The sequence below is a fragment of the Actinomadura atramentaria DSM 43919 genome (assembly GCF_000381885.1).
In the GTDB taxonomy this organism is placed as follows: Bacteria; Actinomycetota; Actinomycetes; order Streptosporangiales; family Streptosporangiaceae; genus Spirillospora; species Spirillospora atramentaria.
Genome location: NZ_KB907209.1, coordinates 336,745 through 449,560, shown reverse-complemented (window position 1 = coordinate 449,560; position 112,816 = coordinate 336,745). Strand labels below are relative to the sequence as shown.

At 73.9% G+C, this 112,816-nt stretch carries 106 protein-coding genes and 1 tRNA gene (2 of these 107 running past the window's edge); 54 read left to right on the top strand and 53 right to left on the bottom strand.

Annotated elements, in window-relative coordinates; translation table 11 throughout:
• Both G339_RS0106050 and G339_RS32740 read left to right on the top strand, forming a co-directional pair.
• A protein-coding gene (locus G339_RS0106050) for a lipase family protein (protein WP_019630186.1) crosses the window boundary here: on the top strand, positions 1-731 show its 3' portion. It extends 631 nt beyond the left edge of the window; only the last 731 of its 1,362 coding nucleotides appear in the window; the start codon falls outside the window, past its left edge; its stop codon occupies positions 729-731.
• 105 nt (positions 732-836) lie between these two features.
• Complete coding sequence (locus G339_RS32740; protein ID WP_019630185.1) at positions 837-1,241, top strand: MmpS family transport accessory protein; 405 nt, start codon at positions 837-839, stop codon at positions 1,239-1,241.
• Between the two features lie 16 nt (positions 1,242-1,257).
• On the opposite strand, the gene G339_RS0106040 is transcribed toward G339_RS32740, so the two are convergent.
• Both G339_RS0106040 and G339_RS39325 read right to left on the bottom strand, forming a co-directional pair.
• The gene (locus tag G339_RS0106040; RefSeq protein ID WP_033322334.1) at positions 1,258-1,779 is read right to left on the bottom strand and encodes a VOC family protein; all 522 of its coding nucleotides are present in this window, start codon (positions 1,777-1,779) and stop codon (positions 1,258-1,260) included.
• Between the two features lie 72 nt (positions 1,780-1,851).
• A complete protein-coding gene (locus tag G339_RS39325) occupies positions 1,852-2,025 on the bottom strand; it encodes a hypothetical protein (RefSeq protein ID WP_019630183.1) in 174 nt (57 codons plus the stop codon).
• A 25-nt stretch (positions 2,026-2,050) separates the two neighbouring features.
• Here G339_RS39325 and G339_RS0106030 point away from each other — a divergent pair, with 25 nt between their 5' ends.
• Genes G339_RS0106030 through G339_RS0106015 form a run of 4 tightly spaced genes read left to right on the top strand, consistent with a single transcriptional unit; the run spans position 2,051 to position 5,213 of the window.
• Entirely contained in the window at positions 2,051-2,575 is a 525-nt protein-coding gene (locus G339_RS0106030) for a CGNR zinc finger domain-containing protein (protein WP_019630182.1), read from the top strand.
• 34 nt (positions 2,576-2,609) lie between these two features.
• The gene (locus G339_RS0106025; RefSeq protein ID WP_026341183.1) at positions 2,610-3,545 is read left to right on the top strand and encodes a helix-turn-helix domain-containing protein; all 936 of its coding nucleotides are present in this window, start codon (positions 2,610-2,612) and stop codon (positions 3,543-3,545) included.
• 31 nt (positions 3,546-3,576) lie between these two features.
• Positions 3,577-4,215: a class I SAM-dependent DNA methyltransferase gene (locus G339_RS0106020; protein WP_019630180.1), complete on the top strand. Its 639-nt coding sequence runs from the start codon at positions 3,577-3,579 to the stop codon at positions 4,213-4,215.
• Between the two features lie 56 nt (positions 4,216-4,271).
• Positions 4,272-5,213, top strand: coding sequence for an NADP-dependent oxidoreductase (locus G339_RS0106015; protein WP_019630179.1), 942 nt, complete (start codon positions 4,272-4,274; stop codon positions 5,211-5,213).
• A 5-nt stretch (positions 5,214-5,218) separates the two neighbouring features.
• Here G339_RS0106015 and G339_RS0106010 read toward each other — a convergent pair whose 3' ends face one another.
• A complete protein-coding gene (locus G339_RS0106010; protein ID WP_019630178.1) occupies positions 5,219-6,019 on the bottom strand; it encodes a carbon-nitrogen hydrolase family protein in 801 nt (266 codons plus the stop codon).
• Between the two features lie 96 nt (positions 6,020-6,115).
• On the opposite strand from G339_RS0106010, the gene G339_RS0106005 reads away from it, so the two are divergent.
• From G339_RS0106005 to G339_RS0105995, 3 genes are all read left to right on the top strand, one after another.
• Positions 6,116-7,081 (top strand): TIGR03557 family F420-dependent LLM class oxidoreductase, encoded by a 966-nt coding sequence (locus G339_RS0106005; protein ID WP_019630177.1) that lies wholly within the window; start codon positions 6,116-6,118, stop codon positions 7,079-7,081.
• 90 nt (positions 7,082-7,171) lie between these two features.
• Positions 7,172-7,759, top strand: coding sequence for a response regulator transcription factor (locus G339_RS0106000; protein WP_019630176.1), 588 nt, complete (start codon positions 7,172-7,174; stop codon positions 7,757-7,759).
• 68 nt (positions 7,760-7,827) lie between these two features.
• Positions 7,828-7,900, top strand: a tRNA-Lys gene (locus G339_RS0105995).
• Between the two features lie 38 nt (positions 7,901-7,938).
• Here the strand turns inward: G339_RS0105995 and G339_RS0105990 are convergent.
• Positions 7,939-9,009 (bottom strand): sensor histidine kinase, encoded by a 1,071-nt coding sequence (locus tag G339_RS0105990; RefSeq protein ID WP_019630175.1) that lies wholly within the window; start codon positions 9,007-9,009, stop codon positions 7,939-7,941.
• Complete coding sequence (locus G339_RS0105985; protein ID WP_019630174.1) at positions 9,006-9,668, bottom strand: response regulator transcription factor; 663 nt, start codon at positions 9,666-9,668, stop codon at positions 9,006-9,008. The genes G339_RS0105990 and G339_RS0105985 overlap by 4 nt, the downstream gene beginning before the upstream one ends.
• Positions 9,669-9,808: 140 nt before the next feature.
• Between G339_RS0105985 and G339_RS0105980 the strand changes: the two genes are divergently transcribed.
• Genes G339_RS0105980 through G339_RS0105970 form a run of 3 tightly spaced genes read left to right on the top strand, consistent with a single transcriptional unit; the run spans position 9,809 to position 12,917 of the window.
• Positions 9,809-10,759 (top strand): ATP-binding cassette domain-containing protein, encoded by a 951-nt coding sequence (locus G339_RS0105980; protein WP_019630173.1) that lies wholly within the window; start codon positions 9,809-9,811, stop codon positions 10,757-10,759.
• The gene (locus G339_RS0105975; RefSeq protein WP_019630172.1) at positions 10,756-12,198 is read left to right on the top strand and encodes an ABC transporter permease subunit; all 1,443 of its coding nucleotides are present in this window, start codon (positions 10,756-10,758) and stop codon (positions 12,196-12,198) included. Before G339_RS0105980 ends, G339_RS0105975 begins: the two co-directional genes overlap by 4 nt.
• On the top strand, positions 12,195-12,917 hold the full coding sequence (locus G339_RS0105970) for an ABC transporter permease subunit (protein ID WP_019630171.1): 723 nt from the start codon (positions 12,195-12,197) through the stop codon (positions 12,915-12,917). The genes G339_RS0105975 and G339_RS0105970 overlap by 4 nt, the downstream gene beginning before the upstream one ends.
• A 132-nt stretch (positions 12,918-13,049) precedes the next feature.
• On the opposite strand, the gene G339_RS0105965 is transcribed toward G339_RS0105970, so the two are convergent.
• Complete coding sequence (locus tag G339_RS0105965) at positions 13,050-13,613, bottom strand: TetR/AcrR family transcriptional regulator (RefSeq protein ID WP_019630170.1); 564 nt, start codon at positions 13,611-13,613, stop codon at positions 13,050-13,052.
• 78 nt (positions 13,614-13,691) lie between these two features.
• On the opposite strand from G339_RS0105965, the gene G339_RS0105960 reads away from it, so the two are divergent.
• From G339_RS0105960 to G339_RS0105950, 3 genes are all read left to right on the top strand, one after another.
• Positions 13,692-14,891, top strand: a complete 1,200-nt coding sequence (locus G339_RS0105960) for an MFS transporter (protein WP_019630169.1) — start codon at positions 13,692-13,694, stop codon at positions 14,889-14,891.
• A 14-nt stretch (positions 14,892-14,905) separates the two neighbouring features.
• Entirely contained in the window at positions 14,906-15,769 is an 864-nt protein-coding gene (locus tag G339_RS0105955) for an SDR family NAD(P)-dependent oxidoreductase (protein WP_019630168.1), read from the top strand.
• A 149-nt stretch (positions 15,770-15,918) separates the two neighbouring features.
• Positions 15,919-17,163: an oxygenase MpaB family protein gene (locus G339_RS0105950; protein ID WP_026341181.1), complete on the top strand. Its 1,245-nt coding sequence runs from the start codon at positions 15,919-15,921 to the stop codon at positions 17,161-17,163.
• Between the two features lie 45 nt (positions 17,164-17,208).
• Here G339_RS0105950 and G339_RS0105945 read toward each other — a convergent pair whose 3' ends face one another.
• Together G339_RS0105945 and G339_RS40255 are read right to left on the bottom strand one after the other, a co-directional pair.
• A complete protein-coding gene (locus tag G339_RS0105945; RefSeq protein WP_019630166.1) occupies positions 17,209-17,751 on the bottom strand; it encodes a DoxX family protein in 543 nt (180 codons plus the stop codon).
• Between the two features lie 191 nt (positions 17,752-17,942).
• On the bottom strand, positions 17,943-18,341 hold the full coding sequence (locus G339_RS40255) for an SbtR family transcriptional regulator (RefSeq protein WP_420804486.1): 399 nt from the start codon (positions 18,339-18,341) through the stop codon (positions 17,943-17,945).
• On the opposite strand from G339_RS40255, the gene G339_RS40250 reads away from it, so the two are divergent.
• On the top strand, positions 18,328-18,477 hold the full coding sequence (locus tag G339_RS40250; RefSeq protein WP_019630164.1) for a hypothetical protein: 150 nt from the start codon (positions 18,328-18,330) through the stop codon (positions 18,475-18,477). The genes G339_RS40255 and G339_RS40250 overlap by 14 nt on opposite strands.
• On the opposite strand, the gene G339_RS0105930 is transcribed toward G339_RS40250, so the two are convergent.
• Positions 18,452-19,603 (bottom strand): methyltransferase, encoded by a 1,152-nt coding sequence (locus G339_RS0105930; RefSeq protein ID WP_019630163.1) that lies wholly within the window; start codon positions 19,601-19,603, stop codon positions 18,452-18,454. The two genes, G339_RS40250 and G339_RS0105930, sit on opposite strands and share 26 nt — an antisense overlap.
• A gap of 145 nt (positions 19,604-19,748) precedes the next feature.
• Here G339_RS0105930 and G339_RS38575 point away from each other — a divergent pair, with 145 nt between their 5' ends.
• The 8 genes from G339_RS38575 (at position 19,749) to G339_RS0105895 (ending at position 30,820) form a co-directional block, all read left to right on the top strand.
• On the top strand, positions 19,749-19,892 hold the full coding sequence (locus G339_RS38575; RefSeq protein ID WP_157407368.1) for a hypothetical protein: 144 nt from the start codon (positions 19,749-19,751) through the stop codon (positions 19,890-19,892).
• 136 nt (positions 19,893-20,028) lie between these two features.
• Entirely contained in the window at positions 20,029-23,595 is a 3,567-nt protein-coding gene (locus G339_RS0105925) for an ABC transporter ATP-binding protein (protein ID WP_019630162.1), read from the top strand.
• A gap of 53 nt (positions 23,596-23,648) precedes the next feature.
• On the top strand, positions 23,649-25,613 hold the full coding sequence (locus G339_RS0105920) for a hypothetical protein (protein ID WP_157407367.1): 1,965 nt from the start codon (positions 23,649-23,651) through the stop codon (positions 25,611-25,613).
• A 430-nt stretch (positions 25,614-26,043) separates the two neighbouring features.
• Positions 26,044-27,075, top strand: coding sequence for an ABC transporter substrate-binding protein (locus tag G339_RS0105915; protein WP_019630161.1), 1,032 nt, complete (start codon positions 26,044-26,046; stop codon positions 27,073-27,075).
• Complete coding sequence (locus G339_RS0105910; protein WP_019630160.1) at positions 27,072-27,860, top strand: ABC transporter ATP-binding protein; 789 nt, start codon at positions 27,072-27,074, stop codon at positions 27,858-27,860. Before G339_RS0105915 ends, G339_RS0105910 begins: the two co-directional genes overlap by 4 nt.
• A complete protein-coding gene (locus G339_RS0105905) occupies positions 27,857-28,684 on the top strand; it encodes an ABC transporter permease (RefSeq protein ID WP_019630159.1) in 828 nt (275 codons plus the stop codon). Before G339_RS0105910 ends, G339_RS0105905 begins: the two co-directional genes overlap by 4 nt.
• Positions 28,685-28,698: 14 nt before the next feature.
• Positions 28,699-29,583, top strand: a complete 885-nt coding sequence (locus G339_RS0105900) for a TauD/TfdA dioxygenase family protein (RefSeq protein ID WP_019630158.1) — start codon at positions 28,699-28,701, stop codon at positions 29,581-29,583.
• Between the two features lie 67 nt (positions 29,584-29,650).
• Positions 29,651-30,820, top strand: a complete 1,170-nt coding sequence (locus G339_RS0105895; RefSeq protein ID WP_019630157.1) for an acyl-CoA dehydrogenase family protein — start codon at positions 29,651-29,653, stop codon at positions 30,818-30,820.
• A gap of 46 nt (positions 30,821-30,866) precedes the next feature.
• Here G339_RS0105895 and G339_RS39735 read toward each other — a convergent pair whose 3' ends face one another.
• The 16 genes from G339_RS39735 to G339_RS0105810 form a co-directional block, all read right to left on the bottom strand.
• A complete protein-coding gene (locus G339_RS39735) occupies positions 30,867-32,303 on the bottom strand; it encodes a serine/threonine-protein kinase (protein WP_051107778.1) in 1,437 nt (478 codons plus the stop codon).
• Between the two features lie 373 nt (positions 32,304-32,676).
• A complete protein-coding gene (locus tag G339_RS38565; protein ID WP_019630156.1) occupies positions 32,677-33,153 on the bottom strand; it encodes a MarR family winged helix-turn-helix transcriptional regulator in 477 nt (158 codons plus the stop codon).
• The gene (locus G339_RS0105880) at positions 33,150-34,856 is read right to left on the bottom strand and encodes an MFS transporter (RefSeq protein WP_019630155.1); all 1,707 of its coding nucleotides are present in this window, start codon (positions 34,854-34,856) and stop codon (positions 33,150-33,152) included. The genes G339_RS38565 and G339_RS0105880 overlap by 4 nt, the downstream gene beginning before the upstream one ends.
• 166 nt (positions 34,857-35,022) lie before the next feature.
• Positions 35,023-35,382, bottom strand: coding sequence for a 4Fe-4S dicluster domain-containing protein (locus tag G339_RS32725; protein ID WP_019630154.1), 360 nt, complete (start codon positions 35,380-35,382; stop codon positions 35,023-35,025).
• Positions 35,379-36,998: an FAD-binding protein gene (locus G339_RS32720; protein WP_019630153.1), complete on the bottom strand. Its 1,620-nt coding sequence runs from the start codon at positions 36,996-36,998 to the stop codon at positions 35,379-35,381. The genes G339_RS32725 and G339_RS32720 overlap by 4 nt, the downstream gene beginning before the upstream one ends.
• On the bottom strand, positions 36,995-37,972 hold the full coding sequence (locus G339_RS0105865; protein WP_019630152.1) for an ABC transporter substrate-binding protein: 978 nt from the start codon (positions 37,970-37,972) through the stop codon (positions 36,995-36,997). Before G339_RS0105865 ends, G339_RS32720 begins: the two co-directional genes overlap by 4 nt.
• A gap of 11 nt (positions 37,973-37,983) precedes the next feature.
• Positions 37,984-38,328 (bottom strand): 4Fe-4S dicluster domain-containing protein, encoded by a 345-nt coding sequence (locus tag G339_RS0105860; RefSeq protein ID WP_019630151.1) that lies wholly within the window; start codon positions 38,326-38,328, stop codon positions 37,984-37,986.
• Entirely contained in the window at positions 38,325-39,923 is a 1,599-nt protein-coding gene (locus G339_RS0105855) for an FAD-dependent oxidoreductase (protein WP_019630150.1), read from the bottom strand. The genes G339_RS0105860 and G339_RS0105855 overlap by 4 nt, the downstream gene beginning before the upstream one ends.
• Positions 39,920-40,669, bottom strand: coding sequence for an ABC transporter ATP-binding protein (locus G339_RS0105850; protein WP_019630149.1), 750 nt, complete (start codon positions 40,667-40,669; stop codon positions 39,920-39,922). Before G339_RS0105850 ends, G339_RS0105855 begins: the two co-directional genes overlap by 4 nt.
• Positions 40,666-41,514: an ABC transporter permease gene (locus tag G339_RS0105845; protein WP_026341176.1), complete on the bottom strand. Its 849-nt coding sequence runs from the start codon at positions 41,512-41,514 to the stop codon at positions 40,666-40,668. Before G339_RS0105845 ends, G339_RS0105850 begins: the two co-directional genes overlap by 4 nt.
• Before the next feature lie 774 nt (positions 41,515-42,288).
• A complete protein-coding gene (locus G339_RS0105835; RefSeq protein WP_019630146.1) occupies positions 42,289-44,982 on the bottom strand; it encodes a fumarate reductase/succinate dehydrogenase flavoprotein subunit in 2,694 nt (897 codons plus the stop codon).
• Positions 44,982-45,719: an ABC transporter ATP-binding protein gene (locus G339_RS0105830; RefSeq protein WP_019630145.1), complete on the bottom strand. Its 738-nt coding sequence runs from the start codon at positions 45,717-45,719 to the stop codon at positions 44,982-44,984. Before G339_RS0105830 ends, G339_RS0105835 begins: the two co-directional genes overlap by 1 nt.
• On the bottom strand, positions 45,716-46,558 hold the full coding sequence (locus tag G339_RS0105825; RefSeq protein WP_019630144.1) for an ABC transporter permease: 843 nt from the start codon (positions 46,556-46,558) through the stop codon (positions 45,716-45,718). The genes G339_RS0105830 and G339_RS0105825 overlap by 4 nt, the downstream gene beginning before the upstream one ends.
• Entirely contained in the window at positions 46,555-47,946 is a 1,392-nt protein-coding gene (locus G339_RS0105820) for an ABC transporter substrate-binding protein (RefSeq protein WP_019630143.1), read from the bottom strand. The genes G339_RS0105825 and G339_RS0105820 overlap by 4 nt, the downstream gene beginning before the upstream one ends.
• Positions 47,947-47,955: 9 nt before the next feature.
• Complete coding sequence (locus G339_RS0105815; RefSeq protein ID WP_026341175.1) at positions 47,956-48,183, bottom strand: 4Fe-4S dicluster domain-containing protein; 228 nt, start codon at positions 48,181-48,183, stop codon at positions 47,956-47,958.
• Positions 48,184-48,265: 82 nt separating this feature from the next.
• Positions 48,266-49,033, bottom strand: coding sequence for a GntR family transcriptional regulator (locus G339_RS0105810; RefSeq protein WP_026341174.1), 768 nt, complete (start codon positions 49,031-49,033; stop codon positions 48,266-48,268).
• Positions 49,034-49,204: 171 nt separating this feature from the next.
• Between G339_RS0105810 and G339_RS0105805 the strand changes: the two genes are divergently transcribed.
• Positions 49,205-49,813 carry a hypothetical protein gene (locus tag G339_RS0105805; RefSeq protein WP_019630140.1) on the top strand — a complete coding sequence of 203 codons (609 nt, stop codon included), beginning with the start codon at positions 49,205-49,207 and terminating at the stop codon, positions 49,811-49,813.
• A gap of 132 nt (positions 49,814-49,945) precedes the next feature.
• Positions 49,946-50,422: a hypothetical protein gene (locus G339_RS36460; RefSeq protein WP_019630139.1), complete on the top strand. Its 477-nt coding sequence runs from the start codon at positions 49,946-49,948 to the stop codon at positions 50,420-50,422.
• Positions 50,423-50,557: 135 nt separating this feature from the next.
• Here G339_RS36460 and G339_RS0105795 read toward each other — a convergent pair whose 3' ends face one another.
• Positions 50,558-51,619 carry a class I mannose-6-phosphate isomerase gene (locus G339_RS0105795; protein WP_019630138.1) on the bottom strand — a complete coding sequence of 354 codons (1,062 nt, stop codon included), beginning with the start codon at positions 51,617-51,619 and terminating at the stop codon, positions 50,558-50,560.
• Positions 51,620-51,784: 165 nt separating this feature from the next.
• Between G339_RS0105795 and G339_RS0105790 the strand changes: the two genes are divergently transcribed.
• Positions 51,785-52,753, top strand: a complete 969-nt coding sequence (locus tag G339_RS0105790) for a TIGR03557 family F420-dependent LLM class oxidoreductase (RefSeq protein WP_019630137.1) — start codon at positions 51,785-51,787, stop codon at positions 52,751-52,753.
• Between the two features lie 42 nt (positions 52,754-52,795).
• Here the strand turns inward: G339_RS0105790 and G339_RS0105785 are convergent, their stop codons facing one another.
• Entirely contained in the window at positions 52,796-53,635 is an 840-nt protein-coding gene (locus G339_RS0105785) for an SDR family oxidoreductase (RefSeq protein ID WP_019630136.1), read from the bottom strand.
• Between the two features lie 100 nt (positions 53,636-53,735).
• Here G339_RS0105785 and G339_RS0105780 point away from each other — a divergent pair, with 100 nt between their 5' ends.
• From G339_RS0105780 to G339_RS0105770, 3 genes are all read left to right on the top strand, one after another.
• Positions 53,736-54,407: a UdgX family uracil-DNA binding protein gene (locus G339_RS0105780; RefSeq protein ID WP_026341173.1), complete on the top strand. Its 672-nt coding sequence runs from the start codon at positions 53,736-53,738 to the stop codon at positions 54,405-54,407.
• Positions 54,408-54,507: 100 nt separating this feature from the next.
• Positions 54,508-54,675: a hypothetical protein gene (locus G339_RS0105775; RefSeq protein ID WP_019630134.1), complete on the top strand. Its 168-nt coding sequence runs from the start codon at positions 54,508-54,510 to the stop codon at positions 54,673-54,675.
• A 103-nt stretch (positions 54,676-54,778) separates the two neighbouring features.
• A complete protein-coding gene (locus G339_RS0105770; protein WP_026341171.1) occupies positions 54,779-55,537 on the top strand; it encodes an enoyl-CoA hydratase in 759 nt (252 codons plus the stop codon).
• 35 nt (positions 55,538-55,572) lie between these two features.
• Here the strand turns inward: G339_RS0105770 and G339_RS32710 are convergent, their stop codons facing one another.
• Complete coding sequence (locus G339_RS32710; protein WP_019630132.1) at positions 55,573-56,868, bottom strand: alkaline phosphatase family protein; 1,296 nt, start codon at positions 56,866-56,868, stop codon at positions 55,573-55,575.
• A gap of 158 nt (positions 56,869-57,026) precedes the next feature.
• Positions 57,027-57,620: a TetR/AcrR family transcriptional regulator gene (locus G339_RS0105760; protein ID WP_019630131.1), complete on the bottom strand. Its 594-nt coding sequence runs from the start codon at positions 57,618-57,620 to the stop codon at positions 57,027-57,029.
• Positions 57,621-57,678: 58 nt separating this feature from the next.
• Between G339_RS0105760 and G339_RS0105755 the strand changes: the two genes are divergently transcribed.
• The 3 genes from G339_RS0105755 (at position 57,679) to G339_RS0105745 (ending at position 61,176) form a co-directional block, all read left to right on the top strand.
• On the top strand, positions 57,679-59,223 hold the full coding sequence (locus G339_RS0105755; protein ID WP_019630130.1) for an AMP-binding protein: 1,545 nt from the start codon (positions 57,679-57,681) through the stop codon (positions 59,221-59,223).
• Positions 59,220-59,987 (top strand): crotonase/enoyl-CoA hydratase family protein, encoded by a 768-nt coding sequence (locus G339_RS0105750; protein WP_026341170.1) that lies wholly within the window; start codon positions 59,220-59,222, stop codon positions 59,985-59,987. The genes G339_RS0105755 and G339_RS0105750 overlap by 4 nt, the downstream gene beginning before the upstream one ends.
• A 148-nt stretch (positions 59,988-60,135) precedes the next feature.
• Positions 60,136-61,176, top strand: coding sequence for a hypothetical protein (locus G339_RS0105745; protein ID WP_019630128.1), 1,041 nt, complete (start codon positions 60,136-60,138; stop codon positions 61,174-61,176).
• A 76-nt stretch (positions 61,177-61,252) separates the two neighbouring features.
• Here G339_RS0105745 and G339_RS32705 read toward each other — a convergent pair whose 3' ends face one another.
• A complete protein-coding gene (locus tag G339_RS32705) occupies positions 61,253-62,593 on the bottom strand; it encodes a tetratricopeptide repeat protein (protein ID WP_019630127.1) in 1,341 nt (446 codons plus the stop codon).
• A gap of 52 nt (positions 62,594-62,645) precedes the next feature.
• A complete protein-coding gene (locus tag G339_RS32700; protein WP_019630126.1) occupies positions 62,646-63,476 on the bottom strand; it encodes a helix-turn-helix domain-containing protein in 831 nt (276 codons plus the stop codon).
• Between the two features lie 87 nt (positions 63,477-63,563).
• Between G339_RS32700 and G339_RS0105730 the strand changes: the two genes are divergently transcribed.
• Positions 63,564-63,947: a nuclear transport factor 2 family protein gene (locus G339_RS0105730; protein ID WP_019630125.1), complete on the top strand. Its 384-nt coding sequence runs from the start codon at positions 63,564-63,566 to the stop codon at positions 63,945-63,947.
• A 66-nt stretch (positions 63,948-64,013) separates the two neighbouring features.
• Here G339_RS0105730 and G339_RS32695 read toward each other — a convergent pair whose 3' ends face one another.
• The 4 genes from G339_RS32695 to G339_RS0105710 all read right to left on the bottom strand — a co-directional run bounded on the left by G339_RS32695 (position 64,014) and on the right by G339_RS0105710 (position 68,484).
• Positions 64,014-66,077, bottom strand: a complete 2,064-nt coding sequence (locus G339_RS32695; RefSeq protein WP_019630124.1) for a xanthine dehydrogenase family protein molybdopterin-binding subunit — start codon at positions 66,075-66,077, stop codon at positions 64,014-64,016.
• Entirely contained in the window at positions 66,074-67,063 is a 990-nt protein-coding gene (locus G339_RS0105720) for an FAD binding domain-containing protein (RefSeq protein ID WP_019630123.1), read from the bottom strand. The genes G339_RS32695 and G339_RS0105720 overlap by 4 nt, the downstream gene beginning before the upstream one ends.
• The gene (locus G339_RS0105715) at positions 67,060-67,599 is read right to left on the bottom strand and encodes a (2Fe-2S)-binding protein (protein ID WP_205625487.1); all 540 of its coding nucleotides are present in this window, start codon (positions 67,597-67,599) and stop codon (positions 67,060-67,062) included. Before G339_RS0105715 ends, G339_RS0105720 begins: the two co-directional genes overlap by 4 nt.
• Before the next feature lie 108 nt (positions 67,600-67,707).
• Positions 67,708-68,484, bottom strand: coding sequence for a hypothetical protein (locus tag G339_RS0105710; RefSeq protein ID WP_157407365.1), 777 nt, complete (start codon positions 68,482-68,484; stop codon positions 67,708-67,710).
• A 174-nt stretch (positions 68,485-68,658) separates the two neighbouring features.
• Between G339_RS0105710 and G339_RS0105705 the strand changes: the two genes are divergently transcribed.
• The gene (locus tag G339_RS0105705; RefSeq protein ID WP_019630120.1) at positions 68,659-70,827 is read left to right on the top strand and encodes a terpene synthase family protein; all 2,169 of its coding nucleotides are present in this window, start codon (positions 68,659-68,661) and stop codon (positions 70,825-70,827) included.
• Positions 70,828-71,481: 654 nt separating this feature from the next.
• Here the strand turns inward: G339_RS0105705 and G339_RS0105700 are convergent.
• The gene (locus G339_RS0105700) at positions 71,482-72,021 is read right to left on the bottom strand and encodes an NADAR family protein (protein WP_019630119.1); all 540 of its coding nucleotides are present in this window, start codon (positions 72,019-72,021) and stop codon (positions 71,482-71,484) included.
• Positions 72,022-72,512: 491 nt separating this feature from the next.
• On the opposite strand from G339_RS0105700, the gene G339_RS0105695 reads away from it, so the two are divergent.
• From G339_RS0105695 to G339_RS0105675, 5 genes are read left to right on the top strand one after another with little or no spacing between them, the layout of a single operon-like run.
• Positions 72,513-74,099: a sensor histidine kinase gene (locus G339_RS0105695; RefSeq protein ID WP_157407364.1), complete on the top strand. Its 1,587-nt coding sequence runs from the start codon at positions 72,513-72,515 to the stop codon at positions 74,097-74,099.
• A gap of 53 nt (positions 74,100-74,152) precedes the next feature.
• Complete coding sequence (locus G339_RS0105690) at positions 74,153-74,560, top strand: roadblock/LC7 domain-containing protein (RefSeq protein ID WP_019630117.1); 408 nt, start codon at positions 74,153-74,155, stop codon at positions 74,558-74,560.
• On the top strand, positions 74,557-74,913 hold the full coding sequence (locus G339_RS0105685) for a DUF742 domain-containing protein (RefSeq protein ID WP_019630116.1): 357 nt from the start codon (positions 74,557-74,559) through the stop codon (positions 74,911-74,913). The genes G339_RS0105690 and G339_RS0105685 overlap by 4 nt, the downstream gene beginning before the upstream one ends.
• Before the next feature lie 4 nt (positions 74,914-74,917).
• Positions 74,918-75,490, top strand: coding sequence for a GTP-binding protein (locus G339_RS0105680; RefSeq protein WP_019630115.1), 573 nt, complete (start codon positions 74,918-74,920; stop codon positions 75,488-75,490).
• The gene (locus tag G339_RS0105675; RefSeq protein WP_019630114.1) at positions 75,487-76,800 is read left to right on the top strand and encodes a cytochrome P450; all 1,314 of its coding nucleotides are present in this window, start codon (positions 75,487-75,489) and stop codon (positions 76,798-76,800) included. The genes G339_RS0105680 and G339_RS0105675 overlap by 4 nt, the downstream gene beginning before the upstream one ends.
• A 3-nt stretch (positions 76,801-76,803) precedes the next feature.
• Here the strand turns inward: G339_RS0105675 and G339_RS0105670 are convergent, their stop codons facing one another.
• On the bottom strand, positions 76,804-78,018 hold the full coding sequence (locus G339_RS0105670; protein WP_019630113.1) for a cytochrome P450: 1,215 nt from the start codon (positions 78,016-78,018) through the stop codon (positions 76,804-76,806).
• Between the two features lie 536 nt (positions 78,019-78,554).
• Between G339_RS0105670 and G339_RS39320 the strand changes: the two genes are divergently transcribed.
• Both G339_RS39320 and G339_RS0105660 read left to right on the top strand, forming a co-directional pair.
• Positions 78,555-78,695, top strand: a complete 141-nt coding sequence (locus G339_RS39320; RefSeq protein WP_019630112.1) for a hypothetical protein — start codon at positions 78,555-78,557, stop codon at positions 78,693-78,695.
• 623 nt (positions 78,696-79,318) lie between these two features.
• Positions 79,319-79,705 (top strand): hypothetical protein, encoded by a 387-nt coding sequence (locus G339_RS0105660; protein ID WP_019630111.1) that lies wholly within the window; start codon positions 79,319-79,321, stop codon positions 79,703-79,705.
• A 443-nt stretch (positions 79,706-80,148) separates the two neighbouring features.
• On the opposite strand, the gene G339_RS0105655 is transcribed toward G339_RS0105660, so the two are convergent.
• The 5 genes from G339_RS0105655 to G339_RS0105635 all read right to left on the bottom strand — a co-directional run bounded on the left by G339_RS0105655 (position 80,149) and on the right by G339_RS0105635 (position 86,181).
• Complete coding sequence (locus G339_RS0105655) at positions 80,149-81,183, bottom strand: family 2 encapsulin nanocompartment cargo protein polyprenyl transferase (protein WP_019630110.1); 1,035 nt, start codon at positions 81,181-81,183, stop codon at positions 80,149-80,151.
• An 11-nt stretch (positions 81,184-81,194) separates the two neighbouring features.
• Positions 81,195-82,565: a family 2B encapsulin nanocompartment shell protein gene (locus G339_RS0105650; RefSeq protein ID WP_019630109.1), complete on the bottom strand. Its 1,371-nt coding sequence runs from the start codon at positions 82,563-82,565 to the stop codon at positions 81,195-81,197.
• An 89-nt stretch (positions 82,566-82,654) separates the two neighbouring features.
• The gene (locus G339_RS0105645) at positions 82,655-84,034 is read right to left on the bottom strand and encodes a family 2B encapsulin nanocompartment shell protein (protein WP_019630108.1); all 1,380 of its coding nucleotides are present in this window, start codon (positions 84,032-84,034) and stop codon (positions 82,655-82,657) included.
• Between the two features lie 251 nt (positions 84,035-84,285).
• Positions 84,286-85,638, bottom strand: coding sequence for an MFS transporter (locus tag G339_RS0105640; RefSeq protein WP_019630107.1), 1,353 nt, complete (start codon positions 85,636-85,638; stop codon positions 84,286-84,288).
• Positions 85,639-85,719: 81 nt separating this feature from the next.
• Positions 85,720-86,181, bottom strand: a complete 462-nt coding sequence (locus G339_RS0105635; RefSeq protein ID WP_019630106.1) for a hypothetical protein — start codon at positions 86,179-86,181, stop codon at positions 85,720-85,722.
• A 294-nt stretch (positions 86,182-86,475) separates the two neighbouring features.
• Between G339_RS0105635 and lpdA the strand changes: the two genes are divergently transcribed.
• Both lpdA and G339_RS0105625 read left to right on the top strand, forming a co-directional pair.
• On the top strand, positions 86,476-87,879 hold the full coding sequence (gene lpdA, locus G339_RS0105630; protein ID WP_026341166.1) for a dihydrolipoyl dehydrogenase: 1,404 nt from the start codon (positions 86,476-86,478) through the stop codon (positions 87,877-87,879).
• A gap of 98 nt (positions 87,880-87,977) precedes the next feature.
• On the top strand, positions 87,978-88,772 hold the full coding sequence (locus tag G339_RS0105625) for a tyrosine-protein phosphatase (RefSeq protein ID WP_019630104.1): 795 nt from the start codon (positions 87,978-87,980) through the stop codon (positions 88,770-88,772).
• A 9-nt stretch (positions 88,773-88,781) separates the two neighbouring features.
• Here the strand turns inward: G339_RS0105625 and G339_RS32690 are convergent, their stop codons facing one another.
• Positions 88,782-90,077 (bottom strand): MFS transporter, encoded by a 1,296-nt coding sequence (locus G339_RS32690; protein WP_033322328.1) that lies wholly within the window; start codon positions 90,075-90,077, stop codon positions 88,782-88,784.
• A 32-nt stretch (positions 90,078-90,109) separates the two neighbouring features.
• On the opposite strand from G339_RS32690, the gene G339_RS36455 reads away from it, so the two are divergent.
• A complete protein-coding gene (locus tag G339_RS36455) occupies positions 90,110-91,270 on the top strand; it encodes a hypothetical protein (protein WP_019630102.1) in 1,161 nt (386 codons plus the stop codon).
• On the opposite strand, the gene G339_RS0105610 is transcribed toward G339_RS36455, so the two are convergent.
• On the bottom strand, positions 91,239-92,732 hold the full coding sequence (locus tag G339_RS0105610; RefSeq protein ID WP_019630101.1) for a WS/DGAT/MGAT family O-acyltransferase: 1,494 nt from the start codon (positions 92,730-92,732) through the stop codon (positions 91,239-91,241). The two genes, G339_RS36455 and G339_RS0105610, sit on opposite strands and share 32 nt — an antisense overlap.
• Before the next feature lie 255 nt (positions 92,733-92,987).
• Here G339_RS0105610 and G339_RS0105605 point away from each other — a divergent pair, with 255 nt between their 5' ends.
• Positions 92,988-93,662 carry a uracil-DNA glycosylase gene (locus G339_RS0105605; protein ID WP_026341165.1) on the top strand — a complete coding sequence of 225 codons (675 nt, stop codon included), beginning with the start codon at positions 92,988-92,990 and terminating at the stop codon, positions 93,660-93,662.
• Here the strand turns inward: G339_RS0105605 and G339_RS0105600 are convergent.
• Together G339_RS0105600 and G339_RS0105595 are read right to left on the bottom strand one after the other, a co-directional pair.
• Positions 93,659-94,621, bottom strand: a complete 963-nt coding sequence (locus G339_RS0105600; RefSeq protein ID WP_019630099.1) for a helix-turn-helix transcriptional regulator — start codon at positions 94,619-94,621, stop codon at positions 93,659-93,661. The genes G339_RS0105605 and G339_RS0105600 overlap by 4 nt on opposite strands.
• Positions 94,622-94,636: 15 nt before the next feature.
• Complete coding sequence (locus tag G339_RS0105595; protein WP_019630098.1) at positions 94,637-95,509, bottom strand: hypothetical protein; 873 nt, start codon at positions 95,507-95,509, stop codon at positions 94,637-94,639.
• A 162-nt stretch (positions 95,510-95,671) separates the two neighbouring features.
• Here G339_RS0105595 and G339_RS0105590 point away from each other — a divergent pair, with 162 nt between their 5' ends.
• Together G339_RS0105590 and G339_RS0105585 are read left to right on the top strand one after the other, a co-directional pair.
• Entirely contained in the window at positions 95,672-96,475 is an 804-nt protein-coding gene (locus G339_RS0105590; protein WP_019630097.1) for a lysophospholipid acyltransferase family protein, read from the top strand.
• Between the two features lie 52 nt (positions 96,476-96,527).
• Positions 96,528-97,679: a DUF5925 domain-containing protein gene (locus tag G339_RS0105585; RefSeq protein WP_019630096.1), complete on the top strand. Its 1,152-nt coding sequence runs from the start codon at positions 96,528-96,530 to the stop codon at positions 97,677-97,679.
• Positions 97,680-97,883: 204 nt separating this feature from the next.
• Here G339_RS0105585 and G339_RS0105580 read toward each other — a convergent pair whose 3' ends face one another.
• Positions 97,884-98,660, bottom strand: a complete 777-nt coding sequence (locus G339_RS0105580; RefSeq protein WP_019630095.1) for a DUF2470 domain-containing protein — start codon at positions 98,658-98,660, stop codon at positions 97,884-97,886.
• Between the two features lie 64 nt (positions 98,661-98,724).
• On the opposite strand from G339_RS0105580, the gene rpsD reads away from it, so the two are divergent.
• Positions 98,725-99,330 (top strand): 30S ribosomal protein S4, encoded by a 606-nt coding sequence (rpsD, locus tag G339_RS0105575; protein ID WP_019630094.1) that lies wholly within the window; start codon positions 98,725-98,727, stop codon positions 99,328-99,330.
• A gap of 318 nt (positions 99,331-99,648) precedes the next feature.
• A complete protein-coding gene (locus G339_RS0105570; RefSeq protein WP_019630093.1) occupies positions 99,649-100,536 on the top strand; it encodes a TauD/TfdA dioxygenase family protein in 888 nt (295 codons plus the stop codon).
• Positions 100,537-100,572: 36 nt separating this feature from the next.
• Here the strand turns inward: G339_RS0105570 and G339_RS0105565 are convergent, their stop codons facing one another.
• From G339_RS0105565 to G339_RS0105555, 3 genes are read right to left on the bottom strand one after another with little or no spacing between them, the layout of a single operon-like run.
• Positions 100,573-101,175 carry a hypothetical protein gene (locus G339_RS0105565; protein WP_019630092.1) on the bottom strand — a complete coding sequence of 201 codons (603 nt, stop codon included), beginning with the start codon at positions 101,173-101,175 and terminating at the stop codon, positions 100,573-100,575.
• 55 nt (positions 101,176-101,230) lie between these two features.
• Positions 101,231-101,713, bottom strand: a complete 483-nt coding sequence (gene rraA, locus G339_RS0105560; protein WP_019630091.1) for a ribonuclease E activity regulator RraA — start codon at positions 101,711-101,713, stop codon at positions 101,231-101,233.
• Positions 101,714-101,741: 28 nt separating this feature from the next.
• Entirely contained in the window at positions 101,742-103,355 is a 1,614-nt protein-coding gene (locus G339_RS0105555; RefSeq protein ID WP_026341164.1) for a serine/threonine-protein kinase, read from the bottom strand.
• Between the two features lie 193 nt (positions 103,356-103,548).
• Here G339_RS0105555 and rocD point away from each other — a divergent pair, with 193 nt between their 5' ends.
• The 3 genes from rocD to G339_RS0105540 all read left to right on the top strand — a co-directional run bounded on the left by rocD (position 103,549) and on the right by G339_RS0105540 (position 107,601).
• Positions 103,549-104,757, top strand: coding sequence for an ornithine--oxo-acid transaminase (rocD, locus tag G339_RS0105550; RefSeq protein WP_019630089.1), 1,209 nt, complete (start codon positions 103,549-103,551; stop codon positions 104,755-104,757).
• Positions 104,758-105,352: 595 nt separating this feature from the next.
• Positions 105,353-105,985, top strand: coding sequence for a PadR family transcriptional regulator (locus tag G339_RS32680; protein WP_051107777.1), 633 nt, complete (start codon positions 105,353-105,355; stop codon positions 105,983-105,985).
• The gene (locus tag G339_RS0105540) at positions 105,982-107,601 is read left to right on the top strand and encodes an MFS transporter (RefSeq protein WP_019630087.1); all 1,620 of its coding nucleotides are present in this window, start codon (positions 105,982-105,984) and stop codon (positions 107,599-107,601) included. The genes G339_RS32680 and G339_RS0105540 overlap by 4 nt, the downstream gene beginning before the upstream one ends.
• 87 nt (positions 107,602-107,688) lie before the next feature.
• Here G339_RS0105540 and G339_RS36450 read toward each other — a convergent pair whose 3' ends face one another.
• The 3 genes from G339_RS36450 to G339_RS36445 all read right to left on the bottom strand — a co-directional run bounded on the left by G339_RS36450 (position 107,689) and on the right by G339_RS36445 (position 111,027).
• Entirely contained in the window at positions 107,689-108,180 is a 492-nt protein-coding gene (locus G339_RS36450) for a DUF6113 family protein (protein ID WP_019630086.1), read from the bottom strand.
• 25 nt (positions 108,181-108,205) lie between these two features.
• Complete coding sequence (mshB, locus tag G339_RS0105530; RefSeq protein WP_019630085.1) at positions 108,206-109,117, bottom strand: N-acetyl-1-D-myo-inositol-2-amino-2-deoxy-alpha-D-glucopyranoside deacetylase; 912 nt, start codon at positions 109,115-109,117, stop codon at positions 108,206-108,208.
• A 437-nt stretch (positions 109,118-109,554) separates the two neighbouring features.
• Complete coding sequence (locus G339_RS36445; protein ID WP_084693120.1) at positions 109,555-111,027, bottom strand: serine/threonine-protein kinase; 1,473 nt, start codon at positions 111,025-111,027, stop codon at positions 109,555-109,557.
• 168 nt (positions 111,028-111,195) lie between these two features.
• Here G339_RS36445 and G339_RS0105520 point away from each other — a divergent pair, with 168 nt between their 5' ends.
• Positions 111,196-112,816: the 5' portion of a S9 family peptidase gene (locus tag G339_RS0105520; RefSeq protein WP_019630084.1), read on the top strand. Its footprint extends 458 nt past the window's final position; the window shows 1,621 of its 2,079 coding nt (coding positions 1-1,621); the start codon lies at positions 111,196-111,198; its stop codon lies beyond the right edge, outside the window.

Here is a 112,816-nt window from a genome sequence, read left to right as displayed (position 1 = left end):
GCGCGCGGGCCGCGTTGCGGATGCCCGCGGCGGGGCTCGATCCGGGAACCGAGGTCGGGCTGTCCGGATACTCGGTGGGCGGATCGGCGTCGCTGTGGGCGGCGCAGCTCGCCGCGTCGTACACGCCCGGCCTGCGCGTCGTCGGCGGCGCGGCGGGCGGCGTGCCCGGGGACCTGCGGGCCGTCGCCGCGAGCCAGGACGGCGGCGTCTTCGCGGGCTACCTGGTGGACGTCCTCGTCGGCCTCAGCGCGGCGTATCCGTCGATGCCGTTCGACGAGTTGCTGAACGAGCAGGGCAGGCGCGCGGTCGCGGACGCCCGGAGCGCGTGCGGCGGCGAGACGCTGTCGCGGTTCTTCTTCACGCGGCTGGAGGACCTGACCACCGACCGCCTGACGCCGGACCGCTTCGCACAGATCGAGGGCGACGACGGACGGACGTGGGGCCAGATCCTCGCCGACCAGCGCCTCGGCGCGGGCGTCGGCGCGGCCGGATCGGGCGCGCGCTACCAGGTGCCGTTCCCCGTGCTGCAGTACCGGGGCGCGTTCGAGGAGGTCGTCCCGGCCTCCACCGAGGACGCGACGGCGACCGCGTACTGCCGCGCGGGCATCGCGACCCGCTACCGCGCGAACTACCCGGGCGAGCACGCGGCGACGGCGAAGCTCGCGGCCGACGACGTGGCACGCTGGCTGCGCGACCGGTTCGCGGGCGTCCCGGACCGCGGAACCTGCTGACACGCAACCCGTTCATGAGCCTTTCGGCGGTGCCGCACAGAACCGCGCCGCGCGGAACAGCGTCCCATTGACGCCCCGCCCCGAATCCCCAGGAGAAACAGTTCCATGAACCGACGCCCCCTTCCGCTCGTCGCCGCCGCCTGCCTGACGGCGCTCGCCCTTTCCGCCTGCAGCGACACGGCCGACCCGAAGCAGACGGCGGTGGCCAAGCCCAAGCAGGGGAAGCCCCGGCACGAAATCGCCTACAAAGCGGTCGGCACGGCGACGAAGGCCGACATCACCTACTCGACGCCCGCAGGGCAGGAACAAGGCGAGGCCACGAGCGTCCTCCTGCCCTGGACGAAGACGATCGTCGTCGAAACGGGCGAGTTCGTCGGCCTGTCGGTATCGAACCTGGGCGCCAAGGGCACGGTGACATGCCAGATCTACGTTGACGGCAAGCTGGTCAAGCAGAGCAAGAACAGCGGCGATCACTCCAGCGTGAACTGCGACCACACGGTCCACTCCTGATCACCCGGCGGCGATTTCACGGCGTCGCGGGCGGCCGCCAGCGACGCCGTTCCGTCGTCTTCTCGTAGGGCTGCGGATCGGGGTAGGTGAGCAGTTCCAACGTCCCGCCCCACGGCGTCCGCGCGTACCAGAACCGATTCCGCGACCCCGCCTCCGGGCCGGGCAGCGGCTGGGGATCGCCCAACGGGATTCCCCCGGCGCGCGTCACGCGTGCGGCGGCGGCCTCCAGGTCATCGACGTAGAAGGCGACGTGCTGCCAGCCGATGTCGCACGGAATGGCGGCGTCGCGCTGCCGGGGTCCTCGGAACTCGAAGAGTTCGAGCCCGGGCCCGTCCGGAAGGGCGAGCATCCGGATCACCACCTCGGCCGTGCCGGGCGGGACGCCGAGGCGCCGTTCGGTGCCGGACCCGCCGACCGGCCCGTCCTCGCGGCGCAGCGTGTCGTACAGCACCCGCGCGTCGAACGCCTCGGCGAAGAACCGGGTGGCCGCCTCCAGGTCCGGGACGGTCACCCCGATGTGGTCGATGCCTCGGGCCAACCCGGACTCCCTGCTCGCAACGGGCCGCCATCATCGCAGGCCGGGGCGGGTCCGCGCGGGTGTTCGCGCGGATCAGCGCGGAGCCGGGCCGAGCGCCGCGGGCCACCGGAACGCGCGCAGGTCGATCCAGCGCGCGCCGCAGACGCAGCGCCGGTAGCGGACGACGCCCTCGGAGGTGAGGTGGGCGGACTCGACGTCGGACGCGGCGGCCCTCCGGGGACAGGACGGGCAGGTCTCGATCTCCATGCCCCCACCGTGCTGCAATGGTCTTATGCATTTCAACGCTTACGGCGGGACCGGCGCGCGGGTCGCCGCCGACCTGCTGAACGCGCCCGACGACGACCCCTCGACGCTCTCGGAGATCCTGCGCGTCCACGGCATCGCCCGCCCCGAGCTGACCGCCGCGCACGCCCGCCGCCTCGCCGCGTGGATCGAGCGCGTCCGCCCCGTCTTCGGCGAGCCCGACGTGGAACGGCAGATGGCGGTCCTGAACGCGCTGCTGGAGGAGACCGCGACCGGCGTCCGCATCTCCACGCACGACGGCTCCGAGCCACATCTGCACTACGTGAACCAGGACCTGGAGACCGCCGAACGCGTCAAGGCGGCCATCGCGGGCGGCCTCGCCGTCGCGGTCGTCGCGGCGGGCGGCGTGCGGCTCGGCCGCTGCCTGCGGGACGGCTGCGCGACGGTCTTCATCGACACGTCCCGCAACGGGCGGCGCAAGTTCTGCTCGCAGCGCTGCGCGAACCGCGTCAACGTCTCGGCCCACCGCGCGCGGCGCGCGGCGCGGGCTTGACCCTCCAGCGACGGGAGACGCCACGGTGGCGGACATGGCCGACGACACGCTCCTCACCATCGGCGAACTGGCCCGGCTGACCGGCCTGACGGTCAAGACGATCCGGTTCTGGTCCGACGAGGGCCTGGTGCCGCCGGCCGCCCGAACCCCGGCCGGCTACCGCCTGTACGGCCGCGCGGCGGCGCTGCGCGTCGGGCTCGTCCGGACGCTGCGGGACGTCGGCGTGGACCTCGCGACGATCCGCCGGGTCGTGGACCGCGAGGTGCCGCTGGAACGCGTGGCCGCCGCGCACGCCGACGCGCTCGGGACGCGCGTCCGCGCGATGCGCCTCCACCAGGCCGTCCTGCGGGCGGTGGCGAGCCGGGGAACCGTCACCGACGAGGAGATCGCCCTGATGAACAGGCTCGCCCGACTGACCGACACCGAACGCCGCCGACTGATCAACGACTTCATCGACGACACGTTCGCCGACCTCGACCTCGGCCCCGGCTTCCTGCCGATGATGCGCGCCGCGATGCCCGAACTGCCCGACGACCCGTCGCCCGAGCAGGTCGGGGCGTGGGTGGAGCTGGCGGAGCTCGTCGGCGACGACGGGTTCCGCGCGGCCGTGCGCGCCGCCGCCGTCGACCAGGCCCGCGCCGCCGCCGAGACCGCGCCGGGCGACGCCGGACGGAGCCGGGCGCTCGCCGCGCTGCTCGGTGAACGGGTCGCCGCGGCGCGCGCCGCGGGGATCGCGCCGGACTCGGCGGCGTCGCGTCCGATCGTGGACGAGCTGGCCGCCGCGTACGCCGGCCACGCGGGCCGCGCGGACGGTCCGGAGTTCCGCGCCTGGCTGCTGCGGCGGCTGACGGCGTCGTCGGACCACGGCTACGAGCGCTACTGGCGGCTCCTCTCGGTGATCAACGGGACGCCGCGGCCCGCCGGGCTCGCCGACGCGGCGGACTGGCTGATCGCCGCGTTGTCCGCCTGACGCCCCGGGCGGCGGACTAGGTTGGTCCGCCATGACCGAACCGTCCTATCTGAACGATGTCCGGAGCGGGTACGACGCCATCGCGGCGGAATACGCCGAGATGTTCCGCGACCAGTTGGCAGGCGACGCCTACGCGCGGGCGATCCACACGGCGTTCGCCGAACGGGTGACGGGCCGGGTGCTGGAGGTCGGCAGCGGCCCCGGCCGGACGACGGCCGCGCTGCGCGCGCTCGGCTGCGACATCTCCGGCGTCGACCTGTCGCCGGAGATGGTCGCGCTGGCGAGCCGGACGTTCCCCGACATCCGGTTCGAGGAGGGCTCGATGACCGCCCTCGACGTGCCGGACGGAACGCTCGGCGGCCTGGTCTCCTGGTACTCGCTCATCCACATCCGGCCCGCCGACCACCCGGCGGTGATCGCCGAGTTCCACCGCGTCCTGCGGCCGGGCGGACGCCTGCTGCTCGGTTTCCAGGTCGGAACGGAGCCGCTGCGCCTGGAGAACCCGTTCGGGCACCCGGTGACGCTCGACTTCCACCGCCTCTCCCCCGACCGGACCGCGGACCTGCTCGCGGACGCCGGATTCGACATCGAGGCCCGCCTGGTGCGCGCGCCCGAGGGCCGCGAGGCCGTCCCGCAGGCGTACCTCGTCGCGGTCCGGCCCGATGCGTGAAGCGTGCCGCGCCGGGTAGGCGCGGCACGTTCTCGCACGTGGATCGGGGGACTGCCATGCGAGCCATCGCCGTGTCGGAGTACGGGGCGACCCCGTCGCTCATGGACCTGCCCGAGCCCGAGCCGGGGCCCGGCGAGGTCCAGGTCGAGCTGGTCGCGGCGGGCCTGAACCCGCTGGACTGGAAGATCGCCGAGGGGATGCGCAAGGACTCCTACGACGCGAGCTTCCCGCTCGTCCTCGGCGTGGACGGCGCGGGCGTCGTGACCGCGTCCGGCGGCGGCGACACGCGGCTGCGGGTCGGGGACCGCGTGTTCGGGTCGTTCTACGGGACGGACCGGGGGCTCGGCACCTACGCCGAGTTCACGGTCGCGCGCCCCGACGACCCGGTCACGCGGATGCCCGACGACATGAGCTACGTCCTCGCGGCGGCGCTGCCGACGTCGGGCATGACGGCGTGCGGGCTGGTCGAGCAGGCCGGCGTCGGCCCGGAGCAGACGGTGCTGGTCATCGGCGCGACGGGCGGCGTCGGGCAGAACGTCGTGCAGCTCGCGTCGGCGGCCGGCGCGCGCGTCATCGCGACCGTGGGGCGGCCGGACGTCGCCGAGCGCATGCGGACGCTCGGCGCGGCCGAGACCGTCGACTACCGGCAGAACGTCAACGACCAGGTCCACCGCACGGACGCGGCCGTGGACGTGGTGATCGACCTGGTCAGCATGCCCCCGGCCGTCGAGCGCGTCGCGGCGCTGCTGCGCGAGGGCGGCACGTACATCACGACGGTCTGGTCGGTGAACCCGGACGCGATGGCCGAGCGCGGCCTGCGCGGGATCAACTACTCGGTCCACGGGACGCCGGAGGCGCTGGACCACGTCGCGGACCTCGTCCAGTCCAAGCGGCTGCGGATCGCGATCGAGCAGGAGCCGCCGCTGGAGGAGGCCCCGGCCGCCGTCGCGGACAGCCGGGCGGGCCGGTCCGGCGGCAAGACCGTCATCCGGATCTGACGGGGTCAGCCGCGCGGGACGACGGTGTAGCGGCGCAGCGCGAGCGCGGGGTTGGTGGCGCGGGCGGCGGCGATCCGCTCCCCCGACGCGTCCCCGACGACGATGCCCGCCGCCTCGCCCAGTGCCGCGACGACGACGCCCATCGGGTCGACGATCATGCTCTGGCCCGCGCCGGTCCGCCCGCACTGGTCCGCGGCGGCGACGTAGAACGTGTTCTCGATGGCGCGGGCGCGGACCAGCGTCCGCCAGTGGTCCTCCTTCAGCGGGCCCGGCACCCACGCGGCGGGCAGCGCGAGGACGTCGGCCCCGGCGTCGGCGATGCGCCGCGCCGCCTCGGGGAACCGCACGTCGTAGCAGGTCTGGAGGCCGAACGTCAGGCCCTCGGCGGTGAAGGTCTCCGGGTCGGCGAGCGGGCCGGGCGCGAGGAAGTCCGATTCGCGGTAGCCGAACGCGTCGAACAGGTGGGTCTTGCGGTACGTCGCGGCGACCGTCCCGTCCGGCGCGACGGCGAGCAGCGTGTTGGACGCGCGCGCGGGATCGGCGGTGCGCTCGGTGAGCCCCGCGACGACGTGGACGCCGTGCGCGCGGGCGACGTCCGCGAGGTGCGCCGCGAACGGCCCGTCCAGCGGCTCGGCGGCGGCCACGAACCGCTCGTCCATGCGCGGCGCGGTGAAGCTCGCGTACTCCGGCAGCACGACGACGCGCGCTCCCCCGGCCGCCGCCGACGCGACCAGCGCGCCGACCCGCTCGCGGTTGGCGGCCTTGTCCTGGCCGGGCTCGAACTGCGCGACGGCGATCCGGACCATCCGCTTCCTCCTCGGTCGCTCTCCGGCCTCCCGGTTTAGCAGACGGCGCTTGGCCCGGCCCGCGGCGGGCAGGGGGCCGCCGGAAGGGGGATCGTCATGCAGATCGGATTCAAGCTGTTCGCCGAGGGCTTCGAGCCGCGCGAGATCGTCCGCCAGGCCGTCGAGGCCGAGCGCGCCGGGTTCGACTTCGTCGAGGTCAGCGACCACTACCACCCCTGGCTGCCCGAGCACGGGCACTCGGGGTTCGCGTGGTCGATGCTCGCCGCGGCCGCCGCGCGCACCGAGCGGATCACGCTCGCGACGGGCGTGACGTGCCCGAGCGTCCGCTACCACCCGGCGATCATCGCGCAGGCGGCGGCGACCACGGCGATCCTGTCGGAGGGCCGGTTCGTCCTCGGCGTCGGGTCCGGGGAGCGGCTGAACGAGCACGTCGTGGGGATGCCGTGGCCGTCCGCGAAGGTCCGGCAGGAGATGCTGAGCGAGGCGCTGCAGATCATCCGGAGACTGTGGTCGGGCGGGTACCAGTCGTTCGAGGGCAAGTACCTCGACCTGGAGGACGCGCGCGTGTTCGACCTGCCGGACGAGCCGCCGCCGATCGTCGTCGCCGCGGGCGGCCCCCGCGCGGCGCGGCTCGCCGCCGAACTCGGGGACGGGCTGTTCAACACGGTCGCGGACCCGTCCGTCGTCGCCGCGTACCGCGACGAGGGCGGCGCCGGGCCGCGCTTCACCGAGATCCCGCTGTCCTACGCGCCCGACGAGGAGTCCGCCGTCGCCGCCGCGCACCGGCGGATGCGGTTCGGCGTCACCGGGTGGAAGGTGATGGCGGAACTGCCCAATCCCGTCAACTTCGATGCCGCGACGGCGACCGTCACCGAGTCCGACATCCGCGAGGCGTTCGGCTGCGGGCCCGACCCGGCCCGGCACCTGGAGGTCGCGCAGGGCTTCGTCGACGCCGGGTTCGACCACCTCGCGCTCATGAACGCCGGGGAGGACGCGGACGCGTTCTTCGACTTCTTCGCCCGCGAACTCGCCGGTCCGCTGCGGTCGCTGACGCCGTCCTGACGCCGTCCCGCCGCTCCGGACCGTCGACCGCCGCGCGGCTGGGGGTTATGCTGCCGCCCTGACGAGCCAAGGGCGACCGCCGGAGGCGGGATGAACGTTGACGAGACGGCCCCACTGCGCGTTCTGGTGGTGGACGGCGATCCGCAGGTCCGTTCCGACGTCGTTTCGCTGCTGAAATCCGGCGGCGAGCTGACGGTCGCCGCCGAGGTCGCGACCGGCGCGGAGGCCGTCGAACTCGCCGACCGGATACGTCCCGACGTCGTGCTGCTCGACGCCGCCGCCGTCCGCGCCGGGCACACCGCCGCCCTCAGCCGCGCCGCGCGCGTCTTCGCCCTCGCCGGCCCGGACGACGACGCAGCCGCGGAGGCGGCGCTGCGCGCCGGGGCGGTCGGCCGCCTCGACCCGCGGACGTTCACCGTCGCGGACCTGGTGCGCGGCGTCCGCGACGCGTCCCGCACGAGCCTCGGCCTGTCCGCCCGCGAGGCCGAGGTCATGGACCTCATCGCCACCGGCCGCTCCAACGGCGAGATCGCCCGGCAGCTCTTCCTCAGCGAGAAGACGGTGAAGAACCACGTGAACCGGATCTACTCCAAGCTGGGCGTGGGCTCCCGCGCGACGGCCATCGCGCTGTGGCGCGGCATGATGAGCGTCGTCGCCGCCCCGGACCGCCGCCCGTAAACCGATTCGCGCGCACGCCGCAGCCGCTGCTAGTCTTCTACCTGTCGCCGGGACACACCGGACGACAAGCGCCGTTAGCTCAATTGGCAGAGCAGCGGACTCTTAATCCGCGGGTTCGGGGTTCAAGTCCCTGACGGCGCACCCGCTGTGTGAATCGGGGCCTCTCGGCCCCATTTCTTTTACCGGTCGCCGAACCGTACGTCGATGCGCAGGCCGCCTTCGTGGCGTGCGTCGGCGGTGAGGGTCGCGTGGTGGGCCCGGGTGACGGCGTTGACGATGGCCAGGCCGAGACCGTAACCGTTGCCGTGGCGTTCGGGTGCCAGTCGTTGGAACGGTTGGAAGAGGCGCTCGACCTGGTCGGCGGGGATGACCGGGCCGGTGTTGGCGACCGTGAGGGCCGCCTGTGCGCCGATGGTCCGAGTGGTGATCTCCACGTGTCCGCCTGGGCGGTTGTGGCGGACGGCGTTGTCGATGAGGTTGGCGGTCAGGCTCTCGATCAGTCTCGGGTCGCCGGTCGTCACCGCGGGCGTCAGGCGTTTCACCAGGTCGATGCCCCGTTCCGCTGTCTGGTCGCGGCGGGAGGCGAGCGCCTTCTCGACGGCTTGCGCGAGGTCGACGGGTTCGCGGCGGGTGATTCCCTGTTCGCTCGTGGCCAGCGTTAGCAGGGCCTGTACGAGTCTTTCCTGGTGTTCGCCGAGGGCCAGGGCTTCCCGGCAGGCCGCGCGCAGGGTGTCGGCGTCGGCGCCGGGGTCCGCGAGGGCGACTTCCAGGAGGGTGCGCAGCCCGGCGAGCGGAGTCCGCAACTCGTGGGACGCGTTGGCGACGAAATGGCGCTGCGCGTCGAAGGACGCCTGGAGGCGGGCGAACAGGTCGTCAAGAGTCTGGCCGAGTTCCGTCAGCTCGTCGGTGGGTTCGCCGAGGCCGAGGCGGCGGTGGAGGTCTCCCGCCGAAATCGTCTTGGCCGTGGCTGTGATCGTGCGCAGCGGATACAGGAACCGGCCCGCGATGAACCAGCCGAGCGCCAGCGCGACGGGAACCAGGACGACCAGAGCGACGGCGGACCCCGCCAGGAGTCGCGGCAGGCCGATCCCGTGCCCCGTGGTCGCGGGCGAGGGCTCGCCCACGGGCGTCGTCGACTGGACGGCGGCGAGCGGAATGTCCACGACCAGCAGCACGAACACCCCGGCCGCGTAGACGCCCGCGGCGTAGGCGAGCGCGAGCCGCGTCCGCAGCGGCCTGTTCGCGGTCATGACGATCCGATGCGGTAGCCGCCCTCGCGGACGGTCTCGATCACCGGCGGGTCGCCGAGCTTGGCCCGCAACCGGTGGACGGTGTGCTTGACGGCGCTGCTGAACGGATCGGCGGCCTCGTCCCACACGCGTTCGAGCAGTTCCTCGGCGGACATGACCAGGCCCGGCACGGCGAGCAGGCATTCCAGCAGCGCGAACTCCTTCGGGCTCAGCTCGAGACGCCGACCGGCCCGGAACGCGGTGCGGCGAGCCGGATCGAGCGTGATGTCCGCCCACTCCAGGACGGGCGGCAGCGGCGGCGCGGCACGGCGGCCCAGCGCGCGGGCGCGCGCGACGAGTTCGGCGAACGCGAACGGCTTGGGCAGGTAGTCGTCGGCGCCGAGGCCGAGCCCGTCGATGCGGTCCTCGACCGTGCCGGACGCGGTGAGCATCAGGATGCGCGTCCCGGAGCGTTCGCGGACGAGCCGCCGGCAGATCTCGTCCCCGTGGACGCCGGGCAGGTCGCGGTCGAGGATCACCAGCTCGTAGCGGGTGGCGGCCAGGCGGTCGAGTGCGGCGGTCCCGTCCAGGACGACGTCCACGGCCATGCCCTCGCGGCGCAGCCCGGTGCCGATCGAGCGGGCGAGGATCTCGAAGTCCTCGACGACGAGGACCCTCACCGCCGCGCACCGCCGGTCGTCGCGCGGGCGGGGCCGCCGGTTCGAGGTGCCATGCGTCCGACGATGCCAGACGCCGGGTTCCAGCCGGGTCGCGGCCGACGCGACGGGGCTGCGACCGGGCGCCGCGTACAACCGTCGGCATGAGTCCACTTCAAACCGCGAACGCGCCGGGGATCGTCGTCGCGGGGCTGCGCAAGCGGTACCGGGCGGCGCCGGCGCTCGACGGCATGTCCTTCACCGTCCGTCCGGGCGTGGTGACCGGCTTCCTGGGTCCGAACGGCGCGGGAAAATCCACGACGATGCGGGTCATCCTCGGCCTGGACGCCGTCGAGGAGGGTTCCGCGCTGATCAACGGCCGCCCGTACCGCCGCCTCCGGCGTCCGCTGACGCACGTCGGCGCGCTGCTGGACGCGTCGGCGCTGCATCCCGGCCGCAGCGGGCGCGGCCACCTGCTCTGGCTGGCGCACTCGCAGGGCCTGGACGCGCGGCGGGTGGATCAGGTGATCGAGCAGGTCGGCCTGGCCACGGCGGCGCGGCGCAAGGCCGGTGGCTACTCGCTCGGCATGCGGCAGCGGCTCGGGATCGCCGCCGCGCTGCTGGGCGATCCGCCGATCGTCATGCTCGACGAGCCGTTCAACGGCATGGACCCGGACGGCATCATCTGGCTGCGCGGCTTCCTGCGGTCGCTCGCCACGCAGGGCCGCGCCGTGCTGGTCTCCAGCCACCTGATGAGCGAGATGCAGGACACGGCCGACCATCTCGTCGTGGCCGGGCACGGCCGAGCCATCGCCGACGCCGCGATGGCCGACCTGATCGCGGCCGCCTCCCGGGACCGGGTCGTCCTGCGGACCACGGCCGGGGCGGACGCGACGAGCGTGCTCATCCGCGCGGGCGCGACCGTGGCGGCCACCGGCCGCGACACCGTCACCGTCTCCGGTCTGCCCGCGAACCGGATCGTGGCGCTGCTCAACGCGGGCGCGGTGCCGTTCTCGGAGGTGTCGGCGCACCGCGCGACGCTTGAGGACGTCTACCTGGAGCTGACGCGCGAGGCCGTCGAGTTCCACGCCGCGACGCCGGGGGCACCGCGATGACCCCGCTCCAGTCGCTGCGCGCGGAGTGGACCAAATTCCGGACGGTCCGGGGCTGGATGGTCGGCACGGTGGCGGCGGCGCTGATGATCGTGCTGTTCGCCCTGCTCACGGGGGCCAGCAGCGACCAGAAGGGCGCGCCGCCGGTCCCGGTCGGGCCCGGCGGGGAGCCGGTCACCGACAGCTTCTACTTCGTCCATCGGCCGCTCGCCGGGAACGGCAGCGTCTCCGTTTCCGTCTCGGCGCTCGACAGCCGCGTCCCGGAAGGTCCCGGCGTCGTTCCGTGGGCGAAGGCCGGGTTGATCATCAAGCAGAGCACGCGCCAGGGATCGCCCTATGCGGCGGTCATGGTCACCGGTGGGCATGGCGTGCGGATGCAGGACGGTTTCGTCCACGACACGGCCGGTCCGCGCGGTCCGGTTCGTCGGCTGCGGCTGGACCGCGCGGGCGACACGGTCACCGGCTACGCGTCCGCCGATGGCTCGACGTGGACGAAGGTGGGCACCGCGCGGGTGCGCGGGCTCGGGGCGACGGCGCAGATCGGGCTGTTCGTCGCGTCGCCGCCCGTCGTGGACGGCGGGGGCACGGCGGGCAGCGTGTCCACGGCCGTCTTCGAGGATCTCCGCGGCCACGGGACCGGTGACTGGACGGGCGAGCAGGTCGGAGCCGAATCCCCCAGCTTCGCCGGTTACCCGGACAACACCTCGGGTTCGTACACGGGAACCGACGCCCGGCTCACGGTGACCGGCGCGGGCGACATCGCGCCCGCCGTCGGCGACAGCCTGCCGACCGGCGGCCACCTCCGGGACATCCTCACCGGGACGTTCGCCGCGCTGATCGCGGTGATCGTCGTCGGCGCACTGTTCGTCACCGCGGAATACCGGCACAGGATGATCCGCCTGACGCTGGCCGCGAGCCCGGGGCGCGGCCGGATGCTGGTGGCCAAGGCGGTCGTGCTGTGGGTCGTCACGTTCGCCGCCGGACTGGCGGGGACGGCCGTCGCCGCGCCGCTCGGGGAGCGGCTCGCCCGGGACCACGGCGTCTACATGTTCCCCGTGTCGTCCTCGACGGAGTTGCGGGTGGCACTCGGCACTGCGGCGCTGCTCGCGACCGCGTCGGTCCTGGCGCTCGCGGTCGGCGCCATCCTCCGGAACAGCGCGGCGGCGGTGACCGCCGTCATCGCGGCGATCGTGCTGCCCTACGCGCTGATCGCCGTTCCGTTCATGCCCGCGGGCGTGTCGAAGGGGGTGGCGACGGTGACGCCGGGGGCGGCGTTCGCCGTCCAGCAGACGCTCGTGCCGTACGACCAGGTCGCGAGCAACTACACGCCGTACTACGGCTACTATCCGCTCGCGCCGTGGGCCGGGCTCGCCGTCCTGGCCGGTTACGCCGTGGTGAGTCTGGTCCTGGCCGCCGTCCTTCTCAACAGGAGGGACGCGTGAGACTGGCGCTGCACGCGGAATGGACGAAGATCCGGACCGTCGCCGGGCCGCTGTGGCTGCTGCTCGGGACCGTCGCGGCGACCGTGGCGTTCGGCGCCGTCGCGACCTCCGTGGTGACCGACCCGGGCGACCCGACCAAGGTCGCGCTCGTCGGGGCCGATGTCGGCCAGGCGCCGGTCGCCGTCCTGGCCGTGCTGCTCATCGGCGGCGAGTACGGCTCGGGCACGGTCCGCACGACGCTGACGGCGGTGCCGCGGCGGGCCGTCGTGCTCACGGCCAAGGCCGTGACGCTCAGCGGTCTCGTGGCCGTCGCCGGGACGGCCGCCGTCCTCGGGTCGCTGGTCGCCGGACGGTTCAACCTGCCCGACCCCGCGTCCTTGGCCGACGGGCCGACGCTGCGCGCGTCCGCCGGGACGGTCCTCTATCTGGTCCTGATCGCCCTGCTCGGCCTCGGCGTCGCGACCGCCGTGCGCGACTCGGCGACCGGCATCGGGATCGTCCTCGCGCTGCTCTACATCGTCCCCATCGTCTCCCAGACGATCGGCGACCCGCACTGGCAGCACCTCCTCCAGCACATCGCTCCCATGACGGCCGGACTCGCCGTCCAGTCCACGACCGACCCGCCCATGAACCCGTGGGCCGGCCTCGCCGTGACCGCCGGCTGGGCCGCCGCAGCCCTGCTGACCGGCGGCCTGCTCCTACACGCCCGCGACGCCTAGAGCGGGTCTCAACGTGCCTCAGCCACGGCACGAGTGCGTTACCTGGGCGGTGAAGCGACGCCGCGCTCGCAAAGTCCCGGTGAGGTCCGAGCCGCCAGGCGAGGGCCGTGGGCCGGGACTTCGAAACACTGCCTAGCCCTTGGCGACCGCGATGACGGCGTCGGTGAGGGCGGCGGCGTAGGCGTCGGTGAGCTTGGCCGGGTCGAACATCAGCGCGTACCACATCGGGCCGCGCACCAGGTCGATGAGCAGGTCGTCGTCGGGATGGGTGATCTCGCCCCGCTCGCGCGCGCGGCCGAGGATCTGGCGGACGGCGTCGCGGCGCGCCTCGATCAGCTCGCCGCCCATCCGGCGGGCGAACGCCGGGTCCTGCAGCGCCTCGGCGGCGATCGCCTGGTTGAGCGCGCCGGGCACGCCGCGCTGGGCGGCGAACGTGGCCTCCAGCAGGGCCAGGAGGTCTTCGCGCAGGTCACCGGTGTCGGGCGTGGGCAGCCGGGTGCGCGCGTAGGCGGCGAGGACGTCCAGGACCACCTCGCCCTTGCCCGGGTAGCGGCGGTAGATCGCCTGCTTGGAGACGCCGCTGCGGGCGGCGATGCCCTCCATGCTCATCCCCCGGTAGCCCTGCTCGGTGATCAGGTCGAGGGCGGCGCGGCGGATGGCTTCGTCGACGGCGGGGTCGCGGGGTCGTCCGGTCATGGCGCACAGCCTAGTTGACATACGCACCGGTCCGTATTTAATCTCATACGCAACGTCTCGTATTGAAAGAAGGGCGTCATGCGGACCCGTTCCTCGACCCCCGCGCTCCTGTCCCTGGCCCTCGGCTACTTCGCGCTCGGCACCGCCTCGCTCGCGGGCGTCGGCCTCAGCGGACCGATCGCCGCCGACCTGCACGTCTCGGCCGCCGAGGTCGGCACGCTGGTCACCGTCTTCTCCCTCGTCTTCGCGCTGACCGCCCCGATCGCGGCCGTCGCGCTGGGCCGTCTCGACCGCCGCCTGGTCCTGCTGGCGGGGCTCGCGCTGCTGGCGGTCGGCGGGGTCGCGAGCGCGGCGGCCCCCACGTTCGCGGCGCTGGCCGCCGCGCGGGTGGTCGCGGGCCTGGGCGCGGCGGTCTTCGGGCCCGCCGCCTCGGCCACCGGCTCGATGATCGTCCCGGCGGCGCGGCGGCCCCGCGCGCTGGCCGTCGTGTTCGGCGGGATGACGGCCGCGACCGTGCTCGGCGTGCCGCTGGCCTCGGCGGCGGGCGCGGCGATCGGCTGGCGGGCGACGATGGGCGCGGTCGTCGCGCTGACGCTCGCGGCGGGCGGGCTGCTGGCGGTGCTGCTGCCGCCCGTCGCCGCCGGGCCCGCCCCGACCGCGCGGGCGTTCGCCGGGGTGCTGCGCACGCCCGGGGCCGCGCCGATGATCGCGACGACGCTGCTGGTGCTCACCGCCCAGTTCACCGTCTACGGCGTCGCCGGGGCGTACCTGGCCGCCCGGTTCGACGCCGGTCCCGGCCTGGTCTCGCTGACGCTGCTGGTCTTCGGCCTGCTGGGGATGGTCGGCAACGCGGCCGGTTCCCGCGTCTACGCGCGCCTCGGCGGCGGACGCACGATCGCGCTCGCGCTGGCCGGGCTCGCGGTCGCGTTCCTCGCGCTGAGCGGCGGGCCGGCACTGCCCGCGTTCGGGATCGCGGTGTTCGCCTTCTGGGCCGTCTTCAACACGCTGTTCATGGCGCCGCAGCAGGCGCGGCTCGTGGAGCTGTTGCCCGAGCAGCGCGGCGTGCTGCTCGCGCTGAACGCGTCGGCGCTGTACCTGGGCATGAGCCTCGGCAGCCTGCTGGGCAGCGGACTGCTGCCCGCGCTGGGCGGCCGGTGGCTCCCGGCCCTCGCGCTGCTGCCGCTGGCGCTGGCCGCCGCCGCGCACGCCGCGTCGCTGCGGCCGCGCGCCGTCCGTCCGGCGGTTCCGGCCGCCGCGCCCGTCCCCACCCACCGCTGAAACCGGGAGATCCCATGCACGACCGCACCATTCTGATCACCGGCGCGACGGACGGCCTCGGCCGCGTCCTCGCCCACCGCCTCGCCGAGCAGGACGTCGCGCTGGTGCTGCACTGCCGCGACGCCGCCAAGGGCCGCGCGCTCCTGACCGCGCTGCGCGACCGGACGGGCAACGACCGGCTCGCCCTGGTCCGCGCCGACTTCTCCTCCCTCGACGAGATCCGCGCGCTGGCCGACCGCCTGGCCGAGCTGGACCGGCTGGACGTCCTGGTCAACAACGCCGGGATCGGCGTCGAGACCGCGCCCCGGCGCAGCGCGGACGGCCTGGAGCTGGCGTTCCAGGTCGACTACCTGGCCCCGTACATGCTGAGCTGCCTGCTCACCCCGCTGCTCGTCCGCACGGCCGCCGCGCACTCGACCACGGCGCGGATCGTCAACGTCACGTCGGCCGGGCAGGCCCCGCTGGACTTCGACGACGTCATGCTCGAACGCCATTGGGACGGCGTGCAGGCGTACTGCCAGGCCAAGCTCGCGCAGATCATGCTCACCTTCGACCACGCCGAACTGCTGCGCGGCCAGGACGTCACCGTCAACGCGCTGCATCCCGCGTCCTACATGCCCACCAAGATCGTCACGCCCCTGTTCACCGTCCAGAGCACCTTGGACGAGGGTGCCGCCAACACCGCCCGTCTCGTCACCGACCCGGCGCTGGCCGACACGACCGGCGTCTACTTCAACCGAGCCCGCCCCGCCCGCGCCCACCAGCAGGCGTACGACCCGACCGCCCGCGCGCGGCTACTGGAGATCAGCGAACGTCTGACCGGCGTCCGGCTCTCGGCGGCCGACGGCCGAGCGGTAGGCGGCGTCGTCGGCGAGTAGTGCGTTCGGCCCGTGAAGCCGCGTTCTCCGCCTTGGGTCTTGTGACGGGCGACACGGTGTGCTGCTATTGGCACAGTGCCAATGATACGGCGATACAAATTCTGCTTCACCGTATCAACGGCGCTTCCGGTCGCGAGGAGGAGCGAGGCATGGACAGACCCAGCAGGCGCAACGTGTTGGCGGCGGGCGGAGCACTCGGCGTGGTCGGCGCGCTGAGCGCCGCGACGCCCGCGCAGGCGAAGTCACTGTGGACGTGGTCGCCCGCCGGTTCGGTGGCGGGCGCGGGCACGGGCGACGACCCGGCCTGGGTCTGGGACCCCGAGGTCGACGACCTGGTCGGCTCGCTGCTCGACCGGGGCGACGTCCCCAAGGTCAACACGCTGCTGAGGCAGTGGACGAAGAACGGCCAGGCGCTGCCGTCCGGGCTCCCGTCCGACGTCCGGGACTTCGTCGAGGAGGCCCGCAGACTGCCGTCCTGGCTGGACGAGGGCAAGCTCGCCGCCGCGCAGAACTTCAACGAGAAGCGCGGCCTGTACCTCGGCGTGATCTACGGGTTCGTCAGCGGGATGATGAGCACGACCATCCCCCGCGAGGCGCGCGCCGTCTACTACTCCAAGGGCGGCGCGGACATGCGCGACCGCATCACCAAGACCGCCAAGCTCGGGTACGACGTCGGGACGTCCAACGCCTTCCGGCCCGACGGCGAGCTGATCGTCACCTGCGTCAAGACCCGCCTGGCCCACGCGGGCGTGCGCAACCTGCTGCCCAGGTCGCCGTACTGGACGAAGAGCCAGCCGGACGAGAAGATCCCGATCAGCCAGGCCGACATGATGGTCACCTGGCACAGCCTGCCGACGTCCGTCAACCGGACGCTGAAGCGGTGGAAGGTGCCGGTCGACCCGGCCGAGGGCGAGGGCTACCTGCACACCTGGCAGCTCACCGGCCACATGCTCGGCATCCGGGACGAGTACATCCCGAAGTCGTGGGCCGAGGCCGAGTCGCAGGCCACGCAGGTGCTCGACCCGATCGTCGGCCCGACGCCGGAGGGCATCAAGCTCGCCGACATGCTGCTCAACCTGGCGTCGTTCATCGACGGGGCCGTTCTCACCAAGCACATCCTCGGCGCGCTGACGCGCTACACGCTCGGCGACCAGACCGCGAAATGGCTGAACATCCCCAAGGAGCCGCTCTGGGACCCGGTGTTCCAGAATCTGTGGGAGCCGTTCGTGCAGGTCCGGGAAGGACTGCTCTCGCTGGAGAAGGCGCCGGGGGCCCTCCAGAAGTCCTATTGGGCGTTCGACGAGATTCTCCGGCTGGGCGTCCTGGTGCTGCTGTCCGGCGCGCAGTTCCCGATCAGCATCCAAATCCCGCAGACCAACAACCCAAACTACTGACCGGGGCCGCCGGGCTCGGATTTCGGCGGCTCCGAGCCCGGCGCGTCACCGCTGACCGGCCCCCGCCGGCGTCCGCACCGCCTTCCAGACCCTCTTGTCGTCGGCCGTGCAGGCGATCCAGACCGCGATGGCGACGAACACCGCCTGCTGCGGAATGCGCACCCAGAGCGGAGTCGGTTCGACGCCGTTGAGCGGGATGTCGTTGAGGGCCGCGTAGATGTTGGCCGGGAGAAGCAGCGGCAGCAGCACGGCCAGCCCGACCGCCGAGATCCAGCGCGTCGGCGCGAGCACGAGTCCGACCGCGATGAGCAGTTCGAGCACCCCGGTCACGTAGACCATCGCGAGCGGGAACGGCACGAACGGCGGGACCATCCGCGCGAGGTCCTCCGCGCTCGGCATGACGGACACGCTGTCGGGCGCGAACCGCACGATCCCGGTGAGGACCAGCATGGCGGCCATCGCGTGCGCCGCGCACACCGGCCAGCGCGCGAACCGCCGCACGCCGAGCGCGCCGAGCAGCCGCAGAACCGGCGCGGCGACGACCAGCACGACGGTCTCCACGCCGATGGTGTCGATGAACTCTTGCATGGGACGCCCCCTGTCGCGCACACCGATCTAGACATCGACAAGATTGCCCCATACCTTCAATCTTGTCAACGACAAGATTGGGGCGCAGCGCCGCGCAGCCCGGCCGCCGATTCCAGTTCGCCTCCACCAGCTCTTCAAGATCGGCGATTGACGAAGCCCGCGCGTCCGGTCGCCGACCGGGCGCGCGGTTCTCAGCGGGTCAGGGCGTCGAGGACGAGGGCCAGGAGGCGGTCGGCCTGGGTGTCGTCGGGAGCCTGGGCGATGCCGACGACGAGTCGGATCAGGTCGGGCGCGGTCACGTCGGGACGGGCCGCGCCGGTTCGTTGGGCGTGGTGCAGGACGCACGACGCCGTCTCCCGGATCGCCCCCGCGCAGTCGTCGGTCGCGTCGCACGCCACCGCGCCGACCAGGCCGCGGTCGGTGCGGGCGTGCGCGAGGAAGGCGCGCAGCCAGTCGGCCAGCGCGGTGCCGGGGGACGCGGCGAGCAGGTCGTCCACGCGGCGGCGCAGCCGGTCGACGCGGTCGGCGACGGCGGCCGCCTGGAGATCGCGGCGGGTCGGGACGTGCCGGTAGAGCGTGCCCGGACCGATCCCGGCGCGGCGGGCGATCTCGTTGAGCGAGACGTCGGGGCCCGCCTCCCGCCTGGTGGACGCGATCGTCGCGCACGGCGGCGTCGAGGCGATCCGCGTCCGCGCGCAGCTCAGCGCTTCACGGCGCGGAGGATGACGAACTTCGGGTTCGCGGCGACCGTCGCGCAGTTGCCGAAGAGGCGGCGGAGTTTCACGTGGTAGCCCAGGTGGCGGTTGCCGACGACCCAGAGTTCGCCGCCCGGTTCCAGGACGGCGCGCGCGCCGGTGAACATGCGCCAGGCCGTCGCGTCCGTCGTGGCGCGGTGGGTGTGGAACGGCGGGTTCGTCAGGACGAGGTCCGCCGAGCGCGGCGGGAGGTCCGCCAGGCCGTCGGCCGCGCGGAACTCGGCGCGGTCCGCGATGCCGTTCTCGCGGGCGGTCGCCTCGGCGGACGCGACGGCCTGGTACGACTCGTCGGTGAACAGCACCGTCGCGTCGGGATGGGCGAGCGCGGCGGCCAGGCCGACGACGCCGTTCCCGCAGCCGAGGTCGATGATCCGGGAGAAGCCGCCGGAACCCGGCAGGTGCTGCAGGAAGAAGCGGGTGCCGATGTCGAGCCGGTCGGCGCAGAAGATTCCGGCGTGGTTGACGACGGTGCGGCCGGACACGACGCCGACGTCGTCCGGGAGCGCGTAGCGCTGCGGCCAGGGACTCGGCGCGGGCGCGGACGACCCGCGCGGCTCGGCGAAGATCAACCGCGCCTTCCGCACGGCGAGCGACGTCCGCGTGGGCCCGACGATCTCCTCGAACAGCCGCAGCGTCGAAGTGTGGATCTCCTTCACCATCCCGGCGCCGACGACCGTCGTCCCGGCGTGCAGCGCGGGCGCGAGGCGGCGGAGCTGGTCCTCCAGCAGCGCGAGCGTCTTCGGGACGCGGACGAGCAGCACGTCCGCGCGGTCCGGCGGCGCGTCGCGCGTCGTGAGCGCGCGGACGGCGGCCGGGTCCACGCTGTTGCGGGAGAGGTTGTCGCGCGCGGCGGCCCGCCCCAGGAAGGAGTCCCCGATCGACGACACGTCGTGCGCGCCGGCCGCGACGAGCGCGGTCGCGAGCGCGCCGTGCCGGTCGCCGAGCACGACGGCCGCGCCGGACAGGTCCACCTCGGCGTCCGCGAGATGCCGCAGCAGGTAGTCGTCCGCCGCGTCGAAGGCGCGCAGCCCCTCGCGCGACTCCGCCGGGTGGCGGGCCAGCTCGATCGCACCCCACGGCGTCGCCAGTTGATCCATAGCCCGCCCAGGCTAACGGCCCCCGCCCGGCGCTTCGGACAGCCCGTTCGCGCGGCGGGGCGCGCACATCGTCACCGCCGGATGAGGTTGCCGTCCTGGAGGCGCGGCGCCCGTCGACGCCGGGGCGCGCCGGGCGGTCGAGCGGGTGATCGCCGAACGGGACGAGCGGGCGCTGACCGCGCCCGCGCCCGCGCCGAACCCGTCCGCGCGGCCCTGGCCGGGCTCGCGTCCGCCGCGCCGCACCGCACCGCCTGACCGCGTCGGGCCGCCGACCGCTCAAGTAGGTTGATCAGGTAAGTCGAGGACATCCGCGGCGGACCCGTGCGTTCCGCCGCCGGGCGCGCGGGGGCCGCCGGGCACGCGGTCGCCGGGAAGGGGGCCGCCCGTTGGCCGGGGACGCCAGGCTGCGCCGGCTATGGCCGTACATGCGCGCCCAGCGCGCGGACATCGCCCTGATGAGCGCGGCGTCGATCGGCGTGGCCGCCGTCGTCACCGCCGTGCCGGTCGTCGAGCGGCGCATCGTGGACGACGTCGTCGGCGAGGGGACGGGTGGGCCGCTCGCGCCGTGGCTCGGCGCGCTCGCGGCGCTCGCCCTCGCCGCGTACGTCCTGACGAAGATCCGGCGGTACCGGGCCGCGAAGGTCACCGTCGAGGTCGGCATCACGCTGCGCGAGGCCGTCCACGCGCAGGTCCACCGGCTCGACCCGGGCGCCCACGGCGCGCTGTCCACCGGGCAGCTCGTCAGCCGCGCGGGCGCGGACGTGCAGCTCATCGCCGCGCTCACCCGGGTGCTGCCCGCGCTGGCCGCGAACGTCCTGCTCATCGTCGGCGCGCTCGCCGTGATGACGGTCCTGTCGCCGCTGCTCGCGCTGGTGTCACTGCTGGTCGTGCCCGGTCTCGCGCTGCTGGCGTGGCGGATGCGGCGCGCGCTGTACCCGGCGACCTACAACGAGCAGGCCAGGACGGCCGAGGTCGCCGAGATCGTGGACCAGGCCGTATCCGGCGTGCGCGTGGTGAAGGCGTTCGGCGCGGAGCAGCGCGAGTTCGACCGGCTGGAGGCGGCGGCCGGGCGGCTGTTCGGCTCCAGCATGCGCACCGTCCGCATCCAGGCGCGGTTCCAGCCGCTGCTGTCGGCGCTGCCGTCGTTCGGGCAGGCGGCGGTCGTCGCGCTCGGCGGGTGGCTGGCGATCCGGCAGCAGATCACGATCGGGACGTTCCTGGCGTTCGCGTCGTACCTCGTCATGCTCGTCGGCCCGGCGCGGCTGATCGCCGGGATGTTCGCGCGCGTCCAGCAGGCGCGGGCGGGCGCGCTGCGCGTCTTCGAGCTGCTGGACGCGCGGCCCGACGTCGCGGACGCGCCCGGCGCGCCGCCGCTGCCGCCCGTCGCCGGGCGCATCGACTTCGACGGCGTCACGTTCGGGTACGACCCCGCCGAACCGGTGCTGGACGGGTTCGACCTGCACGTCGAGCCGGGCGAGACGGTCGCGCTCGTCGGCGCGTCCGCGTCCGGCAAGACCACGGCCGCGCTGCTGGCGGCGCGGTTCTACGACGTGGAGCGCGGCAGCGTCCGGATCGACGGCCGCGACGTCCGCTCGGTGGCGCTCGGCTCGCTGCGCGCCCAGATCGGCATGGTCTTCGAGGACGCGTTCCTGTTCTCCCGCAGCGTCCGCGACAACATCGCGCTCGGCCGCCCCGACGCCACCGACGAGCAGGTCGCCGCCGCCGCGCGCGCCGCCGAGGCCGCCGCGTTCGTCGAGGCGCTGCCCGACGGGTACGACACGGTCGTCGGCGAACGCGGCCTGACGCTGTCCGGCGGGCAGCGGCAGCGACTCGCGCTCGCCCGCGCGCTGCTCGCGGACGCGCCGATCCTCGTGCTCGACGGGGCGACGAGCGCCGTGGACGCCCGCGTCGAGGAACGCATCCACGCGACGCTGCGCGAGGTCCTGCGCGGCCGGACGACTCTGCTCATCGCGCACCGCCCGTCCACGCTGCGCCTCGCGGACCGGATCGCCGTCCTGCACCGCGGCCGCGTCCTGGACACCGGCACGCACGAGGAACTGCTGGCGCGCTGCGCGCACTACCGGGCGCTCGCGTCCGGCGGCGACCCGGCCGCGCCCGAGCCGGACGAGCCGCTCCCGCGCCTGCGCGGCGCGCCCCCGCTGCGCCCGGCCCGGTCCCGCACGCTCGATCCCGACCCCGAACTGCGCCGCCGCGTCGAGGCCCTGCCGCCCGCCACCGACACGCCGGGCGTGGACGTCCGGGCCGCCGCCGCGCCCGACCCCCGCTTCACGCTGCGCCGGTTCCTGCGGCCGTACCGGGGCGCGCTCGTCCTCGGCCTGCTGCTCGTCCTCGCGGACGCGCTCGCCGGGATCGCCGGGCCGTATCTGTCCCGCGATGGCGTCGACCGGGGCGTCCTGCACGGCTCGGTCTCCACCGTCCTCACCATCGCCGGGGTGTTCTGCCTGGTCACCGCCGTCGGCGTCGCCGCCGACCGGGCCGTCGCGCTCGTCACCGGACGCACCGGCGAACGCCTCATGTACGCGCTGCGCCTCAAGGTCTTCGCCCAGCTCCAGCGGCTCGGCATCGACTTCTACGAGCGCCAGATGGGCGGGCGCATCATGACGCGGATGACCACCGACGTCAGCGCGTTCTCCGCGCTGCTGTCGGACGGGCTGCTCACCGCCGTCGCCGGGGCGTTCACGTTCGTCGGCGTCGGTGTCGCGATGTTCGCGATGAACGCGCTGCTCGCGGGCGCGACGGCGCTCGTGCTGATCCCGCTCGTCGCGGCGACCGTCGTGTTCCGGCGGCTGTCGGCCCGGCCCTACCGGGAGGCGCGCGACCGCATCGCGACCGTCAACGCCTTCCTCGCCGAATCGCTGTCGGGCGTCCGCGAAACGCAGGCGTTCGGCCAGGAGGACCGGCGGCAGCGCGAGTTCGCCGCCGCCACGCGCGCCTACGCCGACGCGCGGCTGGCCGCGCAGCGCCTCATCTCGCTGTACTTCCCGTTCGTGCAGCTCCTCGGGGACCTGGCCGCCGTCGTCGTGCTCGGGCTCGGCGCGCACCTGGTCGGCGCGGACCGGCTGTCCCCCGGGGAGCTGATCGCGTTCCTGCTGTACCTCGACCTGTTCTTCAGCCCGATCCAGCAGTTCGCGGACGTCTTCGACGACTGGCAGCAGGCGCGGGTCTCGCTCGGCCGCATCGGCGGGCTGCTCGCCGAGCCGATCGCCGTCACCGCGCCGGAGCGGCCCGCGCCCGTCCCGGACCTGAAGGGCGAGCTGGAGTTCCGCGACGTCCGCTACACCTATCCCGGCGCGGACCGCGAGACGGTCGAGGGCGTCGCGCTGCGCGTCCCCGCCGGGGCGCGCGTCGCGATCGTCGGGCAGACGGGCGCGGGCAAGTCCACGCTGGTGAAGCTCGCCGCGCGGTTCGCCGACCCGACGTCGGGCGCGGTGCTCGTGGACGGGCACGACCTGCGGTCCTTCGACCCCGCCGAGTACCGCCGCCGCCTCGGGTACGTCCCGCAGGAGGCGTTCCTGTTCGCCGGGACGATCCGCGACAACATCGCCTACGGCGACCCCGGCGCGTCCGACGCCCGCGTGCGCGCCGCCGCCCGCGCGGTCGGCGCGCACGACGCCATCGCGGCGCTCCCCGACGGCTACGCCACCGAGGTCACCGAGCGCGGCGCGTCCCTGTCGGCCGGGCAGCGGCAGCTCGTCTGCCTGGCCCGCGCGCAGCTCGTCGACCCGGCCGTCCTGCTGCTGGACGAGGCCACCGCCGACCTCGACCTCGCCGCCGAGGCGCGCGTGACCGCCGCGATGGACGCCGTCGCGGCGGGCCGCACCACGCTGCTCATCGCGCACCGGCTCCAGACCGCGCGCCGCGCCGACGCGATCGTCGTCATGGACGGCGGCCGCGTCGTCGAGGCGGGCGCGCACGACGAGCTGCTGGCCGCCGGGGGCGCGTACGCGGCGCTGTGGTCCGCCGCCTCCTGACCCGCGCGGCGGTTTCGGGGACAGGACGCGATACGTGCGGATACGGTCCGCACATGGACTTGCCTCCCCTGGTCACCCTCCCCCGCCGGGCGCCCAGGCCGGAGCACCGCCCGCCCGCGGTGGCGTCCCCGGTCCGCCGCGTCTGGCTGCGCGGCCTCGCGGCGGCGGACGGCCGGCAGCCGGTGCGCCGCCTCGCCGCCGACCTCGCGGGCACGGTCGGCGGACTGCGCGTCGAGTTCGCGGGCTGGGAGTTCTCCCGGGCCGAGCGCGCGGCGCAGCCGCCGCTGCCCGTCGCGCGCGCGACGGCGCGCTGGTCGGACCCGCGCACCGGCGAGGTCCGCGCGGGCCTGGTGCTGCGCGAGCTGCCGTCCGGCGACGAGCGCGGCCGGACGTGCGAGTGGGCGGTCGCCGCCGACTGCGAGCACGGCTGGCGCTACGACGTCCCGTCGCCGTGCAGCTCGCTCGGGCTCGCCGGGCAGCGGTTCTCCGACCGGTCCGGCGCGTCGATCCTGGACGAGGCGATGATCTGGGCGCCCGAGGACGAGGAGCCGGACGGCCTCGACGCCCTGCTCGCGATCATCGACGACCCGGACCGCGCGGTCGCGCTGTTCGTCATCAGCGCGGGCACCGGCGCGGTGGAGGCCGTCGCGCACGCGCTGTGGCCGGGGCTCGTCTCGCTCGCCATCGTCAGCGAGGAGGGCCGGGCAGTCCTCAACGAGCGGCTGCCCCGGCGGGCGATCCCGCGCTGCGGCGGCCGGTACTTCCCCGCGGTCTGGGACACCGGGGCCACGGAAGAGGCCCTCGGCACGACGGTCGCGGGCCGCCGCTCCACCTACGAGCGGCTGGTGAACCGAGTGCTCGCGCTGCGCGCGAAGGAGCGGCCGCTCGGGATCGCGGCGGACGCGGCGGCGCTGCTGCCCGCGCCCGCCGACCAGGCGGACGCGGCGGCGGACGCGGTCGCGCCGGCCGACCTGGGCGCGCGCCTGCGCCGGTTGGAGGACGACCTGGCCGAGGCCCGCCGCGAACGCACCGACGCGCAACGCGCCCTCGAACGCGCCGAGCAGGGGCGCGACGCGGCGCTGGCCCGCGCCGAACGGCTCGCCGCCGAGCTGGCGGCGGCGCGGGCCGCGGCCGAGGCGGAGGCCGCCGACCCCGAGCGCGCGCGGCTCGCGCGGCGGCTCGCCGAAGCCCTCGCGGACCGGGACGTGTTCGCGCAGGCCCTGGAGATCGCCGAAGAGGAACGCGACCTCGCGGTCCGCGAGCGGGGGCTGCTGGCGGTGCGGCTCGCGCGCGCCGAGGCGGCCGCGCCGCGCCGGCCGGGCTCGTCCGGTCCCGGCTCCGACGACGCCGCCGCGTTCCCCGCCGACTTCGCCGAACTGCTGCGCGCCGCCGCCGACCGCTTCCCCCGGCTGCTGCTGGACGACCTCGACACCGATGCGACCGCCGCGCTCGACTCGTACCCGAAGGCGATGGTGTGGTGCCGCCGGACGTGGGACGCGCTGGCCACCCTCGACGCGTACGCGGCCGCCAAGCTCGGCGCGGCCGATCCGTGCCGGGCCGAGCAGGCTTCCGGCGCGGTCCACGGCTGCGCGTCCGGCCACCATTGCGGCTGCTCGGGGCACCAGGGGTCGGCGCACCACTGCGGGACGGCCGCCGCGCCGGCGCCGTGCGGCGCGGCCGACGCGGGCGCCGCCGAGGACCCGGCCGTCCCGCGCCCGACCGACGTGCTGGCGTTCATCCGCGCGGGCGGCCCCGGGACGATGATCAGCGCGAACATCGTCGCGCTCAGCGAGTCGGAGAACGTCAACGCCGACCCGCGCTACCGCACCGCGCGGATGTTCCCGGTGCGCCCGGAGACGCGGCCGAGCGGCCGCGCGTACTTCCCCGCCCACATCAAGATCGACGGCCCGCGCCCCCCGGCCCCCCGGCTGCACTTCTACGACGACACCGACGGCGCGACCCGGCGCATCTACGTCGGCTACATCGGCCCGCACCTGCCGACGTCCCGCACCAACTGACCGGCGGCGGCCCCGCGCGCCCCACCTGCGACGACCTAACTAAACCAATTCGGTAGGAATAGTTGCATAAGCGGGTGCGCCCGTGGTCTCATACCGGCATGCGCGTTCGGCTCGATCTGGTCCGGCGGCGGCACGTGGACCTGGTCCGCGTCACCGCCGCCGGCTGTCACGCCCACTGAGCCCCAGCCGGGAACCCCCGGCCAAGGCCGGAATCCCCCGGCCGCCCTCATCCCCACCCCAGAAACCCCCGAACCCACCAGGCGAAGCCGCAGGGGGGTTGCCCGCGCGCGCACGGCCGCGAGCCGCCAGGCGAGCGGCCGGGCGCGCGCAGCGCGAAGGGCCGCACCGCGGCGAGCGCCAGCGAGCGAGGATGCGGCGCTTCGCGCCGCGGGGGGCGTGGGGGGTCGCCCCCCACAATGAAAGGATTCACATGCGAAGCAAGACTCTCGCGGCCGCCCTCCTTCCTCTGGCCGCGCTGGCGCTGTCCGCCTGTGCGGACCACGGCGGGAAGGCCGGCGCGGGCGGCGGCGACCTGAAGATCGGCTACTTCCAGGGCGCGGTCGCGGGGCCGGAGGCCGTCGTGGCGGGCAACGCGGAGCTGGCCGGGAAGGTCCCCGCGAAGCTGGAGCTGCGGCCGATCGACAGCGGCGTCGCGGGCCTCGCGCAGCTCCGGGCGGGAGCGTTCCCGGCGGTGTCGGCGGTCGGGAACCCGCCGATCGTGGGCGCGTTCACCAGCGGCACCGACATCAAGGTCGTGTTCGTCGAGAGCCTGGACGAGTCGGGCCTGGCCGTCAACGACAAGATCAAGTCACCGGCGGACCTGAGGAAGGTCGGCGTCCTGGTCGGCTCCACGCTCGACTTCCAGCTCCGCGGCTGGCTGAAGTCGCAGAACCTGACCGACAAGGTGCAGGTCGCGAGCTTCGCGAGCGAGGCCGCCGAGGCGGCCGCGTGGAAGGCCGGGAAGATCGACGCCGTCTACATCAGCCAGGCGTTCCTGCTCGACCTGCGCAAGCACGACGCGCGGGTGCTCGCGACGGCCGCCGACATCGCCGAGCTCGGCTACGCGGCCGTCAACTCGCTCGCCGTCACCAGCGCGTACGCCAAGCAGCACCCGGAGACGGTGCAGCAGCTCGTCTGCCAGTTCTCCAAGGCGCAGGAGCTGGTGAAGGGGCCGGACGCGGAGAAGTACGTCACGCCCGCGACCAAGTACCTCGGCGTCAAGCCCGCCGACGCGCTGGCCGCGACGAAGGAGTACCCCTACGTCCCGACCGCCGAGCAGGCGTCGTGGCTCAAGGGCTCGGACGGGACGGCCGCGACCGGCAAGCTCGCGCTGAACTTCAAGCTCACCGCGCAGTTCCTCGTCACGCAGGGCCGCGCGAAGACCGTCCCCTCGGACGCGGAGATCGCCAAGCACATCGACCCGACGTTCTGGACGAAGGCGCAGAGCGGGGGCTGCAAGTGAACGCGGTGACGCTGCCGGAGGTCGCGCGGCCCACCGGCGTGCGGCTCCGGGACGTCCGCAAGACGTTCCACCGGCGGCGGCGCGCGGGCCGCGCCGCGCTCGACGGCGTCACGCTCGACGTCGCGCCCGGCGAGTTCCTGTGCCTGCTCGGCCCGTCCGGCTGCGGCAAGTCGACGCTGCTCAACATCCTCGCCGGGTTCGTCCCCGCCGACTCCGGCGAGGTCGTCGTCGGCGGGAAGCCCGTCACCGGTCCCGGTCCCGACCGGGGCGTGCTGTTCCAGACGCCCACGCTGTTCCCGTGGCTGACGACCTGGCAGAACGTCCTGTACGGGCCGAAGGCGCGCGGCGTCCTCACCCCCGAGGTGAAGCGGGAGGCCGAGGAGCTGCTGACGACGGTCGGGCTCGCGGACGCCCGCGACGCCTACCCGCACGAGCTGTCGGGCGGGATGCGGCACCGCGCCGCGTTCGCCCGCGTGCTCGTCAACCGGCCCGGCGTGCTGCTGATGGACGAGCCGTTCGGCGCGCTGGACGCGATCACGCGCGCCGCGATGCAGCGGTTCCTGCTCGACCTGTGGCAGGAGCGCCGCACCACGATCGTGTTCGTGACGCACGACGTCGAGGAGGCCGCGCTGCTCGGCGACCGGGTCTGCGTCATGTCCGCGCCGCCCGGCGGGACCAAGGACGTCCTGGACGTCGACCTGCCCCGCCCGCGCAGCTACGAGGACACCGAGACGCTGGAGTTCGTGCAGGCCAAGCGGCGGATCAGGGAGGTGCTGGAGCGATGACCGCGACGCAGGCCGCGACGGCGGCCGTCACCGACGCCCCGGCGCGGCGCGGCCGGTCTTGGCGGCGCGTCGGGACGGGCGCGGCCGCGCTCGCGCTGGCGCTCGTCGTCTGGGAGCTGGCCGCGCTCGTCATCGGCGACTCGGTGACGCTGCCGACCGTCACGGAGACCGCGAGCACGCTCGTGAAGTACCTGACGCACACGTACCCGGAGGTCCAGGGCAAGACGCTGATCCAGGACGCGCTGATCAGCGCCGCGCGCATCCTCGCCGGGTTCATGCTCGGCACGCTCGCGGGCGTCGTCCTCGGCTCCGCGATGGCCGGGGTCCGGGTGGTCCGGGAGCTGGCCGACCCGATCATCAGCGTGATCCGGCCGCTGCCGCCGATCGCGTTCATCCCGCTGCTCGTCGTGTGGTTCGGCATCGGGGAGACGTCCAAGATCGCGCTGATCTTCTTCGGGGTGCTGCCGATCGTCACCGTCGCGACGCTCGGCGCGCTCGACGCCGTCCCCGAGCCGCTGCTGCACGCCAGCCGCAGCCTCGGCGCGTCGCCGCTGCGCACGATGCTGCACGTGCGGCTGCGCGCCGCCGTCCCCGGCGTCATCACCGGCATGCGCATCGCGATGGGCGGCGCGTGGACCAGCATCATCGCCGCCGAGATGATCGCCGCGACCGGCGGCGTCGGCTTCCTCATCCTCCAGGCCGGCAACTACCTCCAGACGCCGCTGATTTTCAGCGGCATCGCGGGGATCGCCGTCCTCGGCTTCCTCTTCGACGGGCTGCTGCGCCTTCTGCTGCGGCTCGCCGACCCCACCGTACGACGCTAAGGAAGGACTCCCAGATGACCGAGATCCGCCGCCTCGGCGGCCGCATCGGCGCCGAGATCACCGGGGCCGACCCGAACGCGCTGCCCTTCGACGAGCTGAACGGCCTCCTGCTGGAGCACAAGGCCCTGGTGTTCCGGGGCGCGCACCTCGACGACGACGCGCAGCTCCGCTTCGCCGCCCGGTTCGGCGCGCTCACCCGCGCGCACCCGACCGTCCCGCCCGTGGAAGGCCGGCCCGACATCCTCCCGGTGAACGGCGAGGAGGGCATCCGCTCCAACGTGTGGCACACCGACGTCACGTTCGTGCGGACTCCCCCGGCCGTCAGCACGCTGCGCGCGCTCGTCGTCCCCGCCTACGGCGGGAACACGCTCATCGCGAACTCCGCCGCCGCGTACCGGGATCTGCCCGACCCGCTGCGGGAGTTCGCGGACCGGCTGTGGGCCGTCCACACCAACGACTACGACTACGCGCTGCCGCGCACCAACGCCGACAAGGCCGCCGAGTACCGCGAGGTCTTCACCGCGCGGCGGTACGAGACCGCGCACCCCGTCGTGCGCGTCCACCCCGAGACGGGCGAGCGCGGGCTGTTCATCGGCGGGTTCGCGCAGAAGCTCGTCGGCCTGTCGGGGACGGAGTCCCGCGACGTCCTCCGGCTCCTGCAGAAGTACGTGACGCGGCCGGAGAACCTGCTGCGCGTCGTGTGGAACGTCGGCGACGTCGTCGTCTTCGACAACCGCATCACCCAGCACTACGCGCCCGACGACTACGGCGACCAGCCGCGCGAGCTGCGGCGCGTCACCGTCGCGGGCGACGTGCCCGCGGGCGTGACGGGCGAGGAGAGCTACATCGTGTCCGGCGACGACGCCGCGCACTACACGCCGCTCGCCGTCGCGTCCTGACGAGCCGGGGAGCCCGCCTCCCGAGACGGGCTCCCCGCCGTTCCCGGCTTACGAGGAGACACCTGCGATGACGCTCGTCCACGAATCCTCCGTTCTGCCCGACGAACTGCTGTCCGCCTTCGCCGAGCGCGCCGCGCGCTACGACCGTGAGAACTCCTTCTTCCACGAGGACTTCGCCGACCTGCGCGCGGCGGGCTACCTGACCGTCGCGCTGCCGCCCGAGTTCGGCGGCGCGGGCCTCACCCTCCCCCAGGTCGCGGCAGCCCAGCGCCGCCTCGCCTACCACGCGCCCGCCACGGCGCTCGCGACGAACATGCACCTGTACTGGACGGGCGTCGCCGCCGACCTGCACCGCGCGGGCGACGGCTCCCTCGACTGGCTGCTGCGCGAGACCGCGGACGGCGAGGTCTTCGCGGCCGGGCACGGCGAACCCGGCAACGACCGCGACCTGGAGTACGCGCGGACGCTCGCGGCGCCGCAGCCCGGCGGCGGCTACCGCATCACCGGGCACAAGACGTTCACGTCGCTGACGCCCGTCTGGACGCGGCTCGGCGTCCACGCCCTCGACGACTCCGATCCCGAGCGCCCGAAGGTCGTCCACGCGTTCGTCGCCCGCGACGCGCCCGGCATCCGCGTCGAGGAGACGTGGGACACCGTGGGGCAGCGCGCGACCCGCAGCGACGACACGCGGTTCGAGGACGTGCCGGTGCCCGCCGACCGCGTCACGCGCGTCCTGCCCGCCGGGCCGACCGACGACCCGTTCGTCGCGTCGATCTTCGCGTGGGCGGAGGTGCTGTTCTCCAGCGTCTACTACGGCATCGCGCGGCGCGCGCTGGACCTGGCGGTCGCGTCGGCGAAGCGGCGGCCCTCGGTGAAGCTCGGCCGGCCCGTCGCGCACGACCCGTACGTCCAGTGGTCGGTCGCGGAGGGGACGGTCGAGCTGGAGGCGGTCCTGGCGCACCTCGAACGCGTCGCCGACGACTGGGCGGCGGGCGTGGACCACGGGGACGCCTGGCCGGTGAAGCTCGTCGCGGTGAAATACCACGCGACCGAGTCCGCCAAGCGCGTCGTGGACCACGCGCTGAAGGTCGCGGGCGCGGGCGCGCTGCGGACCGGCGAGCTGTCCCGGCTGTACCGGGACGTCGTCGCGGGGACGTTCCATCCGGCGAACACGGCGGCCGTCCACGAACTCGTCGGCAAGTCCGTGCTCGGGCTGCTGGCCGCGGGCGAGCGCTGAGCCCGTGGGGCGCGTTCTTCCTGCGGGCGGGACGCGCCCCTGACGGTCAGACCCAGCCCTCGCAGTACCAGTGGACTTCGTAGATCGGCCCCGGATCGGGACGTTCCCGGACTCGGATCTTCTTGAAGGACGGGTAGTGCCAGGCGCAGACCACCTGGAGATCAAGGCGCTGCAGGCCGCCCGCCGAGTCTTCGCACCACCACTCGCGGCCCCCGTCCGTGTAGGTGACGGTCTTTCCGGACTCGCCGCAGTAGTCGTCCATGCGGTCGAGTCCACCGATCTCGCGCCAGTGCCCGGGGGTCGGCGTATCAGTCGGCGTGCTGTCGACCGTGGTCCTCGCGGTCGGCGTCGACGAGCCGGGCGGCGGGGTCGAAGCCAGCGCGTGCGGGTCACCGCTGGACCCGCCGTTCAGCGCGTAGACCGCCGTCGCCGTCGCACCGAGCGCGGCCAACGCCGCCGTCCCGGCGGCGACCGCCTTCCACCGCCGCGACCCCGCCCCACCCGCCCGCGCGCCGGACGGCACGACCAGGGTCGAGTCGGACGCGGTCGAGTCTGACGCGGTTGGGCGCACCCCAGGCGGCCGTAGCTCGGCCGGGTACGGCGCGGCCGGGCTCACCGCGTTCGGGTTCACCGTGGGCGGGCTCGCCGTGGGCGGGTACGGCGTCGTCGGGTTGGGTGCGGGCGGCCAGTGGCGGTGGACGAGGTCGACGGCCGCCGCCTGCGTCTCCCGCTCGCCCACGAGCCGGACGAGCAGGTCCTCGGCCGTGGGCCGCCGCTCGGGATCGGGATCGAGCGCGGCCCGGACCAGCGGCACGAGATCCGCGGGCACGCCCGTCAGGTCGTACTCGCCGTGCTGCGCCCGGACGGCCAGGACCGGCAGCGTCCCCGTACCGAACGGATTGCGGCCGGTCGCCGCGAACGCGACGAGCGTCCCCCACGAGAACACGTCGGCGGCGGTGCCGACCCGCCCGCCGAACGCCTGCTCGGGCGCAAGGTAACCGGGACTCCCGATGACGACGCCCGTCTGCGTGTGCTGGATCTGCGAGTCCAGAGCACGGGCGATTCCGAAATCAATCACGCGCGGCCCGTCCGCCGCGAGCAGCACATTGGCGGGTTTGAGGTCGCGATGAACCAGATGAACGGCATGGATCGCGGTCAGCGCCGCGGCCACTCCCGCGGCCAAACTCCGCAGCTCATCAGGCGGCAGCGCACCGTGCGCCTCGACATGGCGCGTAAGCGACGGCCCGTCGATGTACTCGGTGACCAGATAAGCGAGTCCGTCCGCCTCTCCGTGATCGAGTACCCGCGCGGTACAGAACGAAGCCACACGCTGCGCGTTCACCGCCTCCGCGTCGAACCGCGCCCGATACACCGGATCGCTGGCCAGCGCGGGACTGATCACCTTGACGGCGACCTTGCGCCCCGAGGGATCGAGCCCCAGGTAGACGACCCCCATCCCGCCCTCGCCGAGCCGTCCGAGCAACCGCCGTCCGCCAACGACCGAGGGATCGCCCGCCCCAAGCGGCCGCACCCCCGAAGACCACGAAGCCTCCGCCACCCCGCCCTCCCGCCGACGACCGCTCGCCCAGTTCCCCGAGCACTCGGAACCGTCCGTCCGGGACGCTTCACAGCCCCGCGCGAACTCGAGCCCCGCGCCGACGATTCTCCACCGAACTCAACCGCCGCCCCCTACCAATTCTCGAGCCCACCACCATTCCGGACCACTCGTCAGAGACTTCTAGCCAGCCCGAAAACAAGTCCACAGCGCAGTGAAGATGCGTCACCTCGCACGGGAGCCGTTGAAGACCGTCCCGTCGAAGACACCGCCCGTGGGGACGCCTCCCACAAGCGACGCGTCACAGCACGGCCAGCGCCTCCAACGCGGGCAGCGCCGCCGCCAGGGCTTCCCGCTGGTCGGCGGGGAGTTCCGCGATCCGGGCGGTGAAGAACGCGGACCGGTCCGCGCGGAGCCGGGCGAGCCAGGCGCGGCCCTCGTCGGTGATGGTGAGGAGGCAGGCGCGGCGGTCGGCGGGGTCGGCGGTGCGTTCGATGAGGCGCAGTTCCTCCAGCCCGGCGACGACGCGGCTCTGGGTGGGGGCGCGGACCCCCTCGGCCTCGGCGAGGTCGACGAGCCGGACGGGGCCGAGCGACTCGACGGCCGCGAGCGTCGACACCTGTCCGATGGTCAGCGCCTGCGGGGTGTGGCGGCGCGCGCGGCGGTGGAGCCGCCCGAGCGCGATGCGCAGGCGTTCGGCGAGTTCGAGGTCGGCGGGCGGCACGCCCGGCTCGGCGCCGGGCGTGCGGCCGTCGGTGGCGGCGTTCACGACGTTCATGATTCGCCCACGGTAACCGCCTTCCGCTGCTCGGCGTCCTTCTCCTCGTGTACGTATTTGCCGCCGCGCAGCAGCGACGCGACGACGGCGAGCAGCGTGATGCCGATGGCGAGGCCGAAGACGATCACCAGGCCGTGGTGGAACGGTCCGGAGATGAGGTCGGGGAAGTAGGAGTGCCCGGTGAGCGTGTCGCGGTCGGCGGCGCTGATCTCGTTGAGCGATCCGGTGGGCGCGAGCAGGCTCTCGATCGGGTTGTAGCCGAGGAACGCGGCGAACAGCGTCCCGACCGGCGGCAGGTGCCCGATCTGGTTGGCGACGTCGGGCCGGACGCCGTGCTGGGTCAGTCCGTTGGTGAGCGTGTTCGGCAGGGTGTTGGCGAGGCCCGCGATCATCATCGAGAAGAACACGCCGATGGACAGGACCATCCCGGCGTTGGTGAACGTCGCCGTCATCCCGGACGCGACGCCGCGCTGGTTCGCGGGGACGGAGTTCATGATCGCCGCCGAGTTCGGGGCCGCGAACAGCCCGGAGCCCGCGCCGTTGAGGAAGATCAGCAGCGCGAACGCCCAGTACGGGAAGTCGGTCGGGATCAGCAGCAGGCCGAGGAAGGAGCACGCGGCGAGCAGCAGTCCGCCGGAGGAGAAGACCCGCGCGCCGTACCGGTCGGACAGGTAGCCCGACAGCGGTCCCGCGACGAGGAATCCGACCGTCAGCGGGAGCAGGTAGATGCCCGCCCACAGCGGCGTGTCCTCGTACTCGTAGCCGCGCAGCGGGAGCCAGATGCCCTGCAGCCAGATGATCAGCATGAACTGCATGCCGCCGCGCGAGATGGCGGTGAGCAGGCCCGCGCCGTTCCCGGCCGCGAAGGCGCGGATGCGGAACAGGTCGAGGTGGAACATCGGGCTCGGGACCTTGGTCTCGATGATGCAGAAGACCACGAGCACGGCCGCGCCGCCGATGACCCCGGCGAGGACCCACGGGTTCGTCCAGCCCATCGAGTGGCCGCCGTAGGGCTGGATGCCGTAGGTGACGCCCGCGAGGAGCGCGGTGAGGCCGATCGCGAACGTCGCGTTGCCGAGCCAGTCGATGCGCGCGCCGGGGTTGCGGCGGCCGGTGTCCTTGAGGGAGACATAGGCCCAGATCGTCCCGGCGATGCCGATGGGCGCGGAGACGAAGAAGACGAGCCGCCAGTTGACCTCGCTGAGCAGGCCGCCCGCGACGAGGCCGAGGAAGCTGCCCGCGATGCCCGCGACCTGGTTGACGCCCATCGCCATGCCCCGGCGGTGGGACGGGAACGCGTCGGTGAGGATGGCGGCGGAGTTGGCCATGAGCATCGCGCCGCCGATGCCCTGGAAGACGCGCCAGGCGATCAGCCACAGCGCTCCCCCGCCGCCCTGGAACGGGTCGAGCGCGAGGACGAGCGTCCCGATCGTGAAGACCGCGAACCCGGCGTTGTACATGCGGACGCGGCCGAACAGGTCGCCGAGGCGTCCCAGCGTCACGACGAGGACGGCGGAGACGAGCATGTAGCCCATCAGGATCCACAGCAGGTAGCTGACGTTGCCCGGCTCGAGCGGGTCCAGATGGATGCCGCGGAAGATGGCCGGCAGCGAGATGATCACGATGGAGGAGTTGACGGTCGCGAGGAGCATGCCGAGCGTCGTGTTGCTCAACGCGACCCAGTGATAGTGCTTCGTCGGCACAGGTCATCCTTCGAGGGGATTTACTTGCTTGTGCTAACTAACCTATCGAGTCGCGCCGTAGCGACAAAACCCCCTTTCGTCCGCATCCGGTCAACGTGGCACGCGCCACAGCGCCCGCCAAGGTGAGAAATAGTCACATTCTTCCCAATTCGGAAAGATGCTCGGCTCAGTCCTCCGGCCGTTCGGGCACGACGCGGACGCGCCGGGTGAACAGATGGTTCTTGTCCGCGCGGCTGCCCGGCGTCCGCCCGCTCCCCCAGCCGACGATCCGCCGGTACGCGCCCAGCGCGGGGCCGAGCGCGGCCTCGTCGGCGTGCGGGGAGCCCGGCGGCGCCGGGTCGCTGAACGGCGCGACGTACAGCGCGTCGGTCGGGCAGTGCGCCTCGCACATGAAGCACGTCTGGCAGTCGCCCTGCCGGGCGATGACCGGGACGCCGTCCGGACCGCGCTCGAACACGTCGGTCGGGCAGACCTTGACGCACACGTCGCACGCGACGCACCGCGCCGCGCTCACCACCTCGATCACGCCAGCGCCCCCGGGCTCTCGTGGACGGGATCGGCCGACCACGGGACGGGCGGCGGCCCGAGCCGGGGGTCGGCGGGCGGCTCGGGCGCCGTCCACGGCTCGTCCAGGCCGCCGGTGAGAATGCGGTGCTCGTACTCGTCGCGGGTCGGCGCGCCGACGAGCCGGTGGAGGCCGCGCGACTCGTCGCGGGCGAGCGCGGCCCGGTACGACCAGCGGGCGTGCGCGGTCAGCGCGGCGGCCTGCCGGGCGCGCAGCCGGTCCCGGCCCGTCCCGGCGACGCCCTCCGCCGCGACCCGCCGCCACAGCGCGTCGAGCCGGGCCAGGGAGCGGCGCAGCCCGGCGCGGGTCCGGAAGTAGTTGCGGTCGAGCGGCAGCACCTCGGCCTGGACGGCCGCGACGACCTCCGCCGGGTCGAGCGCGCCCGGTTCCAGCCCGGCCCGGCCGGCGGGGACGGCGCGCGGCCGGGCGCGGCCCGCCCCGAACCGGGCCGCGCCCGCACCCGCCCACGTCCCGGACGAGATCGCCCACGCGCCGTTGTACGCGCCGCCGCCGCTGACCGCGCCCGACACCGGCTCGCGCGTCGCGACGTCGCCCGCCGCGAACAGGCCGGGCACGGTCGTCGCGCAGTCGTCGGCGACGATCCGCAGCCCGCCGGTGCCGCGCACGGTGCCCTCCAGCACCATCCGCACCGGGTACCGGTCGCGGAACGGGTCGATGCCCGCCTTGTCCAGCGGCAGGAAGTAGTTCGGCTGCGCCTCCCGCATCGCCGCCCGCAGGTCGCGGGGCGCGCGGTCCAGCCGCGCGTACACCCGCTCGCCCGCCGCGAGCAGCTCCGCGACGCGCGTCCGGGCGGTGAGCGGGTCGGGGACCTCGACCTCCGCGCCGTCCTCGGTCGTGTACGTCGCGAACTGCATCATCAGGCCCTTGGTGTGCGCGCCGTGCGCCGGGGACAGCGCGTACGCGGCGGAGAACTCCATGCCCGACAGCTCCGCGCCCAGCTCGGCGGCCATGAGGTGCCCGTCGCCGGTGTCGACGTTCGTGCCGAACGCGCCGGACAGGAACGCGCAGCCGCCGGTGGCCAGGACGACCGCGCCCGCGCGGACCGTCCACGGCGCGGCGGCCCGCTGCCGCGCGAGTCCGGCCGCGCCCGCGACGACGCCCCAGTCGTCCACGAGGAGCCGCAGCGCCGGGTGGTGGTCGAGGATCGTCACGCCGGAGCGGTGGACGCGGCGGCGCATCCGCTTCATGTACTCCGGTCCCTGGAGACTGCCGCGCAACTGGACGCCGTCCTCCTCCGGGAACGGGTAGCCCCACGCCGCGAGGTCGTCGACGCGGCGGTACGTCTCGTCGAGGACGCGGGCCATCCAGCGCCGGTCGGCGAGGCGGCCGCTCTGCTCGAACCGGGACTCGACGGCGCGGGCGCGCGCGTCGCCCGGACCGTCCGGCGGCAGGTACCAGAGGTTGTTGCCGCCGGACGCGGTCGGCCCGCTGGTCCCGCAGTAGCCCTTGTCGGCGAGGACGACGCGCGCCCCGGCCGAGGCGGCGGCGAGCGCCGCCCACGTCCCGGCGGGTCCGCCGCCGAGGACGAGGACGTCGGTGTCGAGCGCGCCGGTCACGGCCGTGCCCCCGGCGCGATCCAGGAGTCGATCGTGAAGTCCTTCTCGATCAGCTTCTGCTGGACCAGGAACTTCTTCGTCCCCTCCAGTAGCTTCAGCCCCTGCGCGGGAAACGGCTCGTCGGGGAGTTGCGTCTTCAACGTGGTCTTCAGCGTGACGTCGGGTTCGTAGCCGCCGATCTTCGCGGCGAACGCGGTGTAGGCGGGCCAGTTCGCCTTTGCCGTCCGCACGGCCTCGTTCTGCGCCTCCTGCCACACGCGAACGATCTTCGGGTGGCCCGCGAGGTACTTCTCGGTGACCACGGTCGCGGACGTGCCGAGCAGGTCGGGATGGTCGCGCGACGCGACGTCGATGGACCGGTACCCCTTCTTCTCCTCCCCGACCTGGTCGGCGGACACCAGCGCGCCCGCGTCGATCGAGCCCTTCTCCAGCGCCGCGATGATCGCCGGCGTGTACATGTGGATGATCTGCTTCGGCTTGATCCCCTGCTGTTCGAGCGCGCCGAGCAGGTACCGGTGGATGTAGGAGCCGACCTGGACGGCGACCTTCTTGCCCTGCAGATCCTTGAGCGACGTCGGGCCGCCGTTCTTCTTGGCGAGGACGGCGGCGTCGAGGTTGACCTGGCTGAACGAGATCAGCCGGGTCGGCAGGCCCTTGCCGCGCGCGACGAGCGCGGGCGTGTCGCCGTAGACGCCGAGGTCGAGCGAGCCGCCCGCCAGCGCCTGGTTCAGGTCCGGGCCGTTCGGGAACGTCGCGACCTGGATTTTGGTGATCCCGGCCGCCTTCAGCTCGGGCAGCAGCCCGCCGCGCTCGTTCAGGAAGCCGGTCGCGCCGTTGAGCCGGTTGCCGGCGCCGGAGCCGATCACGCCGATGCGGAGCGTCCCGCCTCCGCCGTCCGCCTCGGAGGTGCCGCACGCCGAGGCGGCCAGGACGAGCAGGCCGGCGGCCAGGACGCGGGGGAACGCGAGTTTCACGGTGGTGCCTTTCAGGAGGTGAGGGGCGGGCCGGAGCGGTTCAGCGCGGGCCCGACGGCGAGCCGGGCGCCGGGCGTGCGGCCCCGGCCCCAGCCGATCTGCCGCCGGTACGCGCCGAGCGTGCCGGCGGCGGCGAGCGCGCGCTCGTCGGGCGGTTGCGGCAGCGGGTGCGAGCGCGGATCGACGAACAGCGCGTCGACCGGGCAGTACGCCTCGCACAGGAAGCAGGTCTGGCAGTCGTCCTGCCGCGCGATGGACGGGACGCCGTCCGCGCCCGTGTCGAAGACGTTCGTCGGGCAGACCTCGACGCACTTGTCGCAGCCGACGCAGCGCTCCCGCGAGACGATCTCGATCACGGCGCCACCGCCGCGACGGCCGTCTCCGGGCGGGTCCAGATCTCGTCGAGACCGCCGGTGACCAGGCGGAAGTGCTGGGCCGGGTCCGCGCCGGGCCGGTCCTCGCGCTTGTGCATGCCGCGCGTCTCGGTGCGGGCGAGCGCGGCGCGGTACATCCAGCGGGCGTGCGCGGCCATCGCGGCGGCGGACCGGGCGCGCGCGCCGTCCACGCCGGCCCCGGCGAGCCCGTCGCGCAGTGCGCGCCAGGTGTCGTCCAGCGCGGCGAGCGCGGGCGCGAGCCGGTCGCCGTGCCGCAGGTAGTTCTTGTCATAGGGCAGCACCTCGGCCCGCACGGCGGCGGTGACCTCGCGATGGTCGAGCGCCGGGCGGCCCGCCGGGCGGATGCCCGCCGCGCCGAGCGGCCGCGTCCGCCGTCGAGCGGCCCCGCCGCCGAGCGCGGCCGCGTGCCGCGCCGCGCCCTGCCCGGCCCAGGTGCCCGACGACATCGCCCACGCGGCGTTGTGGCTGCCGCCGCCGGTGAAGCCGCCGCAGATCAGCTCGCGGGTCGCGGCGTCGCCCGCCGCGTACAGGCCGGGGACGGACGTCGAGCAGTCCGGTCCGGTGATCCGGATGCCGCCGGTGCCGCGCACGGTGCCCTCGGCGAGGAGCGTGACGGGGAACAGGTCGTGGAACGGGTCGATGCCCTGCCGGTCGAACGGCAGGAAGAAGTTGGGCTGCGCGAGCCGCATCGCGGCCCGCTCGTCGGGCGTCGCGCGGTCGATGCGGCACAGGACGGGCTCGTCCAGCAGCGTCCGGGCGATCACCGACCGGCCCTTCTGGCTGCCCGCGCCCTCCAGCACCGTCCCGTCCGCGCGGTAGAACGTCGCGAAGGAGTAGAACGCGGTCTTGGTGACGGAGGTGAACGCGGGCGCGATGGCGTACGCGTTGGAGAACTCCATCCCCGACAGCTCTGCGCCGGCCTCCGCCGCGAACAGCGCGCCGTCGCCGGTGTTGACGTCGCAGCCGAGCGCGCGGGACAGGAACGCGCAGCCGCCCGTCGCCAGCACGACCGCGCCCGCCCGGACGCGGAACTCCCCGCCCGCGCGCAGCCTGCGACCCGCCGCCCCGGCGACCGCCCCGGACCCGTCGGCCAGCAGCTCGGTCACCGGGCTGTGGTCGAGGACGCGCACGCCCGCCCGGCGGACGCGGACCCGCATCCGCCGCATGTACTCCGGGCCCTGCAGCCCGCGCCGGATCTGGCGGCCGTCCGGCCCGACCGGGAACGGGTACTTGGAGATCTCGGCCAGCTCGTTCATGTTCGCGTAGGTCTGGTCGAGGACCCGCGCCATCCAGGCGCGGTCCGCGAGGTGGCCGCCGAGGCCCTCGCGGCTGGCCATCGCCGCCTCGCGCGCGGCCGGGTCCGGCTCGACGTACCAGACGCCGGTCCCGGCGGCGGCCGTCGCGCCGCTCGTGCCGAGGTAGCCCTTGTCGGCGAGGACGACGTTCGCCCCGGCCTCGGCGGCCTTGACGGCGGCCCACGCCCCGGCGGGGCCGCCGCCCGCGACCAGGACGTCGGCGGTCAGGTCGGTGCCCGTGGCGGTGCTCGGATCGGTCATGTCGTCTCCTCCGGTTCGGCGGGCGCGGGGGGCGGGGCGACGCCGAGGCCGTCGAGCAGGTCGCGGCGCAGGGCGGTGAACCGGGGGTCCTCCAGCGAGCGGGGGCGCGGCAGCGCGACCGGGTACTCGCGGGCGATCCGGCCGCCGGACAGCAGCAGCGCGCGGTCCGCGAGCAGCAGCGCCTCCTCCACGTCGTGCGTGACGAGCAGGACGGCGGGCCGGTGCTCGGCCCACAGGTCCGCGACAAGCGCCTGCGCCTTCAGCCGGGTCAGCGCGTCCAGTGCGCCGAACGGCTCGTCGAGCAGCAGCAACTCGGGGGTGCGGACGAGCGCGCGGGCCAGTGCGACGCGCTGCGACTCGCCGCCGGACAGCGTGAGCGGCCACGCGTCGGCGCGCGCCGCCAGCCCGACCTCGGCGAGCGCCGCATCGGCGCGCCGCCGCAGGTCGCCGCCGCGCAGTCCGAGGACGACGTTCTTCCACACGCGGCTCCACGGCAGCAGCCGGTGCTCCTGGTAGACGACGGCGCGACGGTCGGGAACCCCGATGTCGCCGTGGCCCTCACCGTCCAGGCCCGCGAGCGCGCGCAGCAGCGTGCTCTTGCCCGTACCGCTCGCACCGAGGAGCGCGACGAACTCGCCGGGCGCGATGTCGAGGTCGACGCCGTCCAGGACGGTCCGGTCGCCGAAGACGCGGGTGAGTCCGCGCACCCGCACCCCGGCCGGGGCTTCGGTCGTGACGGCGGTCATCGCGCCACCAGTCCCTTCCGCCACGCGAGCGCGCGCCGCTCGACCACGCGGACGAACAGGTCGGTGGCGACGCCGAGCAGCGCGTAGACGACGAGCACCACGAACACGGTGTCCATCCGCATGAACTGGGTCGCCTGGTTGATGACGAACCCGATGCCCGAGCTGGTCGCGGACTGCTCGACCACGACGAGCGTCAGCCACGCGAGGCCGAGCGACTGCCGGAGTCCGACGAGGATCTGCGGCAGCGCGCCGGGCAGGATGACGCGCCGGATCAGCCCGAGTCGGCCGAGCCCGCAGGACCGCGCGGATTCCACGAGACGTTCGTCCACGCCGCGGATGCCGTGGAAGACGTTGATGTAGAGCGGGAACACCACGCCGACCGCGATCAGCCCGACCTTCGACGTCTCCCCGATCCCGAACCAGATGATGAACAGCGGGACGAGCGCGAGGTGCGGGAGCATCCGCAGCGCCTGGACGGGCGCGTCGATGACGTCCTCGCCGACGGTGAGCAGCCCGGCCAGGAGCCCGAGGCCCAGCCCGAGCGGCAGCCCGATCGCCAGGCCCTTGAGGACGCGGACGAGCGAGACGCCGAGGTTGGAGCCGAGTTCGCCGGAGCCGATCATCGCCGCGCCGCGGTCGAGGACCTGGCTGAGCGGGGGCGTCGTGCTGCCGAGCCAGCCGGCGCGCGCACCGACCTCCCAGAGCACGAGGACGGCGACGAGCCCGCTGATCTTGCGGGACCGGCGCAGCAGCGTTCGCAACGCGGTTCCGGTCCATGCCGGGACGGGCCGAACACCGGTCGGTGCGAGCGAGGAACGGGGTGGATCGAGCAGGTCTGTGGTCACGCGGGCACCTCCGGGGCGGCGACGCGATGCGGGGCGGTCGGGAGGAAGGGAAAGGGGCTCCGGCGAGGGGCGCCGGGCGAATGGAGCCGCGGATCAGGGCTCCGCGGTGCGAGGGGGACGGGTCAACAGCCCGCGCTGCACACGCGGAGCAGGTCGATGTGGCGCCTCGCCACCAGGACCGCCGTCGCGTTCATGCGCCTCAGGATGCACGCCGGGGGGCGCTCTGGGAAGACCCGAGAATCGGGCTTCACCTGCACGAACGGCACCCGGCGAGCGGACTTCTACACTAATCCTACCGATTTACCTGGGAATATGCCCGAGATGATCCGTTCTCGCGCTCGGCATCCCCGATCGAGAACGTTGCGCAAATCACACGTTTTCGGCTCCCGACCGAAAACACTCCGCGACCGCCCGCCCACCCGGCGTCCCCGAAAACGCCGACGCCCGACCCCCGCCAAGCGGGAGCCGGGCATCACGAACAAGCGCCGCGCTGATCAGCGCCCCAGCGAACGCCCGCCCGAACCAACCCGCGGAACCGCACGGCCAACGAACCGGTTCAGCCGCCAGCCGCCCGGGTTCAGCGTTCGCCGGACCAGTTCGACGGCCGTCGAGCCGGTCCGGCACTCGCCGGACCGGCTCGACGGCCGAACAACGCGGGTCAGCGGCCAAGGGCGCCGGTTCGGCGCTCAGCGGCCGAACGCGCCGGTTCGGCGGTTGAGTGGGCCGGTTCAGCAACTCAACGACGCGGTTCAGCGACCGGCCTGGTCCAGCCGCTCAACGAACCGGTTCGAGGGCGCGCCGCGAGTACGCGCGCACGTCGGCGTCGGCGTCGTCGCGCACGGCCCGCAGCGCCGCCGCGACGTCGGCCCGGTCCGCCCAGCGCGTGAGCGCGAGCACGGCGGCCTTGCGGACGTCGGCGTGCGGATCGTCGAGGGCCTTCACCAGCGGCGCGGCGGCCGTGTCGGGCGGCGCGGCGGCCAGGCCCCGCGCCGCGCCGACCCGGACCTCCCAGGCCGCGTCGTGCAGCGCGGCGAGCGCCGCCGCGTCGAGCGGCGGCGGGCAGCCGATGCCCGCGCACGCCTCCAGCGCGGCGGCGCGGACGAGCGGATCGGCGTCGGCCGCCAGCGCCGCGACCGCCCCGGCGGCGGCCGGATCGCCGACCGCGCCGAGGCCGTGCGCGACATGGACGCGCACCTCCCGGTTAGCGTCGCCCGCCACCTCCGCGATGCCCGCCGCGTCATCCAGAGCCAACAACCCCCGCACCGCCTGGAGGCGGACGCGGTGGTCGGCGTCCGCCCGCGCGGCCCGGAAGGCGGCGCGGTCGCCGAGCCCGAGCGCGCGCAGCACGTCCAGCACGGCCGCGCGCACGACGGCGTCCGGCGAGGCCAGCGGCGGCGTCAGCGCGGCACGGACGGCGTCGGACGCGGGCAACACCTCCACCAGTTCACGCAGCGCCGTTGCGGCGGCGTGCCGCACCGAGCCGTGCGCGTCACCGAGCGCCCCGGCCAGCAGCGCGGCGGTCCCGTCCGGCACGACCTCGGTGACCGTGGCGACGGCCGCGCGCCGCACCTTCGGGTCGGCGTCGGCGAGGTAGGGCGCGAGGTCGTCGGCGGACGGCGCGGATTCGGCGAGCGCCAGCAGTTCCAGCATCCGGGGCGACCGCGCGACCGCCGACGCGCGCCGCTCCCCGCGCCGCGCCGCCGAGGCGGACGCCGCCGGGGCCGCCGCGCCGAGCTGAACCGGCTCGGTCCCGTGGTCGGGGACGTCGATGCCGTCCACGTCCACCAGGTAGGGGGCCACGGGACGCTTCAGGAACTCCATCGCCCCGTCCGCGCGCCTCCGCAGGTTGAGGTGGTAGAACCAGGCCGCGTCGTCGCGTTCGGGCAGGTCGGCGCGGTCGTGGTAGAGCCCCCAGCGGCTCTCGGTGCGGGTCAGCGACGCGCGCGCCGCCATCTCGGCGCAGTCGCGGATGAACGTGACCTCGGCGCAGCGCATCAGCTCGTGCGGGGTCCGCGCGCCCATCGCGGCGATCTCGCCGCGCATCCGGTCGAACGCCTCGACGGCGATCTCCAGCTTGCGGGCGGTCTTGGCGGGCGCGACGTAGTCGTTGACGAACCGGCGCAGCTTGTACTCGACCTGCGGCTGCGGCGGCCCGTCCGGGTTGCGCAGCGGCCGGTAAACGAGCTCGTGTGCGGCGGCGACCTGGTCCTCGTCGAGCGGCCCGGCCGCGTCGTGCCGGGCGCTGAACGCGGCCGCGTCCTCGCCCGCGAGGTCGCCGAACACGAACGCGCCGATCATGTAGTTGTGCGGGACGCACGCCAGGTCGCCCGCCGCGTACAGGCCGGGGACGGTGGTGCGCGCGTGCTCGTCCACCCACACGCCGGACGCCGAGTGCCCGCCGCACAGCCCGATCTCGGAGATGTGCATCTCCACGTCGTGCGTCCGGTAGTCGTGGCCGCGGCCGGCGTGGAACGTCCCGCGCGTGGGCCGCTCGGTGGAGTGCAGGATGCCCTCCAGCTCGGTCAGCGTCTCGTCGGGCAGGTGGCTGAGCTTGAGGTAGATCGGGCCGCGCGCCGAGTCGATCTCCCGGCGGACCTCGGCCATCATCTGGCCCGACCAGTAGTCGCAGTCGACGAACCGGTCGCCCTCGGCGTTCACCTGGTAGCCGCCGAACGGGTTCGCGACGTACGCGCACGCGGGGCCGTTGTAGTCCTTGATGAGCGGGTTGATCTGGAAGCACTCGATGCCGCTCAGCTCGGCTCCGGCGTGGTACGCCATCGCGTAGCCGTCGCCCGCGTTCGCGGGATTCTCGTACGTCCCGTACAGGTAGCCGCTGGCGGGCAGGCCGAGCCGCCCGCACGCGCCGGTCGCGAGGATCACCGCGCCGGCCGAGACCGTCACGAACTCGCCCGAGCGGGTGTCGAACCCGGCCGCGCCGACCGCGCGGCCGTCGCGCGTCAGCACCCGCACGGGCATCACGCGGTTCTCGATGGTGATGCGCTCGCGCATCTCCCGCCGCCGCAGGACGCGGTACAGCACCTTCTTGACGTCCTTGCCCTCCGGCATCGGCAGGACGTAGCTGCCGGACCGGTGGACGCGCCGGACCGCGTACTCGCCGTGCGCGTCCTTCTCGAACTTGACGCCGTACCCCTCCAACCGCTTCACCATCGCGAAGCCGCGCGTGGCCGTCTGGTGGACGGTCCGCTGGTTCACGATGCCGTCGTTGGCGCGGGTGATCTCGGCGACGTAGTCCTCCGGCGTCGCCCGTCCGGGGATGACGGCGTTGTTCACGCCGTCCATGCCCATCGCGAGCGCGCCGGAGTGCCGGACGTGCGCCTTCTCCAGCAGCAGCACGCGCGCGCCGCGCTCGGCGGCGGTGATCGCGGCCATCGTCCCGGCGGTGCCGCCGCCGACGACCAGCACGTCGCAGGTCAGCTCGCGGCGCTCGGTGAGGGGTGGGGTCTCCATCAGGCGGCCTCTTCTCCGGTGGCGGGGGCGCCGAGCGCGGCGAGGACCTGCGCGCGGCGGGCGGGGTCGGACGTCGCGGAACGCGGGTTGGGGATCTCCTGCTCGACGCCGGCCGGCCCGAGGACGACGATCCGCTCCCCAAGAAGCAGCGCCTCGTCGACGTCGTGGGTGACGAACACGACCGTGGCGGGCGCGTCCGCGAGCACGTCGAGCAGGAGCCGCTGCATGGCGGCGCGGGTCTGGGCGTCCAGCGCGCCGAACGGCTCGTCCATGAGCAGCGCGCGGGGGCGGGCCGCCAGGGCGCGGGCGAGCTGGACGCGCTGCCGCATGCCGCCCGAGAGCTGGCGCGGGAGCCGCCGCCCGGCGTCGGCGAGCCCGACGCGGGCCAGCCACGCGTCCGCGTCGGCGCGGCGGCGGTCGCGGGGCACGTTCCGGATGGCGAGCGGAAGTTCGACGTTGCGGCGCGCGGAGCGCCACGGCAGCAGCGCGTCGTCCTGGAAGACCAGCGCGCGGTCGGGCGACGGCCCGGCGACAGGCGCACCGTCGGCCATGACCGCGCCGGCGGTCGGCGGCAGGAGTCCGGCGAACGCGCGCAGCAGCGTGGACTTGCCGCAGCCGGACGCGCCGACGACGGCCAGGAACTCGCCGGGGCGGACCGCCAGGTCGAGGCCCGTGCAGACGGCGCGGCCGCCGTAGCCGAGCGTCGCGCCCTCGGCGCGCAGGGACAGCGGGGTCATCGGCGGCCCTCCTCGCCGGGCAGCCACCGCGTGGCGCGGCGGCCCACGAGTTCCACGACGCCGGACGTCACCCGGCCGAGCACGCCGATCGTGATCATCCCGACGAGGACGCCGGGGTAGTCGACGATCGTGTACGCCTGCCACGTCCGGTATCCGACGCCGAAGTCGCCGGAGATCATCTCGGCGGACACCACGCAGATCCACGCGACGCCCATCCCGACCGACAGGCCCCCGAAAACACCCGGCAGCACCCCGGGCAGGACCACCGAGGCGAGCACCCGCGCCCGTCCGCCGCCGAGCGTCCGCACCGCGTCCTCCCAGACGGGCGGCAGCGCGCGGACGGCGTGCCGCGTGCTGACGACCACGGGGAAGAACGCCGCGACGAACGTGATGAACACGATCCCCTGCTCGTTGCGCGGGAACAGCAGGATCGCCACCGGCACCAGCGCGATGGCCGGGACGGGCCGGACGATCTCCAGCAGCGGCCCGAGCAGGTCGTTCGCCCACCGCGACCGCGCGACGGCGACGCCGACCGCGACGCCGAGGACGGCGGCGAGCGCGAACCCGGACGCGATCCGCACGACGCTCTGCGCGACGTCCAGGTAGTACTGGCCCGTCCGGAGCTGGCGGCCGAACTCGCGGGCGACGTCCGCCGGCCCGGGGAACCGGTCGAACCGCACCCACAGGCGCGCGTTCGCGGCGGTGAGGACCTGCCACAGCGCGACGGCCGCGACCACGGACCCGGCGCGCACCGGCCAGCGGAGCCGCGCCCGCCCGCGGTCCGCCGCGGGACCGGGCGCGACGGCCACGCGCTTCTCGTCGTCGAGTGCGAGCGTCACGCGGCCTTCACCGCCTCCGCGTACTCGACGGGCGTCGCGGCCGCGTGCGCGCCGCGGTACGCGTCGGCCGTCTGCCGCGTCGCGAACGGCAGGTACCGGTCGCCGTCGCGGAGCCACACCATGCGGTCGGCGAACCAGCGGGTACCGGTGACCGCGTCGGGGGCGTAGACGGCGCGGACCTTCTTCCCGGCCGCCTCGTAGGCGCGGACACCGCGCAGCAGGCAGGTCGGGTCGGCGGCCGGACGGGTCGTCTCCTCGCCGGTCAGCCAGATCTCGCCCGCCGTCGCGGGGTCCTTCACCCGCTTCCGGCACGTCTCGTCGGTGCCTGTGATGGCGGCCGGGTTGGCGGTGGACGCGGCGGCCCGGTCGTAGTCCGCGCCGTACGCGCGGCGGATGTAGGACTCTTCGACGAACGAGTCCAGGTTCACCGGCTGCTGCAGCACGCCGATCGACTTCAGGAACGGGACGTCGTGCCGCAGCGCGTCGGTCAGCGGCTTCTTCAGCGTGGTGTCGAACGTCGCCTGCCCGCCCGCGCCGTTGTAGAGGTACACGGTCTCGGCGGGCAGACCGGTCGTCCGCGCAACGGACTCGGCGGCTTGCAACGGGTGCTGGTGCAGGTACTCGGTGGCGTCGATCTGCGCCTTCAGGAACGCCTGGAGCACGTCGCCGCGCTGCTCGGCGAAGCTCCTGCGGACGACGACGCCGTGGAACGTCGGGACGTCGAGGTCTCCCCCGTCGTACAGCAGCCGCGCCCGCCCTTGGTTCACGAGCAGCCCCGGCCACGCCACGAACTGCGCGAGCCCGGCGGCTTTACCGCTCTCCAGCGCGGACGCCCCCACGGACGGCTGCTGGTTCTCGACCTTCACGGACTTCGCCGGGTCCAGGCCGTCCTTCTTCAACGCCTGGACGAGCGTGCCGTGGCCCGCCGACCCGACGCTCGCCGAGACCGTCTTGCCCTTGAGGTCGCGCAGCGACGCGTACGGGGCGTCCTTCGCGACGACGATCCCGTTGAGCGAGCCCCGCAGGTTGTAGCCGGTGGTGGAGACGAGCACCGTGCGCGCGTCCCCGCCCTGCGCCTGCGCCCGCGCCCCGTTGATGAGGAGCGGGTAGTCGCCCATCGAGCCGATGTCGATCTTCCCGGCGAGCATCTGCGCGGTGATGGGCGCGCCCGTGTCGTAGTCCTGCCAGACCACCTTGTACTTGCGTCCGAGCCGCTTCTCGAACAGGCCGAGCGTGCGCAGCAGCGTGCCCGCCGTGACGGTGTTGATGGTCTTGGACTGGTAGCCGACGACGACGGTCGTCGCGCCGCCGCCCGCGTCGGCGTTGCCCGCGACCGAGCAGCCGGCGGCGGCCAGCGCCGCCGCGAGGATCGTGAGGAGTCGTTTCACCGTGGTCTCTCAGCGCAGCAGGTAGGGGATGTTCACGGTGACCGCGCCGGTCGGGCAGCGGTCGGCGCACGGGCCGCAGTACCAGCACTCGTCCACGAACATGTGGGCCTTGCCGGTCTCGGGGTCGAGCGCGAGCGAGTCGAGCGGGCATACGTCGATGCACAGCGTGCAGCCGTCGATGCACAGGGACTCGTCGACGGTGACGGGCACGTCGGCGCGGTTCTCCACAAGGGACATGACGCGGGCTCCAGTCGTTGCGGGGCAGGGCGGGGCCACCGCGCGGCGGCGGGGTCCCGAAGGCGGCTCTTTTCGGCGCGGGTCAGCGGTCGGCGGCGGTGCGGCGCAGGGTGCCGCTCATCGCGATGCGGTCGCCGCGGAAGCGGATGTACTCCAGGTCGACGGGACGCCCGTCGGCGAGCCGGGTGAGGCGCTCGGCCATGAGCAGCGCCGTCCCGCGCGGGGCTTCGAGCACCGCCGCGGAGTGCGGGTCGGCGTTGACGGCCTCCATCGTCATCTCGGCGGTGCCGAGCGGCTGCCCGGACAGCCGCTCCAGCAGCACGAACACGTCGTTGTGGACCAGGTCTTCGCGCAGCAGCGGCTCACCGAGGTCGCGGACGAGGTACGTCAGGTCCAGCGAGAACGGGACGCCGCCGATGCGCCGCAGCCGCTCGACGTACACGACGGGCTCGCCGGGCGGCAGGCACAGCCGGTCGCTGATCTCCTTCGGCGGCGTGAACGACCCGGTGGTGCGGACTTCGTTGGTGACCTCCCCGTGGCCCTTCAGCGTCTCGCCGAGGCCCAGCAGACGCTCGAACCCGTGCGTGTACTTCTCCGCCACGACGACGCTCCCGACGCCCGGGCACCGTTCAATGAGCCCTTCGCCGCGCAGCAGGTCGAGCGCGTCGCGGACGGCGTTGCGGGACGTCCCGAACTCCCGGACGAGCCGGTTCTCGGCGGGCAGGACGCCGTCCGCGAACGCGCCGTTGACGACCTGCCGGCGCAGGACGTCCGCGACCTGCCGGGCGCGGTCGGCCCGGCGGCGGCGGGCGTCTCCGAGGTCGATCGCTGCCAAGTTCTCGCTGGTCACAGGCTAAACATACTTAATCGGTAGGCATACGTGAATACCTGGGCCGTTCCGCCACCCCATGCCCGGCGAAATCGCCCGCGACCAGCACGAACGCACCCACCCGACCACCTTCCGCCACCCGATCCCCGGCATGATCTTCAGAAAATGGATGCGAGGCCACAGAATGCACTCATGGACGAGCGCCGCGACCTGGGCCGCAGCAACGGCGAGCCTCCCGACCCGGACTTCCTCGAAAAGCTCGCACGGGGATACCAGGTCGACAACACCATGCTCGCCGTGAGCTTGTTCTTCTCTCTCCTGCTCACCGTCTGCGGGACGATCGGGCTGAACTGGCAGACCGTGTTCCCGTTCGCGGTGTTCCTCGCCCTGGTCCACGCCGCGCGCCGCTGCCTGCGCGACCGCCGCCGCCAGCGGGCCTGGCTGGTCGGGAGCGTGCTGTTCGTCGAGGACTTCCGCGGAATGGTCGCGAGGTGCGACCTGGCGACGCCCGACACGATCCGCATCGGCCGCACCGCGACGATCTCGCGCGGCACCCCGGTCTGGCTTCTCCTCGCCGCCCGCGACGCCGTCACCGGCACGCGAATCCGCTACATCCTGCGCGACACCGCGAACCGCCTCCCCCGCGAAGACTGCCTCCATCTCGCCGAGGCGATCGAGGCCGCCCCGGACCTCACCGGCGACGCCGCGCGCGTCGCCCGCGACCTACGCGAACTCCACCGCGACGGCTACGTCCGCGGCGAGTCCGAACGCGTCGACTGGTCCCACCGCCACCCGACCTGAACAGGTGGGACGGGGGTTCACTCCGACTCGCTCTCCGAGTTATCCACAGGGCTGGGACGAAGGTGCGGCGGGGTTGCCGGAACCGCTCTGCTGGGGGTGCCAACGGCGGAAGCGAGTGAAGGGAACGAAGCCATGCAAGGCGACACCGTCGAGCTCATCGTAGAGGGCCGGAACGGAGCGTCCCGGACGTTCAGGTTGACCGCCAGCCGGGCCGGCCACCGGATCGACGTCGCGACGCGCGACGGGAAGGTGGTGATCACCGAGGTCAAGCGGTCGGGGCGGGCGCTGCGCACCGTGCGGGTTCCGGAGGACCGCGTGCTGGCGATCGTCGAGTACCGCGACGAGGGGCGCGCCCTGCCGTCCGTCGAGACGGCCGCCGACGACGGGGCGGCCACGGACGCTGCGGCGCCCGTCGCCGCCGAGCCGACCGCGGACGGCGACCTTTCCGAGGCGCTGCCCGGCGGCGGACGGTGCGCCGCCTGCGCTGCCGCCGCCGGTGCAGCGCGGGACGAACCGGAGGCGGGCCTCCTTCTCATGGAAGAGATCCGGGAGAAGGGCAGTCGGCGCACCGAGAGCAAGAAGCGGCCGCGTCCGAAACGGAGACGGTAGACGGGCTTCGGGAGCGCAGTGAGTTCCGGAGCGAGGACTCACGTTGGTCGTCCCCAACAGGCGCACCGTTTGAAAAGCTCGCTGCGGCTGGCGGTTTCCTGCGGATGCCTGGGCGAACCGGGCGTCGTCCGCCTCTCAGACGTCGCCGAGGGCGGAGACGGCCTCGGGGGCGTAGCCCGCCGCGGCGAGCGGTGCGCGGACATCGGTCTCCAGGTCGGGCTTGTAGCCGAGCAGCACGTCAGCCGGACCCGTGAAGTCCACGGAACCGAGCGCGGCGGGCAGCAGCAGGCTCCGGCCGGGTTCCAGGACGCCGTCCCAGCCGCCCGACGCGATGCGGACGGGCGCGCCGACGTTGCTCAGGACGACGGCCGCCCGGAACGTGTGCCGCGCCGTCGCGCCCGCCGCCGCCCGCCAGCGTTCCAGCACGAAGTGCGGTCCGGCGGTGCAGAAGACGCGCTCGACGTCGTCCGCCATACGGACGGACAGGCCTGGGTGGAAGTCCGGACGGTGTTCCGGCTCCCATTCGGCGACCATCAGGTCGAGGGCGCGTTCGCGCTCGTCGCGGGCGACGGGCGAGCCGTCGAGATGCCAGTCCATCGCGGACTGCTGGATGTCGGAGGTCTGCTCGATCTCGTACACGAGCGTGTCCGACCCGAAGCTGTGGATCGTCCCGCCCGGCACGTAGAGCGTCTCCCCCGGCCGGACGGGCAGCCGCCGCAGCACCGCGTCGAAGTCTTCGCGCCGCAGCGCGTCGCGCAGGGTGTCGGCGTCGACGTCCGGTTTCGTTCCGGCGAGGGCCGTCGCGCCCGGCGGCGCGTCGATGATGTGCCACGCCTCGGTCTTGCCGTTGGGCTCCTGCTCGATGCGCCGGGCGGTCTCGTCGTCGGCGTGCAGGTGGACCGGGAGCGGGTCGGTCGCGTCGATGAACTTGGTCAGCACCGGGAAGCGCGCCCCCTGGCGGCCCGGGCCCATCAGCTCGACCGGGAAGTCCTCGGCGAGGCTGCGCAGCGAGCGTCCGGCGAGCGGCCCCTCGGTGACCTCCCCGACCCGCCCGTCGACATCGCTGACCTCCCAGGTCTCCGCGATCCGGGGCGGCGTCGACTCGTCCGGCGGCCGGCCGAGCCGGTCGGTGATCGCCGTCCCGCCGAACACGTGGGTCATGATCGGCGTGCTCAACCGCAGCGGATACCAGTCCATCGCGTGCCCCCTCATGGATGCCGCGCCCTCCAGACGCAACCGGATACATCCACCCGTTACCCGACGAAACGCCCGACATCCACGCCCGCAAGCCCCGACCACTGATCACCAGGGCATGACGTGCTCCGGAGGGAAACGATCCCCGCGCGCGGGTACCCGGACGGCGTGGAATTCGGATACTCGCTGCTCTGCGAGCAGACACCGCCCAAACAACTCATCACCGACCTGGTCGGAGCCGAGGAGGTCGGATTCGACTACTCGGTCATCTCCGACCACTACTTCCCGTGGATCGAGGACCTCGGGCACTCCGCGTACGCCTGGTCGGTGCTCGGCGCGCTCGCGCAGGCCACCGACCGCATCAAGCTGATGACGTTCGTGACGTGCCCGACGATGCGCTACCACCCGGCCGTCGTCGCGCAGAAGGCCGCGACGATGGGCATCCTGTCCGACGGCCGGTTCACGCTCGGCCTCGGGGCGGGCGAGAACCTGAACGAGCACATCATCGGGCGCGGCTGGCCGTCCGCCGACGTGCGGCACGAGATGTTCCGCGAGGCGCTGGAGATCATCCGGAGCCTCTTCGACGGCGGGTTCGTCAACTACCGGGGCGACCACTTCCGCGTCGACTCCGCCAAGCTCTACGACCTGCCCGAACGGCGCGTGCCGATCGGCGTGGCCGCGTCCGCCGGGCGCGCCGGGCGGATCGCCGCCGACTACGCGGACGCGCTGATCTCCGACCAGCCCGTCGCGGACGTCGTGCGGGACTTCAAGTCCGGCGGCGGCGACGGCAAGCCGGTCTACGGGCAACTCCCGCTCGCCTACGGCGCCGATCCGGACGAGGCGCGGCAGCGCGCGTACCGGCTGTGGCGGTGGGGCACCGCGGGCTGGAAGGTGATGTCGGAGCTGCCCGGCCCGACGAGCTTCGCGGCGAGCGCGAAGACCGTCCGGCCGGAGGACGTCGCCGAAGCCGTGCCGAGCGGCGACGACGTCCAGAAGTACCTGGACACGGTCCAGACCTGGGCCGACGCGGGGTTCACCCACCTGTCGTTCTGCCAGGTCGGAGCCGATCACCAGGAGGACTTCCGGCGTTGGGCGGCGGCCGAACTGCTGCCCGCGCTCCGCGAGCGGTTCGGCTGACCGCCGGGGCCCGGCGGCGCGGCACCGCCGGACCCGGCCGGATCACAGGATCGGCTTGCCGCCCGTGACGGCGATGCGCGCGCCCGACACGTAGCTGCCCTCGTCGCTGGCGAGCAGCACGTAGACGGGGGCGAGCTCGGCCGGCTGCCCGGGACGTCCGAGCGGCGTGTCCGTGCCGAACGACTCGACCTTGTCCGGCGGCATGGTCGACGGGATGAGGGGCGTCCAGATCGGCCCCGGCGCAACGCTGTTGACGCGGATGCCGCGCGGCCCGACGAGCTGCGCGAGCGCGGCGACGAAGTTGGCGACGGCCGCCTTCGTGCAGTCGTACGGAAGCAGCGTCGGCACTGGCATGTCGGAGTTGACCGACGTCGAGGCGATGATCGACGATCCCGCCTTCATGTGCGGAAGCGCGGCCTTGCAGAGGTGGAACATCGCGGAGATGTTCGTGGCGAACGTGCGGTCCCACTCCTCGTCGGGGATGTCCTCCAGGTTCTCGCGCGTCATCTGGTACGCGGCGTTGTTGACGAGGACGTCGATGCGCCCGAACTCGTCGACGGCGCGCGCGACGACCGACCGGCAGTGCGCGGGGTCCCGCAGGTCGCCGGGCACGAGGACGGCCTTCTGCCCCGCGTCCTCGACCAGCCGCGCGGTGTCGGCGGCGTCCTCGTCCTCGTCGAGGTAGGAGATGAGGACGTCGGCGCCCTCGCGCGCGAAGGCGATGGCGACGGCGCGGCCGATGCCGCTGTCCCCGCCGGTGATGACGGCGGCCTTGCCCACCAGGCGCTTGGACCCCTGGTAGCTGTCCTCGCCGCTGTCGGGCTTGGGGTTCATCGCCTGTTCGGTTCCGGGCGGCGTCTGCTGCTGCGCGGGCTGGCCCATTGATCGCACCTCCGTGAGACGGCGTCGTGTCCTCGCCCGTTACCCGATCGAACGGATCTCATCGGCGGTCGCGACGGGCGGGATCGGGTAGGGGCGCGGCATGAGTGCTTCAGCGGAGGGCGCGGCGGCGTTCGTGCCGCCGGACGCCGGTCTGGACGAGCTCCGGCGCGCGGCGGACGGGTGCCGGGGCTGCGCGCTGTACGAGGACGCGACGCAGACCGTCTTCGGCGAAGGCGGCGCGGGCGCGCGGGTCGTGCTCGTCGGGGAGCAGCCCGGCGACCGCGAGGACGTGGAGGGCGAGCCGTTCGTCGGCCCGGCGGGGCGCGTCCTCGACCGGGCGCTGGCGGAGGCCGGGATCGAGCGCGGCGACGCCTACGTCACGAACGCGGTGAAGCACTTCAAGTTCCAGCGGGCCGAGCGGGGAAAGCGGCGGCTGCACCGCAAGCCCGGCCTGACCGAGATCCGCGCGTGCCGCCCGTGGCTCGTCGCGGAGCTGCGCGCGCTGCGGCCCGAGGTGGTCGTCGCGCTCGGTGCGACGGCGGCGCAGGCGATGCTCGGGCCGTCGTTCCGGGTGACGCGGGAGCGCGGTGTCGCGCTGCCGTTCCCGCCGTTGGACGTCCTCGGGACGCGGGAGGCCGCGGACGCCGGTGCAGGCGAAGGACGCATCGTCGCGACCGTCCACCCGTCGGCGGTGCTGCGCGCCGAGGACCGCGACGCCGTTTACGCGGGGTTCTGCGCGGACCTGACGGTCGCCGCGCGCCTGCTCGCGTAACGGCGACCCGCATGCGGTGGTCGCGGTCGGGTACGCGGGGGTCGGTCCACACAAACCACGGGAGAGGGAGCGTCCCATGTCAAACCCGCAGGAACCCGCCATGCGCAGGTCGGAGCAGACGAGCGTCACCGACCAGCCGCCGCCGCAGACGACGCAGCCGAAGGGCACGCGCCGGCGCCGCCATCCGCACGGGACCGACAAGGGAGCCAAGGGCGGCGGCCAGGGCGGCGGTGTGCCGCCCGGCCAGCGCCCGCCGCACCCGAGCTGACCGGTTCCCCGCCCGGCCCGCGGCGGGCGGGTCGGCGCACCGCCGGGGCGCCCGGTGTGGGACGGTTCCCGCAGCAGTGATCGTCCACGGCTGGGAGAACCGCATGACCGAAACGTCCGTCCGGCTGGAGTCCGACGGCGCCGTCCGGCACCTCGTCCTCGACGCGCCCGCCCGCCGCAACGCGCTCACCTCGGCGATGCTCGGCGAGCTGTCCACCGCCATCGCGGCCGTCGCGGACGATCCGGACGCGCGGGCGCTCGTCGTCCGCGCCGAGGGCAGGGCGTTCTGCGCGGGCGCGGACGTCACCGCCCTGTTCGGCGACCTGTCCCGGCCGACCGGTGCGATTCGCGACGACCTCAAGCAGGTCTACGCGTCGTTCCTCGGCCTCGCGGACCTGGCCGTCCCGACGATCGCGGCGGTGGACGGCGTCGCGGTCGGCGCGGGCGCGAACATCGCGCTGGCCTGCGACATGGTCGTCGTCGGGCCGCGCGCGAAGTTCGCGATCACGTTCGCGGACATCGGCCTGCACCCCGGCGGCGGCGCGACCTGGTTCCTGACGTCGCGGCTGGGCGGCCACCGGGCGATGGCCACGATCCTGGACGCCGAGACGATCGACGCCGACCGGGCGATGGAGTTCGGCCTGGCGACGCGCCGCGCCGACGACCCGGTCGCGGCGGCGACGGAACTGGCGCGGCGCTGCGCCGAGCGCGACCCGGCGCTGGTGCGGGACGTCAAGCGGGCGGTCCACCTGGCGCAGACCGGCTCGCTGCCGTCCGTGGTCGAGTTCGAGTCGTGGGCGCAGGCCGCGTCGCTGGGACGGCCCGCCTTCGCCCGCTACGTCGAGGACTTCCGCGCCCGGTGACGGACGGGGCGCCCGGAACCGGGCGCCCGCCCGCGTCACTGCGGCCGGGGGAACCCCGCGCGGAGCGCGTAGCCGCTCAGGTCGGCCCAGTCGTCGCCCGCGTGACTGTGGGCGGGGTCGAGGCAGCCGAGCGTGAGCGGCAGCGGGACGTTGTAGCGCGGTGCCTTGAGGTTCGGCGGGTTCTCGAAGTCCAGCACTTCGGCGAGGTTGCGCGCGGCGGCGTCGCGGACCGACAGCGGTTCCAGCCCCCACCGCCACTCGACGAGCTTCAGCACCGACGTGTGGTCGTACACCTCGTGCGCGACGGCGCCGCGCCGGGCGCGCGGCGAGATGAGCAGGCAAGGAACGCGGAAGCCGCGCAGTCCGGTGCCGAGGTCGGGGCGCGGGTCCGGGCCGGTGGGCGGCGGGACGTGGTCGAAGAACCCGCCCCACTCGTCGTAGTTGATGACCAGCAGGGTCCGTTCCCAGTTCGGGGACGTCACGACGGCCGTATAGACCTTGTTCAGGAAGTGCTGTCCGAAACGGATGTCGGCGAGCGGGTGCTCGTCCTCCGACAGGCCCGGCAGGAGTTCGCCGAGGAAGCCGGGCTCGACGAAACTCAGCGCGGGCAGGTTGCCGTTCTTGGCGTCGTTGTAAAAATCACCGATGTTGCGGCTGATGTCGAGGTGCTTCAGGCCCCACAGCGCGGTGAACGGCACGTCGCTGAAGTAGTAGCGGGCGGGGATCTTCTTCGCGGCGAGGCGGTCCCAGATCGTCGTCAGCTCGGAGAAGTTGAAGGTGTTGGAGATGCGGTCGGTCTGCGCCGCGTGCTGGAAGATCCGGTTCGGGAACGTGGACGACATGACGGCCGCGAAATACCGGTCGCAGACGGTCCAGTCGCGGGCGGCGTGGCCGTGGAAACCCAGGTCCGGTCCCTCGAAGTAGCCGATGGAGAACACGTCGTTGTGGCCGGCGCGCAGCCACCCGTCGCACTTGCCGTCGTTGTACTCGGTCCGGCCGCCCGCGTAGGAGTGGTCGGGGTCGTTGAATCCGCAGCCCCACGGGACGGTGAGGTGGTGCGTCGAGTGTTCGGCCCCGCTCGCGTCGGTGAAGGTGAGCCCGGCCTGGCGGCCGTCGGCGCCGGGGAGCCAGCCGAGATAGTGGTCGAAGCTGCGGTTCTCCATCATCACGACGACGACGTGGTCGATGCCGGATTCGGCCGGGTCGGGCAGCGCGCCGACCGGCGCGGTGTTCTCGGCGGCGCCCGCCGTCGCCCCGGCTCCCGCAGCCATGATCGCCGCGCCGGCCGTTCCCGCAAGAAATCCGCGCCGGGTCAGTTCGTCGATTCCCATACCTGTCCTCCCGCCGTGTTGGCCGTGAGCAGTATCACGACGCGCGTGGCCCAGGGGAAGAACGGCGGACGAGGGATGCGGGACGCAATATGAAATAGATTCATCCGGAAATCACTTGCGCCGGGGAACCGGCACGGTCCGTGAGCGGAATGCCGCGTTCAGTCGCGCGGCCGCAGCACCTGGTCCGCCCAGAGCCGCAATACGGCGTCCTCGATGGCCCGGTCGTCGCGGAGCACGCTGCTCAGCGCGAGTCCGCGCAGCAGCGCCAGCAACGACTCGTGCCAGACGTTGCCCGCGCGGCCGGGTTCGGCCAGGTGCGGGAACGCGTCCGACAGCAGGTCGTGGACCGCGCGGCCGATCTCCCGTTCGGCGGGCACGAGCGCGTCGCGCAGCGCGCGGTCGGTGCGGGCGGCGAGCCAGAGTTCGAGGCCCGCGAGGAACAGCGGGCCCGACATGACCTCGCGGAGCAGGGCGAGCGCGGCTTCGACGCGGCCCCGCTCCGGCGGCAGCGCGTCCGCCTTGCCGCGGACGTAGGCGACCTGGCGCTCGGCGATGTGGTGGATCGCCGCGACGAGCAGTTCGGCCTTGGACCCGAAGTGGTGCAGCAGCGCTCCGCGCGAGACCCCGGCGCGGTTCTGGACGCGCTGCAGCGTCGTCTCGGCGTAACCGTCCTCGACCAGGCAGGTCACGGCGGCGTCGAGCAGGGCGGCGCGGGTCCGCTCCCAGCGCTCCTGGCGTCGTCGCTCTGGCATCGCGCCATGTTAGCGTGCTAAAAAGACCGTCCGGACGGACTGTTTTTAGGAGGGCCCCATGCTCACCGTGGACCTCGTTCGGCGCGGGGCGGCGCGGTTCGGGCCGCGCACCGCCGTGCTGCACGGCGGCGAGTCCCTGACGTACGCGCAGGTCGACCGGGCCGCCAACGCGATGGCGCACGTCCTGTTCGCGCATGGCGTGTCCCCCGGCGACCGGGTCGGGCTGCTGCTCGGGAACGGGCTGTGGTCGATCCCCGTCGACTTCGCGTGCCTGAAGGCGGGCGTCGCGCGCGTCCCGCTGAACGCGCGGCTCGCCGCCGCCGAGCAGGCGCGGATGCTGCGGGAGACGGGCGTTCGCGTCCTCGTCCATGACGCCGCGCTCGGCGAGCGGGCCGCCGAACTCGCCGGGCTGCTCGACGGCCTGCGCACGATCGGCCTCGGCGCCGAGGGCGCGGCCGGCGGCCCGGATCTGCTCGCCGCGATGCGGGACGCCCGCACCGACGACCCGATGCTCCCGGCCGAGCCGGACGATCCGGTGCTGTTCCTCTACACGTCCGGCACGACCGGTCGACTCAAGGCCGTCGAGCACACCCAGGCGAACTACGCGGCGATCACCGCGAACATCCTCGCGAACCTGGTGTCGCCCGGCCGCGACTCGGTGATGCTGCACGCGGCGTCGCTGATCCACGCGTCCGGCACGTTCGTCCTGCCGTACTGGCTGCGGGGCGGGGCCGCGGCCGTGCTCGGCGGGTTCGATCCCGACGAGTACGCCGACGCGATCCCCCGCCACGGCGTCACCGAGATCAACCTCGTGCCGACGATGATCGGGATGCTGCTCTCCAGCGGCGCGGCGGGCCGCGCGGACGTCTCGACGCTGCGGACCGTCGTCTACGGCGCGAGCCCGATGCCGCGTCCGGTGATCACCGAGGCGATGGAGCTGTGGGGACCGCGTTTCGTGCAGTATTTCGGGCAGACCGAAGCGCCGCTGTGCATGACGGTCCTGGACGCCGAGGACCACCGCGACCCGTCGCTGCTGGGCTCCTGCGGCCATCCGGCCGTGGACGCCGAGCTGCTGCTGACCGACGACGACGGGATTCCGGTCGCCCCCGGCGAGATCGGCGAGATCCGCGTCCGCGCGCCGTTCGGCATGAAGGGCTACCACGACGCCCCCGAGCTGAACGCCGAGATGCTCGCGCCCGGCGGCTGGATTCGGACCCGCGACATGGCCCGCGCCGACGAGCGCGGCTACCTGCACCTGGTGGACCGCCGCAGCGACATGATCATCACCGGCGGGTACAACGTCTATCCCAAGGAGGTCGAGGACGTGCTGCTGGAGCATCCCTCGGTGGCGCAGTGCGTCGTCGTGGGCGCGCCGGACCCGACGTGGGTCGAGGCCGTGACCGCGTTCGTCGTCCCCGCGCCGGGCGCGCGGGTGGACGAGGCCGAACTCCGCGCCGCCGCCCGCGCCCGCCTCGCCGGGTACAAGGTGCCGAAGTCGGTGCGGGTCGTGGACTCCGTGCCGCTGTCCCCCGTCGGAAAGGTCCTGCGGCGCGCACTGCGCGATCCGCTGTGGGCCGGGACCGAGCGGGAGGCGCGCGCGTGAGCGTCCTCATCGAACGCCGGGGGCCGGTCACGCTGATCGGCATCGACCGGCCCGAGCGCCGCAACGCGGTGGACCGGCCGACCGCCGAGGCCCTGGCCGCCGCGTTCCGCGCCTTCGACGCCGATCCCGACTCCGTCGCCGCCGTCCTCTACGGGACGAACGGGACGTTCTGCGCGGGCGCGGACCTGCGGGCGCTCGGCACGCCCGAGGGCAACCGCGCCGAGCGCGACGGCGACGGGCCGATGGGACCGACGCGGCTGCGGCTCTCCAAGCCGGTGATCGCCGCCGTGTCCGGGCACGCCGTCGCGGGCGGTCTCGAACTCGCGATCTGGGCGGACCTGCGCGTCGCGGACGAGACCGCCGTCTTCGGCGTGTACTGCCGCCGGTGGGGCGTTCCGCTCATCGACGGCGGGACGGTCCGGCTGCCGCGCCTCATCGGGCAGAGCCACGCGCTCGACATGATCCTCACGGGCCGTCCCGTGGACGCGGCCGAGGCGCTGCGGATGGGCCTCGCCAACCGCGTCGTGCCCGCCGGGACGGCGATCGAGGCCGCCGTCGAGCTGGCCGCATCCCTCGCCCGGTTCCCGCAGACGTGCCTGCGCGAGGACCGCGCGTCGGTCCTGGACCAGTGGGGCCTGGACGAGTCCGCCGCACTGGCCGCCGAGTGGCGGCACGGCGAGACGTCGCTCGCCGCCGACGCACTCGACGGCGCGCAGCGCTTCGCCTCCGGCGCGGGCCGACACGGGTCTTTCGAGACCGGGTGAGACAACCGTCCGCTGGCTTTTCGGACAGAGCGTGCGCGGGGTGGGTTCGTGGCGGCGATGCCGCCTGGAGTGAAGGCCGGGATGTCGTCCGGTTCGTCCCTCCCGCGTTGCTGGATTCGGGTCGGGGCGCTCCGTACGATGACGGGCCGTGTCCGACGCTCCCGCCGCCTTCGAACTCCCGTCCGCCGGGCGCGTCGCGCTGCTTCCGGCCGTCGCGGTCCTGGCGTGGCTGGGCGTCGCCTGCCTGTTCGCGACGGCCGTCCTCGCGCTCGCGGGGACGCCGCGCGCGGCGGCCGGCTGCGCGGTGGGCGGCGGCGTGCTGCTGGGCGCGGCCGTCGTCGCCGTGCGGTCGCTGCGGCGGCGCGCGGTCGCGCGGATCGTGCTGGACGCGTCCGGCGTCCGGTCGCTGACCGACGCCGGGGAGACGTGCTGGGCGGTCTCGTGGGACGAGCTGGCGGACGTCGTCGTCGGCCCCGGCGTGCTCTCGCTCTTCCCGTTCGAGGGCTTCGCCGCCCGCCATCCCGAGATGTCCGGCATGTGGGCGGGCGACGGCGCGTACCGGATCATGTTCTCCCACCGGCTCCGCGCGTGGCGGGCGCTGCGGCGGGCCGTGGACGCGTTCGCGCCGCATCTCCGGCGCGGCCCCGGCGGATCGGGCGCGCTCGCCGACGTGTTCGCCGTCGCCCGGCCCCCGTTCGGGGTCGGCCGCCTGCTGCGCCGCGCCGAACGTGTCGCGCGGCCCGCCGGGCGTCCCGTCGAGCTGGTCGCGGGCGTCGCCGTCCTCGCCGGGTGGGGCGTCGCAGTGTTCGGGCACCGGGCGGCGCGCGCGTTCGCCGAGGCCCGCGACGCGGGCGTCGTGGACACGGGCACGCTGGTGCTCGTCGGCGTCGGCCCGCTGCTGCTCGCGGGGCTCCTGTGGCGGGTGTGGTCGGGCGGCCCGACCGCGATCTGGGCGCTGGCCGTCTACGGCCGCAACGTCGGCGCGCTGCTGACGGTCGGGCTCACCCTGACCTGGGCGGCGACGCAGGGCGTGACGGCCGGTCTCGCGGTGTTCCTCGGCCCGCGCCCGGCGGACACCGTGCCGTCCGCCGAGGAACTGCTCTTAGGCGCGGGCGCGCTGCTGCTGTTCCTGGTCGGCGCGCTGCTCCACCGCCGCCGCGTCTGGGCCTGGGTCGCCGCCCACGAGTGAGCCGCTTGCGACGAGCTTTCCCATCCGCGCGACACACGCCGGGAACCCCGGCTCGTTCTGGCGCACCGGGCGTTGTTCAGATGCCGAGGCGGTCGCGGACGGCGCGGTCGAAGGGGCCCGCGGGGCGGCGGGCGATTCGTTCGCCGAGCAGGGTGCGGGCGGTCGTGGTGCGGCCCGCGCGGACGGCTGCCTCGATGAGCGTCTGCTGGAGCACGTCGCGTTGGGCGTCGCTGCCGCCGGTGCGGCGCAGGGCGTGGCGGACGGGCATCATCAGGTCAACGGCAGCGTCGTAGTCCTTCTGCGCGAACGCGGCGATTGCGCGGCACACGGGCAGGCCGACCGCCCCCGTGACGTCCCGGTCGTCGGGCAGTCCAGATCCGGCGTCGCCCGTCGCGTACGCCTCGCGCGAGCGGATCAGCGCGGCCAGCGCCGCCTGGTCGTCCGCGCCGGCGAAGCAGAGCGCGGCGTGCCAGTCGTTGAACGCGTACCACGGGTCGGCGGCGCGGTCCCGCCACGCGTCGGCGAGCGTCGCGAACCGTCCGCCGACGTCCACGCCCGCCAGGTGCAGCCGCCACAGCAGCGAGGAGCCGTTAAGGATCTCCAGCGCGCTGCCCGCCGTCCGCTCGGGGGCCAGGTCGGCGTCGTAGGTCGCGAGGACGGCCGCCGCGTCGCCCGCGTCCAGCCGGAACAGGCAGCGGTGCCAGGTGAGGTGGAGCCGCAGGTAGTTGTCGCCGTCCCAGTCGGCGCGGCGGCCGTCCAGCCAGGCGGCGCCGTCCTCGGCGCGGCCGCGCTCCTCGAAGGTGTGGGCGACGGCGTGGACGGCCCAGACGTTGTCCGGGTCGAGTTCGGCGGCGCGGCGGCCCAGGCGTTCGGCGTACTCCCAGTGGCCGTTCTCCTCCGCGCCGAACGCGTACATGCCGAGCAGCCACGGGTAGTGCGGGTCGTCCTCGGCGAGGAACGCCAGAACCGCCCCGACGCGGTCGCGGAGCGCCACGGCGTCGCCGCGCAGGAAGTCCACCTGGTGCCCGGCGGCGAGCGCGACCATGTCGTGCGGGTCGTGCTCGGACAGCCGCGTCAGCAGGTCCGCCGCGCCGCGCAGGTCCCCGGCGAGCAGGCGGTCGGCGGCGTCGAGGTGGCCGCGCTCGCGTTCGGTGAGCGGCAGCCGCGCGCACCGCTCCCGGGCGCGGCCGAACGCGGCGGCGGTCTCGGCGGCGACCCCGGCCTCGGTGCTGAGCGCGCCGATGTACGCGTCCAGCGCGGCGGCGAGCGGGAACGCGTCCCCCGCCGCGAGCCACGGCGCGACCGGGTCGAGCATTCCGTGACGGAACCGCATGAACCGGGTGACGGCGTCGTGCAGCGCGTCCACGGCGGCCGCGTCCGGCGCGTTCAGCGGCGATCCGTACCGGTCGGTGAGCATGGGCGACGATCCCCTTCCCCGCGTGGTCCGTGCATGGCCCCCCTCCGGCACCCTAGGCGCTCATCCCGCCCGCACGACCGAAAAGCCCGGACCCGGCATCGCCTCCCCACCGCGCGCGGTGCGAGACGCCCCGGTCCTCGAAGCAGGCGGCGGTCTCGGCGTCGGCGGGGTAGTAGGACTCGATGGCTACCTCGTCGAGGGTGATGTCCTGCGGGGTGCCGAAGGTGGTGATGGTGGAGAAGAGGCGAAGCTCGCGGCCGCCGTGGCGGACGAGCATGTGGATCATGACGTCGGAGTCGGCGGGGGCTTCGACTGCTCCGGGGGCCAGGAGTTCCTCGTAGAGGGCGGCGAGTCCGGGATCGGGGGCGGCGGCGAGCTGGCGCCTCACCCGGGCGCGGAACACCGCGCGGACATCGGCGATGTTGACGACGAGGCGGGCGAGCCCGCGCGGGTCGAGGCCGAGCCGCAGCAGGTTGACCGGCGCCCGGAGCAGTTCGGGGTCGACCTCGGCGAGGAACGGGTCGACGGCGCGGTTGGCCGTGATGATGTTCCAGCGGCGGTCGAACGCCAGCGCCGGGTACGGCTCGTGCGCGCGGAGTACCCGTTCGACGGCGTTCCGGGCGGCGGACAGCGCGGTGTCGTCGAGCGGCCGTTCGGCGTACCGGGGCGCGAAACCGGCGGCGAGCAGCAGGCGGTTGCGGTCGCGGAGCGGCACGTCGAGCTGGTCGGCGAGCCGCAGGACCATGTCGGCGCTGGGGTTGGACTTACCCGTCTCGACGAGGCTGACGTGCCGGGCGGACACGTCGGCCGCGATGGCGAGGTCGAGCTGGCTGAGCCGTCGGCGGTGCCGCCACTGCCGCAGGAGTTCCCCGACCGTGTGCATGGTTCCCGAGCGTACTCATCGCGGCGCCGGACGCCATGAAATGGGATTTCATCGACAATCCACCGAGGCCGCGGAAACACTGCGGGCATGACCAACAAGGACATCGTTCAGCGGGCGCTCTCGGAACTGATCACGACGGGCAGCACCGAAGGGCTCGCGCCGCTGCTCAGCGACGACTTCGTCCACCATCGGCCGGACGCGACCTCGTCCACCAAGAAGGAATGGCTCGCCGCCGTGGAGGCGGCGCTCGTCCCGCTCGCCGGCATGCGGGTCGAGATCCGGCACGTGCTGGCCGACGGCGACCACGTGGTGCTGCACACGCGGCGGCGGCTCCCGGACGGCGGGCCGGAGATCGCGGTCGTCGACATCTGGCGGGTCGAGAACGAGCTGATCAGCGAGGCGTGGGAGATCATCGAACCGGTGGCCGACGCCGCCGCGAACCTCACCTGGTGGGAGCCCGCCGGCCGCTGACCGGAGCGCCCCCGTTCGCCGCACCGAGGGGCGAGGGACGCGTCGCGCCGGGCGCCGGGGCACGCCCTAGACGCTCACCCCGTGTTCCAGCAGTCCCGTCAGCACGCGGGGCGGGGTCAGGGGCAGTTCCCGGTAGCGGACGCCCGTCGCGTGGAACACCGCGTTGCCGATCGCGGCCGCCGCGCCGACGATGCCGATCTCGCCGATGCCCTTCGCGCCCATCGCGTTGAGGTGGGCGTCCGCCTCGTCGATCCAGAACGCGTCGATGTCGCGGACGTCCGCGCACGCCGGGACGTGGTACTGCGCCAGGTCGTGGTTGAGGTAGTCGCCGTACTCGTCGTCCATCACGCCGCGTTCCATGAGCGCCATGCCGACGCCCATCGTCATGCCGCCGACGAACTGCGACCGGGCCGTCTGCGGGTTGAGGATGCGGCCCGCCGCGAACACGCCGAGCATGCGCCGGACGCGGATCTCGCCGGTGTCGACGTCGACGGCGGCCTCGGCGAAGTGCGCGCCGAACGCGTGCCGCGCGTAGCGAGGACGGCCCTTGACCTCCTCGGCGGTGTCGACGACGGCCTCCTGCGGCAGTTCGCCGCCGGACGCGCCGAGCGCGACCAGCAGCGCCTCGCACGCGCGGACGACCGCGTGCCCCCAGCTCGCCGTGCCCATCGACCCGCCGGCGAGCGGGGCGCGCGGCAGCGAGCTGTCCCCGATCTCGACGGTCACCGCGTCGGGCTCGGCCTTCAGCGCCTCGGCGGCGACGACGGTGAGGACCGTCCGCGCCCCGGTGCCGATGTCGGCGGCGGCGAGCGAGACGGTGAACGTCCCGTCCTCGTGCGCGCGCGCCCGCGCCGTCGCGGGAACGGTGATCGCCGGGTACGTCGCCGCCGCCACGCCCGTCCCGACCAGCAGCCGGCCCTCGCGGCGGACGCCGGGCCGCGGGTCGCGGTGCGCCCACCCGAACCGGTCCGCGCCCTCGCGCAGGCACGCAAGCAGGTTCCGGGAGCTGAACGGCAGCCCGGTGTCGGGGTCGGTCTCGGGCTCGTTGCGAACGCGCAGTTCGACGGGGTCGAGCCCGGCCGCGTACGCCAGCTCGTCCATCGCGGACTCCAGCCCGTACATGCCGGGCGTCTCGCCGGGCGCGCGCATCCACGACGGCGACGGCACGTCCAGCCGGACGAGCCGGTGCTCGGTGCTGCGGTGCGGCGCCGCGTACATGTGCCGGGTCGCGGTGGTGGTCTGCTCGGCGAACTCGCGGACGTGCGAGGTCTGCTCGACGGCGTCGTGCAGGATCGCCCGCAGCCGCCCGTCCTCCGCCGCGCCGAGCCGGAGCCGCTGGATCGTCGGCGTCCGGTACCCCACGGCCGCGAACATCTGCTGCCGCGTCATCGCGAGCTTGACGGGACGCCCGGCGGCGCGCGCGGCGAGCGCCGCCAGCACCACGACGGGCCGCGGCGTGCCCTTGGAGCCGAAGCCGCCGCCGACGTGCGGCGCGATGACCCGGACGCGCTCGGGTTCGAGGTCGAAGACCTGCGCGAGGGTGTCGCGGACGACGACCGAGCCCTGGTTGGAGTCGTGGACGACGAGCCCGCCGTCGGACGTCCACGCGGCGAGCGTCGCGTGCGGCTCCATCGCGTTGTTGTGCTGCGCGGGCGTCCGGTAGGTGACGTCCACCCGGACGGGCGACGCGCCGAACACCTCCTCCGGCTCGCCCGACCCGGTGTCGGTGTCGAACCCGCCGTTGACCTTCTCCGGGTGGTACAGCCCGGGATGGTCGGCGCGCAGCTCGACGTCGATCTCCTCGGGCGCGTACTCGATCTCCAGCAGCCGTTCCGCCTCGCGCGCGGCCTCCAGCGTCTCGGCGACGACGACCGCGACGAGCTGCCCCCGGTACGACACGTGCCGCGACTGGAGCACGGCCAGCTCGCCGTCGGAGACGGGCTTGACGGACGGCGGGTCCATGCAGGACAGGACGGTGATCAGCCCGGGCACGTCCGGCGCGCGCACCGACAGCACCTCGCCGCGCGCGATGTCGGACGACACCGCGAACGCGTACGCGACGTCCTCGGCGGGGTACTCGTACGCGTACAGCGCCGTCCCGGTGATCTTCGCGCGTCCCTCGATCCTCATGACGCCTCCCCCGCGAGGTCGGTGAGCACCGCCGCGACCAGGTTGACGGCCAGCGGCACCTTGTAGGCGTTGCCCGGCAGCGGGTCGGCGGCGGCCAGCTCCGCCTCGGCCGCCGCGCGGAAGCTCCCGGGCGTCGCCGGGCGGCCGCGCAGCGCGTCCTCGGCACGGTGCGCGCGCCACGGCCGCGGCGCGACGCCGCCGAGCGCGATCCGGCAGTCGCGGACGGACCCGCCGGACACGTCGAGCGCCGCGGCCACCGACACCAGCGCGAACGCGAACGACGCCCGCTCGCGGACCTTGCGGTACCGCGCGGGCATCCGCAGCGGCGCCGGCACCTCGACGCCGGTGATCAGGTCGCCGGGCGCGAGCGTGGTGTCGCGGGACGGGTCGTCGCCGGGCGAGCGGTACAGCCGCTCCAGCGGGACGACGTCCTCCCCGTCGGGCTGCCGGACGCGGACGCGCGCGTCCAGCGCCGCCAGCGCCACCGCCATGTCGGACGGATGCGTCGCGACGCACTCCGGCGAGTGGTCGAGGATCGCCAGGTTCTCGTGGTCGCCCTCGATCGCCGGGCAGCCGCTGCCCGGATCGCGCTTGTTGCACGCCTTGCTGATGTCCTGGAAGTAGGGGCAGCGCGTCCGCTGCAGCAGGTTCCCGCCGACCGTCGCCTGGTTGCGGATCTGCCCGGACGCGCCGGACAGGAGCGCCTGCGACAGCAGCGGGTGGTCGGCGCGCACGCCGAGGTCGGCGGCGAGGTCGCTGTTGCGGACGGCCGCGCCGATGACGAGGCCGCCGTCCGCGCGGTGCTCGATGCGGTCGTAGGGCAGCCGCGCGACGTCCACGAGCCGCGCGGGCATCGCGACGCCGAGCCGCATCAGGTCGACCAGGTTCGTGCCGCCGCCGAGGTAGGCGACGGCCCCGTCGCCCGCGGCGTGGCGGCGCAGCGCGTCCTCGGCGGTCGCGGCGCGCTCGTAGGCGAAGGGCCTCACCGGGCCGCCTCCCGCACCGCCGCGACGATGTTGACGTACGCGCCGCAGCGGCACAGGTTGCCGCTCATCCGCTCGCGGATCTCGTCGTCGTCCAGCTCGGGCTCGGCGGCGACGTCGCCGGTCGCGGCGCTCGGCCAGCCGTGCGCCGCCTCGCGCAGCACGCCCGTCGCCGAGCAGAGCTGGCCGGGCGTGCAGTAGCCGCACTGGTAGGCGTCCTTCTCCAGGAACGCCTCCTGGACGGGACTAAGCCGTTCACCGTCCGCCAGTCCCTCGACCGTGACGACGTCCGCGCCGTCGTTGGCGACGGCGAGCGCGAGGCAGGCGTTGGCGCGCCGCCCGTCGAGCAGCACCGTGCAGGCGCCGCACTGGCCGTGGTCGCAGCCCTTCTTCGCCCCGGTCAGGCCGAGGTCCTCGCGGAGCAGGTCGAGCAGGGACGTCCGCGTGTCCACCGTGAGCCTGCGCAGGCTCCCGTTCACGGTCAAGGTGATGTCGGCGCGCACCGTCGGCAAGGTGTCCGCTCCTCCACTGATCGACATTTCGCCAGCGTATGGCTACGCGAAGTGCGTTCCCGGCGGCTTGGTCGCCCTCTTGCCAACAAGCCGCCGGTTCATGGTGATCTCTACCCCCGCGGCGGGGCCGAACCCTCACCAGAGCAGGACGCCCCGGCCGTCGCGGACCGCGCCGTCCAGCCACTCCAGGCAGTCGCGCAGCCACTCGTCCTCCAGCGCCGCCGCCAGGAACGACGCGAACCCGACCGGCGCGGTGACGTGGACCTTCCGCCCGGCGGGGACTCGGCGGTTCCACTCGCGCGCGGCGGCCGCGAACGGCGCGACGTCGAACGGGACGGGCAGTGGCCCGCGCTCCCCCGCCGCATCCCAGCGCGGCGCGGGCGGCGGCGCGGGCACCGGCAGCGCGATGATCCGCTCGCGCGCCGCGACGAGGTCCGGGCGCAGCGCCCACGCGTTGTCCCGGTCGCGGGCGGCCAGCGCGAGCGCGCGCAGCGGCGCCCACTCGTCCGCGAGCCTGCGGATGATGACGTACGCGTGCCACGCGCGCAGGTACGGGCGGTGCGCCCCGGCCCGCACCCGCTCCAGATGGGCCCGCCAGACCCGCAGCCGGCCGGGCAGCTCGCCCGGCAGATGGGTCCGCAGCGCGGCCCGCCGCCACTCGGCCGGGAACACCGGGTTCGCGACCAGCGCGTTCACGCGGAAGACGCTGCTGTCCCCGGTGTCGCGCTCGACGCGGCGCTCCAGCTCGGCGGGGTCGTGCGGGACGTCCGGCGCGGGCGCGGCGAACGCCGCCAGATCGGCCGGGAGCCGCCCGGCGGCCGCGTACCGCTCGGCCTGCGCCGCGACGAGACCGCGCAGCCCGGCCTCGGTGACGCCCGGAAGCAGCCGCATCCTGACCCAGTCGACTCCCATCGCGGCCAGGCTATCCGGCGGTGCGGCGCGCCGGTCCGGCCTGCGGGAACGGAGCGGGGCGCGGGTGCCGTCTGGCGGAAGGGATAGAAAATTATGACTTTCAGTGACGGATCAGGGACAGTACGTTGAACCCCGCCGGGAGATCCCCCAACCGCAGAGAGGCCGGTCCGGTTCATGCAGCCGTACGAACTGCCGGAGTTCTACGTCCCCTACCCCGCGCGCATCAACCCGCATCTGGAGCGGGCGCGCGTCCACAGCAACGCGTGGGCTCTGGACATGGGGATGCTGGACGCCACCCGCGACCCCGGCACCCCCGAGATCTGGGACCAGGCGGCGCTGGACTCGATGGACTACCCGCTCCTGTGCGCGTACACCCATCCGGATTGCGACGGCCCCGAACTCGACCTCATCACCGACTGGTACGTCTGGGTCTTCTACTTCGACGACCACTTCCTCGAGGTCTACAAGAAGCCCCGCGACCTGGAAGGCGCCCGGCACTACCTCGACCGGCTCGCCGCCTTCATGGAGCCCGGCTGCGCGCTGGAGCCGGAGAACGCGGCCGAGCGCGGGCTGGTCGACCTGTGGGCGCGGACCGTCCCGGCCATGTCCGACGCGTGGCGCGCCCGGTTCACCCGCAGCACCGACGCGCTCCTGCGCGACTGCCTGTGGGAGCTGGCGAACATCGACGAGGGCCGAGTCCCCAACCCCGTCGAGTACGTCGAGATGCGGCGCAAGGTCGGCGGCGCGCCCTGGTCGGCGGACCTGGTGGAGCACGCGGTCGGCGCGGAGGTCCCCGAGCGCGTCGTGGGCACCCGGCCGCTGCGCGTCCTGAAGGACACGTTCTCCGACGGCGTCCACCTGCGCAACGACATCTTCTCCTACCAGCGCGAGATCGAGCAGGAAGGCGAGATCAACAACTGCGTGCTGGTGGTCCGGCACTTCCTCGGCGTCGACCCGCAGACCGCCGCCGACACCGTGAACGACCTGCTGACGTCCCGGCTCAAGCAGTTCGAGAACACCGTGCTGACCGAGCTGCCGCCGCTGTTCGCCGAGCACGGCCTCGACCCGGACGAGCAGGCGCGGGTGCTCGCCTACGTCAAGGGGCTCCAGGACTGGCAGTCCGGCGGCCACGACTGGCACCTGCGGTCGAGCCGCTACATGAACCGCGCGGAGCCCACCGGCGTCGGCCTGGTCGCGGCGCGGCTGCCCGCCGTCGTCAAGGCCGCGGGCACCGGGCTCGGGCACGTCCCCCACCAGCGCGTCGGGCCGACCCGCCTGCCGGACTTCACCATGCCCTACACGGCCGGGACCAGCCCGCACCTGCAGCGCGCCCGCCGCGCGTGCGTCGAGTGGTGCGGCGAGATGGGCATGTACGACCCCGTGCCGCGCCTCGCCGAACCGGTCTGGACGGCCGCGCGGGTCGCCGGGTTCGACTTCCCCACCTGCTCCGCCGGGATCGACCCGGACGCCAGCGCGGACGGCCTCGACCTCTCGGCCCAGTGGCTCGCCTGGGGCACCTACGGCGACGACTACTTCCCGAAGATCTACGGGCGCGACCGCGACATGGCGGGCGCGAAGGCGTTCGCCGCGCGCATCCCCCTGTTCATGCCGCTCGACCTCGGCGCGACGCCCGTCCCCGAGAACCCCGTCGAGACCGGCCTCGCCGACCTGTGGCGGCGCACCGCCGAACCCATGTCGCCGCGCTCGCGCGCCGAATTCCACGAGGCCGTCGTCACCATGACCGACTCGTGGCCGTGGGAGCTGAACAACCACATCCAGGGCCGCGTCCCCGACCCCATCGACTACTTCGAGATGCGCCGACACACCTTCGGCTCCGAACTGACGACGACGCTCGCCCGCATCGAACACGGCGACGCCGTCCCGGCCGAGATCTTCCGGACGCGCCCCATGAAGGAGCTCGACGCCGCCGCGATGGACTACGGCTGCCTCGTCAACGACGTGTTCTCCTACCAGAAGGAGATCGAGTTCGAAGGCGAGATCAACAACGGCGTCCTCGCCGTCCAGCACTTCCTCGGCTGCGGCAAGGAGACCGCCGTCGACATCGTCAACGACCTCATGACCGCCCGCCTCCGCCAGTTCGAGCACATCGCCGCCACCGAGATCCCCCGCCTCGACCTCGACGGCACCGCCCGCGCCGGACTCGACGCCTACATCGACGGCCTCCGCGACTGGATGGCCGCCATCGTCAAGTGGCACCGCACGACCGACCGCTACGACGAGGCCACCCTGCTCGGCATCCCGCCGCTGCAGGCCCCCACCGGGATCGGCACCTCCGCGGCACGGCTCAGCGCCGTGCTCCGCAGGACCCCGATCCCCCACTGACGCGGCCCTCCCCTCCCCTCGGGCCGCGACGGGCCGTGGAGCGGACTGCCGAATGTGCGCTCCGCTTCACGGCCTGGTTTTGTTGCTTGCGGGGGGTCGACCCCCCACGCCTGTCACTGTGGGGGACGATCCCCCACACCCCCTGCGGCGCGAAGCGCCGCATCCTCACTCGCTGGCGCTCGCTGCGGTGCGACCCTTCGCGCTGCGGGCGCCCGGCCGCTCGCCTGGCGGCTCGCGGCCGTGCGCCCGCGGGCAACCCCCCGTGGTTCCCGTCCTTGTTCGGGTGTAGACCCCCGGGGGCTCGCGGTCGTGTGCGCGGGCCTTTTTCGCAACCTAAGCCGGGCGAGGTCCGCTGCGTCCTCGCGGTCGTGCGCGCGCGGGCCCCCTAGTTTCCGTTTTTGTCCAGGTGTAGATCCCCAATGGTTCGAGGCCGTACGTGCGCGGGGTGCCTCCAGGGTTTCCGTCTTTGCCCGGGTGTCGGCTCCCGGTGGCTCGCGGACGTGCGCGGGGGGCAACCGCGCGTCGGCCGCCCGCGCCCTCGCGGACGTGCGCGGGGGGGGGCGATCTCCCGGGTTTCCGTCTCCGTCGGGTGTAGATCCCTGCGGTAGCCGCCGTTTAAGGGTGGTCGCGCGCTTCTCGCTGCTTTGGTTTGGTTCAGCAGGCTTTTCTTGTTTCCATCAGGGCGAAGCCCAGGAGGTTGCGGCCCCGCCAGGCTTCGACGCGTTCGGCGTCGGGGTTCGAGGCGGAGAGGCCGATGCCCCAGATTCGGTCTCGCGGGCTGGCTTCCACGAGGATGCGGTCGCCGGTCGTTCGCAGGTAGTCGCCCATGTCCGGGTTCTGGGTGAACTTCGCGATGTTGCCCCTGATGACGATGTCCGTGCGGTGGCTTTCCCACGTGGCCTGGTCGAAGGGGCGGACGGCCCGGCCGAGGTCCTTCGCCTCCTTCGGGTGAGTGGCCGCGATGATGCGGGCGCGGGTCTTCTCGTCGGCGAAGAGGCGGGCCTTCTCGGCCATCATGAAGTGCTCGGCCGTGGCGTAGGCGATGCCGTCGACCTCGAAGGGAGACGGGTACCACTGGCTCAGGCAACCCGAACCCGTGCCGCCGTTCTTCGGCGGCTGGTGGCCCCAGAAGAACAGGAACTTCAGGCGCTCCCCGCGCCGCTGCATCTCCGCCAGCGTCTGGACATCCATCATGTCCGCAATTGTTCCAGTTTGAGCACTGGAAGGCCAGTGATTTTCCCCGGAGCCCGAGGCATCGTGGCGCGCTCGACCCATCGCCACTTAACGGGCGAATTGCCATAGATCCATCACTTTGGACCAACGGCGCACATGCTCGTCCGGTTTGTCGTGGCTTCTGGGGATAGGCTGGATTCCGCCCCGGATGAAACCCCGCGACCGGTCTCGGAACGCTTTCCACGCTCGAAGAGCGGGAGACACCGGCGATTGTCGCCATTTCCCCACCGCGCACAATGCGTGTGATGCATCCTACGTTCCGTGTCCGTCCATCGCGCGGTGCCCGATCCCGACCGCGGCCGCCCGTCCGCCGCGCGGCGGCCCCGGCCGCTCCCGCGCCCCCCGCGCCCCCCGCGCCCCCCGCGCCCCCCGCGCCGTGCGCTCGGCCCCCGCCGGGCGGCCCGGCGGTTCCCCGCCGGGGAGCCCTCCGACCGCACCTGAGGATCATCGCTATGTCACATGCCGATCACGACCCCGCCCGTCCCCCGGTGGAGCGCGCCCTGCTCGCGTGGCTGCTCACGGTCGCCGTCCTCGGCGGGGCCTGGCTGTGGACGCTGGCCGCCGCGCCGGCCGCCGCGCGGCGCGTCGTCGCGTGGGGCGGCGGCGGTGCCGCGCTGGCGCTGTCGGTCGCCGTCGCCGTCGCCGTCCACCACGCCGTCGCCGCGCGCCGCGCGCGGGTCCGCGCCGCGACGCTGCGCGGCGGCGTCGCGCTGCTGGAGGAGCAGATCACCGCGGTGCTGGAGGAGACGCTGCCGCGCGTCGCGCACGCCGTCCGCGCGGGCGCGCCCGCCGAACGGGCGCTGGCCGACGCGCCGCGCCCCGCGCACCCGCTGCTCCAGCGGCTGGTGCGGACCGTCGCCGCCGACCTCGCCGCCGCCGAGCGCGCCGCCGCGAGCGCGCGGTCGGTCGCCGAGGCGCTGGAGGAGGAGATGCGGCTGGTCATCGACGAGACGATCCCCGTCGCGGTCAAGCGCGTCCGCTACGAGAAGGCGGGCGCGGACCGGATCATGTTCGAGGAGCAGACGCCCGTCCACCCGACGCTGTACCGGCTGGTCAACGACGCGCTGCACGCGCTGTCGGCCAACGACCGGATGCACTCCTCGGTGATGCTCGCCAACGCCAGCGCCGCCGCGCGGCTCCAGGCGATGGTGACGAGCATGCTCGCCGAGCTCCGCGAGATGCAGTTCCGCTACGACGAGCAGGCCGTCTTCGGCGACCTGCTCGACCTCGACCACCGGGCGTGCCAGATGGGGCGGCTCGCCGACAGCATCGCGCTGCTGTCGGGCGGCCGCACCGGGCGGCGCTGGACCAAGCCGATCCGCGTCGAGAGCATCCTGCGCGGCGCGGTCGGCCGCATCGCGGACTACCGGCGCGTGAAGCTGCACTACAACGACACCGTCGCGGTCGCCGGGTACGCGGCCGAGGGCGTCATGCACGCGCTCGCCGAGCTGATGGACAACGCGACGCAGTTCTCCCCCATCAACACCGAGGTCCACGTGTACGCCGAGGAGGAGGACGCGGGCCTCGTCATCACCGTCGAGGACAGCGGCCTCGGGATGCGCAAGCGCGAACGCGACCGCGCGCAGCGGATGGTGACCAAGCCGCTCGGCCTCGACACGCTGCCCGGCAGCCGGCTCGGCCTCGCCGTCGTCGGCCGCCTGGTGCGCAAGCACCGGCTGCGGGTCAGCTTCCGGCCGTCGTCGCGCGGCGGGATCGGCGTCGTCGTCATGATCCCCCGGCACCTGCTGACGCAGCCGCCGCAGGACTTCTACGCCAACGCGCGGCCCGCGCTGCCGTCCGTCCCGCCGCCCCCGCACGGCACCGGGCCGCAGCCGATCGGGCCGATCGACCCCGGCCCCGACCCGGACGGCTTCGACCTGCCGCAGCGCCGCGCCGGGCACACCCTGGCGACGTCGCCGTACCCGGTGTCGGGGCCGAACTTCGAGCCGCCCGCCGAGGTGCCGCGGGCGCGCCGCGACGCGGCGGCCAGGTTCGCGGCGTTCCGGCAGGCGGGCCGCGACCGCGGCCCGCAGGACTGACTTCCCACCCGTCGATCCGATGAGGAGGCAGGGGCCGACCGCCCCGCGACACGATGAGCCCAGATGATCGCGACCTCGGCTGGCTGCTGGAGAACCTGGTCCGCCGGGCACCCGGCACCCGGCACGTCCTGGTCCTGTCCAAGGACGGCCTGAAGGTCTGCCACACCGGCGGCCTCTCGCAGGACTCCGCGGACCAGCTCGCGGCCATCGCCGCGGGCGTCCAGAGCCTGGCGATCAGCGCGTCCGCCGAGTTCGGCACCGGGCTCGGCGCCGGGCAGTCGATGGCGGAGTTCCCCGGCGGGGTGCTGCTGATCGTCCCCGCCGGGGAGGGCGCGCACCTGGCCGTCATCGCGGCCGAGGACGCCGACGTCGGCATGGTCGCGCACTACATGAACGAGCTGGTGGAGCAGATCGGCGGCTATCTGACCGCGCCGCCGCGGCGGCCCGCGGCGGCGCCGTGAGCGGACTCGCCCGGGAGGACCCGGACCGCCTGTTCGTCGTGACCGCGGGCCGGGCCGACGCCGCCGGGCCCGTGCTGGACCTGGTGTCGCTGATCGTCGGCGGGGTGGACGCGCCGCCCGGCACGCCGTCGGAGCACGCGCGCATCCTGCGGCTGTGCCGGTACCACCCGAGCTCCGTCGCGGAGCTGTCGGCGCACCTGCGGACGCCGGTCAGCGTCCTGAAGGTGCTGCTGCGCGACCTCGCGCGGACCGGCCTGGTCGCCGTCCGGGCGCCGGAGTCGGCGCGCGCCCCCGACCGGCTGCCCGACCTGGAAACCCTGAGGCAGGTGCTCGTTGGACTCCACGAACTCTGACGGGGTGCCGCTGCGCGCGACCGCCCGCGACGCCTTCAAGATCGTCATCGTCGGCGGGTTCGGCGTCGGCAAGACGACGATGGTCGGCTCGGTGAGCGAGATCCGGCCGCTCAGCACCGAGGAGATCATGACCCGCGCGGGCGTGGGCATCGACGACCCCACCGCCGTCGCCGACAAGAACACCACGACCGTCGCGTTCGACTTCGGCCGCATCACGCTGGACGCCGAGCGGGTGCTGTACCTGTTCGGCGCGCCGGGCCAGCAGCGGTTCTGGTTCCTGTGGGACCAGCTCTTCGGCGGCAGCCTCGGCGCCGTCGTGCTGGTCGACGTCCGCCGGCTCGCCGAGTCGTTCTACGCGATCGACCGGCTGGAGCACCACGGGATGCCGTTCATCGTCGCGGTGAACCGGTTCGACGGGCCGCGCCCGCCGCTGGACCGCGTCCGCGCCGCCCTCGACCTGCAGCCCCGCGTCCCGCTCATCGAGTGCGACGCGCGGGAGCGGGACTCCTGCAAGACCGTGCTCATCGACCTCGTCGAGCACCTCGCCTCCCTCCACGCTCCGGAGACCACGCCGTGACCGATTCCACGACCACACCCGACTCCGCCCCGCCGGACCACCCCGGGCACTCCCGGCCGGTCCGCCTCTACGGGCCGCGCATCGCGAAGGACCCGGACGCGCTGTACGCCGCGCTGCGCCGCGAGTACGGACCGGTCGCGCCGGTGCTGCTCGACGGCGACGTCCCGGCGTGGCTGGTGCTCGGCTACCGGGAGGTCACCCATGTGACGGGCAACCCGCGGCTGTTCGCGCGGGACTGCCGCCGGTGGAACATGTGGGAGCTGATCCCCGACGACTGGCCGCTGATGCCGTACGTCGGGTGGACGCCGTCGGTGATGTTCGCCGAGGGCGCCGAGCACCGCCGCCGCGCGGGCGCGATCGGCGACGCGCTGGACGCGGTGGACCGCACCGAGCTGACGAACATCTGCGTCGCCGCGGCGGACCGGCTCATCACCGCGTTCTCCGCCGAGGGCTGCGCGGACCTCGTCGAGCAGTACGCGCTGCGGATTCCGTTGCAGGTCATCGCGCGGATCTTCGGGATGCCCGAGGACGAGATCCCCGAGCTGGTGCGCGACATCGCCGAGTCGCTGGACGTCGGGGAGAAGGCGATGGCGGCGCACCGGCGCGTCCACGCGCGGATGGCGCGGCTCGTCCACGACAAGAGCCTGCGGCCGGGGCTGGACGTGCCGTCGCAGTTGCTGCGGCATCCGGCGAACCTGACGCAGGAGGAGATCGTCATCGACCTGCTCGTCGTGATGGCGGCGGCGCAGCAGCCCACGGGCAACTGGATCGGCAACACGCTGCGGCTGATGCTGGTGGACGAGCGGTACTCGGTGACGCTGCAGGGCGGGCGCGCCAGCACCAAGGAGGCGCTGAGCGAGGTCCTGTGGGAGACGACGCCGACGCAGAACTTCATCGGCCGGTGGGCCGTCCACGACTGCGTCCTCGGAGACCAGCCGATCGCCGGGGGCGACCTGCTGGTGCTGGGGTTCGCGGCGGCGAACAACGACCCGGTGGTGTCGCCGGTGCGGCGGCCCGCGGAGGGCCCGGAGGCCAACCGCGCGCACGTGTCGTTCGGGCACGGGGAGCACGGCTGCCCGTTCCCCGCGCCGGAGCTGGCCGAGGTCATCGCGCGGACGTCGGTGGACGTGCTGCTGGACCGGCTGCCCGACGTTGACCTCGCGGTGCGCCCGGACGAGCTGCGCTGGCGGCCGTCGCTGTGGATGCGCGGCCTGTTCGCGCTGCCGGTGCGGTTCAGCCCGGCCGCGCTCGACGACCTCGTCCCCTTCGACCCGACCGGCGCCGACCCGGACGACGACGCGGACGACTGACCGTCAGACCGGGGTGAACGTCAGCGGGAGCGACGCGGGGCCGCGGGTGAAGACGCCCTTCTCCACCGGCGTGAAGCCGTCCGGAAGCCGCGGGTCCGGCATCGCGTCCAGGAGCTGGTTCGCGCCGACCTCGACCTCGGTCCTGGCGAGCAGCGCGCCGACGCAGAAGTGGCGGCCGAGCGCGAACGCCACGTGCTCGGCGGCGGCGGAGAACGCGGTCGCGGTGGTGAGGTCGGCGCGGTGGACGTCGAAGTCGTCGGGGCGGTCGTAGCGGGCGGGGTCGCGGTTGGCCGCGCCGATCAGCGCGGTCACGGTGCGGCCCGCCCGGACGACGCCGCCGCTCAGCGCCACGTCCTCGGCGGGCTGCCGCATGATCATGTGGACGGGCGGGGTGTAGCGCAGCGTCTCGGCGAACGCGGCCGGGATCAGCGACCGGTCGGCGCGGACGGCGGCGAGCTGGTCGGGGTGGCGCAGCAGGTTCGCGAACAGCGCCGCGACGGCCTTGTCGGTCGTCTCGCCGCCCGCGGCGAGCAGCAGGCTGCAGAACGCCCTGATGTCCTCGTCGCTCATCGCGGTGCCGTCGATCTCGGCGCGGCAGAGCGTGGAGAGCAGGTCGTCGCCGGGGTTCGCGCGCCGGTCGCGGATGATCGGGAGCATGTACTCGGTGAACTCGCGGCGGGTGCGCTCCCCCGCCGTGACGACGTCCGGGTCGCCGGAGATGTTGCCGAGGAACGCGACGATCGCGGTGTACCAGCGGTGGAAGCGCGCGTGGTCGGCCTGGTCGAGGCCCAGCATGTCCACGATGACGTTGATCGGGAAGCGGGTGCTGTAGTCGGCGACGAGGTCGACGCGGCCCGTGCGGCGGAACCCGTCGATGAGCGCCGCCGAGTTGCGCTCGATGACCGGCAGGAACCTCTCCTGGAGTTCCGCGCCCCGGAACGCGGGCGCGACCAGGGCCCGGCGGACGGCGTGCTCGCGTCCGCTGAGCTGCAGGATCGTGCGGCCGTGGACGGGTTCGAGCTGCCAGTCGTAGTTCGCGGTGGTGAAGACGGGGTCCTTGAAGACGCGGGCGACGTCCTCGTACCGGGAGACGACGTAGCTCTGCATCCCCTCGTGCCACACGAGCGGCGCCTCGTCCCGCAGGACCCGGTAGGCGGAATAGGGATCGGCCGCGAAAGCGTTGGACAGTAGGTCGGGGATCTCCCGGGCCGTGGTCACAGTGGGGCTCACTCCCTCGTGTCGCGGGGCTCCGGCGGGTCGCTGCGGTCGAGCGTAAGGAGGGCGGTTTCTTGGCGTCCAGAGCGCGCCGGCCGGGCGCTGGTTACGGTCCCTCATGTCGCGCATCCGAAATCTGGCGTGCTGACCGTAATAGCGGCGCGTGTAGTGCCCGATCCGCCCGCCATTACCGGAGTTTTTCCTTAAAGGCCGGACAGTCCATTCCCGACATTTCCGGAAGTGCGTCCGGGTGGGCCGCGTTCGTGCGGCTCGGCCCTTAGGCGTATCATTCCGCTATCGGGGGGTTTCCGCGTTCCGCTTCGGCGACCAGCGCGGATCGCCCCGAGGAGACGCTTCGCCCTCGCCTTTCCCCGAACCGGCCGTGCCGGACCGCCGCCCGCCCGGGCGGTGCGGTCTAGACCATTTTGCCGAGCGGGGAGGGTCATCGGGGAAGATCTCCCTCTACCACTCCGTCCGGCCGCCCGCCGACGATGCGCGGGCGGCCACGACGACGGCCCGACAGGAGGACAGCGACAACGATGAGCACCCCTCTGGCCAACCCTCGCCGCACCCGGCTCGCCACGTGGCCCACGCAGAGCGGGGAGCAGGACACCGAGCAGCAGGCGCGGTCGGCCGAGACCGTCCCGGCGACGTCCGAGGACGAGCAGCAGGCCTCGTGAGCGCGGCGGCCCCGGCGGCCCCCGGGCCCGCCGGGGGACCCGCCGCCCGCGCCCCGCGCCGCCCGGCGGCGCGCACCGCCGCTGCACCCCGCGCCTGACGCGCCGACGGCCGTCCGAAACCACCCCCGGACGCGCCGCGACCCCGCTCCGCGCCCTCGCCCGCCGCAGTCTTGCCAGACCGTTCTGACCGGATCAGGCCGCATCCGAGTGTGACGTGCGTCGCAACTACGGTCCCGCGCCGCGAGCGCCGCATGGTGTTCCTCAGCGCGTTTGGTGGGTTTGTCATTCGGTGTGAAGATCGCACGATGGAGATCGTCGTGCTTTGGCGGCGATTACCTGGACTCACTGATCCCGGGGCATGTCCGGTGGTGCCGTGCGCAATTATGCGGCGTCCACCTACCCGTTCTCCGACGCGGCGCCCCCAGGCGACGACGGCCGCGACGAACGGTTTCCTCCCGGCTCTCACAATGAGCGGCGGATTTCCCACTTCCCCGGAGCCCCGTTCATCACTCGGACACGAGAAGTACCCACTTGAGCGTTCACGGTTCTCCTGGGCCGATGCGCTGGTCGGCTGGGGGTGGGCATGTTGGACTGGGTGGGAGACCTAGTTCTGGGGGAAGTCGATGACCGATCCGATGACCGTCGCCATCGCCACCGCCGCCGCCGGGAAGGCCGTCGAGTTGGCCGGTGAGCCGATCCGCAACGCCGCGGCCGCGCTCGTCCGGCTCGTTCGCGGCCGGTTCGGCGGGGACGCCGAGGCCGAGGAGGCGCTGGAGCGCGCCGCCGAGGAACCGCGGTCGCCGGAACGGCTGGCCGCGCTGGCGCACGCGCTGCACCGCCTCCGCGCGGAGGACCCGGCGTTCGACCGCACGGTCGACCGGCTCTGGAGCCAGGTGTCGCAGACGCAGACGCGGGTCGGCGACGACGGCGTCTCCAACGTCATGAACGGGAACGTGGGCGGCGCGTTCGTCCAGGTCCGCGACGTCAACGGCGATCTGACGATCTCCTGAGCGCCGCCGCCGCGTGGGGTTGGGCCTTCGCGGGGAGCCCCACGTGGAACGGCAGGTAGCACATCGTCACGATTCGCTCGTCCTGGCAGGCCAGGCAGAGGTAGGTGCGGTGGCCGGCGCGTCCGCGCCCCAGACCGGCGCAGGGCGCGCACACGCACGGCGACCAGCTCACGATCACGCGGCCGGCCGTCATCGCGTGCCCGCGCGGGCACGCGAAGGGAACGCGGTCGTGCGGCGACGTCGGTGACACGCCGCCAGCATAATCGAACACACAATCGAACGAAGCGACCCGCCCCCGGCCCGGCGCGCGGGTGGAACTGGGACGCCGACGACGGCTCCGGCCGTGCGGAAGGCCGCGCGAGCACCGCGGCGACGGCCACCTCGCCGCGTGGCACTGAGCCGACGCCCCGTCTGACGAACGAGCGGAACGCGCCGACGAAGTATCAGTGGTCGCGGTCGGTGAGGAGGCGGGCCAGTTCCGCCAGGTCGTCGCGGACGGACGGGGCCGGGGCGGCGGCGTCGAGTTCCGTCAGCGCCTCGGCGCGGAGTTCCGCGGCGCGGGCGTTCGCCCAGGCGCGGCCGCCCGCGCGGGCGACCAGGTCGGCGGCGCGGGCGGCGTCGGGCGCGGCCAGCGGTTCGGCGCGGTGGTAGAGGGCCGCGAGCTCCGCGGCCTCGGACGTGCCGGAGGTCAGCGCCGCGACGACCGGCAGCGACTTCTTGCGGTTCACCAGGTCGGAGTGGACGGGCTTGCCGGTGACCGCCGCGTCCCCCCAGATCCCGAGCAGGTCGTCGACGATCTGGAACGCCAGCCCGACCCGCTCCCCGAAGCCCCGCAGCCGCGCCACGCGCGCGGGCGACCCGCCGCCGAAGATCGCGCCGAGCGCGCACGCGCCGCCGATCAGCGCGCCCGTCTTCTTGGCCGCCATCGCCTCGCACTCGGCGAGCGTCACGTCCGCGCGCCGCTCGAAGGAGATGTCGGCGCTCTGCCCCTCGACCAGTTCGCGGACCGCGCGGCCGAAGGTCCGGACGGCGGGGCCGCCGACGGTGTCGGCGGCCAGCCCCTCGACCGCGCAGGCCAGCAGCGCGTCCCCGGCCAGCACGGCCGGGGTCGCGCCGAACAGGGACCACGCCGTGGCGCGGTGGCGGCGCTCGGTGTCGCCGTCCATCACGTCGTCGTGCAGGAGGGAGAAGTTGTGCGCGAGCTCGATGGCGACGGCGGCGGGCACCGCGTCGGCGGCCCCGCCCCCGACCGCCTCCGCCGCGAGGAACGCCAGCGCGGGCCGGACCGCCTTCCCGGCGGGCGCGTCGGCGGGGCCGCCCGCGGCGTCGCGCCAGCCGAAGTGGTACTCGGCGATGCCGCGCATCTCCCCGGACAGCTCGCCGACGGCGGCGCGCAGCGCCGGGTCGAGCAGGGCGCGGCTCCAGCGCAGGATCTCGGCGGCCGGACGGCCCCGCGTCGTCTCCCGGGCGGCGGACATGGCTTCCTCCTCTAGCGGGCGATCTCGACGTTCTCCAGGACGCCCAGCGCGTCGGGAACCAGGACGGCCGCCGAGTAGTACGCGCTGACGAGGTACGACAGGATCGCCTTGTCGTCCACGCCCATGAACCGCACCGACAGGCCGGGCTCCAGCTCGTCGGGGACGCCGGTGCGGTGCAGCCCGACGACGCCCTGCTCGTCCTCGCCGGTGCGCAGCACCAGGATCGAGCTGGTCCCGCCCGCGCTGACCGGGATCTTGTCGCAGGGGAAGATCGGGACGCCGCGCCACGCCTGGAACCGCCGCCCGTCGTGGACGGCGGGCTCGGGGTAGACGCCGCGCCGCGTGCATTCGCGGCCGAACGCGGCGATGGCCTTCGGGTGGGCGAGGAAGAACCGCGACCCGCGCCGCCGCGACAGCAGTTCGTCGAGGTCGTCGGGGGTGGGCGGGCCGGTGCGGGTGGAGATACGCTGCCGCAGGTCGGCGTTGTGGAGCAGCCCGAAGTCCCGGTTGTTGATCATGTCGTCCTCCTGGCGTTCGCGGAGGGCCTCGATCGTCAGCCTGAGCTGCTGCTCGGTCTGGTTCATCGGCTCGTTGTAGAGGTCCGCGACACGGGTGTGAATCCGCAGCCGCGTCTGCGCGACGGTCAGCTCGTACTCGCGCGGGCTCGGCTCGTAGTCCACGAACGTGCCGGGCAGGCCGTACTCGCCGCTGTGCCCGGACGCCAGGTCGATCGCGGCCTCGCCCTGCCGGTTGGCCGGCGGTTCGGGCCGGTCGCGGACGGTCTCCAGGTGGGCGCGCAGCGCCGGGTGGCGGCCGGTCAGCTCCGCGAGCGCCGTCCGCGACAGGGTCAGGACGGTCGTCGGGGTGAGCGCGCGGACCGTGTACGTCCAGGCGCCGTCGAGCCCGAGCAGTACCGACTCGCCGAGGAACCGCCCGTCGGCCAGGACGCCGAGGTCGGTCTCGGCGCCGTACGCGCCCGACCCGGCGCGCCCGACCTTGCCGTGCGCGATGAGGACGACCTCGTCCACCGGCCGCCCCGCCTCCGCGACGACGTCGCCGGGCGCGTACTCGCGCTGGACGAACCGGTCCGCGAGCGCGGCGAGGAGCTCGGGGTCCTCCAGGTCGCGGAGCGGCGGCAGCTCGGTGAGCTCGGCCGGGACGACCCGCACGGCCGCGCCGGTGTTGACGAACGTGAGCAGCCCGTCGCCGAGCCGGTAGGCCAGCCGCCGGTTGACGCGGTACGCGCCGCCGTGCGCCTCGACCCACGGCAGCAGCCGCAGCAGCCAGCGCGGCGTGATGCCCTGCATCTGCGGGCGGGTCTTGGTGGTGGTCGCCAGGTTGCGCGCGGCGGCCGTGGACAGGGAGAGCTGGTGGTCGGTCATGGATCGCGGCCTTCCGATGCGGACGCGGCCGGGGGCGTGGGGCGGCCACGCCCCCGGACGTGGTCGGGGGACGGGGGGTCAGGACGTCGTCACGCGCCGCGCGCGACCTCCACGCTCTCCAGCACCGCGAGCGCGTCCGGAACCAGGACGGCCGCCGAGTAGTACACGCTGACCAGGTACGACAGGATCGCCTTCTCGTCGATCCCCATGAACCGCACCGACAGGCCCGGCTCCAGCTCGTCCGGGATGCCGGTCTGGTGGAGGCCGACGACGCCCTGCGACTCCTCGCCGGTGCGCATCAGCATGATCGAGCTGGTGCGGGTGTCGCTGATCGGGATCTTGTTGCACGGGAAGATCGGGACGCCGCGCCAGCCGGGGACCTTGTGCCCGCCGACGTCGACCGCGTCGGGGTAGACGCCGCGCGCGCTGCACTCGCGGCCGAACGCGGCGATGGCCTTGGGGTGCGCGAGGAAGAACGCCGGGTCCTTCCAGACGAGCGTCAGCAGCTCGTCCATGTCGTCGGGGGTGGGCGGCCCGGACCGGGTGTGGACGCGCTGGGCGTAGTCGGCGTTGTACAGCAGTCCGAAGTCGCGGTTGTTGACGAGTTCGGCCTCCTGCCGCTCGCGCAGCGCCTCGACCGTCAGCCGGAGCTGCTGCTCGGTCTGGTTCATCGGCTCGTTGTAGAGGTCCGCGACGCGGCTGTGGACGCGCAGGACGGTCTGCGCGACGCTCAGCTCGTACTCGCGCGGGCTCGGCTCGTAGTCCACGAACGTGCCGGGCAGGTCGACCTCGCCCGCGTGCCCGGAGGACAGCGCGATGGCGGCCTCGCCGCTGTCGTCGGCGGCCCGCTCGGGCGACTCGACGTAGGCGGCGACGTGCTCGCGCAGCTCGGCGGAGGAGTCCAGCGCCTCCCGGAACCGGGCGCGGCTGAGCGTGAGGATCGTGCAGGCGGTGAGTGTGCGGACGCTGACGTCCCAGACGGCGTCGTCGTCGAGCAGGGCGCGGTCGCCGAAGAAGGAGCCGTCGGCCAGGACGCCGAGGTCCACCTCGTCGCCGTACTCGCCCGCGGCGACGCGCGCGAGCTTGCCGTGCGCGACGAGGTGGACCTCGTCGGCGGGCCGCCCGCGCTCGGCGACGACCTCGCCGGGCCCGTACTCGCGCTGGGTGCAGTGGTCGGCGAGGGCGGCCAGGACGGGCTCGTCGGCGAAGCCGCGCAGCGGCGGCAGCTCCCCGAGTTCGAGGGGGACGACCCGGACGTCCGCGCCGGACTGCACGAAGGTGATCCGGCCGTCCCCCACGGTGTAGCTGAGCCGCCGGTTCACGCGGTAGGCGCCGCCCGCCGCGCGCACCCACGGCAGGAGCTTGATCAGCCACCGGGAGGAGATGCCCTGCATCTGCGGGACGGTCTTGGTCGTCGTCGCGAGGTTGCGGGCCGCCGATGTGCTGAGGCTGAGCTGCGGTTCGGTCACGGTTCCACACACCACCGATTCGTGGTCGGGCTGACAGGGGGGTCGTGCTCGGGAAGGTCGGCGGGCGCGGCCCGTGACCGGGTCGCTCCGCTGCGCCACCGGGCACACTACCCACGGTGGTGACACGATCACAACGGAAGGGTTTTCTTACCTTCTGTAGCGCTTGTGTCACCCCGCGAGTCACACGATGCCCAGCAGCCCCACGAGAAATCGGCACGAATACGTCGATGGGCGGATAAACCGAGGCGGGTTCAGTGCCGCGCGACCAGGCCCTCGGACTCCGGCGCGTCCGGCGTGCCCGCCTCGTCGATCGGAACCCGGGCCGTTTCGGGCAGCCGCCAGAGCGGCACGAGCGCGACGAGTCCGGCGAGCATCAGGTAGTAGGCGGGCACCGAGTTGCTGCCGGTCGCGTCGATGAGGGAGCCGACCAGCACCGCCGCCGTCCCGCCGAACAGCGACGTCGAGACGTTGTAGCCGATCGCGAAGGCCCCGTAGCGGACCTTGGTCGGGAACATCGCGGGGAACGTCGCGCCGATGACCGCGAGCATCAGCACGAGCAGCCCGCCGATGATCGCGTAGCCGATGACGACGCCGAACGCCCGCTCCGTCTGCATCAGCGCGAACGCGGGCCACGACAGCACGACGAACCCGACCGCGGCCGTGACCAGCAGCGGCTTGCGGCCGATGCGGTCCGACAGCGCGCCGAGCGGCGTGATCACCGCGATCATCGCCAGCTCGACGCCGATCGTGACGAGCTGCGACGTCACGTCCCCGATGTGCAGGAAGTCCGCCAGATAGGACGGCATGAACGTCAGCAGCGTGTAGTCAGCGACGTTGAGCAGGAAGACGATCCCGATCAGCATCAGAATGGTCTGCCAGTGCCGCGCCAGCGTCTCGCGCAGCGGCGCCTTGGCCTTCTTGCCGCTCTCTGCCATGCGCAGGAACGTGGGCGTGTCCTCGATCCGCGACCGCACGTACAACCCGACGAGCCCGAGCGGCAGCGCCACGAAGAAAGGAATGCGCCACGCCCACGCGTGCATCGCGTCGTGCCCGGCGAGCAGGTTCACGATCAGCACCAGCCCGGCCCCGCCGACGTATCCGCTGAGCGTGCCGAGTTCGAGGAAACTGCCGAAGAATCCGCGCCGGTTCGTCGGCGCGTACTCCGCGATCATCGTGGCCGCGCCGCCGTACTCGCCGCCGGTGGAGAAGCCCTGGAGCAGCCGGACGGCCAGCAGCAGCACCGGCGCGGCGAACCCGATCGTGTCGTAGCCGGGCAGGACGCCGATCAGGAACGTCGACCCGGACATCAGGATGATCGTGACCGCCAGCACCCGGCGGCGGCCGAGCCGGTCGCCGAGCGGGCCGAAGAAGAGGCCGCCGAAAGGGCGCGCCACGAACGCCGCCGCGATCAGCGCGAACGACCGCAGCGTCGCGTTGCCGTCGTCCCCCGCCGGAAAGAACACCGTCCCGATGATCGACGTGACGATCCCGGCGCTGAACACGCCGAAGTCGAACCACTCGACCGCGTTTCCCATCGCCGACGCCACCACGGCCTTGCGGACCGTCCTCACGTCGGGCTCCGGGGCCGTCCTCACGTCTCCCATCCGTCCTCCCGCGCCACGTTCTCCCCACCGGAAGGCCGGGATAACGCACGGTGCGGGGAAAGGCCCGGCGGGTGAGCGCGGTCAGTCCCGGCGGGAAGCCTCCCGCTCCTCGCCCTCCGGAAGTGGCTCGGGGACGACGTCCTCGGGGATTTCGGGAAGCTGCATCGTGCTCTGCGGGCCCGCGTCGACGACGAGCAGCGGCGCGTCGTCCTCGGGAATGGCGATGAACGCCTGCGTGGCCTGCGCCTCGCGGCTGATCACGCCGCTGCTGAGGATCGTGTTGCGGTGCCGCAGGCGGCCGTTCTGCCGCAGCAGCTCGTCGATCTCGGTACGGGCGCGGCGCACCCGCTTGGTCAGCCGGACGTGGATCGCCAGGCCGCCGAGGGCCAGCCCGACCAGGAACGCCGCCACCGGGATGCCCACCGCGTGCGGCGCCGCCAGGACCGCGCACGCCGCGAGGATCAGCGCGGTCGCGACGCCGAGCGGCGGCCGGTGCGCGTCGACCCAGTCCAGGGCGGCGTTGACGGGCTTGGGAATCCTCACGCGTCGCTCTCCTCCACGTTCGCCGGCCCGCGGGGGGTCCGTGGTCGTCGTCGCCTTCGGGCGGGCGGCCGAAGGGCCGACGGAGCATGAACGACACGGACCCGGGGATGTGTTCCGGGCGGGACCGAGGCACGCGTCACCATCGCCCGCGTCCGGCCCGCCGCACCGCGCGCCGTCGTCGGCCGCGGGAGGGGATTACGAAACCCTAACAGCACGGGCGGGACCGGCCGCCCGCGGGCCGCGTGACCTCGATCGAGATGCGACGGAGGTCGGGGCCGAATATCGTTGACGGATATGAGCAATCACTTTGACGTCGTGGTCCTCGGTTCGGGCCCGGGCGGGTATGTCGCCGCGATCCGGTCGGCACAGCTCGGGCTCCGGACGGCGATCATCGAGGAGCGGTTCTGGGGCGGGGTCTGCCTCAACATCGGCTGCATCCCCTCGAAGGCGCTGCTCCGCAACGCCGAGCTGGCCCACATCTTCACCACGGAGACGGAGAAGTACGGCATCAACGTCGAGGGCACCGTGTCCTTCGACTACGGGGCCGCCCACAAGCGCAGCCGCCAGGTGTCGGAGAAGCTCGTCAAGGGCGTCCAGTTCCTGATGAAGAAGAACAAGATCACGACCTTCGACGGCCGTGGCGCGTTCACCGACGCCCACACCCTTCAGGTGGACCGCAAGGACGGTTCGTCCGACACCGTCACCTTCGACAACTGCATCATCGCGGCCGGCGCGCACACCCGGCTGCTCCCGGGCACGTCGCTGTCGGAGCGCGTGGTCACCTACGAGGAGCAGATCCTCAGCGCCGAGCTGCCGGAGAGCATCGTCATCGCGGGCGCGGGCGCCATCGGCGTCGAGTTCGCGTACGTGCTGCACAACTACGGCGTGAAGGTCACGATCGTCGAGTTCGCCGACCGGGTGCTCCCCAACGAGGACGCGGACGTGTCCAAGGAGCTGTCGCGTCGGTACCGCAAGCTCGGCGTCGAAATCCTCACCTCCACCCGCGTCGACCAGATCGACGACTCGGGCGCGAAGGTCAAGGTCACCGTCACCGGGAAGGACGGCGCGCAGCAGGTCCTGGAGGCCGACAAGGTCCTCCAGGCGATCGGGTTCGCGCCGAACGTCGACGGCTACGGCCTGGACAAGACCGGCGTCCGCCTCACCGACCGGGGCGCGATCGACGTCGACGCGTACTGCCGCACCTCGGTGCCGCACATCTTCGCGATCGGCGACGTCACCGCCAAGCTGATGCTGGCGCACGCGGCCGAGTCGATGGGCATCGTCGCCGCCGAGTCCATCGCGGGCGCCGAGACGATGGCGCTGGAGTACGTGATGATCCCGCGCGCGACGTACTGCCAGCCGCAGGTCGCGAGCTTCGGGTGGACCGAGGCGCAGGCGCGCGAGCAGGGCTACGACGTGAAGGTCGCCAAGTTCCCGTTCAGCGCGAACGGCAAGGCGCTGGGCCTGGGCGAGGGCGACGGCTTCGTGAAGCTGATCAGCGACGCCAAGTACGGCGAACTGCTGGGCGCGCACCTGATCGGGCCGGAGGTCACCGAGCTGCTGCCGGAGCTGACGCTCGCGCAGCAGTGGGACCTGACGGTCAACGAGGTGGCGCGGAACGTCCACGCGCACCCGTCGCTGGGCGAGGCCGTGAAGGAGGCCGTCCACGGCCTGGCCGGGCACATGATCAACCTGTAGTGCCGCGAGGCGGCGCGGCACCGGCCGCGCCGCCTTCGACAGATCCGGACTCGGACCCCGGTTCGCGGACAGATCACCCCATCCGCGACGATGGCCCCATGCGCCCCGACGACGACCACGGCCATCTGCGGCTCGACCGCGCCGCCAACGTCCGCGACCTCGGCGGAATCCGCTTCCCGGGCGGCGCGACGGCTCCCGGCCGGCTGCTGCGCGGCGACGCGCTGAACGGCCTGACCGACGCCGACGCCGAGCGGCTCGCGCCGCTGCGCACCGTCGTGGACTTCCGGACCGCGAACGAGATCGAGACCAACGGGGCGGACCGGCTGCCGCCGGGCGCGGAGCACGTCCACCTGCCGGTGGGCGGCGGCGACCTCAAGGCGTTCTACGACATCGTCGCCGAGGGCGATCCGGAGCGGCAGCGCGCGACGTTCGGCGGCGACCGGACCGAGCGGTTCATGCTGGCCGCGAACCGGAACTTCGTCGCGGTGGACGACGAGCGCGCCTCGTTCGCCGAGGCGCTGCGGCTCGTCGCGGACGCGGGGCGGCTGCCGCTGCTGTTCCACTGCACCGCCGGGAAGGACCGGACGGGCTGGATGGCGGCGATCGTGCTGACGATCCTCGGCGTCCCGCGCGAGACGATCATGGCGGACTACCTGCGGTCGAACCACTACCACCAGCGGGGCCGCGCGAAGCTGCTGGCGTTCCTGCGCGACACCGGGCAGATGAAGGAGCCCGAGCTGCTGCTGCCGCTGCTGGAGCAGCGCCCCGCGTACCTGGAGGCGGCGTTCGCCGAGGCCGACGCCCGCTACGGGTCGTTCGCCGGGTTCCTGGCGGACGGGCTCGGGGCGGACGAGGCGCTGCTGGCCGCCGTCCGCGCGGCGCTGACCGGCTGACCGCCGCGCTCAGGCGGCCGACCGCGCGAAGACCAGGTACTCCGGGTCGCCCTCGGCGATCTTGCGGCGGCGCGTCAGCGCGCGCGTGCGCAGGACGCCCGCGACGCCGATCCCCCACAGCACCGCCTGCACGCCCCACGCGACGCGGAACGCGTGCGGCGTGAAGTCCCCGCCGGGCGACAGCGCGTCCAGCACGACGCCGATGAGCAGGATCGCGACGAGCGCGGCGGCGAACCCGCCGATGTTGACGATGCCGGTCGCCGCGCCCTGCCGCGCGGGCGGGTTGAACGTCCGCGCGTAGTCGAAGCCGATCATCGCGCCCGGACCGCCGAGCGCCACGCACAGCACCAGGACGACGAGCAGCCACGCCGGGGCGGGCGGCGGGACGGCGAGGACGGTCGCCCACGCGGCGGCGGTGACGCCGACGATGCCGAGCACGAGCCAGGAGCGGCGCAGCGGGTACCGCGCGACCAGGCGGCCGACCACCGGCCCCGACACGACGTTGGCCAGCACGAACACGGTCAGCAGCGTGCTGGCCGCGCCGGGCCGCATGCCCTGGCCGGAGACGAGGTACGGGTAGCCCCACATCAGCGCGAACGTGTTGGAGGAGAACTGCGTGACGAAGTGCGTCCACAGGCCGAGGCGGGTGCCGGGGTGCCGCCAGGCGTCGGCGAGGTCGCGGGCGATCCGCCCGGGGGACGCCGCCGGGCGCGCGGCAGGCGTTCCGGGCGCGTCGCGCACGACGGCGAACGCGAGGACGGCGGCCAGGACGCCGAGCGCCGCGACCGACCCGAACGCGCTGGACCAGCCCGGCCCGTGCAGCAGCGCGACGAGCGGCACCGCGCTCAGCACCTGCCCGAGCTGGCCGAGCAGCCCGGTGAGCTGGGTGACGACCGGCACCTGCCGGGCGGGGAACCAGCCGGTGACGAGGCTGAGCACGCTGATGAACGTCATCGCGTCGCCCGCGCCGACCAGCACGCGCGCGGCGACGGCGGCCCCGACGCTCGGCGCGACGGCCATCAGCGCCTGCCCGGCGGCCATGACGAGCGCTCCCCCGGCGACCATGCGGCGCGGGCCGAGCCGATCCAGCAGCAGCCCGACGGGGATCTGGAGCGCGGCGTAGACGAGGAGCTGGAGGACGGCGAAGCTCGCGAGGATTCCGGCGGACGCGTGGAAGCGGTGCTCGGCGTCGAGGCCCGCCACCCCGAACGAGCTGCGGTGCAGGATGGCGAGAATGTAGGCGAGGACGCCGACCGACCACACGGCCCACGCGGCGGCGGGGGCCCGCTCACTGTTCCTGCTCACGTATCCCCACGATAAAGGGAGTTCTCCGGCGAATGGACACGGCTGCGGAGCGCTGGCGGGCGGTCCGCGCGCGCCTCGGGACGGACCGGGCCGCGCTCGGCGAGGCGGCGGACCGCCTGTATCCGGGGCTGCCGCGCGTCCCCGGCACCGCGCTGCTGACCCGGCCGGAGTGGCTGCCGGACGTCCCGGTGCCGCTGGAGGCCGTTCGGCTGGAGTGGGCGGAATCACCCCCGCCGCCGCTCGTCGCGGACCCGCCGGACGGCCTCCCGCCGGGGTTCCGCACCTACGCCGACGCGCTCGCCGCCCTCGCGCCGCCGCGCGTCCTGGAGAACCGCCCGGCCCACCGCCTCCTCGCCGCCCGCCTCGACACCGACCCGGTCCTGCGCTTCGGCCCCGGCCGCTACTTCGACGCCCTGAACGTCGGCGAACTCGCCGCCCACGAACTCGCCGCCCACGAGCAGGCCGCCCACGAGCTCGCCGCGCGTGAGCAGCGCGCAGACGAGCGGAGCGCGCGCGGACGCGCGGCGTGCCGCGCGTCCGCGCGCCGGACCGGCGCGGATGACCCGAACGCGGGCGGAACCGCCGCACGCGCGTCCGCGGGCGGTCCGGGCGCGGGCGGAACCGCCGCGCACTCGTCCGGGGGCGCGTCCGACGCGCGCGTGTTCAGGGGTGCGGGGTCGTTGCCGTTGCGGGGGCGGGTCGGAGATCCTCGGGATCTCGGGCGGCGGGCCGCGTTGTTGGCGATCACGACGGTCGCGTTGACGCCGTCCGGCGTGTATCCGCTGCACTGGCGCGATCCGGCGAAGGTCGCGCACGCGGGCGGGCTGCACCAGGTCGTGCCGGTCGGGATGTTCCAGTCCCCCACGCCGCGCGAGACGATCGCGCGCGAGTTCGCCGAGGAGCTGTTCGGCGCGCCCGAGGGCACGGCCGCGACGGGCTGGGACGTGCCGGTCTTCGTCGTCGGCCTCGGCGTGGACCCGCTGACGTTCGCGACGGACCTGCTGACCGTCGCGCTCGTCCCCGAGGACTTCCTGGACGGCCTCGTCGCGGAGAACGCCGAGGGAACGGTTACCCGCGCCGCCCTGGACGCGCCGACCCCGGCCCCGATGCAGCCCGCCGGCACCGCCGCGCTGGCCCTGGCGCGGCGGCACCGGCACTCGCTCAGTCCCGGGCGAGGTCCTTCAGCTCGTTGAGCGCGTCGTGCAGGTGGTCCACCAGCTCGGACGGGTCGGGCACGAGGTCGCGGCAGCTCACGATCCCGACGTCGATCGTCCCGTCGTAGGAGAACACGGTGATGTTCAGCCCGCCGGACACGTCCGTGACGACCGAGACCGGGTAGTACGCCAGGACCCGCGCCCCGCACAGGTACAGCGGGAACTGCGGCCCCGGCACGTTCGACACGATGAGGTTGAGCGGCCGCAGCCCGGTCAGCGGCGCGGCGCGCAGCGCGAGGCGCGTCGCGGAGCGGGCGAACGGCGCGGGGACGAGCCCGGCGACGTCGCGGACCCAGTTGCCCGCGACGGCGAACCGCCCCTTCATCCGGTCGAGGTCGGCGCGGACGGCGGCGAACCGCTCGGCCGGGTCCGCGACGTGCGTGGCGAGCGGCGTGGACAGGATCGACACCTGGTTGCCGGAGTCGGTGCCGTCCCCGGCGCGGTCGGTGAGCCGCAGCGAGATCGGGACGCCCGCGACGAGCGGCTCGTCCGGCAGCTCCCCGCGCTTGTCGAGCCAGGTGCGCAGCGCGGCCGCGCACAGCGCCATGACGACGTCGTTGACGCTGCCGCCGAGCGCGCGCCCGACCCGCTTGACCTCGTCCAGCGGCAGTTCGCCGAACGCGACGGCGCGGGACGGCCCGATCGGCCGGTTGAACGGCGTCGGCGGCGCGGTCGCGGGCTCGGCCTCCGGCGCGCCCGCGCCGGAGCCCGTGCCGAAGCCGGTGCCGAGGGCGAGCGCGCCGCGCGCGAGCCGGGCGACGCGCGCGACGCCGGGCAGCGCGCCGACGCCCGGCACGTCGTCCAGGCGCGGCACGGACCGCGCCACCGCGGCCGCGGACGCGACGGGGTGCGCGGCGATCCGCGCGAGCCCGGAGCCGACCATCGCCCGGCGGCGCGGCGCGCGCTGCGGGGCCGCGTCCGCGACGGCGGGCACGGCGCGCGGCTCGGGCGCGAGGTCGAGCAGCGCGGCCAGCGTCTCGGCGGCCATGACGCCGTCGATCGCGGCGTGGTGGACCTTGACGTAGACGGCGGCGCGGCCCGCCGCGAGGCCCTGGACGATGACCATCTCCCACAGCGGGCGGGAGCGGTCGAGCGGGCGCTCGTGCAGCCGCGCGACGGCGCGCGCGAGCTGGTCGTCGTCGCCGGGCGCGGGCAGGGTGATCTCGGTGATGTGCCGGGCGGGGTCGAAGTCGGGGTCGTCCTCCCAGTAGGGCCGGTCGAGCCCGAGGGGGACGCGGGCGAGCCGGCGGCGCAGCGGGCGCGGGGCCAGGTGCGCGCGGGTCGCGATCAGGTCGGCCGCGGCCTCGGGGGTGAGCCGTCCGCCGGGGCACGCGGCGGGGTCGATCACGGCGAGTCCGGCGATGTGGGCTTGGGTCGTGCCCGTCTCCGCGTTGAGGAAGACCGTGTCCACGGAGCTGAGCTGGCTGGTGAGCTGACTCATCGGTAGTCCCGTCTCATCGGCTGTGGGCCACCCCTCAAGGAAGTACAAATTACCCGACGGTAGGTCAATGCCCCCAGTCAAGGTGTAACGACGACTTAACGGGACGTTTCATCCCGTTCATCGAAGAATCCGGAGCGGTGGGCCCGTGGGGGGAAGGTGCAACTCGCGCGGTGGCGCGTACATGATCAAGAACGTTCGGGGACGGGCCGGACATTCCCGTTCGCGATGTGGCGTGCGCCATTACGATGGCGGACCATGACACGACCCCTCCCGGAGATCATGGAAGCGGGCTGGGCCGACGCCCTCGCCCCGGTGGCCGGACGGATCGCCGCGATGGGCGACTTCCTGCGCGCCGAGGTCGCCGCGGGCCGCCGCTACCTCCCCGCCGGACCGGACATCCTGCGTGCGTTCCAGCAGCCGTTCGGCGAGGTCCGCGTGCTGATCGTCGGGCAGGACCCGTATCCGACGCCGGGCCATCCGGTCGGGCTGAGTTTCTCGGTCGCCCCCGACGTCCGGCCCGTCCCCGCCAGTCTCGTGAACATTTTTCGCGAATACAGCACCGACCTCGGCCTTCCCACGCCGTCCAACGGTGATCTCACGCCCTGGACGCATCAGGGCGTCCTCCTGCTCAACCGCTCTCTCACCGTCATGCCGCGCAAACCCAATTCCCACCGCGGCAAGGGCTGGGAAGAGGTCACGGAGCAGGCCATCCGCGCGCTCGCCGCGCGGAACCGGCCGCTGGTGGCGATCCTGTGGGGACGGGACGCGCGCAACCTCAAGCCGCTGCTCGGCAACGTCCCGGTGATCGAGTCCGCGCACCCGAGCCCGATGGCCGCCGACCGGGGGTTCTTCGGCTCGCGGCCGTTCAGCCGCGCCAACGCGCTGCTCGAACGCCAGGGCGCGTCGCCCGTCGACTGGAAGCTGCCCTAGCCCGGCGCGGCCGCGCGCAGCCGCTCGCCGAGCGCCGCGACGTACGCGGCGAACTCCGGCGGCCCCTCGACGGTGAACGGCAGCCCGGTCAGCGCCAGCGCCGTCGCCGCCCACTCGAACGAGTCCACGGCGGCCTCGTAGCGCGCCGTCTCCGCCGAGACGGGCCGCAGCGCGCCGTCGAGCCGGACCGTCGTCCGCGCCACCTCCCGTGCGGACGCCGCGAACAGCACCCGCACCCGGTGGCGCGGCGCGCGCTCGGCGAAGCGCTCGGCCAGATGCGCCGCGAGGTCGTCCGCCGGAAGCGGCCGCGGCGTGAACGGCACCCCGACCGGCGCGACGGACGCGACCCGGTCCAGCCGGAACGCCCGCCAGTCGCGCCGGTCCAGATCCCACGCGAACAGGTACCAGCGGTCCCGCAGGACGACGAGCCGGTACGGGTCCACGTCCCGCTCGACGGCCTCCCCGCTCCGCCCCCGGTGGACGAGCCGCGTCCGCCGCCGCGCCGCGACCGCCTCGCCCAGCGCGGCGACGACGTCCGGTGCGACGCCCGGCCGCGCCCGCCCGGCGGGCTCCACGGCCGCCGCCGTCGCCGCCACGCGCCGCGCCAGCCGGGCGGGCAGCACGCCCTCCAGCTTGCGCAGCGCCCGGCGCGGCGCGTCGTCGCGGACGTCCAGCCCCGTCAGCCCGGCCGCCGCGACGCGCAGCGCGACGGCCAGCGCGACCGCCTCGTCGTCCTCGAACACCAGCGGCGGCAGCGCGCCGCCCGGCGCCAGCCGGTAGTGCCCGCCCGGCCCGCGCAGGCTCTCCACCCGGTAGCCGAGGCCGCGCAGCCGGTCCAGGTCGCGGCGCAGCGACCGGGGGCTCGTGCCGAGCGCGGCGGCCAGGTCCGCGGCGGGCCACCGCCGCCCGGACTGCAGCAGCGAGAGCAGCCGGAGCGTCCGCTCGGCGGTGTCGGCCACGGTCCCGCCCCGGCGTCAGGCGCCGGGGTCCTCCGGCAGGCGGCGCAGCAGCGCGGCGAACTCCCCGTCGCGCGGGCGCTCCGGCTCGCGGCCCAGCGGCGTCAGCCGCCGCTCGCCGTGGCTCCAGTAGACGCCCGGCGCGCACGGGTCGTCGGCGGCGGCGTGCATCTCCGCGACGACCTCGGCGAACACCGGCAGCACCGTCCGCACCGCCGTCGAGGTGATCGGGTACAGCAGCAGCGTGCTGTGGCACGGGACGCCCACCAGCGCGCCGTGCTCGTTCGGCGGCGGGAGGAACTGGTCGACCTCGCTCAGCAGCGCCGACACGTAACGGCTGCCCGGCTTGGTCACGACCCGCACGTCCCGGCCCGGCAGCAGCGGCTGGTCGCGGACCTGGACGTCCGCCAGCTCCCGGTCATGCGTGTTCGTCATCACGTACCCGAGCCGCCGCAGGCCCAGCAGGCCCGCGCGCGCCCGCGTCAGCGGCCCGCCGTAGCGCGGGTGCTCGATCATCACCATCGCGTCGAAGTGGTCGCCCGCCGGGACGACGACCAGGCCCTCGCGGTCGCGCGGCGCGAGCTTGGGGACGATGCGCAGCCGCAGCAGCTCCCGGACGTCGCCGAACAGCTCCATCTCGCCGACCGCCAGGAACGCGCGGTCCGCGATCTCGCGGATCCACTGGTCCACCAGGCGCGGCCAGCGCGCCGGCTCCGCCTCGGCGCAGCGCTCCAGCAGCGTCCAGGTGGTCGCGCGCGCCTCGGACCGGCCGACGGGCAGCACCACCTCGGACGTGCCGCCGTCCAGCCAGCCCGACGGGGCGATCACCGGCAGCAGGTCGCGGACGAGCGCGTGTACGTCCGCCGCCGCGTCCAACGGTTCCACGTCCATCGCCTCCTCCCCGTCCCGGACACCGGGCCACGGGTCAAGCCTCTCAAAGTTCGGGGCCGCCGCGGCACCCCTCCGGCCGACCGTATCGCCGTCGGCCCCGGCGACGCTGCCGATCCCGCCACCCTTGTCGCCCCGGGGCCACGGCTCAAGTACGGTGCTTCCATGTCCGAAATCGTGTACCCGCCGGTGATCAAGACCGCGCTCGCCCTGTTCAAGGCGCTGAACCTGAAGTTCCGCCTGGAGGGGACCGAGCACGTCCCGGCGACCGGCGGCGCGGTGCTGGTGAGCAACCACGTCAGCTACCTGGACTTCATCTTCGCGGGCCTCGCCGTCCACCCCGCCGGGCGGCTCGCCCGGTTCATGGCGAAGAAGGAGATCTTCGACAACCGGATCGCCGGGCCGCTCATGCGCGGGATGCATCACATCCCCGTCGACCGCGAGGCCGGGGCGGCGTCGTACAAGGCCGCGCTCACCGCGCTGAAGGAGGGCGAGATCGTCGGCGTCTTCGCCGAGGCCACGATCTCCCAGTCGTTCACGGTCAAGGACATCAAGAGCGGCGCGGTCCGGATGGCCGTCGCGGGCAAGGTCCCGCTCGTCCCCATCGCGATCTGGGGTCCGCAGCGCATGTGGACCAAGGGCCGCAAGCGCCGCCTGCTGCAGCGCAACGTGCCGGTGACGATCCTCATCGGCGAGCCGATGCACCCGCAGCGCGGCGACGACTACGCCGCCGTCACCGAGGAGCTGCACCGCCGCATGTCGGCGCTGCTGGAGAAGGCGCAGCGCGAGTACCCCGAGGTCCCGACCGGCGACGACCGCTGGTGGCAGCCCGCCTACCTCGGCGGCACCGCCCCGACGCCGGAGGAGGCCGCCGAGATGGACCGGCGCGAGGCCGAGGAGCGCGCCGCCCGCCGCGCCGCCCGCGCGGCCGCCGCCGAGCCCGAGCGGCGCGAGGGTGACGCCGCCTGAGCGGGGATAAACCGGTGGACGCCGCATTCGTCCCGCCTCGATCATCGAACCCATGACCGAACGCCCACGGGAGATCCTGCACTTGGTGGAAGCGCCGGAGGTCGCGACGGCGTCCGGCGCCGACCTCACGCTGCCGGTGATCCTCAGCGTCGACGACACCTGCTCGCCCGCCGACGTCATGGGGATGCTGTCGATGCGCCCCTTCGCGTCCGGCGACCAGCCGTGGTCGCGGTCCGCCCGGCTGGAGCACGTCCGCGCCGAGGCGCCGCTGCGGCCCGCCGCCGGGCGGCTGCTGCGCTCGGCCCGCGACCGCGACCGCGAGACGGTCCTCGCCGAGGGCGACGGCTGGACGCTGATCGCCAGCCGCTGGAAGCACGGCAGCGCGCACGTCGCGGTGTCGGCGCGCAGCGAGGAGCTGGCCGAGGCGATCCTCGCGGAGTCCGTCCGCGACGCCAGCGACCCGCCCAAGACCGACGAGACCAACGTCGAGATGGGGTTCTGGCACATGGGCTCGCACGGGCCCGTCCGCACCGAGCGCGCGATCTCGTCCGACTCGTGGGCCGACATCCGGCGCAACTACACCGCGCCGGTCGCCGCCGCGCTCGACGACGTCATGGCGCTGCGCCGCGAGGACGTCGCGGGCCGCCTGCTGCTCCTGCACGGCCCGCCCGGCACCGGCAAGACCACCGCGCTGCGCGCCCTCGCCCGCGCGTGGGGGTCGTGGTGCCAGGCCGACTGCGTCCTGGACCCCGAGTCCCTGTTCGGCACGCCCAGCTACCTGATGGAGGTCGCCGTCGGCGAGGACGACGACGAGGAGCGCCGCTGGCGGCTGCTCATCCTGGAGGACTGCGACGAGCTGATCCGCGGCGAGGCCAAGCAGTCCACCGGGCAGGGGCTGTCCCGGCTGCTGAACCTCACCGACGGGATGCTCGGGCAGGGCCGCGACGTCCTCGTCGCGATCACCACGAACGAGGACCTGGCGCGGCTGCACCCGGCCGTCGTCCGCCCCGGCCGCTGCCTCGCGCAGATCGAGGTGGGGCCGCTCACCCGCGCCGAGTCCGTCGCCTGGCTGGACGGCGCCGCCGCCGAGGCCGACATCGGCCCGGAGGGCGCGACCCTCGCCGAACTCGCGGCCCTCCGCAAGGGCGAGCAGAGCACCCGCCAGGAGCCCGCCGAGAAACCGGCGACCGGGTTCTACCTGTAACCGCCCGGGAACCGCGCACCCGGTGCGCACCCGCGCGGGAGTGCGCCCGCCGGGTACCGCCGCGCTCGCACGGGATGCGCGCCCACGCGCGCCCGCACGGACGCGAGCCGTTGGGCGAGCGGCCGGACGGGTCGCTCTGACCCGCGGCCGGACGTCCGCGAGCGACCGGGCGAGCGGCCGGCCGGGCGAGCCGACGGGCGGGTCTCAGCCGCGTGTTCGGGGGCCGTCGCAGACGCGTTCGAACAGGGCGCGGTAGGCGCGGCGGAGGGCCGGGAGGTCGTGGGCCGGTTCGGCGAAGGGCGCGCGGAGGTCGAGCGGGTCCGGGCCGTCCGGGGCGGGGACGGTGCAGCGCAGCCACATGCCGTGCCGGTCGAGGCCGAGCGGGCGGACGACGGGCGCCGGGTCGCCGAGGTCCGGCAGCAGCCGGGCCAGTTCGGCGCGGTGGCAGGCGTCGAGGTGGCCGAGGACGCCCGCCTCGATCGCGACGAACGGGTCGGGGCAGGCCGCGGCGTACTCCTCGGGTTCGAGCGTCGCGCTCCCCCACGGGTCGTCGATCTCGATCTGCGCGGGCTCCAGCGCGAGGATCACCCACTCGGGCTCGGCGGTGCCCTCGCGACGGGCGAGGTCGAGCAGTTCGGGACGCGGGTGGAGGCGTGCGATGCGCAGCGCTGCGGCGCGCCGCCTCTCCGGCGGGACCTCGGTGATCCAGCCGTGCAGCCACGCGCGGCCGCGCACGCGGTCGGCGAACGGGACGGGCGCGACGTCGGAGATCCGCAGCGTCGCGGGCAGGTCCTCGCGGCCGACGAGCGCGGCGGCGACGGGCAGGAGCAGCAGCGGCTCGCCCTGCTCGCCGGTGATGTGCGCGGGCACCGGCGCGTAGGGCACGCCCGGGGTGACGAGGACGCCGCCGGCGACGCCGTAGGCGAGGGTGCGCGCGCGTTCGGCCGGGGCCGGTCCGTTCACGGTCCGCTGCTGGCCCACCGGGCTCCTCCTTGCTAGGTTAGGCTTACCTAAGTAAGGATTACCTAACCACCGAAGGACGCCCATGAACAACCCCCGCCCCAAGGTCCGCCTGTCGCGGGCGCTCGGCATTCCGCTGACGCCCAAGAGCGTGAAGTACTTCGAGGCGCGCCCGTACCCGCCGGGCGTCCACGGCCGCGCGCGCAAGCAGGAGTCGGACTACAAGCTGCGGCTGCGCGAGAAGCAGCGGCTGCGCGCGCAGTACAACATCCGCGAGGCGCAGCTCGCGAACGCGTTCGCGAAGGCCGCCAAGGCGGGGGGCAAGACGGGCGAGACGCTGCTGGTGGACCTGGAGCGCCGGCTGGACGCGCTCGTCCTGCGCGCGGGCTTCGCCCGGACGATCTACCAGGCGCGGCAGTTCGTCGTCCACCGCCACATCCTGGTCAACGGCCGTCGCGTGGACCGCCCGTCCTACCGCCTGCGCCCCGGCGACGTCATCACGGTCGCCGAGCGCAGCCGGACGATGGAGCCGTTCCAGATCGCCGCGACCGGCGTCCACGCCGAGAACGTCCCGCCCTACCTCGACATGCGCGCCGAGGCCCTGGCCGCCCAGTTCGTCCGCCTCCCCGAGCGCCGCGAGATCCCGATCGTCTGCGACGAGCAGCTCGTGGTCGAGCACTACTCCCGCTGACGGAACCCGAGGACTCCTGAACCGGACCCGAGAACACCCGACAGCCCCGCCACCGCTCTCCCGGCCGCCGCCTCCGCGCCCGGGAGAGCTCCTTTTCAACGGGCGACCAAGCCGCCGCGCCACCCCTCGCCCCAACGACACACGCGCACGAACCCGGGAGCCCTTCTTCGACGGCGATGCGGGGCTCCGCGCACTCGCACGGCCGCGAGCCGCCAGGCGAGCGGCCGGGCGACCCGCTTTCCGGGGCTCGACCCTCCGCGAGCCGCGCGTTAGTATCAACCTAGCGATTGCTTGGCTGTCGGACGGAGGGTGTCCCCCGTGATCGTTTTCCACCCCATGACCAGGAACATCGGCGCCGAGGTCGAGGGCGTCGACCTCCGGGAGCCGCTGCCGGAGGAGCAGGTCCAGCGCATCCGGGCGGGCCTGCTGGAGCACCAGGTGCTGTTCTTCCGCGAGCAGCACATCTCCGACGAGCAGCACGTGGCGTTCGCGAAGCAGTTCGGGACGGCGAACCTGCCGCCGATGGACACGAGCGGCAGCGCCGTCCACGTCCTGGACCAGACCGACCCCAAGGGCGAGGGCGGCGACCAGTGGCACAGCGACAACACGTTCATGACGACGCCGCCGATGGGGTCGCTGCTGCGCGCCGTGATGCTGCCGGACGTCGGCGGGGACACGCTGTGGGCCAACATGTACCTGGTGTACGAGTCGCTGGCCCCGTGGCTGCGGCGGCTGTGCGACGAGCTGTACGCCGAGCACGACCTGACGATGTCGGTGAGCAAGGCCATCGACAAGGGCCACCGCCTGGACCTGCGCGACATGCAGGAGAAGAACCCGCCGGTCGTCCACCCGGTGGTGCGCGTCCACCCGGAGACGGGCCGCAAGGCGCTGTTCGTGAACCGCTCGTCGGTGACGCGGCTGATCGGCCTGTCCCGCCGGGAGAACGAGGCGATCCTGCCGCTGCTGTTCGACGCGGTCCGCGACCCGCAGTTCCAGGTGCGGCTGAAGTGGCGCGTCGGAACGCTGGCGTTCTGGGACAACCGCCCGACGCAGCACTACGCCGTCGCGGACTACACGCAGCGCCGCAAGATGCACCGGGTGACGGTCAACTGCCCGGCGGCGATCGACGACGGCGTCCCGAAGGGCCCGAACGGCGTGACGGGCGCGGACGCGCCCGCCGAGGCCGCCGCCGCCCGCTACCTGTGACCCGGCGGGGCCGGGGCGCCCGGCCCCGCCGGTCCGTCAGCCGGCGTGCCGGTGCGGGGCGAGCGCGCGGAACCCGCCCGCGAGCCGGTCCCCGTCCGCGCCGCGCGCCCGGTACTCCACGACCGCGCCGCCCGCGAGCCACACGGTGACGGCCCGCTCGCCCGCGTACGGCTGCTCACGGAGGCCCGCGATCTGCTGGACGGCGATGAACGCGCCCTTCGCCTTACCGCGCCGCCGCAGCGAGCCCAGCCAGCGCCGGTAGCCGGGGATCAGCAGCAGCGGCAGTGTGAGGACCATGACGCCGAGCACGATCCACCCGACGATCTCCCCGAGGACGGCCAGCAGCAGGCCGAACAGCAGGTAGGCGACGAGCGCCCCGAGCGGCAGCCCGGCCAGCGCGATCTGCCGGTCGCTGAGGCCGCAGTCCTCCATGACCGGAATTCCGAGCTGCGCGTAGAGCAGGCCGCCGATGATGAGGACCGCGACGGCGACAAGGACTTTCCTCGTGCTGTAACACCAGCTCAGGCGTCGTTCGGTCGCGTCGAGGAAACTCTCCCGCCGCACCGTGAACCCGCCCGGCCCGAATGTGAGGTCGACTCGTCCACCGGGATTCGCGTTGACCGCGCGAATCATCGTCATCGGCGTCCTTTCTCCGGGGTTTCGGGGATTAGGACGCCGGGCGCGCGACGGCGGTTCAGCGCAGGGCGCGGGCGGCGAGCACGATGCCGTCCTCGTCGCTGTAAAGCCAGTCGCCGGGACGGAACTCGACGCCGCCGAACTCGACGGGGACGTCCATCGCGCCCGCGCCGTCCTTGGCGCTCTTGCGCGGGTTGGAGCCGAGCGCCTTGATGCCGAGGTCCAGCGTGCGCAGCGTCGCGACGTCGCGGACGACGCCGTTGATGACGACCCCGGCCCACCCGTTCTCGACCGCCGCCGCGGCGATGAGGTCGCCCATCAGCGCCGATCCGGTGGAGCCCGCCCCGTCCACGACGAGGACGCGGCCCTCGCCGGGCGTGTTCAGCCGCTTCTTCACCAGGCCGTTGTCGCGGAAGCAGCGCACGGTCGCGATCGGCCCGGCGAACGCGGTGCGCGCGCCGAACTGGCGGAACTGCGTCTCGCAGCTCCGCAGTTCGTCGCCGAAGTCGTCGATGAGGTCAGCGGTCGCGAAGGAGGTCATGACGCTCAGCCTACCGATCGGTAACCCGCTATTCGCCGGGGGTCGGCGGGACGCCCTGCCAGACGGTCAGGTCGAACGTGAGGTAGCTCTTCGGCTCGGTGCCGGTGCCGGTGATCTCCAGGAGTCCGACCAGTCCGCTCCCGGTGGTCACACAGATCTTCTTGCCTTTTATCAGGAACTCCGAATCCAGCATGCCGGTGTAACGGGTCTCGTCGCGGCATGCCTCGTACGTTCCGGCAACGCCCGGCGGAAGCACGGCGATCTGGTCCCCGTACAGGTACGACCCGTCGTAACTGGCGTCGAAGTCCCCGCCGGCATTCGGCTTCGGATGCTTGGGGTCCTCGGTGAAGGAGATCGCGTAACCGCTCGTCAGATTGATGCCCGTGTACTTACCGAGTTCGCCGCCGACGCCGCCCGGCGCGGACGTCGCGTCCGGCGAGGCGGCCTGCGTACCGCCCGGCGCGCCGCGCATCGCGGGGCCGGACGTCTCGGCGGTCGCGGGCGCGGGCGTCCCGCCCGCCGGGTTCCGGTCGCCGCGCGCCGCCCCGCCCGACCCGCCGCCGGACTCCCACGGCCGCAGCGCCACCAGCGTCACGCCGAGCACGACGATGACGACGGCCGCCGCCGCGAGCGCCAGCAGCAGCACCCGGATCGCCGTCCCCGACGGCGCGGCCGGGGCCGGGGCGGGCGGCGCGGCGGGCGCGACCGGGTCGAAGCCCGGCCCGCTCGTCGGCGGGCCCATCGGCCGGGGCGGGTCGGCGGAGTAGGCGGGCAGCCGCCGCGTGACGTCCTCCGGGAGCCAGTCCGCGCCCGTCCGCCCGGCGTCCTCGCCCAGCTCGTCCAGGATCTCGCGGGGCGACGGGCGCTCGCCGGGGTCCTTGTTCAGGCAGCGTTCCAGCAGGCCGCGCAGCGACTCCGGGCAGCCCTCCAGGTCCGGTTCCCCGTGGACGATCCGGAACAGCACCGCCTCGGCGGGCCCGTCCCCGAACGGCGTGCGGCCCGTCGCGGCGAACAGGACGACGCCCGCGAGCGCGAACACGTCGATCGCCGGGGTCGCGGACCGGCCGAGCGCCTGCTCGGGGGCCATGTACTGCGGCGACCCGATCCGCATCCCCGTCCGCGTCAGCGGCGTGGTGTCGGCGGCGCGCGCGATGCCGAAGTCGATGACGCGCGGCCCGTCCGGCGCGAGCAGCACGTTCGACGGCTTGAGGTCCCGGTGGACGACCCCCGCCGCGTGGACCGCGACCAGCGCCTCCGCGACGCCCGCGCACACCGCGCGGACGCTGTCCTCCGGCAGCGGCCCCAATTCCACGACGGTCTGCGCGAGCGACGGCCCCGGCACGTGCGCGGTCGCCAGCCACGGCTGCGGCGCGTCGGCGTCGGCGTCCACGACGGGCGCGGTCCGGTGGCTCTGCACCCGCTGCGCCGCCGCGATCTCCTGCTGGAACCGCCGCCGGAACTCGGGGTCCTCGGCGAACTCGGCGCGGACGACCTTCACCGCGAGCTTGCGCCCGCTCTGCGTCGCCGCGAGGTACACGCGGCCCATCCCGCCCGCGCCGACGCGGGCCAGTATCCGGTAGCCGCCGATCGCCGGCGGGTCGCCGGGGGACAGCGGCTCGTACACCGGAACCGTCGCTGGCATGGGGCCTCCAAGGGGGTCGCGGCCCCCGTTTTTACCGGAGAATACGACGCTCTGCACGGATCGTGGGGTTCGTCCGTCAAGACGCGGCCAACATCGTCCCCGCGGTGCGTCGCCGCGCCCCCGGGGCGGGAAGGGGCGACCGTACGCTGAGGAGGCGGGCGGCCACCCCAAGCCCGCAGTCGGGAGGAGCACCGTGACCGAGGGCAGCCAGACCGGACCGGAGACCGAGCGCCTGCGGACCCTGTCCGAAGAGCACAGCGCGCACAACTACCATCCGCTGCCGGTCGTCATCGCCGAGGGCGACGGCGCGTTCGTCACCGACGTCGAGGGCCGCCGCTACCTCGACATGCTGTCGGCCTACTCGGCCGTCAACTTCGGGCACCGCAACCCGCGCCTCGTCGCGGCCGCGCGCGAGCAGCTCGACCGGGTGACGCTCGTCAGCCGCGCCTTCGACCACGACCAGTTCGGCCCGTTCTGCGCCGAACTGGCGGAGCTGTGCGGCAAGGACATGGTCCTGCCGATGAACACCGGCGCGGAGGCCGTCGAGACGGCACTGAAGACGGCCCGCAAGTGGGGTTACGAGGTCAAGGGCGTGCCCGCCGACGAGGCGAACATCGTCACGTTCGTCGGCAACTTCCACGGGCGGACGACGACGATCGTCAGCTTCTCCACCGACCCGGTCGCCAAGGCGTCCTACGGGCCGTACACGCCCGGGTTCCGGACCGTTCCCTACGGCGACGAGGACGCGCTGCGCGGCGCCGTCGACGGCTCAACCGTCGGCGTGCTCGTCGAGCCCATCCAGGGCGAGGCGGGCGTCGTCGTGCCGCCGCCCGGCTACCTGCGCGCCGTCCGCGACCTCTGCACCGAGCACGGCGCGCTGATGCTCGCCGACGAGGTCCAGACGGGCCTCGGCCGCACCGGCACGACGTTCGCGTGCGAGCACGAGGACGTCGTCCCGGACGTCTACATCCTCGGCAAAGCCCTCGGCGGCGGCATCGTCCCGGTCTCCGCGATCGTCGCGGACGCCGACGTGCTCGGCGTCTTCAAACCCGGCGAACACGGCTCGACGTTCGGCGGCAACCCGCTCGCCTGCGCCGTCGCCCGCGAAGTCATCGCCATGCTCAACACCGGCGAGTACCAGGCCCGCTCCCGCGAACTGGGCGCCTACCTGCACGAACGGCTCCACGCCCTCGACACCGACACGATCCGCGAGATCCGCGGCCGCGGCCTGTGGGCCGGCATCGAACTCAACGGCCTCGCCCGCCCCGTCAGCGAACGCCTCATGGACCTCGGCGTCCTCGCCAAAGAGACCCACGACACCACGCTGCGCCTCGCCCCGCCCCTGGTCATCGAGAAGAAGGACCTGGAGTGGGCTTTGGACCGGTTGCAGAAGGCTCTATAGCTTGTGGGGGGGCGACCCCCCACGCCCCCCGCGGCGCGAAGCGCCGCATCCTCGCTCCGCTGGCGCTCCGCTGCGGTGCGACCCTTCGCGCTGCGCGCGCCCGGCCGCTCGCCTGGCGGCTCGCGGCCGTGCGCCCGCGGGCAACCCCCCGTGGTCTCCGTCGTTGTTCGCGTGTAGACCCCCGGTGGCTCGCGGCCGTGCGCGCGGGGCACCCCTGTGGTTCCCGTCCTTGTTCGGGTGTAGACCCCGGTGCTCGCGGCCGTGCGCGTGGGGGCATCCCCGTGATTTCCGTCGTTGTTCGGGTGTAGACCCCCGGTGGCCCGCGGGTCATCCGTGGCGTGGGAACCCCGCCGTGGGTCGTGGTCGGGCGTCCGGGGGTCGTCCGCCTTCGTCGCTGCGGGTGGGTCGGTGGGTGCGGCCCGGCGGCTCGTGGGGTTCGTGTGTGGGCGCTGTGGCGCTCTGGCCTGGGCGGAAGAGATTCGGGGCGGCCGTTGTTGGGGCTTCGGCGCGTCGTGACATATATCAATATGACGGAGACGGTCCGGATGGATTAGTCTAAACAGATCAGTCCGAACCGATGAGAGAGGTGGCCCTGATGGGCCGGCCCCTGACTCCCCTGGCGCTGACGGTCCTGCGGATGCTCTGCGACGAGCCGATGCACCCGTACCAGATGCAGCAGCGCATCCGGGACCACCACTACGACGCCGCCGTGAAGATCACGCACGGCGCGCTCTACCACTGGGTGGAGCGGCTGGCGACCGCCGGGCTCATCGAGCCCGTCGAGACCAGCCGCGACGGCCGGCGGCCGGAGCGCACCGTGTACGCCGTCACCGACGCGGGCCGCGACGCCGCGCAGCTCCGGATGGCCGAGCTGATCGCCCGGCCGTCCGAGGAGTACCCGCTGTTCGGGACGGCGCTGGCGTTCGTCAACCTGCTGCCCGAGCAGGAGGTGGCCCGGCTGCTGCGCTCCCGCGTCGTCGCGCTGGAAGCGTCGCTGGCGGCGCACGAGTCCGTCCAGGGCGCGCACGGCCGGCGGAAGCTCGAACGCTACAAGCTGCTCGACCACGAGCTGACGATCGCGCAGCTCCGCACCGAGCTGGAGTTCTGCCGCTCGCTGGCCGGCGACCTGGAGTCCGGCCGCCTCACCTTCGCCGACGAGCCGGACGGCGACCCGCCCGGCCCCGCCGGCCGCTCCCCCGAAACCCCCCTCACCGAGGAGTCATCATGACGAGATGGCGCGGGAACCCCTGGGCGATCCTGATCACCCTGTCCCTCGGGTTCTTCATGACGCTGCTCGACCTGACGATCGTGAACATCGCGATCCCGAGCATGACCGACAAGCTGCACGCGTCCCTGGACGAGATCCTGTGGGTCGGCAACGCCTACATCCTCGTGCTGGCCGTGCTGCTGATCACCGCGGGCCGCCTCGGCGACCTGTGGGGCAAGAAGAACCTGTTCGTCGCCGGTGTCGCGCTGTTCACGCTGGCGAGCCTCGCCTGCGGGATCTCGCAGGACCCGACGCAGCTCATCATCGCCCGCGCGGTCCAGGGCCTGGGCGCCGCGCTGCTGATGCCGCAGACGATGTCGATCATCATCGCGACGTTCCCCGCCGAGAAGCGCGGCGCGGCGCTCGGCATCTGGGGCGGCGTGGCGGGCGTGTCCACCGTCGCCGGGCCGACGATCGGCGGCCTGCTGGTGAGCTGGCTCGACTGGCGGTGGATCTTCTTCGTCAACCTGCCCATCGGCATCATCGTGCTGGCGATGGCGCTGCCGATCCTGCCCGCGCACGTCAAGGGCGCGAAGCACAAGTTCGACATCACCGGCGTCGCGCTGGCGACGCTCGCGCTGTTCTGCCTCGTCTTCGCGCTCACCGAGGGCCAGAAGTTCGACTGGAACACCGGCATCTGGTCGCTGATCGGCGCGGCGGCCGTGCTGTTCGTGCTGTTCCTCGTCCAGCAGCGGCGGCGGCAGGACAACGAGCCGCTGGTCCCGTTCTCGCTGTTCGCCGACCGCAACTTCTCGATCCTCAACTTCGTCGGCGCGGTCGTGTCGGTCGGCATGGTCGGCATGTTCCTGCCGATGACGTTCTACCTGCAGTCGGTTCTCGGGCACAGCGCGCTCGAGGCGGGCCTGATCATGGCGCCGTCGTCGCTGGTGTCGATGGTCCTCGCGCCGATCGCCGGGAAGCTGTCCGACCGGATCGGCGGCCGGTTCATCCTCATGGGCGGGCTGTTCCTGTACGGCGTCGCGATGGTGTGGATCGTTTCGATCGCGCACGCCGACACGTCCTGGACGAGCTTCCTCGGCCCGTTCATCCTGATGGGCCTCGGCGTCGGCGGCGTGTTCGCGCCGATGGCGACGGAGGCGACGCGGTACGTCCCGCCGCGCCTCGCGGGCGCCGCGTCCGGCGTCAACAACACCATCCGGCAGGTCGGGTCCGTGCTGGGCAGCGCGGCGGTCGGCGCGGTGCTGCAGAACCAGCTCGCGTCCTCGCTGCGGGACGAGGCCGCCAAGCGCGCCGCCGAGCTGCCCGCGAAGTACCAGGGGCCGTTCACGCAGTCCATCGCCGAGCAGGCCAAGGGCGGCCTGGAGGTCGGCGCGGCCAACCACACGGCGTCGCTCCCGCCCGGGACGCCGCCGGACGTCGCCGGGAAGATCCACGAGCTGGGCGGCCAGGTCTTCGCGCACGGGTTCACCGACGCGATGGGCCCGACGATGCTGCTCCCGATCGTGCTGATCTTCCTCGGGTCCGCCGCGTGCCTCGGGGTGAAGGCGTACCACGCCGCCACCGGGAACGGCGCGCCGACGGCCGAGAGCGCGCCGGAGCCGCAGCAGGCGCACTGAGCGCCCGCGAACCGGCTCGAACGGGCGCCGAACCGGTTCAAGGCGAGGGCCCCGACGCACACCGCGTCGGGGCCCTTTCCTTGTCCGCTACTCCGCGGGGCCGCGCCGGTCCGCGCCCGCCGTCAGCCACGACCCGGACGGACGGCCCGGCGGGCACAGGACCAGGATCAGCAGCGGCGCGAAGCACACTGCGAGCACACCGCCCACCATGTAGACGTAGCCCGGCAGGTTGCCGAGGATGAGCAGGTCCCCCTCGGGCCGCTGTTGCGACAGCATCAGCGTCACCGCCGCCCACGCCAGGCCCGGCAGCAGCGCGCCCGCCCACGAGCGCATCCCGAACCCCGCCGCCAGCAGCAGCGCGAACAGGACCGCGACCGCCGCCAGCGCGGGCGCGACCGCCGGGGCGACCGGCCAGTCCTGCACGGCCGCGCCGAACGCGCCCGCGACCGCCCCGAGCAGCGTCAGGACGGCGTAGGCCGCGCCGGTCACCACCGCGTCCGCCCGCTCGCTCCGCTCCGTCGGCGCACCCGGGCCGGGCGCGGGACCGGGCGGGGTGGCGGGCTCGTCTTCGATCGGCACGGAGGTCAGGGTAGTGGCCGCCGGATCACGCGGGGTGCGCGGCGGGCTCGGCGGGCTCGGCGAACAGGTCCGTCTCCCGGCCGGACGGCGGCGCGCCCGGACCCGGGACGCCCTCCAGCAGGATGTAGTACTCCGTGCCGAACGCCTGCTGACCGAGGTTGTTCGACAGCGCGAAGAACGGGCCCGCGTCCGGCGGGGCCACCGTGATCTGCGTCCGGTGCGCCCGCAGCGCCGCGAGCTTGGCGGGCAGGTGGGCGCGCGCGTCGATCGCCGTCGTCACCAGGTCGTCCGGGACGCCCGAGCCCAGCTCGTCCAGCCCCGCCACCCGCGCGAACGGCAGCTCCGCCTCCCGCATCACCGCGATGGCGCGGGCCAGGACCGTGCGCGGCGTCGCGTACGCGTACAGCTTCGCCGCCCGCCACGGCTCCCCGCCCCGCCCGAACGCCGGATCGGCCGCCAGCTCGAACGCGCGGCGCGTCACCCGGTGCGCCTGGATGTGATCGGGATGCCCGTAGTTGCCGCGCTCGTCGTACGTGACGACGACCTGCGGACGGACCTCGCGGATCACCACCGCCAGCTCGCCCGCCGCCTCGTCCACGTCCGCGCGCCAGAAACAACCCGGATCGTCGTTGCTCGGCGCGCCCATCATCCCCGAATCGCGCCACCGGCCCGGGCCGCCCAGATACCGGTGGTCCGACACCCCCAGCGCCTCGCACGCCGCCGCCAGCTCCCCGATCCGGTACTCCCCCAGCCGGTCCTCCGCGTCCGCGCCCAGATGCCGCAACTCGGGCGGAATGATCTCGCCCTCCTCACCCAGCGTGCAGGTGACCAGGCAGACGTGGGCGCCCAGCGCCGCGTACTTGGCCATGGTCGCCCCCGTCCCGATGGACTCGTCGTCCGGATGGGCGTGGACGAACAGGATGCGCGGCTCGGTCATGGGTTGAGGGTACTCAGGGCTCTATTGCGTGTGGGGGGACGACCCCCCACGCCTGTCACTGTGGGGGACGATCCCCCACACCCCCTGCGGCGCGAAGCGCCGCATCCTCGCTCCGCTGGCGCTCCGCTGCGGTGCGACCCTTCGCGCTGCGCGCGCCCGGCCGCTCGCCTGGCGGCTCGCGGCCGTGCGCGCGCGGGCAACCCCACATCCCGCAGTAGCCGCCGGTGTGCGGGTTCCTCGCGGCCGTGCGCCCACCGGGCAACCCCCCGTGGTTTCCCGCTCGGGCGGGTGTAGACCCCCTTCGGTCGCTGTTCGTTGCGGGGCGTTCTTGCTCGCTGCGCTCGCTTCGGCGGCCCCGCTACGGTCGCCGTCTTTTCTACGAGGGTTCTCGGCGGGTGCTGTTCGGTTCGTTGTTCTCGTCGTTCTCGTTGTTTTCTTTACGGGGTTGTGCCGCCGCCTTCGGCGCCGGTGCCGCCGCCGGAGCCTCCTGAGCCGCCGCCGCCCGAACCTCCGCCCGAGCCGCCGGTGCCTCCCGTTCCGCCCGAGCCGCCGTCGCCCGTGCCGCCGTCGCCGGAGCCGCCGCCCGTGTCGGGCGGGTTGGTGGTCGGCTCGGTCGGCGGGGCGGTGGTCGGGGGCTCCTCGCTGTGGGTCGGGGGCTCCTCCGAGCGCGTCGGCGGGGGCGTGTAGCGGTGCGTCGAGCGGGTCGGGGCCGGTTCGTCGGGGGTCTCGTCGTCCGTCGTCGCGGACTGCGAGGCGGGCGCCGGCGTGGGCTGGTCCTCGGGGTCCTTGTTGCCGGACTTCGCCAGCGCCACGCCGATGACCGCGAGGATCGCCAGCACCACGATCACGCCCGCGACGATCGGCCAGCGGGCCGGGCCGCCGCCCCCGCCCGTGTCGGCCCGCCGAGCGCCACCGCCGCCGCCGTAGTTCGCGGCGGGCGGGAGCGTCCCGGTGAAGTCTGCGGGCGCGACGCCGCGCGGCCCGCCCGGCTGCGTGGCCCGCGTCGGCTGCTGGACGCGCGTCCGGTCCGCCCCGCCGCCCGCGAGCTGCGAGCCCTCCGCGAGCAGCGCCGTGGCCTGCGCGGGATCGTCCATCCGGGTCTGCCCGGGCTGTCCCCCGCCGATCAGCGCCATCATGATCTGCTGCGCGCCGGGCCGCCGCGCCGGGTCCTTGACCAGGCACCCCGCGATGAGGCCCTGGAGGTCCGCCGGGACACCGTCCAGCGACGGCGGCTCGTTCATGACCCGGTTGATCACCGCGACGACGGTGTCCTCGCCGAACGGCGGCCGGGCCGTCGCGGCGTACACCATCGTCGCCGCCCACGCCCACACGTCCACGGCCTCGGTGAGCCGCTGCCCCTGGACCTGCTCGGGGGCCATGTAGGACGGCGTGCCGATCGCCTTGGTCGCCGCGGTCTGCCCGACGTCCAGCGCCCGCGCGATCCCGAAGTCGATCACGCGCGGCCCGTCCGGCGCCATGATCACGTTGTGCGGCTTGAAGTCGCGGTGGACGATGCCCGCCTGGTGGATCGCCACCAGCGCCGTCGCGGTGCCGATCGCGAGCCGGTCCAGGTCCGCCCCGGTGACCGGGCCGCGCTCGCTGACCAGCGCGTAGAGGGACGGGCCGGCCACGTACTCGCTGGCGATGTAGGGCTGGTCGCCCGCGACGTCGGCCTCCAGCACCTGCGCGGTGCAGAACCGGGCGACCTGCTTGGCGGCCTGCGCCTCGCGGACGAACCGGTTGCGGGCGTCGGCGTCCCCGGCGAGGTCGGCGCGCAGCAGCTTGATCGCCGCCTTGCCGCCGGCCGCGTCCACCCCGAGGTAGACGACGCCCTGACCGCCCTCGCCGAGCCGTTCCAGCACCTCGTACGACCCCAGCCGCCGGGGGTCTCCCGGCTGCAGTTCGGGCATGGGCTCTCCTTCGTCCACGTTCGGTCGGGCAGGGGGCGGCACGTGTCGGGGGAGGACTTCGAGCCTACGCGAGCGGGGCGCTCGTCCGGGACCGTTCGCCGTCCGGCCCGATTCAACCGGAACGAACCCCGGTGCGCATCCGCCTCCGGAAGCGGGCAGACTCCCACCATGAGCATCAGCTATCCACGGCAGAGCGCCCGCACGCGGCGGTTCACCCTCGGCGTCCCGCGCGCGTTCCAGATCGCGCCCGACGGCTCGCGGGTCGCCTTCCTGCGCACCCGTTCCGGGGACGACCCGGTGACCTGCCTGTGGACGCTCGATCCCCAGAGCGGCGAGGAGACACTCGTCGCCGATCCGGCGGCGCTGGACCTCCCGGGCGAGGCGAATCTGCCGCCCGAGGAACGCGCCCGCCGCGAGCGCGCCCGCGAGCAGGCGGGCGGCATCGTCGGCTACGCGACCGACCGCGAGCTGGCGGTCGCGGCGTTCACGCTGGCCGGGAAGCTGTTCGTCGCGGACCTCCGGACCGGCGCGGTGCGCGGGCTGCCCGCCGCCGAGCCGGTGTTCGACCCCCGGCCCGACCCGGCGGGACGCCGCGTCGCGTACGTGTCGGGACGGGCGCTGCGCGTCATCGAGCTGGACGGGACCGAGGACCGCGCCCTCGCCCAGCCCGAGAGCGACCAGATCTCCTACGGCCTCGCGGAGTTCATCGCCGCCGAGGAGATGCGCCGTTTCCGCGGTTTCTGGTGGTCCCCGGACGGCTCGGCGCTGCTCGTCGCGCGCGTGGACGAGACGCCCGTCCAGCGCTGGCACATCGCCGACCCCGCCAACCCCGACCGGCCCGCGACCGAGGTCGCCTACCCCGCCGCCGGGACGCCCAACGCCATCGTCTCCCTCGCCCTGGTCACGCTGGAGGGCCGCCGGACGGGCGTCGCGTGGGACCGCGGCCAGTACCCCTACGTCGTCACCGCGCTGTGGGACGCGCGCGGCCCCGCGATCGTCGTCCAGCCCCGCGACCAGCGCAGCCAGCGCGTCCTCGCGGTGGACGCGCTGAGCGGCGAGACGACGCTGCTGCACACCGAGCACGACCCGCGGTGGTCGGAGATCGTGCCCGGCGTCCCGGCGCGGACGTCCGGCGGCGAACTGGTGTGGATCACCGAGGACCACGCGACCGAGACGCGCCGGATCACGGTCGGCGGCAAACCCGTCACCCCGCCCGGCCTCCAGATCCGCGCGGTGCTCGGCGTGGACGGCGACGAGATCCTGTTCACCGCCTCCGAGGACCCCACCGAGATCCACGTCTGGGAGTACCGGCCGGACACCCTCACCCGCGTCACCGAGGGACGCGGCGTGTTCTCGGCCGTCCGCGCGGGCGGGATCACCGTCGTCGCCGGGTCGCGGCTGGACGCCGACGACGCGTCCGCCGAGGTCCGCGGCCCGCGCGGCGTCCACCCGGTCGCCTCGCACGCGCAGACGCCGGTGCTGACGCCGCGCGTGGAGCTGCTGGCCGCGGGCGAGCGGGAGCTGCGCACGGCCGTCGTGCTGCCGACCGGCTGGGAGCCGTCGCAGGGGCGGCTGCCGGTGCTGCTGGACCCCTACGGCGGCCCGCACGCGCAGCGCGTCCTGGCCGCGCGCCGCGCCTACCTGGAGGCGCAGTGGCTCGCCGACCAGGGCTTCGCCGTGGTGATCACCGACGGGCGCGGCACGCCCGGCCGGGGGCCGGGGTTCGAGCGCGCCGTCCAGGGCGACTTCGCCACGCCCGTCCTGGACGACCAGATCGCCGGGATGATGG

What these genes read in the sequence shown, in the direction of transcription:
- G339_RS0105555 (WP_026341164.1), bottom strand. Translation starts at nt 103,355, where the DNA reads ATGCCAGCGACGGTTCCGGTGTACGAGCCGCTGTCCCCCGGCGACCCG.
- G339_RS0105770 (WP_026341171.1), top strand. Translation starts at nt 54,779, where the DNA reads ATGACCGAAACGTCCGTCCGGCTGGAGTCCGACGGCGCCGTCCGGCAC.
- G339_RS0105650 (WP_019630109.1), bottom strand. Translation starts at nt 82,565, where the DNA reads ATGACCGACCACCAGCTCTCCCTGTCCACGGCCGCCGCGCGCAACCTG.
- G339_RS36455 (WP_019630102.1), top strand. Translation starts at nt 90,110, where the DNA reads ATGGACACGGCTGCGGAGCGCTGGCGGGCGGTCCGCGCGCGCCTCGGG.
- G339_RS0105595 (WP_019630098.1), bottom strand. Translation starts at nt 95,509, where the DNA reads ATGGACGTGGAACCGTTGGACGCGGCGGCGGACGTACACGCGCTCGTC.
- G339_RS0105705 (WP_019630120.1), top strand. Translation starts at nt 68,659, where the DNA reads ATGCAGCCGTACGAACTGCCGGAGTTCTACGTCCCCTACCCCGCGCGC.
- G339_RS0105605 (WP_026341165.1), top strand. Translation starts at nt 92,988, where the DNA reads ATGACACGACCCCTCCCGGAGATCATGGAAGCGGGCTGGGCCGACGCC.
- G339_RS0105610 (WP_019630101.1), bottom strand. Translation starts at nt 92,732, where the DNA reads ATGAGTCAGCTCACCAGCCAGCTCAGCTCCGTGGACACGGTCTTCCTC.
- G339_RS0105980 (WP_019630173.1), top strand. Translation starts at nt 9,809, where the DNA reads ATGAGTCCACTTCAAACCGCGAACGCGCCGGGGATCGTCGTCGCGGGG.
- G339_RS0105965 (WP_019630170.1), bottom strand. Translation starts at nt 13,613, where the DNA reads ATGACCGGACGACCCCGCGACCCCGCCGTCGACGAAGCCATCCGCCGC.
- G339_RS0105815 (WP_026341175.1), bottom strand. Translation starts at nt 48,183, where the DNA reads ATGTCCCTTGTGGAGAACCGCGCCGACGTGCCCGTCACCGTCGACGAG.
- G339_RS0105585 (WP_019630096.1), top strand. Translation starts at nt 96,528, where the DNA reads ATGACCGAACGCCCACGGGAGATCCTGCACTTGGTGGAAGCGCCGGAG.
- G339_RS0105710 (WP_157407365.1), bottom strand. Translation starts at nt 68,484, where the DNA reads ATGGGAGTCGACTGGGTCAGGATGCGGCTGCTTCCGGGCGTCACCGAG.
- G339_RS0106030 (WP_019630182.1), top strand. Translation starts at nt 2,051, where the DNA reads ATGCATTTCAACGCTTACGGCGGGACCGGCGCGCGGGTCGCCGCCGAC.
- G339_RS0106015 (WP_019630179.1), top strand. Translation starts at nt 4,272, where the DNA reads ATGCGAGCCATCGCCGTGTCGGAGTACGGGGCGACCCCGTCGCTCATG.
- G339_RS0105715 (WP_205625487.1), bottom strand. Translation starts at nt 67,599, where the DNA reads ATGTCGATCAGTGGAGGAGCGGACACCTTGCCGACGGTGCGCGCCGAC.
- G339_RS32740 (WP_019630185.1), top strand. Translation starts at nt 837, where the DNA reads ATGAACCGACGCCCCCTTCCGCTCGTCGCCGCCGCCTGCCTGACGGCG.
- mshB (WP_019630085.1), bottom strand. Translation starts at nt 109,117, where the DNA reads ATGACCGAGCCGCGCATCCTGTTCGTCCACGCCCATCCGGACGACGAG.
- G339_RS0105785 (WP_019630136.1), bottom strand. Translation starts at nt 53,635, where the DNA reads ATGGGCCAGCCCGCGCAGCAGCAGACGCCGCCCGGAACCGAACAGGCG.
- G339_RS0105835 (WP_019630146.1), bottom strand. Translation starts at nt 44,982, where the DNA reads ATGGAGACCCCACCCCTCACCGAGCGCCGCGAGCTGACCTGCGACGTG.
- G339_RS0105700 (WP_019630119.1), bottom strand. Translation starts at nt 72,021, where the DNA reads ATGATGGATGTCCAGACGCTGGCGGAGATGCAGCGGCGCGGGGAGCGC.
- G339_RS32700 (WP_019630126.1), bottom strand. Translation starts at nt 63,476, where the DNA reads ATGCACACGGTCGGGGAACTCCTGCGGCAGTGGCGGCACCGCCGACGG.
- G339_RS0106000 (WP_019630176.1), top strand. Translation starts at nt 7,172, where the DNA reads ATGAACGTTGACGAGACGGCCCCACTGCGCGTTCTGGTGGTGGACGGC.
- G339_RS0106025 (WP_026341183.1), top strand. Translation starts at nt 2,610, where the DNA reads ATGGCCGACGACACGCTCCTCACCATCGGCGAACTGGCCCGGCTGACC.
- G339_RS0105925 (WP_019630162.1), top strand. Translation starts at nt 20,029, where the DNA reads ATGCGCGCCCAGCGCGCGGACATCGCCCTGATGAGCGCGGCGTCGATC.
- G339_RS0105795 (WP_019630138.1), bottom strand. Translation starts at nt 51,619, where the DNA reads ATGGACTGGTATCCGCTGCGGTTGAGCACGCCGATCATGACCCACGTG.
- G339_RS0105690 (WP_019630117.1), top strand. Translation starts at nt 74,153, where the DNA reads ATGAGCCCAGATGATCGCGACCTCGGCTGGCTGCTGGAGAACCTGGTC.
- G339_RS36445 (WP_084693120.1), bottom strand. Translation starts at nt 111,027, where the DNA reads ATGCCCGAACTGCAGCCGGGAGACCCCCGGCGGCTGGGGTCGTACGAG.
- G339_RS0105895 (WP_019630157.1), top strand. Translation starts at nt 29,651, where the DNA reads ATGACGCTCGTCCACGAATCCTCCGTTCTGCCCGACGAACTGCTGTCC.
- G339_RS0105850 (WP_019630149.1), bottom strand. Translation starts at nt 40,669, where the DNA reads ATGACCGCCGTCACGACCGAAGCCCCGGCCGGGGTGCGGGTGCGCGGA.
- G339_RS0105945 (WP_019630166.1), bottom strand. Translation starts at nt 17,751, where the DNA reads ATGCAAGAGTTCATCGACACCATCGGCGTGGAGACCGTCGTGCTGGTC.
- G339_RS0105565 (WP_019630092.1), bottom strand. Translation starts at nt 101,175, where the DNA reads ATGACGATGATTCGCGCGGTCAACGCGAATCCCGGTGGACGAGTCGAC.
- G339_RS0105775 (WP_019630134.1), top strand. Translation starts at nt 54,508, where the DNA reads ATGCGCAGGTCGGAGCAGACGAGCGTCACCGACCAGCCGCCGCCGCAG.
- G339_RS0105640 (WP_019630107.1), bottom strand. Translation starts at nt 85,638, where the DNA reads ATGGGAGACGTGAGGACGGCCCCGGAGCCCGACGTGAGGACGGTCCGC.
- G339_RS0105780 (WP_026341173.1), top strand. Translation starts at nt 53,736, where the DNA reads ATGAGTGCTTCAGCGGAGGGCGCGGCGGCGTTCGTGCCGCCGGACGCC.
- G339_RS32705 (WP_019630127.1), bottom strand. Translation starts at nt 62,593, where the DNA reads ATGCTCACCGACCGGTACGGATCGCCGCTGAACGCGCCGGACGCGGCC.
- G339_RS32710 (WP_019630132.1), bottom strand. Translation starts at nt 56,868, where the DNA reads ATGGGAATCGACGAACTGACCCGGCGCGGATTTCTTGCGGGAACGGCC.
- G339_RS0105955 (WP_019630168.1), top strand. Translation starts at nt 14,906, where the DNA reads ATGCACGACCGCACCATTCTGATCACCGGCGCGACGGACGGCCTCGGC.
- G339_RS39325 (WP_019630183.1), bottom strand. Translation starts at nt 2,025, where the DNA reads ATGGAGATCGAGACCTGCCCGTCCTGTCCCCGGAGGGCCGCCGCGTCC.
- G339_RS0106020 (WP_019630180.1), top strand. Translation starts at nt 3,577, where the DNA reads ATGACCGAACCGTCCTATCTGAACGATGTCCGGAGCGGGTACGACGCC.
- G339_RS0105920 (WP_157407367.1), top strand. Translation starts at nt 23,649, where the DNA reads ATGGACTTGCCTCCCCTGGTCACCCTCCCCCGCCGGGCGCCCAGGCCG.
- G339_RS36460 (WP_019630139.1), top strand. Translation starts at nt 49,946, where the DNA reads ATGCAAGGCGACACCGTCGAGCTCATCGTAGAGGGCCGGAACGGAGCG.
- G339_RS0105625 (WP_019630104.1), top strand. Translation starts at nt 87,978, where the DNA reads ATGCGCCCCGACGACGACCACGGCCATCTGCGGCTCGACCGCGCCGCC.
- G339_RS39320 (WP_019630112.1), top strand. Translation starts at nt 78,555, where the DNA reads ATGAGCACCCCTCTGGCCAACCCTCGCCGCACCCGGCTCGCCACGTGG.
- G339_RS0105975 (WP_019630172.1), top strand. Translation starts at nt 10,756, where the DNA reads ATGACCCCGCTCCAGTCGCTGCGCGCGGAGTGGACCAAATTCCGGACG.
- rpsD (WP_019630094.1), top strand. Translation starts at nt 98,725, where the DNA reads ATGAACAACCCCCGCCCCAAGGTCCGCCTGTCGCGGGCGCTCGGCATT.
- rraA (WP_019630091.1), bottom strand. Translation starts at nt 101,713, where the DNA reads ATGACCTCCTTCGCGACCGCTGACCTCATCGACGACTTCGGCGACGAA.
- G339_RS0105730 (WP_019630125.1), top strand. Translation starts at nt 63,564, where the DNA reads ATGACCAACAAGGACATCGTTCAGCGGGCGCTCTCGGAACTGATCACG.
- G339_RS0105960 (WP_019630169.1), top strand. Translation starts at nt 13,692, where the DNA reads ATGCGGACCCGTTCCTCGACCCCCGCGCTCCTGTCCCTGGCCCTCGGC.
- G339_RS0105655 (WP_019630110.1), bottom strand. Translation starts at nt 81,183, where the DNA reads ATGTCCGCCGCCCGGGAGACGACGCGGGGCCGTCCGGCCGCCGAGATC.
- G339_RS0105590 (WP_019630097.1), top strand. Translation starts at nt 95,672, where the DNA reads ATGTCCGAAATCGTGTACCCGCCGGTGATCAAGACCGCGCTCGCCCTG.
- G339_RS0105905 (WP_019630159.1), top strand. Translation starts at nt 27,857, where the DNA reads ATGACCGCGACGCAGGCCGCGACGGCGGCCGTCACCGACGCCCCGGCG.
- G339_RS32680 (WP_051107777.1), top strand. Translation starts at nt 105,353, where the DNA reads ATGGGCCGGCCCCTGACTCCCCTGGCGCTGACGGTCCTGCGGATGCTC.
- G339_RS0105805 (WP_019630140.1), top strand. Translation starts at nt 49,205, where the DNA reads ATGGACGAGCGCCGCGACCTGGGCCGCAGCAACGGCGAGCCTCCCGAC.
- G339_RS0105930 (WP_019630163.1), bottom strand. Translation starts at nt 19,603, where the DNA reads ATGGATCAACTGGCGACGCCGTGGGGTGCGATCGAGCTGGCCCGCCAC.
- G339_RS0105695 (WP_157407364.1), top strand. Translation starts at nt 72,513, where the DNA reads ATGTCACATGCCGATCACGACCCCGCCCGTCCCCCGGTGGAGCGCGCC.
- G339_RS0105760 (WP_019630131.1), bottom strand. Translation starts at nt 57,620, where the DNA reads ATGCCAGAGCGACGACGCCAGGAGCGCTGGGAGCGGACCCGCGCCGCC.
- G339_RS0105915 (WP_019630161.1), top strand. Translation starts at nt 26,044, where the DNA reads ATGCGAAGCAAGACTCTCGCGGCCGCCCTCCTTCCTCTGGCCGCGCTG.
- G339_RS32695 (WP_019630124.1), bottom strand. Translation starts at nt 66,077, where the DNA reads ATGAGGATCGAGGGACGCGCGAAGATCACCGGGACGGCGCTGTACGCG.
- G339_RS0106010 (WP_019630178.1), bottom strand. Translation starts at nt 6,019, where the DNA reads ATGGTCCGGATCGCCGTCGCGCAGTTCGAGCCCGGCCAGGACAAGGCC.
- G339_RS0105855 (WP_019630150.1), bottom strand. Translation starts at nt 39,923, where the DNA reads ATGACCGATCCGAGCACCGCCACGGGCACCGACCTGACCGCCGACGTC.
- G339_RS0105755 (WP_019630130.1), top strand. Translation starts at nt 57,679, where the DNA reads ATGCTCACCGTGGACCTCGTTCGGCGCGGGGCGGCGCGGTTCGGGCCG.
- G339_RS38565 (WP_019630156.1), bottom strand. Translation starts at nt 33,153, where the DNA reads ATGAACGTCGTGAACGCCGCCACCGACGGCCGCACGCCCGGCGCCGAG.
- G339_RS0105950 (WP_026341181.1), top strand. Translation starts at nt 15,919, where the DNA reads ATGGACAGACCCAGCAGGCGCAACGTGTTGGCGGCGGGCGGAGCACTC.
- lpdA (WP_026341166.1), top strand. Translation starts at nt 86,476, where the DNA reads ATGAGCAATCACTTTGACGTCGTGGTCCTCGGTTCGGGCCCGGGCGGG.
- G339_RS0105900 (WP_019630158.1), top strand. Translation starts at nt 28,699, where the DNA reads ATGACCGAGATCCGCCGCCTCGGCGGCCGCATCGGCGCCGAGATCACC.
- G339_RS0106005 (WP_019630177.1), top strand. Translation starts at nt 6,116, where the DNA reads ATGCAGATCGGATTCAAGCTGTTCGCCGAGGGCTTCGAGCCGCGCGAG.
- G339_RS0105830 (WP_019630145.1), bottom strand. Translation starts at nt 45,719, where the DNA reads ATGACCCCGCTGTCCCTGCGCGCCGAGGGCGCGACGCTCGGCTACGGC.
- G339_RS0105540 (WP_019630087.1), top strand. Translation starts at nt 105,982, where the DNA reads ATGACGAGATGGCGCGGGAACCCCTGGGCGATCCTGATCACCCTGTCC.
- G339_RS0105660 (WP_019630111.1), top strand. Translation starts at nt 79,319, where the DNA reads ATGACCGATCCGATGACCGTCGCCATCGCCACCGCCGCCGCCGGGAAG.
- G339_RS0105990 (WP_019630175.1), bottom strand. Translation starts at nt 9,009, where the DNA reads ATGACCGCGAACAGGCCGCTGCGGACGCGGCTCGCGCTCGCCTACGCC.